Below are 87,150 nucleotides of genomic sequence, written 5' to 3' on the forward strand. Positions count from 1 at the left end.
CGCTGGACCGCGTCCTCAACGCCCCCACCAACGAGGCGTGGATCGACCCCTGGGTCGCCCATCTGCGGTCCCTCGGTGTGGAGTTCAGGGTCGGCTGGACCCTGCGCGAGCTCGCGTACGGTGACGGCCGCATCACCGGGGCGGTGCTGGAGGACCCGTCGGGGGCGCGCCGTACCGTCACCGCCGACCACTACGTCTCGGCCCTCCCCGTCGAGCACGCCCGCCGCACCTGGGGCCCGGCGCTGCGCGCCGCCGATCCGCAGCTCGCGCGCTGCGACGCGCTGCAGACCGACTGGATGACGGGCATCCAGTTCTATCTGACGGAGCGTGCTCCGCTGCTCCACGGCCATCTCAACTGCATCGACTCGCCGTGGTCCCTGACCGCGATCCAGCAGGCCGAGCACTGGCCGCACCGCGACTTCCCGCGCGACTACGGCGACGGCTCCGCCGTCGACTGCCTGTCCGTGGACGTCTCCGAATGGGACCGGCCCGGCATCCTCTACGGGAAGACCGCCAAGCAGTGCACGCGCGAGCAGGTCGCCCGGGAGGTGTGGGCACAGCTGAAGGCCGCGCTCAACGACACGGGCCGCACCGTGCTGAAGGACGGCGCCCTGCACTCCTGGTTCCTGGATCCGGGTGTCGACGGCCTCGGCACGCCGGAGCCGACGAACGACGACGAGCTGCTGATCCACCCGGTGGGGACCTTCCACAACCGCCCCAGCGCGGCCACGGCGGTCCCCAACCTCCACCTCTCCGGGGACTTCGTCTCCGTCGACATCGACCTGGCCACCATGGAGGGCGCCAACGCCTCCGCCCGCGCGGCCGTCAACGCCCTTCTGGACCGGATCGGTTCGCCCGCCGAACGCTGCACGATCAAGCCCCTGTTCCGGGCCCCGGAGCTGGAGCACCTGAAGCGCCACGACCGCTCGCGGTACCGGCTGGGGCTGCGGAACCTGTTCGATCTGGGGTAGCGCCTCCCCGGGCGGCGCGGTGTGACGGCGGGTCCGGGCCCGTGAGGTGCCGGGGCCGGGAGGAGATCCGTTCACCGGCCCGGGACGGCCCACGCCCCGGCGGCCGGCCACGGCGCCCGGAGTCACAGACCGGCGAGGAAGTCCCTGACGACGGCCGCGTACTCCACGGGTGCGGTGTCGTGGACCGTGTGTCCCGCCTCGAGTTCGACGAGGCGGGTGCGGGGCCGCCGGTCCACCATGGCCCTGGCGTGCCCGGTGCCGAGGACGTCGCTCCGGGTGCCTCGGATCAGCAGGGCGGGGCAGTCGCCGGCCAGCCAGTCGTGCCAGTGGTCGCCGTTGAGCCGGCGCTGGGAGGCGGCCATGTCCTCGGGCGCGAAGGCGAGTCCCCACCCGTCGGAGTACTCGCGGATGGCGTCCGTGAGGTACGGGGCCGACCCGGCCAGGCCCCGGACGAGCGCCGCGCGGGTCGGCGCCCGCTCCGGCCAGGACAGGCAGAACGAGAGGTCGTCGTCGACCTCGGCGCCGATGTCCTCCACGACCAGCGCAGTGACGAGACCCGGGTGCCGGGCGGCCAGCTGGTAGGCGTTGACCCCGCCGAGCGAGTGTCCGAGGACCACCAGGTTCTCCAGGCCGAGCCGGGCGGCGAGTGCGGCGGCGTCACCGACGTAGCCTTCGCGGGAGAAGTCCGCCGGCCGGTCCGAATGGCCGTGGCCCCGCTGGTCGGGTGCGATGACCCGCCAGTCGGGGGCCAGTTCGCGGGCCAGCCGGTCGAACGTCCGCGCCTCCCCGAAGTGGCCGTGGAGGGCGAGCAGGGGCCGCCCCGGGCCCCCGTGGTCGAGGTAGGACAGGAGCCGTCCGTCGATGCGCATCGCGTGACGGGCCGGTTCCTCCGCGGTCGCGGCGGACAGCGCACCCAGGCGTTGCCCCACGCGTGCGCGAAGAGTCCGGTAGGCGTCCCCACGACGCAGCGGCCGGCCCACGGGCCGCTCGACCACCCTGACGGGGGTGACCGTCTGCCCTCGCCGGAACTGCTCGCGGGTCAGGTCGACTTCGAGGCCGCCGGGGAGACGGTTCCACCAGTGGTGTCCGTGCTGTTCGCCGCCGAGACGCACCTCGCCGAGGACGAGGTCCCCACCGAGCAGGTCGTGGACGACCAGTGCGGTGATGTCGCAGTGCCCCCAGGCCGGATTCCCGCTGGTCCAGGGGGCGCGCTCGAGGTCGTCGGGTGAGCAGGTCCCGGCGGACCAGCTCTGCCGCAGGGCCTGTTCGATGTCGGTGAGCAGCCACGTCGCCATGGCGCCCACTCTCGCAGGCGGGGCTGACAGCGGGTGCTACCGCTGCGCCGCGCCGCCTCCCGCCACGGCGCCTCCGCAGTCCGCCGCGCCGAGCGTCCACGCCCATCGGTGCGTCCCCGTCGGCACCAGGTACCGGGGCAGGGTGTCGGGGCCGCAGGAGGCCGTGCCGAGGCCGCGGTGGGCGGCGTCGACGTGGAGGACGCAGCCGGGGCGCGGGGCGAGTTCGTCGTGGTGCGCGGCGGCGGCGAGGTCGGCGGCGCGGTGGCGGGTGACGGAGACCTGGCGGGGGGCGTCCAGGCGGACGGCGAGTCCCGTGCCGTCGGGGCGCGTGAGGGAGAAGGCGCGCACCGCGTTGCGTCCGCCGCTCTCCTGGGGGCGCAGGTAGGGCGTGAAGAGGTCGTCGACGCGGGCCCGGTGGTGGGACACGTACCCGGCGGCGCTGCGGTCGGGGTAGCTCTCCCAGGGGCCGGGCCCGTACCACTCCAGGCTGTCCGGGCCGGGGGCGGTCTCCAGGACGGAGCCGACGCGGGCGACGTCGTGGAGCGCGCCGGGCAGGGTGGCGGTCTCCTCGACCAGGACCGAGCCGTCGGCGAGTGCCGTGAGGACCTGTTCGTGGACGACCGTTCCCACGGCGGTGGGGTGTTCGGCGACGGTCGTCGTCCTGCCGTCGCCCTCGTGGGTGACGGACACGATCTTGCGGACGAGCGTGTCGAGGCCCCACTCGCTCCAGCGCCGTGCGGCGCCGCCGAGGAGGTCGTTGTCGGTGGGGGCGCGCCACAGGCTCAGCACGGGCGGCGCGGTGAGGAGGGGGTGGACGAGCAGGCCCTCCTCGTCGGTCTCCACGCGGCCGCCCGGTGCGGCCGGGGGCCAGGCCGCGGTGCGCTCCCGCAACCGGATGCCCGGGGCGCAGATCTCGGTGCCGGCCGGCGCCCAGGGCTCGTCGCGGGCGGTGGTGACGCGCAGCGTGACCCACAGTTCGCCGCCGTCGTCGGGCAGCGCGGCGGGCAGCGGCAGGGGCGCCGAAGCGCCGGGCGGGAGGTCGGGCAGGCGTACGGGTTCGCTCCGGACGCCGCGGTGCTCGGCTCCGATCTGCCACTCGGCGCTCAGCCAGGCCAGGTCGCGCACGTGCATGCGGTTGTGGACGGTCGCCGTGGTCCCGTCGTACGACAGCCGTACGGGGGCGGCGAGTTCGCGGTGCTCGTACATCGCGGGCTTCGGGGTGCGGTCGGGCAGCACCAGGCCGTCGGCGCAGAAGGCGCCGTCGTGGGGGCTGTCGCCGAAGTCGCCGCCGTAGGCCCACCGGTGGCCAGGGGCGGCGATCCCGTCGGCGTACCCACCGGTCGTGCCGGGGCCCGCGGGGAGGCCGTCTGCGATGCGCTGCAGGATGCCGTGGTCCCGGAACTCCCAGATGAATCCGCCCTGCAGACCGGGTGTGGTCTCGATCTCGGCCCAGTGGTCGGCGAGGGTGCCGTTGCTGTTGCCCATGGCGTGCGAGTACTCGCAGAGGATCAGCGGCTTGGTCTGCTCGCCGGACCGGGCGTGCGCGGTGATCTCGTCGAGGGACGCGTACATCGGGCAGGCGATGTCGGCGGCGATCCGGGCGGACGCCCAGTCGGTCCTCGCCGCGCCCTCGTACTGGACGGGCCGGGTCGGGTCGTGGCGGCGGACCCAGGCGGCCGCCGCGTCGTGGTGGGCGCCGTAGTCGCTCTCGTTGCCGAGCGACCAGACGACGACGGAGGGGTGGTTCTTGTCGCGGAGCACCATCCGGGAGACGCGGTCGACGAAGGCGGGCAGATAGCGGGGGTCGTCGGCGATCTCGTGGGCGTGGTCGTGGCTCTCGATGTCGGCCTCGTCGACGACGTACAGGCCGAGTTCGTCGGTGAGGCGGAGCAGCGCGGGGTCGTTCGGGTAGTGGGACGTGCGCACGGCGTTGAACCCGAAGCGCTTCATGGTGACGAGATCGGCCCGCATGTCCTCCTCGGTGACGACCCGGCCGGTCAGCGGGTGGAAGTCATGGCGGTTGACGCCGCGGATCAGCACCCGGTCGCCGTTGATCAGCAGGTCCCGGCCGCGGATCTCGACGGTGCGGAACCCGATGCGCTGCCGCGCGGTGTCGGCGACCGTCCCGTCGGCCCGGTGCAGCCGCACGGTGAGCCCGTACAGGGCGGGCGACTCGGCCGACCAGGGGCGGGCGTCCGTGACGGTGGCGGTCAGCCGGGCCTCGCCGAGGAAGTCCGAGACCCGTCCCTGCTCGCGGTTGGCGGCGTCGTGGGCGGTGTCCCGGGCGAGTTCGCCGTATCCCTCCAGCCCGGCGCTGACGGACCAGCCCTCGGTGAGCGGTCCGCGGACGCGGCAGTCCACGCGCAGGTCGCCGTCCCGTCCGGCCCGGACGTCGACGTCGTCCAGGTACAGCGGGTCGGTGGAGCAGAGCCGTACCGAGCGGGTGATGCCGCCGTGCCACCACTGGTCCTGGTCCTCGATGTGCGAGGCGTCGGACCATTTGACGACGGTGAGCCGCAGGGTGTGGGTCGCGCCGGGGCGGACGACGTCCGTGATGTCGAAGTCGCTCGCCAGGTGGGAGTCCTTGCCGATGCCTACCGGCCGCCGGTCGACCTCGGCGATCAGCACGCTCTCGGCGGCGCCGACGTGGAGGAGGATCCTGCGGCCCGCCCACTCGGCCGGGATCGCGGCCTCCCGCTCGTACACGCCCGTCGGATTCGCCTCGGGCACGAGCGGCGGCCGGTGCGGGAACGGCATCCGGACGTTCGTGTAGTGCGGCAGGTCGTGGGGGTCGTGCATGGTCCAGCAGCCGGGCACGGGCGCCTCGCCCCACTCCTCGGCGAGGGGTGCGCCGGGTGAGCGCAGTAGTTGGAAGCGCCAGGTGCCGTCGAGGAGGACGCTGCCGTCGCGGCGGTCCACGGCGCTCATGGGCAGCCGCCGCCAGCCGGTCAGTTCGGGCGATTCCCAGGGACGTACGGAGTCGCTGATGCTCATCGGAGGGTCCCCCTCGGACAGGGCCGCATGCCAGGACAGCGACAGTATTCAACGGTTTCCGACAGAATCCAACGGCCGAGGGGAAGGGAGATCCGGGCACCGGCCGCGGGGTGCGCATTCCGCGGGGAGGCGGTCGCGTTCTCGCGCGAACGACGCCGAGGTGACAGCGTTGGGGCAGGACAGGGCAGGAGCGAGCCGGGCGGGGACGGCGGCCCGGCGCGTGCGCCAGGCAGGAGGAAGGGCGCGGGATGAGGCTGACGATTCTGGGCGGCGGAGGCTTCCGCGTGCCGCTGGTGTACGGCGCGCTCCTCGGCGACCACGACGAGGGCCGGGTCACCCGGGTCACCCTCCACGACCTCGACGGGACCCGGCTCCGCGCCGTCGCCACGGTCCTGGCCGAGCAGGCCTCGGGGGTGCCGGACGCTCCCGTGGTCGAGGTCACCACCGACCTCGACGAGGCCCTGCGCGGCGCCGACTTCGTGTTCTCCGCGATCCGGGTCGGCGGGCTGGAGGGACGCGCCGCCGACGAGCGGGTGGCGCTCGCCGAGGGCGTGCTGGGCCAGGAGACGGTCGGCGCCGGCGGCATCGCGTACGGCCTGCGGACGGTGCCGGTGGCGACGGACATCGCCCGCCGGGTGGCCGCGCTCGCGCCCGACGCGTGGGTCATCAACTTCACCAACCCCGCGGGACTGGTCACCGAGGCCATGTCCCGGGTGCTCGGCGACCGGGTCATCGGGATCTGCGACTCACCCGTCGGGCTCGGCCGGCGCGTGGCACGCGCCCTCGGCGCGGACCCCGGCCGGGTGTGGACGGACTACGTCGGCCTCAACCACCTGGGCTGGCTGCGCGGACTGCGGGTGGCCGGCCGGGACGAGCTGCCGCGCCTGTTCGCCGACCCGGAGGCGCTCGGCTCCCTCGAGGAGGGCAGGCTGTTCGGCACGGACTGGCTGCGCTCGCTCGGCGCGATCCCCAACGAGTACCTGCACTACTACTACTTCAACCGCGAGACCGTGCAGGCGTACCGCCGGGCGGAACGCACCCGCGGGGTCTTCCTCCGCGACCAGCAGGCCGGTTTCTACGCCGAACCCTCCCTGAAGCGCTGGGAGTCCACCCTCGCGGAGCGCGAGGCCACCTACATGGCCGACAACCGCGAGGCGTCCGGGGCGGGCCGACGGGCCGACGAGGACCTGGAGTCGGGCGGCTACGAGAAGGTCGCGCTGGCCCTGATGCGCGCCGTCGCCCGCGACGAGCGCGCCACGCTGATCCTCAACGTCCGCAATCGCACGACCCTTTCCGTACTCGACGCGGACGCCGTGATCGAGGTGCCCTGCCTCGTCGACGCCAACGGCGCCCATCCGTACGCCGTCGATCCGCTGCCGGGCCATGCCACCGGCCTGGTCACCGCGGTGAAGGCCGTCGAACGGGAGGTCATGACGGCCGCGGAGAGCGGGTCGCGCGCCGCCGCCGTGCGGGCCTTCGCCCTGCACCCCCTGGTCGACTCCGTCACCGTCGCCCGCCGTCTGCTGGACGGGTACACCGCCGTACACCCCGGTCTCGCCCACCTCAACCGGAAGTAGGTGCTGAGAGATGCACGACGAACGGCACAGGATCGAGCAGCGCGTCGCGCGCGTGCTGGAGCAGCGCATCCGGCCGGTGATCCACGCGGACTCCGTGCCGCTGACCGTGACGGCCTGGCAGGTGCCCGGCGAGCCCGTGCCGTTCGAGGAGGCGCGGGAGGCCGCGTACGAGCCGTTCACGGTGGGCACCGCGTGGGGTCCGCCGTGGGGGACCACCTGGTTCCGGGTCGCCGGCGGGGTGCCCCCGGCCTGGGCGGGCCGGCGCGTGGAGGCCTGGTTCGACCTGGGGTTCACCAGCGGCTGGCCGGGGAACCAGGCCGAGGCGCTCGTCCATCTCCCGGACGGCACACCCGTGAAGGCCGTCAACCCGCAGAACCAGTACGTGCCGATCGCCTCCCCGGCGGCGGGCGGCGAACGGATCGACTTCCTGATCGAGGCCGCCTCCAACCCGGACATCCTCAAGGACCGCTTCCGCTCCCCCACCCCGATGGGCGACAGGCGCACGGCGGGCAGCGCGCCGCTCTACACCTTCGCGCGGGCCGATCTCGCCGTGCTCGACGAGGACGTCTGGCACCTGTCGCTCGACATGCAGGTGCTGCAGGAGCTGATGCTGGAGCTCAGCGAGCACGAGCCGCGCCGTCACGAGATCATGTACACCCTGGAGCGGGCGCTGGACGTGCTCGACCTCGACGACGTGCCGGGAACGGCGGCCGCGGCACGGGACGTCCTCGCCGAGGCCCTCGCCCGGCCCGCCCACGCCAGCGCGCACACCCTGTCGGCGGTCGGGCACGCCCACATCGACAGCGCCTGGCTGTGGCCGATCCGGGAGACCAAGCGGAAGGCGGCCCGGACGTTCTCCAACGTCACCTCGCTGGCGAAGGAGTACCCCGAGTTCGTCTTCGCCTGCTCGCAGGCGCAGCAGTACGCGTGGGTGCGGGACAACCATCCGCAGGTGTGGGCGGGCATCAAGGAGGCCGTGGCGAACGGGCAGTGGGCGCCCGTCGGCGGGATGTGGGTGGAGGCGGACGGCAATCTGCCCGGCGGCGAGGCGCTGGCCCGGCAGCTCGTGCACGGGAAGCGCTTCTTCCTCGACGAGTTCGGCATCGAGACGCACGGCGTGTGGCTGCCGGACTCGTTCGGCTACACCGCGGCCTATCCGCAGCTCGCGAAACTCGCCGGGATGAGCTGGTTCCTGACCCAGAAGCTCTCCTGGAACCAGACCAACAAGCTGCCCCACCACACCTTCTGGTGGGAGGGCATCGACGGCTCGCGGATCTTCACCCATTTCCCGCCCGTCGACACCTACAACGTGGTCTTCTCCGGGCGGGAGATGGCCCACGCGGTGCGCAACTACCAGGACAAGGGGCGGGGCACGCGGTCGCTGGCCCCGTTCGGCCACGGCGACGGCGGCGGCGGCCCCAACAGGGAGATGCTGGAGCGGGCCCGGCGGCTGGCCGACCTGGAGGGCTCGGCGAAGGTCGTCGTCGAGCACCCGGACGCCTTCTTCGAGGCGGCGCGGGCGGAGTACGCGGGCCACGCCGACGCCCCGGTGTGGTCGGGGGAGCTGTACCTGGAGCTGCACCGTGCCACCTACACCTCGCAGGCCCGCACCAAGCAGGGCAACCGGCGCAGCGAACACGCCCTGCGCGAGGCCGAGCTGTGGGCGACGGCGGCGGCCCTGCACGTGCCCGGGTACGCCTACCCTTACGCGGAGCTGGACCGGCTGTGGAAGACGGTGCTGCTGCACCAGTTCCACGACATCCTGCCGGGCTCGTCGATCGCCTGGGTCCACCGGGAGGCCGAGACGGAGTACGCCCGGGTCGCTAAGGAGCTGGAGGCGCTGACCGCACAGGCCCTGGAGGCGGTGAGCGGGGCAGGGCGGGTCGAGCCGTGGGCGTACAACGCGGGGCCCCGGGACCGGGCCGAGGTCGTACGGCTGCCGTCGGTCCTGGCGGATGTCCTCGACCCGGGCCTGCCCAGGCTGTCCGACGGCTCGGCCGCCGTCGCCGTGGCGGTTCCGGCCTCCGGATCGGCCCGGATCACCCCTGAGATCCCGTCGCAGCCGCCGGTCAAGATGACGAACCGGGCCTTGGACAACGGCCTCGTGCGGGTCGAGCTCGCCGACGACGGCACCTTCACCTCCGTACGCGACCTCGTCGCCGGCCGCGAGGTGCTGGCGCCCGGCGGCAAGGGCAACCTGCTGCGGCTGCACAGCGACCTGCCGAACTACTGGGACGCCTGGGACATCGACAAGCACTATCTGGCCCGGTACACCGACCTGCTGGAGGGGGCCACGATCAGGATCGCCGACGACAGCCCGCTGCTCGGCGCCCTGCGTGTGGAGCGGACCTTCGGCCGGGGCTCGCGGATCGTGCAGACCGTCAGCCTGCGGGCAGGCAGCCGCCGCGTCGACATCGACACCGAGATCGACTGGCACGAGGCGGAGAAGATCCTCAAGGCCGCCTTCCCGGTCGACGTGCACGCGGAACGCTCCACCGCCGAGATCCAGTTCGGCCACGTCCACCGGCCGACGCACACCAACACCAGCTGGGAGGCGGCCCGTTTCGAGGTCTACGGCCACCGCTGGGTGCACATCGGCGAGAACGGCTACGGCGTCGCGGTCCTCAACGACTCGACGTACGGGCACGACGTGACCCGTACGACGCGCGAGGAGGACGGCGGCACGACCACGACCGTCCGGCTGAGCCTGGTACGCGCGCCCCGCATCCCGGACCCCGAGGCGGACCAGGGCCCGCACCGCTTCACCTACGCGCTGCTGCCCGGAGCGACGGTCGAGGAGGCCATCGCGGAGGGGTACGCCCTGAACCTGCCGCTGCGGATCGGTCCCGGCGGTGCCGACGTGCCACCGGTGGTGACGACGGACGGCCCCGCGGTCCTGGTGGAAGCGGTGAAGCTCGCCGACGACGGTTCGGGCGACGTGGTCGTGCGGCTCTACGAGTCGCTCGGCGGCCGCGCGGCGACGGTGCTGCGCACGGGTTTCCCGGCGACGGGCGCGGTGCTGACGGACCTGCTGGAGCGGCCGCTGGACGAGCCGCCGCTCGCGGTGGAGGACGGCGGAGTGGTCCTGGCGCTGCGGCCGTTCCAGATCGTGACGGTGCGGCTGAGGCGCTGAGGCGGGCTGGGGCGAGGGTCCTGGCGGGCTGCGGAGGTGGGGCCGCGTGCCGGGTCGGCCCGAGCGTGGCCCGCGTGTCGAGGGCGGACGCTCGGGTGGCCCCGGGGTTGACTCACCGTATGAACAGCGCGGCACTGCTGGAAGACGCCTTCGGACGGATCAGGGAGACGGTGCACGAGGCGGTGGAGGGGTGCGCTCCGGACCTCCTCCACGCCCGCCTAGACCCCGGCGCCAACACCATCGCCTGGCTGGTCTGGCACCTCACCCGGGTCCAGGACGACCATGTGGCGGACGCGGCGGGGCGGGAGCAGGTGTGGCTCTCGCAGGACTGGGTGCGCCGCTTCGGGCTGCCGTTCGCTCCGGACGCGACCGGTTACGGCCACAGCCGGGCACAGGTGGCGAAGGTGCGGGTGGACTCGCCCGACCTGCTGCTCGGCTACCACGACGCCGTCCACGAGGAGACGGTGGCGTACGTCAGGGGCCTGACGAACGCCGCTCTCGGCCGGATCGTGGACGAGTCCTGGTCCCCGCCGGTGACACTGGGCGTCCGGCTAATAAGCATCATCTCCGACGACCTTCAGCACGCGGGTCAGGCGGCGTTCGTACGGGGGTCGCTGGAGCGGGGGTGAGCGGAAGGGGACGGTGCGGGGCCCGGGCGTCACGGGCCCGGGCGTCACGGGCCCGGGACGGTCGTGGGCCGGGAGCGGGTGATGTCCACGGGGTCGGCGGACGGGCCCGCGGGTATGCCCCGGGCGGGCACGCCACGACACGCGCGCCGGCCGGACACGGGGGCCCCGGGCCACCCCGGCCGTGGACCACGGGCGACCATGGTGAGCATGACCTCCGCACGTGACGTTCCGCAGCCCGTTCCGCTCGGCACCTGGCCGACCCCGCTCGAACCCCTGCCCAGGCTCGCCCGTGCGATCGGCCTCGGCCCGGACGATCTGTGGATCAAACGCGACGACCTCACGGGCCTGGGCGGCGGCGGGAACAAGATCCGCAAGCTCGAGTGGCTCTGCGGGCAGGCCGTGGCCGCGGGCGCCACGCACCTGGTGACCACGGGCGCGCCGCAGAGCAACCACGCCCGGCTGACCGCTGCCGCCGGCGCACGCCTGGGGCTGGAGGTCGTCCTGGTGCTCGCGGGCACACGGCAGGCGTCGGCCGGCGGCAACCTCGCGCTGGACGGGTTGCTCGGCGCCACGGTCGTCTGGGCCGGTGACGTCGGCGGAGACGCGCTCGCCGCCACGGCCCGGGAGGTGACCGAGCGGCTGCGGGCCGACGGTGCCGTCCCCGAACTCGTCCCGTTCGGCGGCTCCAGCGTCCTCGGCGCACGCGGTTACGCGGTGTGCGGGCGCGAACTCCTCGCCCAGGCGCCCGACCTGACCACCGCGGTGGTGGCTCTCGGCTCCGGCGGCACCATGGCCGGCCTCGTGGACGCCCTCGGCCCGGACCGCGTCCTCGGCGTCCACTGCGGCGCGGTCCCCGACCCGTCCGGGACCGTGTCCGCGTTCGCCTCCGGCCTCGCGGGCGACGACGTGCCCGCGGAGGCCCTGCGCGTGCGGCTGGACCAGGTCGGCGCGGGCTACGGCGCGCTCACCGACCCGGTGCTGGCCGCCCTGAAGCTCACGGCCCGCACCGAGGGCATCGTCCTCGACCCCGTCTACACCGGTCGGGCCATGGCCGGTCTCATCGCGGCCGTGCAGGACGGCGACATCACCCCCGGCGACCGTACGGTCTTCCTCCACACCGGCGGCCTGCCGGGCCTCTTCGGGCACCCTGCGGCACTGGCGGCGGCCGAGGCGGGACTCGCGGTGGGGGCGGTCGCGCGGTAGCGGAGCCGGGAGTGGGGCGCGGACCCGGTACGACCGCGCGGGGTCAGCGCGTTGCGCGGTCGCCAACGTAACGGTCCGGCCAGGGGGCCCCGGATGCTGGCTGGGCGGCCGGAAGTCGGATGCCACCGACGTCGTGGCGCCGGCCGAGTGGTGACGGGGTCGCCCGTCGGCCCGCACCTTCGGAACTCACCGCAGCAGCGACCGCTCGGTGGGTGCCAGCCGTAGCCGTTGCGGGGTCCTGGCCCACCGTTTGGAAAGGGCCGGCAGCACCTCCTCGCGCCAGCGTTCCGACTGCCGCAGGCGATTCAGGTGGCCGTCGATGTGGCCCTCGTCGGCGAAACGCGCGAACCATACGAAGACCTCCTCGTTCATCCGCACCGGCAGCGCCGGGAAGGTGTTCGCGGCGTGTTCCGACTGCAGGTACGCCAGTGGCTCGCCGCCGGTCTCGGCCAGTACGGGTCGTACGCGCTGCTGGAAGAACTCGGCGAACGCCGCGTCAAACGGGCCGTGGCCGTACCAGATCGTGGCCAGGACGAGCGACGGCGGCGACGGCGCCGGATCGCCGGGTGCCGGCCGAGCGCCGACCGGCACCGGGAACCCACCGCGCGCCGAGGCCGGCCGCAGCAGCAGCACGTCATCGGAGTCGATCATCGTCGCGTTCGCCTCGTCGCGGTGTGCCTGCCAGACCGGCCCGCCGTAGAAGCTCTCCAATGCCTTCGCGCGGCGCGGCATGTCTTCGAAGCCTCGGAGCCAGACGAACCGGTCGGGGTCGTCCAGGTCACGGAATTGCCCCAGGACGGTCGCACCTGCTGCCTCCTGGGACTCGACGAATTCGCGGTCGAACAGGTCGACCAGTACGTCTCGCTGTCCCGGGTGCAGCGTGTACTGCCGCAGTTCCACGACTGGACACCGTAGAGCTTCCACCGGTCCCCACCCCTCGTTCAGCTGTTGGAACAATCCCGGCTACCGCAGGCGCCACGGCGGTCGCCCGACTGTCGGACCGTCGGCTGGTTCACCAGCGCCTCGCGAAGCACATCGGCGATCGACGTGTCCGCCAGCTCCCGCCGCATGACCTGCTCGACCCGGCCGTAGACCCCGTCCAGGGCGGGCCGGATGCCCCGGCCGACAGGACACTCCGGATTGGGCTCGGTTCGGTGCAGGCCGAACGGCGGCTGCGCGTCGACGGCGTCGTACACCTCGAGCATGGTGATGTCCCCGGGCTCACGGGCCAGACTCCAGCCTGCACCGGCGCCGTGGCGGACCCTCACCAGACCGGCTCGCCGCAGGTCACCGAGGCTTCGCCGGATGATCACGGCGTTGGTGTTGACGCTGGCCGCGACCTGCTCGGAAGTGAGCACCTCCTGGCCACGGCGCTGCGCCAACGCCAGCCAGGCCAGCGCATGCGTCGCGATGGTCAATCGACTGTTCGCCGCCATCACCCCTCCTTGCTGCAACAGCTTCTGTTACATCCATCCTCGTGGTCAAGCCACTTCAGCCACCCGAGGCCCGACGGGGTGGACCCGCCCGTCCGCACCGCACGGGACCCGGCCTGCGCGGGCGGCGCGCCGCTCCCGTGCCTTCCGGAGCTCGGCCCGGCGGGTGAACGCACACAGCCCCAAAGGACGAGGACGTCCACCCGCGCCGCGGCGGTGAGGACGAGCATCGGGCCGAAAGGGTGCGGGAGCAATGCCGGCGCCAGCGCCACTCCCGGACTCACGACCGGGGGCGGTTTCGCGTCATTCGCCGAGCATGACCGACCCGCCCTCCGCCGCCCCGCGAGCAGGGATCGAACCGACACACCCGCCACACCTGTCACTGTGACATCGACCGGGCTTCACCGTCGGCGCAGCTTTGCGCTGACAAACACATACGGCCGGGCCACAAGGAGCCTCGCGCTCCGTTCGAGGTTCGGAATGCGCACACCGGATACCGGAGATCGCGATTCCGCCCCGTCGCGACGGGCGCACGGTGCGCCGGTGCGAAGCGGAGGCGCGGAAGCCGCCGTTCAGGGCGGTAGTCCGCGTCCGGTGACCGGTCGGCGGCCATGGCGACGCGCGTAAGCCGTGAAAGCGCCACCCGACCCCGTACAGCCGTGGCCGACGGCTGAATTGCGAAGGATTCGGTCAGCGTCCGACTCCTTGCGGTCGCCGAATCGCCGTGGCTAGGCTCCGCTCGATTTCACTTCCCGCACATTTCCTGCACATTTATGGGCTCTTTGCGAGCACACATGCAACGGCGATGGGCGGGCGGGAGGTGCCACCGGCGGCCCGAGGGGGGCAGGGCATGGAGCGTGCTTCGTCTTCCGGCGACGCCGACGGCGTGGGCTTACACGGCGGCGCGCGGGACGGATGCGTCCGGCCGGTCCCGGACGAACTGCCCGCAGGTCCCGGCGAGCCCGACGGCAGGGACCGCCGGCTCGGCACCCCGCGTGACGTCCGGCTGCTGTGGAGCTCCAACGCCGCCGACGCCCTCGGCACCCAGATATCGGGCGTCGCCTTCCCGTTGCTGCTCCTCGGACTCGGTCACCCGCCGACGACCGTCGGCCTCCTCGCGGGCGCCGGCATGCTCGTCACGGTGGTGTGCGGGCCCGTCGTGGCGGTGGCGGCGGACCGTGGACTGCGCAAGCCCGTGATGGCGGGCTCCGCCGCCGTGGCCGCGGTGGCCATGGGTGCGGTGGCGCTGTCCGCGGCGGACGGCCGGCCGCCGCTCGCCCTGCTGCTCGGCGCACTGCTCGTGGAGCGCACGGCCACCGCGTGCTTCGAGGCCGCCGCGCGCGGCACCGTCGCGCTCGTCGCCGCGCCCCGTGAGGTGCCGCGCGTCGTGGCCGGACTGGAGGCCGGCGACCGCGCCGCTCTCGTGGCCGGTCCCCTTGTCGGCGGGGTGCTGTACCAGGTGGCCCGGCCTCTCCCGTTCGCGGCCGACGCGCTGTCCTACGTGGTGACGGCCCTGTGCGTGCGGTCCATGCGCTCCGATCTGCGGGCGGGCTCCCCCGCGACCGCACCGGGGGGCGGGCCCGCACCGTCGGGGGATCCGGCGACCGTCCACGCCGCGTCCGCGTCGGCCCCGTCCTCGCCGGACCGGGACACGACCCGGCCGCCGGGCACACCCGTCTCCGCCACCGCCGGCGGCGCAGCGCCCGCACCGGGCACCGAGTCCCCGGGGACGCGCCCGACTCCGCTGCGCGCGCTGCGGTCGTACGCCCGCGAGACCCTCGCCGGTCTGGCCCTGGTCCGTTCCTCACCCCGTCTCCGGCTCGTCCTCGTCTGGACCACGACGGTCAACGCGGCGCTCGCGGGCCTCTACTACTCCGCGCTCTTCGCACTGCAGGACCGCGGCGGGCCGGTCGCGATGGGGTTGGTGCTGGCCGTGTCCGGAGGCGCCGGGCTGGCCGGTGCCCTCGCCGCGCCCGCCGTCGTGCGGCGCGTGGGCGGCGCACGGACGCTGGTGGCCGTGACCTGGCTGACGGTGCCGCCCGCAGCCGCTCTCGCCTGGACGGGGTCGCCGTGGAGCCTCGGGCTCTGCTTCGGCGCGTTCTGCCTGCTGCTCGCTCCGGCCACCGTGGTCGTCCAGTCCGCCGCGATCGCCGACACCCCGCACCATCTCCAGGCGAGAACGGGCGCGCTGCTGGCGACGGCCGTCGTGGGGGCGGGCGCCGGTTCACCGGTGGTCGCCGGGGCGCTGGCGACCCACGCCGGGCCCGCGGCAACCCCGGCGGCCTGCGCCCTGGCGCTCGCGGTCCTCGCCCTGTTCACCGGTCTGCGGGCCGGACGTCTGCGCCCCGGAGGCCGATCGTGACCCGCCCCTTCGCAGCCGACGCCCTGCGCCGGCCCGCCGAGGCGCCCCCCGGTGCGGCGCCCGATGAAGCCGGCGCCGCCGGCGAAGGCCACGGCCCCCGCTTCCGGACCTACCGGGCCGAACTGCCGGACGTCTGCCCCACCGACCCCACCCGGATGACGTTCACCGCCGACGCCGAAGGACGCTGCCAGGTGTTCACCTGGGACGCGACGACGGGGCGGGCACGGCAGGTGACGGACCGCCCGGGCGGCACGCTGCACTGCGCCATCGACCACGACGCGCGGGTGTGGTGGTTCGACGAGGACGCCGACGGCCGCGGCCACTGGCGGTTCCGGCCCTTCGACGGCGGCGAGGACCGGCCGGCGCTGGAGGGCGTTCCGTACGGCGCGCCGCGCGGGCTCGCCCTCACCCCCGGCGGCACGGTCGCCGTCGCGACGGCCGCGGACGGCGGCACCACCGTCCACATCGGCCGGCGCGGCGGCCGGGCCCGTACCGTGACCCGCGTCGAGGGGCACGCCGTGCTCGCGGGGATCTCACCGGACGGGCGGCATCTCGCCATCGGCGGCCCGGCCGGCTCCGATCGCGCGGTCACTGTGCTGTCCCCGGACGGCACCGTACGGGCGGTGCTCCGCGGCGGCCCGCACGGCGGGGAACTGTGGGCGCTCGGCTTCCGGCCGCGGCGAGGCGCCGACGCCGACCAGACCCACCACACCGACAGCACCGACGGCACCGACGGCACCGACGGCACCGACGGCACCGGCCGCGAACCCGGCGACGCCCACACCGACCACAGCGACCACGGCGGCACCGGCCGCGAACCCGGCGACACCGACACCGAGTTACTGCTCGTCAGGCAGCACCGCGACCGGTACGTCCTCGCCGTCTGGCGCCCCGGCACCGGAGTCGGCGCCTGGGAGTGGTGCGCCTTCGACACGGAGATCACCGCCTCCTGGTACCCGGACCGCGACGGCGTGCTGATCCGGCAGGAACGCCACGGCCGCAGCCTGCTCCACCGCGCCGATCCGGCCCGGCGCTCGATCGCCCTCGTGCCGACTCCGCCCGGAACCCTGCTGGCCGCCGCCGCTCGGCCCGGCGGGGACGTGCACTACCTGTGGACGTCGGCCGCCCAGCCGCCGCGCATGGTGTCGACCGCGGGCACCCCGCTGCCGCCGCTCGGCACCGTCGAGGGGACCGTGCCGGGCGACCACCGCGAGGTGTGGACCCCGGGTCCGGACGGCCCGGTGCACAGCCTGCTCGCCCTGCCCGACGGCATCCTCCCGGCACCGGCGGTGTTCCTGGTGCACGGCGGTCCGGCGGACCACGACCGGGACGCATACGACGGTGTCGGGCACTCCCTGGTGGCCTCCGGGTTCGCGGTCGTACGCGTCAACTACCGCGGGTCGACCGGCTACGGGCCGCGCTGGCGCCGCGCCTACCCGGACGGCGTGGGCCTCACCCAGGTGCGGGATCTGGCCGCCGTACGGGCCGACCTCGTACGCCGCGGCCTGGTGCGGGCCGACGCCACCGCCCTGTGGGGCAGTTCGTGGGGCGGCTATCTCGCGCTGCTGGCGGCAGGCGTCGACCCGGCCCTGTGGCGCGCCGCCGTCGCGGTGAAGCCGGTGGCCGACTGCGCCGCCGCCCACCGCACCGCCACGCCCGCACTGCGCGCCCTCGACGAGCGGCTGTTCGGCGGCACGCCCGATCAGGTGCCCGAGGCCTACGCCCGCAGCTCCCCGGTGAGCCACGTGTCCCGCGTACGTGCCCCGCTGCTGGTCGTCGCCGCCGAGCGTGACGACAAGTGCCCACCGGAGCAGGTGCGCGGCTATCTGCGGGCGCTGGCCCGCGCGGGCGTACGGCACGAGGCCATGTGGCTCGACACCGGCCACGACGGCTACGACGGCCGCGACCACGTCGCCGTACTGCGCCGTGCCATCGGCTTCCTGGACCGCGAACTGCGCCGCACCGGCCGGCCGGGCTCCCGCGCCCCGGGCCGGCGGGCCGGGCGCGTCCAGACGTCCCGCTCCGACCCGGAGGGGGATCCCGGCGGGCCGCCGGCAGCGGCGGCCACCGGGACATGCACCACCTCAGCGCACGACAGAGAGGAGGACACCGTGCAGAAGGACGTCATCAACAACGACCCGCTGGCGGGTGACGAGGAGAACCGCAAGCCGAGCGTCGGGATCACCATCACGATCCCGTTCCGCAACGCCGAGGACTCCGAGGAGGACTGACCCGGCCCGGCCGGCCCGCAGAACGCCCCCGGGCCGGCCGGTACCGCCGAAGCCCCGCGTCCGCCCGGCGTGACGACCCACCGCCGGGCGGACCGGCCCAACTTCCGCACCCCAGCACCCACCGACCCACCGTTCGAGGACCGTCAAGGAGCCGACGTGCGCGTACTGCTGGTCAACATGCCCTGGTCCCCCATCGACCTGCCCTCACTCGCCCTCGGCATCCTCAAGCGCAGCGTCGACGAGCGGGTTCCGGGGGCCACGGCCGAAGTGCTCCACGCCAACCTGGAGTTCACCGACTGGATCACGGCACGCCGGGAGTTCGCCGCCGACGACTACGAGTACTACTCCCTGTCCTCCTACTTCATGGGGTGCGGCGACTGGGTGTTCTCCTCGGCGCTGTACGGGGATCCCTCGTGGCGGGAGGACGAGTTCGCCTCGGTGATGAAGGGCAAGCTGCGTGCGTCGCGGATGCGGATGACGCGGGAGCTGCACCGCGAGGTGCCGCAGTTCGTGGAGGAGATCGCCCGGCGCATCGTCGAGCACGCCCCGGACGTCGTCGGGTTCACCTCCACCTTCCAGCAGAACACCGCCGCGCTCGCGGCCGCCCGCCACGTCAAACGGCTCGCGCCGCACATCGTGACCGTGATGGGCGGGGCGAACTGCGATGCCGAGCAGGGCGCGGCGGTGCACCGGAACTTCCCGTTCGTGGACCACGTCGTGCGTGGCGAGGGCGAGACCGCGTTCCCGGAGCTGGTGAGGGCGCTGGCCGAGAAGCGGTCCGATCTCGGCGGCATTCCGGGCCTGTGCCACCGGGCCGCCGACGGCACCAGCGTCGTCAACCCGATGGCCACCGCGCCGCTGCCGCCCGCCCACATCCTCCCGCCCGACTACAGCGGCTACTTCGAGTGCCTGGCCGCCTCGGTGGCCCGCAACTGGGTGGAGCCGAAACTCGTCGTCGAGGGCGCCCGCGGCTGCTGGTGGGGCGAGAAGCACCACTGCACGTTCTGCGGGCTCAACGGGTCCTTCATGCAGTTCCGCAGCAAGAGCCCGGACGTCTTCTACGAGGAGATCATGGACCTGGCCCGGCGCCACCGGGTCCTGGACATGTACGTCGTCGACAACATCCTCGACATGGGCTACTTGAGCACCGTGCTGCCCCGCATCATCGACAGCGGCTACGACCTGCGGCTGCACATCGAGATCAAGGCGAACATGCGGCGGCCGCAGCTGCGCACGCTGTCCGACGCGGGGCTCATCTACGTCCAGCCCGGCATCGAGAGCCTCAACAACCGGGTGCTCGACCTGATGGACAAGGGCGTCAGCGGCTGCCAGAACGTGCGCATGCTGCGCGACGGCGCCGAGACGGGCCTGTCGGTGTCCTGGAACTATCTGCACGGCTTCCCGGGTGAGACCGCGGAGGACTACGAGCCGGTCATCGCGCAGATCCCCGCCCTGGAGCATCTCGACCCGCCCGTCGACCTGTCCGCGCGGATCGCGATCGAGCGGTTCAGCCCGTACTTCAACCGGCCCGAACTCGGCTTCACGGGGCTGCGGCCCGAGGCGCACTACCGCTTCACCTACGACCTGCCCGAGGAGGAGCTGTACGACCTCGCCTACGTCTTCGAGGCACCGGCCCGCGGAATCGGCGAGCCGACCGTGAGCGCGCTCAACGACGCGCTGGCAGGCTGGAAGAAGCACCACACCGACGCCCGGCTGACGCACACCGACCTCGGTGACCGGATCGTGCTCGTCAGCCGGCGCCGGGCCTTCCCGTGGCGTGCGACGGAGCTCTCCGACCCGTTCGAGGTGGCGCTGTTCCGGCTGCTGGACCAGCCGCACGCCCCGGCCCCGCTCGCCCGCAAGGCGGCGACCCGCGTCCCCGGGGACCCGCGCGGCCAGGAGGAGGTGGAGCGGATCCTGGACTCATGGGTCGACCTGGGCATCGTCTTCACCGACGGCGGCCAGTACGTGCACATCGCCCCGGCCGCGGTGAACGAGGACCTGCTGCGGCTGGACTTCATGCGGCATCTGCACAGGAGCGGTGCCACGCACTCGGCGGGCGGCGGTGCCTGGGCCGACGGCGGTGACCGCGGCCTGGCGGACGCGCCGGGCGACGCGGTCCAGCCCCCGGTGTCGGTCTGACCGCAGCCCCCGGTACCCCCGCACCCTCAGGAGGCTCCATGACCAGCACAGTCCACCCGCCGGCCGGCACCGCGGACGACGTCCCGCTGACGGTCACCGCCTGGCGCGACTACGACCCCGACGCCTGTGCTCTGCCCGGCATGGCGCTGGGCAGCCACCGGCTGTCGGGCCCGATGAGCGAGGAGACCGACCGGCTGTGGGGCCTCGGGGCCCGGCGGGTCGTGGTGCCGCGCACCGTCGACCTGACGCCCGCGGCCAACGCAGGTGCCGCCGCCGCGCGCGGCACGGTGCGGTCGCTGTGCCTCGTCCGGGATCTCACCGCCCGTGCCGTGCTCGTCGAGTGGCGGCTGCGGCTCGCGCCCGGCGACGACGAGACGTGGAAGCTGCTCAGCCATCTCCAGCCGCCGCAGCGGCTGGAGGGTCCGGAGCATGCGGAGGATCATCTGCTCGCCTGGCGGAACAGCCACTACCTGTGCAAGTGCCTGTGGCGCCAGGGCCCGGGATTCCTCCAGATCCGCGACCGGCGCTGGGGCGACCTGCGCCGCTTCACCTGCGACGAGCCGCACTACCACGATGCCATCGCCCGGCTGGACCACGGCGCCCCGGCGGCGGACGTCCCGCCGGACGCCCTGGCCGACTTCACCGAGGAGCATCTCGTCCTGCGCGTCGGTGACCTGGCCTGGTGGCTGCCGTACCGGGTGAAGCGATGGATCCAGGAGGCGATGGCGATCTGACCGCCGGCGGGCCGCGGTGCGGCGGGGCTCCACGGAGGGCCGCGCCGCCCGCCGGGCGCGCGGGACCGCCGGTCCTCAGAACAGCGTCGGGTCCGCCTGGCCCGCCCCCTCCGTGCCGGGGAGCTCCTCCTGGTGGCCCGCCTCGTCCACCGCGGGGACGCGCGTCATGCTTCCCTCGCACAGGACGAGCGCCCTGCGGCTGCGCTTGTGGTCGTGGACGGACACCATGCCGTACGCGCTCGTCGGCGCCCCTGCGTACACCCCGCCGCACACCGGGCACTTCACCCGCGGATACCTGGCCATGACCCCAGTGTCGTACACGCCACCGACACCGGCCTCGGCACGCGGACGCGCCATGGCCGACTCGGCTGTCTTTACGGTGTGTTGGACCCGGCCATACGCTCCCGCCTCATGGACACCTCCGGCACACGTCTTCCCGGGGTCACGGCGCTCGCCGCCGCGGGCGCGCTGCTCCTCACCTGTCTCCTCGGCCCCGCGGCCTCGGCGTCGGCCGTCGCAGGAGAGCCGCCGGCACCGCCGCAGCGCCCGGCGGCGTCCTCCGCGTCGCCCGTGACCGGGAGCGCGAGCGTCGTGCCCGTGCAGACGACGGGACCCGTGGACAAGCGGTTCAACCTGGTCTTCCTCGGCGACGGCTACACCGCCGCCGAGACGGGGAAGTTCCGCGCGGACGTCGACAGGCATCTGAACGTGCTGTGGAGCATCGAGCCGTTCGCCTCGTACCGCTCGTACGTCAACGTGTGGGCGGTCGAGGCGCCGTCGGCGGATTCGGGCGTCGACTGCGACCCCTCGCTGGACGCACCGCGCCGCGACACCCCGCTGAACATGGGCTTCTGGGGCGGATGCAACGCCGGCAGCGTGCAGCGCCTGCTCACCGTCGACAGCGGCGCCGCGACCGCGCTCGCCGACCTGGTCGAGGGGACGTCGGCCGCCAACCGGCAGATCGTGGCGCTCGCCAACAGCGACACGTACGGCGGCGCGGGCGGCACGTACGCCACGGCGTCCGGCGGGAACGCGCTCTCGTCCCTGATCACCCCGCACGAGATCGGCCATTCGCTCGGCAGGCTCCAGGACGAGTACGACTACTACGCGCGCGGTGTCCCGGGCGGTGCGTACGAGGGCGGCGAACCGGCCTCCGTCCACCACACCCTCTTCACCGAACGGGAGATGCGGGAGCAGCGGGCCAAGTGGTGGCGCTGGCTGGGCGAGCCGAGCGAGTCCGGCGGCACCATCGGCCGGTACGAGGGCGGGCTGTACAGCACCAAGGGCGTGTGGCGGCCCAGCAGGCACTCCCTGATGAAGACGCTCGGCTACGCCTTCGACCAGGTGGAGCGGGAAGTAATGGTGGGGGCGATCTCCGGGAAGGTGAACCTGGTCCAGGGACACACGCCGAACACCGGCCCGATCGGTGCCGACCGGACCGTGTGGGTGGAGACGCTGCATCCCGTCGGCGGTGAACTCGACGTCGCCTGGCGGCTCGACGGCCGTCCGCTGCGGACCGTCGACGGCGCCCGCACGATCGATCTGCGCCGTCTCGGCCTCGGCCGGGGCACGCACACCCTGACGGCGACCGTCACCGACCCGACGCCGTTCGTCCGCGACCCGGCCGTCCGCGGCTCGGCCGCACTGACCCGCACGGTGTCCTGGACGGTCGACACCGAGGTGCGCACCGAGCACACGCCCGTCGCCGCGGCGTTCACCGGACACACCGCCACGGCCGCACCGGTCGGGGCGGACGCCGTGGTGTACGCGGACACCACGCATCCGTCCGACCGGACGTATGCCGTCCGGTGGGCGCTGGACGGCCGGCCGCTCGTCCGGCCGGGCAACGACCGTGATCTGGACCTCGGTTCGCTGCGACTGCGGCCCGGCACGCACGTGCTGACGGCCCGCGTTCCCGGTTCGGGCGCCGTACTTCGCTGGACGGTGGACGCGGTCCCGGCCGCGGGCGCCCACGAGTTGTCCGAGCCGCTGCGGACGGTCCGGCGGCCCGGCCGGCCGGTGGAGTACGTGTACGACGGCCCCTTCACCATGCGGCTGACCGCCCGTGACGACCGGGCGGGCGCCGTCGTCTCCCAGTTCCGGGTGGACGGCGACGGCTGGTACACGTACTACGGCTGGCCGACGGACGCCGACGCGCCGTTCCGGTTCAGTCCGGAGGGCACGGTCGTCGACGACCTCGTCTACGGCAAGCTCGGCACTCCGCGCGCGGTGCCGTGGGACGACGCCACGCCCGACTACGGCACCCACACCGTCGAGCACCGCACGATCGACGCGGCCGGGAACGTGAGCGGGGCGACGCGCTTCCTCGTCACCCTGCTGCCCCCGGCCGCCTCGCGGTAGCTCCGTGAGGGCTCAAGGGCGGACGCGCGCCACGCCCGCGTAGCCCGGGATGGGGTCGTCGCCGGCGACGGCGACGACCTCGCCGAGCTCCGGATGCCAGTCGGCGGTCAGCGACACCCCGGGCTCGACGAGGTCGAGAGCGTCGAAGAACCGGGTGAACTCGTCGCGGGAGCGGGGCCGCAGGGTGAGTCCCCGCTGCTTGTACATGGCGCGCGCCATGGCGGCCTTCTCCGGGTCGAAGTCGCCGGTGGTGTGGGACAGCACGAGGTAGCTGCCGGGCGCGAGCTGGCCCACGAGCCGGCTCACCAGTTCGTAGGCGCCGTCCTCGTCGTCCACGAAGTGCAGCAGTGCGAGCAGCGACAGGGCGATGGGCCGGTCGAAGTCGAGGACCTTGCCGGCCGCCTCCAGGATGGCCTCCGGCCGGCGGGCGTCGGCCTGGATGTACTCGGTCGCCCCCTCGGGGGTGCTGCGCAACAGTGCCTCGGCGTGGGCGAGGACGATCGGGTCGTTGTCGCAGTAGACGACGCGGGACTCGGGTGCGACCTGCTGGGCTATCTGGTGGAGGTTGGGCTCGGTGGGGATGCCGGTGCCGACGTCGAGGTACTGGCGGATGCCGTTGGCGCCGAGCCAGCGCGTGGCCCGGTGCATGAAGGCCCGGTTGACCCGGGCCATGTCGCGGCCGCGCGCGTCGAGCTTGAGGAGCTGCTTGGCCATCTCCTCGTCGACCGGGTAGTTGTCCTTTCCGCCGAGGAACCAGTCGTACATCCGTGCCGGGTGCGGCTTGCTGGTGTCGATGCGTACGGCGGCGGGGTCTTGCCCGGTCATCTGGCGCCTCCAGGGGGTCGGGGTGTGGCGGTGGACGGACGAACTGCACGTACTGCGACGGTTGCCGACTCGGGGTCAGGCCGGTCGGGCCGGGCCCGGGGCTCGGTTGATCACGTCAGGAGGAAGTCTGCCTGACCGGACTTGGCGCCCTGGATGAAAGCGGCGATCTCGCCGTGCGTGTAGATGAGCGCGGGGCCGTCGGGATCGGCGGACTGGCGCACCGCGACCCTGCCGTCGGCCAGCTTCATGGCCTCGATGCAGTTGCCGCCGTTGCCACCGCTCCACGGCTTGTGCCAGCCCTCCGAGCCGAGCTCCCGGGCGGGCATGCCGTTGTATATGCGGTCCATTCACAGCTCCTTGCGGACGCTCCGGAGGAGGTCCTTCGTGCGTTGTGCGGTGGCGGCCTGGGCCGCCATGCGGTCCATGACCTCCAGGTGCGAGGCGACCTCGGGGCGGGCGTCGAGGTAGACCGCGCCGGTGAGGTACTCGCTGTAGACCATGTCGGGCAGTTCGGGCACGGCGAAGCGGAAGAGCACGAACGGTCCGTAGGTGCCGGCGTGGGGTCCGGTCGCGAACTCCGCGACCTGGAGGGTGATGTTGGGCCGCTCGACCGCTTCGAGCAGCCGGTCGATCTGGGCCCGCATGACCTTCGGTCCGCCCACCGGGCGGCGCAGCGCCGTCTCGTCCATGATCACCCAGAATCTGGGCGCGTCGGACCTGCCGAGCAGCCCCTGGCGTTCCATCCGCAGGGCGACGTGCCGCTCGATGTCCTCGGCGCTGGTGGCGCCGAGGGCTCCGCTGTGCATGACGGCGCGCGCGTAGTCCTCGGTCTGGAGGAGTCCGGGGACGAAGTGCGGTTCGTACGCGCGGATGAGGGCGGCCGCCCCCTCCAGGCTGACGTACATGCTGAACCAGCCGGGGAGCACATCGTGGAAACGCTGCCACCAGCCGGGCTTGTTGGCGTCCTCGGCGAGCTGGACGAAGCCCTCCGCCTCGTCCTCGGGAATGCCGTAGGCCCTCAGGAGCAGCTGGACGTAGGGGATTTTGAGAGCGACTTCCGCCATCTCCATCCGGCGGATGGTGGCGGGGGCCACGCGGAGGACCTTCGCGGCCTCCTCCCGTCTCAGGCCGGCTCGCTCCCGCAGATCCTGCAGTCGCTTGCCCAGTACGACCTGCCCCACCGTCGGGGCGGACCGCGGCTCGCTCACTACAGACCTCCCCAGCGCCCTGTTCTCGATGTGCCCGACCCGACGCCACGACATCGGTGTCACGACGAGTGTGCCATGCCACCCTGTCCCAGAACCCGGCACTCTGCAATTTCCAGAGTGCCTCTTGCCAAGTGTCGGCTTCGGGGGGAGAGTGACTCGGTGAACCAGTTCACGAGGCTGCCGCGCCTTGCCCGGGGAGAGGCATGTACGGCACTGCTTCCCCACCGTTAAGGATTGGTCGTGGCTCCTGGTAACACGCTCAGGCCCGTGCTCGCGGTGCCGCGTCAGCCGGCCTCCTCAGTGCCGGCGATCCGCCGCTTCGGGTTCGAGCTCCCCGGCCGGGCCGACTCGGTCGCGCGCGCCAGGCACCTGATCCAGGAGCGCATGATGCGCTGGGGCGTCGACAGGAGCCACTTCGACACGGTGGCGCTGGTCGCCTCCGAACTGTTCACGAATGCCGTGGTGCACACCGCGAGCCGGCGCGTCCTGTGCGAACTGCACGACGTGCCGGGCCAGTTGCGCATAGCGGTGCAGGACGAGGGCTGCCCGCCGGGCGAGCCGCGCCTGCGCCGCGACTCCGCCGAGGAGGGCGGGCGCGGACTGCTGCTGGTGGACGCCGTCAGCAGCGCCTGGGGAGCGCACGACGCGCACCCCGGCCCGGGCCGTGTCGTCTGGGCCGAGCTGGCGCTGGGGCGGCCGTGCTGAGGTCGATGGCCGGCCTGCTCTCCCGGGGGCGTGACGAAACCCGCGGACAGCTGCGTCTCGACCTCCCGCCGGGACTGCCCGCCGCTCTCGGCCACGACGCTGTCGGCCTGCCCGCACGGCACGGCCGGCGGCTGCTGTCGCGGCTCCCCCACACGGGCTGTGTCTACTCGGACACGGAATGGATGTGGTGGATCGTCCCGGCGGGCTCCGATCAGGACCTGGCGTGGCCGCTGCCCGCCTACTACTCCCGCGGCGCGTACGTACCGGCCGAGGGCCCCCGGCTGATCCACCGGCCCGACGGCCCCAGCCCCTACACACCGCCCATCCCGCTGTACCTCATGGTCTGCCAGATCACCGGCGTGGCGCCCGCATGGGCACGCTACGGAGCCAGGAGCACACAGGGAGTGTGAGCACCCGGGCCGACCACCGGCCCGTACGCCTGCGGAGTGCCACCGCCTGCCACGCTCGACTGCGGCGTTTCGCGACACTCGGGACAAACGCGTACGGCACCGAGTCCGACGCGTCACACCGCCCCGGAGTCCATCACGGACGGGATTCGAAACCTCGTACGATCCCCGCATGGTGACCCACTCCCCCGGCCCCGCCCCGGACGAGCGACCCGCCCGCGCGTTTCCCGCACCCAACTGCCTGACCGGCGTCGGCATGATCGTCGTCGATCCCGGCGGGCGTGTCCTGCTCGGCCTGGACCACCACGGGCGCTGGGAGCTGCCCGGCGGCAAGGTGGATCCCGGCGAGAGCTTCGAGCGGGCGGGGGCCAGGGAGCTGGCCGAGGAGACGGGACTGAGGGTCCGCGAGGAGGACGTGACCGTCGTCGCCGTGGTCATGGACGGGAAGCGGGGGGTGACCCGGATCTCCGCCGCCGGTCTCGTCACGGGGGTGGAGGGCGAGCCGGAGGTCACCGAGCCGGACAAGATCGTGCGCTGGCAGTGGCACGAACCGGCCGACATTCCGGGCGAACTGTTCGAACCCTCCGCCGCGGTCCTGCGCGCCTGGCGTGCGGATCTAACACTCCCGGCTGTTTCTGCGTACTCCTATCCGATTTCTGTTATCGGGAGGGAGGCAGGGCGTCTCCCAGGTGTCGGAGGAGACACGTCCCAGCCCAGGAAGAGAGTGGACACAGCGTGAGCAGCGAACGCGAAGCCGCGGTGATCATGGCGGCGCAGGCCGGTGACCAGCACGCCCAGGACCGGCTCGTCGCCGAGTACCTTCCGCTGGTCTACAACATCGTGGGCCGTGCCCTGAACGGCCACGCGGACGTGGACGACGTGGTGCAGGAGACGATGCTCCGGGTCCTCGGCGGCCTGGACGGTCTGCGCAGCCCGGACAGCTTCCGCAGCTGGCTGGTCGCCATCACCATGAACCAGATACGCGGCCACTGGCGCGAGCGCCGCGCGGGCGCGATACCCGGGGCCGGGGGGCTGGAGGACGCGTACGACGTCGTCGACCCCGGCGCGGACTTCGTGGACCTGACCATCACCCGGCTCGGCCTCTCCGGTCAGCGACGGGAGACGGCCGAGGCGACCCGCTGGCTGGACGAGGACGACCGCGCCCTGCTGTCGCTGTGGTGGCTGGAGGCCGCCGGGGAACTGTCCCGGGAGGAGGTCGCCGCCGCGCTGGAACTGTCCCCGCAGCACACGGCGGTACGGGTGCAGCGCATGAAGGCCCAGCTGGAGACGGCCCGCGTGGTGGTCCGCGCGCTGTCCGCCGACCCCGGCTGCGTGCTGCTGGAGCCGATCGTCGCGAGCTGGGACGGACTGCCCTCCGCCCTGTGGCGCAAGCGGATCGCCCGGCACGCCCGGGGCTGCACGGCCTGTTCGGGCCACTGGTCGGGACTGGTGCCCGCCGAGGGGCTCCTCGTGGGCCTCGCCCTGGTGCCGGTGGCGGCGTCGCTGGCGGCCTTCGCCCCGCAGGCCCCAAACCTGGCGGCCACGGCGTCGTTCGGCGGCCCGGCGCGCACGGGCGGCAGCCCGGGTGCCGGCCACGCCCAGGGCGCCCCGTACGGCCCGTACGCGACCGGCTCCGGCCGCGACGGTGCCGGCGGACCGGCGGCGGAATCGCTGGGATCCGGCGAGGCGGCCGGAGCCGGGTCGGCCCGCACGCAGGCGCGTCTGGAGCGTGCACGGCGGCGGCGCCGCGCCACGGCCGTCGCCGCCGCGGTCGCCGCGCTGGTCACCGCGGGCGGCGCCGCCCATCTCCTGCTCGGCCCCGAGAAGTCCGAGGAGCCGGCCTCCACCGTGGCCGCCCCGGCCTCCCCCGAGCAGCCGTCGTCCCCCTCGCGGTCCGCCTCCGCCTCTCCGTCGCTCTCCGCGTCCCCCTCGCCCAGCCCGAGCGTGAGCGCCTCCCCGAGCAAGTCGGCGAAGCCGAAGCCCAAGCCGAGCACGGCGAAGCCGAAGCCGAAGCCGACGCCCACCCGCGAGGCGCCCGACCCGGAGCCCCCGCTGCCGAGCGGTGACGTCGAGCAGGTCGTGGCCCTGGTCAACGCCGAACGCGCCAAGGCGGGGTGCGGCCCGGTGCGCAGCAACGACAAGCTCGAGACGGCCGCGCGGCGCCACTCCCAGGACATGGCGGCCCGCGGCTACTTCGACCACACCAGCCCGGACGGCACCGACCCCGGCGACCGCATCACCGCCGCCGGCTACCGGTGGAGCACGTACGGGGAGAACATCGCGCGGGGCCAGCAGAGCCCGTCGTCGGTGATGGACTCGTGGATGAACAGTCCGGGCCACCGGGCCAACATCCTCAACTGCTCGTTCAAGGAGCTGGGCGTCGGCATCCACGACGCCTCCGGCGGGCCGTGGTGGACGCAGGCGTTCGGCACCTCCCTCTGACGGTCCCGTGGGCCGCCCCCTCGGGGCGGCCCACGCGCCGTCCGCATCCCGCCCCCACCCCGGTCGAGGCCCCTCGTGCCCGGCGGCCACCCGCCCCGGCCCGGCGAGAGGCGAGACCCGCCCGCACGGACGGACGCAGCGGCCCGGGCCGGTGCCCGACGCCCCTTCATGCCGACCGGAACAGAGTCTTCCGTAAACCTGCACACCGAACACTCAACCGATACACGGCGATTGGCCTCCGCCCGCAGCGCCCCGCGAGGTTGGCGGCCCGCTGATCCATTGGGACCGGAGTGTCCGATTCCGCACCGGACCGTCATTTCACCCGGACGGAATTGAGCCGGTGAAACTTGTGAAGAAGTCGCCACCGCCGCGTGGACGCACCTGCACGCGAACTTGATTCCCTGACGGATCGGGCGCCGACCGGGCGCCCGGGGATTGGATGTTGGGTCCGTCGTCGTGCTTTGATCCTGCGCACTGCGGGAGTTGCACACGAGTTCCCGGTTTCGAGGACCCGCACGCCCGCCGTGAGCGGCCGGTACGTAATCCGGCGGGGCCGGCCGTGACCCTTGGAAATATCCACATGAAGGGAAGCTTCATCATGAACTTCACCCCCCAGGTCGAGACCGCTGAGATCTCCGACGCCGACCTCGACAACGTCTCCGGCGGTCTGCACAGCGCCGTTGCCGCCGGTGCGGTTTCCGGTCTGACCTCCACCGTCGACGGCATCGTCCCGGCCTCGGCCCTCGTGGGCTCCGTCGTCGGCACCGTCGAGGGTGCGACCGGCCTGAACACCGGTGCCGTCACCGGTCTCGTCGCCGGCCTCTGAGCACGGCCTGAGTGAGCCCCGGAACCTTCCCCGTTCCGGGGCTCACCGCGCTTTTCACCCCCGGACCCGGACACATGCAGTCGAGGGAAGAGTTACGTGCAGTTCCGCCAAAGGGCCCTTTCCAAGCTGCAATCCCCGGAAGAAATCGATCTGCCGGTCCGCTTCGCCCGCCCGCAGGGCTGGCTCGTCCTCACCGTCACGGTGATCGCGATGGCGGCGGCCACATTCTGGGCGATAAACGGTTCCGTTTCGTCCACGGTGCGTGCACCGGGCATTCTCACGCACGCCCAGGGCAGTTATGTCCTGCAGAGTCCGGTCGCGGGGCAGGTGACCGAAGTGCTCGCCGAGGAGGGCAAGAGCCTCCCGGCCGGCGCCCCGCTGCTTCGGGTGCGCACCTCCGGCGACCGGGCCGAGAGCGAGCCCGCCGAGGGCGGCGCCGACGGCACGGGCGGCGCCGGATCGGACTCCGGCGAGGATTCCGGCACCGGCGGGGGAAGTGGGGAGGGCGGAAGCGGAGACGGCGGCCGGAAGAAGGACGGCACCGTCGTGCGTACCCTCGCCGCGGGCCGCGTCACCTCCCTCGTCGCCACCATCGGAGCCGTCGTCACCACCGGCGCGGACGTCGCCGTCCTTGAACGCGTGGACGACGGGCGCTCCCCGCTGAGGGCGATGCTCTACCTCTCCGCCGACAACGGCACGGCCGTCCCCGTCGGCGCACGGGTCGACCTCACCGTCCAGTCGGTGCCCTCCCAGCAGTACGGAGTGCTGCGCGGCCGCGTCAAGGCCGTCGGCCGGACCTCGCAGAGCCGGCAGCAGATCGCCGGCTTCCTCGGCGACGGCCAGCTCGCCGAGCAGTTCTCCCGCCAGGGCCGGCCCGTGGCCGTCCTGGTCGAACTCGACCGCTCGACCCGCACCGAGTCGGGGTACGCCTGGTCGTCCGCCGACGGACCGCCGTACGCCATCGAGTCCATGACCCCGGCCGGCGGCGCGATCCGCCTGGCCGACCAGCGCCCGATCGATTGGCTGCTCCCGTGACGGCTCCCTCCCCCACCACCCCGCGCGACGGCGGCGCGCGCCGCGGCGACAATCCGCGGCGTGCGAACCCGCGCCGGGCGGCCCGCAAGCCCGCCGCGCCCGCGAAGCAGAAGAGCGTCCGCACCCCCACCGTGCTCCAGATGGAGGCCGTGGAGTGCGGTGCCGCCGCGCTCGCCATGGTGCTCGGCCACTACGGCCGGCACGTGCCCCTGGAGGAGCTGCGGATCGCCTGCGGTGTCTCCCGCGACGGCTCGCGTGCGAGCAACATCCTCAAAGCGGCCCGCAGTTACGGTCTCCAGGCCAAGGGCATGCAGATGGAGCCGGCCGCGCTCGCCGGAGTCCGGGCGCCGGCCATCCTGTTCTGGGAGTTCAACCACTACGTCGTCTACGACGGCATGGGCCGCCGGCTCGGCCGCCGCGGGGTGCACATCAACGACCCGGACAAGGGCCGCCGGTTCGTGTCCATGGAGGACTTCGACACCAGCTTCACCGGAGTGGTGCTGGTCTTCGAACCCGGCGACGGCTTCCGCCGCGGCGGCCGCAAGCCCGGCGTCCTGCGCTCCGTGCCCGCCCGGTTGCGCGGCACCACCGGCACGATGGCCGCCGCGCTGCTCGCCAGCCTGCTGCTGGTCGCGGTCGGCGCGGCGCTGCCCGCGCTGAGCCGTACGTACATCGACATGTACCTGGTGGGGCGCCAGACCTCCCTGCTGGGGGTCCTCTTCGCCTCGATGGCGGCGATGGTCGCGCTGACGGCCGTGCTGACCGGACTCCAGCAGGCGAACCTGCTGCGCGGCCGCATCATCTCGTCCACACTGGGCAGCGCCCGGTTCTTCCGGCATCTGCTCAGGCTCCCCGTCACGTTCTTCGGCCAGCGAAGTCCCGCCGACCTCGTGCAGCGGCTGCAGTCGAACGACGCGGTCGCCGAGACCCTGGCCCGTGACCTCACCGCGTTCGGCGTCGACGGCGTCGTCGTCGTCCTGTACGCGCTGCTGCTGTGGACCTACGACCCCCAGCTCACCGTGGTCGGGGTGCTCGTCGCGCTGCTGAACGTGGTCGCCATGCGGGTCGTGGTCCGGCTGCGGGCGACACGTACCCAGAAGCTGCGCGCCGACAGCGCCCGGCTGACGAACACCTCGTACACCGGCATCCAGCTGATCGAGACGATGAAGGCGACCGGTGGCGAGAACGGCTACTTCCGACGCTGGGCCGGACAGCACGCCATCACGCTGGAGGAACAGCAGCGGCTCGGTGTGCCGAGCGCGGTGCTCGCCGTCGTGGCCCCCACCCTGGCCACGCTGAACAGCGCGCTGATCCTGTGGATCGGTGGGCTGCGGGCGGTCGAGGGCCACATCTCGATCGGTCTGCTCGTGGCCTTCCAGGCCCTCGTGACCCGGTTCACCGCGCCGATCACCCGCCTCAACGGCATGGCGTCGCGCATCCAGGACTTCGCCGCCGACGTGGCCCGGCTGAAGGACGTGGAGAACTTCCCGGCCGACGGGCTGTACACCCGCCCCGAGCCCCCCGCGAGCACCCGCAGGCTGCGCGGCCACGTCACGCTGGAGAACATCACCTTCGGCTACAGTCCGCTGGACAAGCCGCTGCTCACCGGCTTCTCGCTGTCGGTCGGTCCGGGCAGCCAGGTCGCGCTCGTCGGCGGCTCCGGCAGCGGCAAGTCCACCGTCTCCCGACTCATCGCGGGGCTCTACAGCCCGTGGGAGGGCGTCATCCGCATCGACGGGCGGCGGCTGGACGAGATCCCGCGCGGCGCGCTCGCCGCCTCCGTCTCCTTCGTCGACCAGGACGTGTTCCTGTTCGAGGGCACGGTGCGCGACAACGTCGCCCTGTGGGATCCGTCGATCACCGACGAGGCCGTCGTCGACGCGCTGAAGGACGCCCAGTTGTACGACGTGGTCGCGCGTCGGCCCGGCGGCGTCCACGGCCGGGTCGAGCAGGACGGCCGCAACTTCTCGGGCGGGCAGCGGCAGCGGCTGGAGATCGCCCGGGCGCTGGTGCGCCGGCCCAGTGTGCTGGTGCTGGACGAGGTGACCAGCGCGCTCGACGCGGAGACCGAGCAGTTGATCATCGACAATCTGCGCCGCCGCGGCTGTGCCTGCGTGGTGATCGCCCACCGGCTGAGCACCGTGCGCGACAGCGACGAGATCGTCGTGCTCGACCACGGCACGGTCGTGGAGCGCGGGCGGCACGAGGAACTGGTCGCACGCGGGGGCGCGTACGCCGAACTGGTCAAGGAGCACTGAGGTGATCCCCGTACAGCCCGGACACCACTCCGGGTCCGCGCATCCCGACGACGCGGTGCTCGCTGCGTTCGGCGGTCTCGGGCAGCACGTCGACTGCGCCGGGCTCCGTAGTCTGCCGCTGGAGGGGCCGCAGGTGCTGTGGCTGCTGGTCGACGGCGCGCTGGACCTGTTCGCGGTCGACGCGGCCCAGCAGGGGCACTGGCACTTCCTCGGACGGCTGGAGAAGGGCACGCTGTTGCTCGGCCCGGTGGAGGGCCCCCAGCACACGCTCGTCGCCCGGCCGTTGCAGGGGTGCGTGCTGCGCCGCATCCCGCTGCTGGAGCTCCAGCCGCAGTCCGGGTACGGCGACGCCTGGTCGTACCAGAGCCAGTACGACAGCCAGGACGGGACCCTCAGCCTGCTGGAGCACGCGTTCGCGCTCGGCGTCGGGCGCGGTCAGCGGGTGCTCTTCGAGGCACCGCTGGACGGGCGGACGACGGACGACGACGCGGTGACGGACGACGACGTCCTGTGGCTGCCGGTCTTCCCCGGCAGTGTGCAGTACGGCGCCGCGTTCAGCGCGGACGCAGCCGCCGATCTGCTCGTCGACGGCGCCCTGTGGCAGCAGATGGTCAACCAGCAGTACCGGCTGCTGTCGGGGCTCGATCGCTGGATCGAGCGGATGGAGCGGGCCCACGAGGACCGGGCCGCCGCCGGGATCAAGGCCGGGGAGGCGGTGCGCGCGGGCGCCGACCAGGCGCTTCTGGCGTCCATCGGCCGCTCCCGCAGGGCCTCTTCGGCCCGCTCCCGGGGTGCGGTCCCCGACGACGCCGTGTACGCGGTGTGCAGGCTCGTCGCCTCCGCGGCGGGCATCACGCTCGCCGAACTCGCCCGGGGCGGACCGGTCGACGAGCGGACCGGCCCGGTGGAGCGCATCGCGCTCGCCTCCCGGGTGCGTACCCGTGCCGTCCGGCTCGACGGCCGCTGGTGGCGGGAGGACTGCGGCCCGCTGGTGGGTCACCGGGCCAAGTCCGGGGCGCCGGTGGCGCTGCTGTGGCGGCGCGGCGGCTACCAGGCGGTGAACCCGGCCACCGGCAGCCGCATCCGCGTCGACGAGGAGAACGCCGAGGAGTTCGAGCAGCGCGCCGTGATGTTCTACCGGCCCCTGCCGGAGCGGCCGCTCGGCCTGTGGCGGCTGATGCGCTTCAGCCTCCGCGGCTCGCGCACGGACGTGCGGAACCTGGCCGTCGCGGGGCTGGTCGCGGTCGTCCTGGGCGCGCTGGTGCCGATCGCCACCGGGAAGGTGCTCGGTGTGTACGTGCCGAACGCCCAGACCGACCTGATCGTCCAGGTGTCGGTGGCCGTGATGGCCGCCGGGGCCGTCTCGGCCGTGTTCATGCTGATGCAGAACCTCACCGTGCTGCGGATGGAGGGCCGGATCGAGAGCACGCTGCAGCCCGCCGTGTGGGACCGGCTGCTGCGGCTGCCGACGAAGTTCTTCGCGGAGCGCTCCACCGGCGAGCTGGCGAGCGCGGCGATGGGCATCAGCGCCATCCGGCGACTGCTGTCGGGTGTGGGGCCGGTCGTCGTCCAGGCGAGCACGGTCGGGGCGATGAACATGGTGCTGCTGCTGGTGTACAGCGTTCCGCTGGCGCTCGCGGCCATCGGCATGCTGCTGGTGATCGGTGCCGTGTTCCTGGGCATGGGGCTGTGGCAGCTGCGCTGGCAGCGCCGGCTGGTGGAGCTGAACAACAAGCTGAACAACCAGGCGTTCCAGACCCTGCGGGGACTGCCCAAGCTCCGGGTCGCGGCGGCGGAGAGCTTCGCGTACGCGGCGTGGGCGAAGCAGTTCGCGCGGAGCCGGGAGCTGCACCGGCGCGCGGGCCGGATCCGCAATCTGACGACGGTCCTCGACGCGGTCTATCTGCCGCTGAGCGCGCTGATCATGTTCATGCTGCTGGCGGGCCCGGCGAGCGGCAGTCTGACGGCGGGTGAGTTCCTGACGTTCCACACGGCCGTGACGATGATGCTGACGTCCGTGACGCAGCTCACCGGTGCGCTGGTCTCGGCCGCCGCCGTCCTGCCCATGTTCGAACAGATCAAACCGGTCCTGGACGAGGCCCCGGAGGTACGGGGGACCAGCACCCAGCCGGGTGAGCTGTCCGGGGCGATCGAGGCCCGCAAGGTGTCGTTCCGGTACACCGACGACGGGCCGCTCGTCCTCGACGACGTGTCCCTGAACGTCCGGCCGGGAGAGTTCGTCGCGATCGCCGGCCCCAGCGGCTGCGGCAAGTCGACGCTGCTGCGGATGCTGATCGGCTTCGACCGTCCCGCCTCCGGCAGCGTGCTGTACGACGGCCAGGACCTGGCCGCCCTTGACCAGGCTGCCGTACGCCGCCAGTGCGGTGTCGTACTGCAGAACGCCCAGCCGTTCACCGGATCGATCCTCGACTGCATCCGGGGCGCGGAGCCCTTCACCGAGGAGGAGGCGTGGGCGGCCGCCGAGATGGCGGGGCTCGCCGAGGACATCCGCCGGATGCCCATGGGCATGCAGACCATGATCTCCGGAAGCGGCGCGATCTCCGGCGGGCAGCGGCAGCGGCTGATGATCGCCCAGGCACTGGTACGCCGCCCGCGGGTGCTGTTCTTCGACGAGGCGACGAGCGCCCTCGACAACGCGACCCAGCGGATCGTCACCGAGAGCACGCGCGCGCTGCGCGCCACCCGGGTGGTCATCGCCCACCGGCTGTCGACGGTGATGGACGCCGACCGGGTGATCGTCATGTCCGAGGGCCGCGTGGTGCAGCAGGGCCCGCCGGCCCGGTTGCTGGGGGACGTGGGCGGCCGGCTGCACGAGCTGGTGCGGCGGCAGATGATCTGACGGCAGGGCAGGGCGCCGGGCCGGATCGGAGCCGGCCCGGGCCCCGGAAGCGGCACCGGCGCCGCGCCCCGGTGTGCGGGGAGATGCCGGATGACGCGTGTGCGTGGGCGTGCCGGTCACCCGGTGCGCACTGCCGCGCGGTGCGCGTCGCACGCCGTGCGGTCCGGTACGGGGCGCGGTCCGGTACGCGTCGTACGGGACGCGGCGGTGCGGCGCGGCCGGGCGGTTGCCGCACGATCGGGCCGTGCGGCACGGTCCCACGGCCGTCAGGCGGTGTGGAGGGTCAGCCCGTACCGGCCGAGGATCTCGTTGACCGGCTGGAACCAGGTGTTGCCGCCCGTGCTGCAGTTGCCCCAGCCCCCGGACGTCACGCCCTGGGCCTGGTCGCCGCTGATGAACGAGCCGCCCGAGTCGCCGCCCTCGGCGCAGACATCGGTCCTCGTCATCTGGTGGACGGCTCCCTGGCTGTAGTTGACGGTCTCGTTCTTGCCCAGCACCGTGCCGCAGTGCCAGCGGGTGGTCGACCCCGAGCGGCAGATCGAGGCGCCGACCGGGGCCTCCCAGGAGCCGCGGACGAGCCGGTCGGGGGTCTGCCCCCAGCCGAGCACCACGGGGACGGTCCACCAGCCGTGGCCGGTGCTCACCCACGCATAGTCGTCGCCGGGGAAGGACGAGCCCTGGAACGTGCCCATGTCGGAGCCGTCCCAGCCGCGGACGAAGCTCCCGGGCCGGCCGCAGTGACCGGCGGTGACGAAGCCGCCGTGCACCGAGAAGCCTATGGAGCAGCGGACGTTGCCGGTGTAGTACGGGTCGCCGCCGACGACCCCCGCGGCCAGCGTGGCGGGTGTCTGCCGTACCGGTTCGACCTTCACCGGACCGGCCTCGCGGGCCCGGTCGAGGAAGGCCCGGACGGCCGGGTCGGACTCCTCGCCACGGACGACTCCGACGACGACCGCGTTGTCCCGGGGGTCGACGTACCAGTTGCCGACACCGGCGGGCGCGCCGAGCGTGTCGATGCGCTTCCTGGCGGCGTCGAGCCGCGCGGCGCTGTGCCGTACGAGCCACGCGTCGGCACCCGTCGCCCGTACGGCTGCCGCCTTGTGACGGTCCGTCACGGCGACGGTCAGCCGGCCGGTGGCGGCGTCGAACCAGGATCCCGCGTAGGCGGCGCCGGCGGCCCGTACCGCCTTGGGCTCCACGGCGAAGGCCGCCTTCTCCCTGGCGAGACGGTGACGGGCCTCCGTCTCGGTGAGTCCGAGGTCGCGCTGCATGGCGGCGAGCAGTCCCGCCGACGCGGGGGCCCGGGTTGACGGTTCGGCCGGGGTGTCGGCGGCCGCCGGGGCGAGAGCGGCGCCGCCCCAGGCGCCGAGGACGAGGGCGGCGGACAGGGCGATACGGCGCCAGGTGCGGGAGCGGGGGTGGCGCCCCGGCCCGCGGCCGGCGCGGGCGTCCGCACCGGCCCGGTCGCGGCCCCATGGGCGTAATCCGGTCGTGTGTCTCACTACGGTGAACCCTTCGGTCGTACCGGGAGTCGCTTCGGGCGTCCCGGAGTCGTGGGGGTGGTACACCAGCTGAAGAGAGCGCTCTCACCGCCTCGTTACGACAGCATCGCGAGCGCGCTTTGTCCAGACCTCCGGGCCGATCGGGCTTCCCGCGAGCGCGTCCGACCCACCCCGCCCCGCTCGTTGACAGGAACCCCTCAAGCCGCTTCACTCCGTGAAAGCAGGTACGGACCAATGGCTCCCGTCCCGCCGACCACTGCACGCTCACGGGCAGGCATCCCCGCCGTGCGGCCGGCCCGCGACCCCCCACCACAGGAACGAGGCGACATCGATGTCATCACGGATGCGCAGGCGGCCCGTCAAGGCCGTCGCACTGGCGGTGGCGGCCCTGACGGTCGCCCTGAGCTGGGCCCCCGGCTCGGCTGCGGCGCCCGCCCCGTCCGACGGCCCGTCGGTTCAAGCAGTGAACTTCGAGGACACCTTCGACGGCCCGGCGGGATCCGCCGTGAACGGTTCGAGGTGGCAGATCGAGACCGGGGACAACGTCAACAACCACGAGCGCCAGTACTACACGGCCGGCAACGCCAACGCCGCGCTCAACGGCCAGGGCCAGCTGGTCATCACGGCCCGCAGGGAGAACCCCGGCAACTACCAGTGCTGGTACGGGCGGTGCGAGTACACCTCCGCCCGGCTGAACACCGCGGGCCGCTTCACCGCGACCTACGGGCACGTCGAGGCCCGGCTGAAGGTGCCGCGCGGACAGGGCATGTGGCCGGCGTTCTGGATGCTCGGCAACGACATCGGCGACGTCGGCTGGCCGGCCAGCGGCGAGATCGACATCATGGAGAACGTGGGCTTCGAGCCGGGCACCGTGCACGGCACGATCCACGGCCCCGGCTACTTCGGCAGCGGCGGCATCGGCGCGGCCTACAGCCTCCCGAACGGCCAGGCCTTCGCGGACGCCTTCCACACCTTCGCCGTGGACTGGACGCCCGACTCCATCACCTGGTCCGTGGACGGCAACGTCTACCAGCGCCGTACGCCCGCCGACCTGGGCGGCAGGCAGTGGGTCTTCAACAAGCCGTTCTTCCTGATCCTCAATCTCGCGGTCGGCGGCTACTGGCCGGGCGACCCGGACGGCTCGACCGTCTTCCCCCAGCAGCTCGTCGTGGACCACGTCCGCGTCAGCACCTCCGACAGCCCCGGGACGACGGGAGCCCTGCGGGGCCTCGCGGGCAAGTGCCTCGACGTGGCGGGCGCCAACACCGCCAACGGCACCTCCGTACAGCTCCACACCTGCAACGGCTCCGCCGCCCAGCGCTGGACGGTGGGCACCGACGGCACGATCCGCGCCCTCGGCAAGTGCCTCGACGCGGCCTCGGCGGGCACGGCGGACGGCACGCGCGTGCAACTGTGGGACTGCAACGGCACGGGCGCGCAGAGATGGGCCTACAACGCGTCGACCCGGGACGTGGTCAACATCCCGGCGAACAAGTGCCTCGACGTCCGTGAGAACGGCACGGCGGACGGGACACCGACACAGCTGTGGACGTGCGCGGGTACGGCCAACCAGAAGTGGACGCTGGGGTCCTGACCTCGGTCGGCCCGGGGCCCTCCCCGGCCGGCGGTGCCATACGCCGATGGCACCGCCGGCCGGCTCGCACGGCCCGCCCGTCGTCCGCACGGCGGCCCGAAGGCCGCCCGGACCGCACGGTCACCGGCGTCGGGCGGTCGGGGGCCCCGACGCCGGAGCCGGATCGACGCGGCGGCGGTGACGGGCGGTCAGAACCGCGTCGACGTCTCGCAGTCCAGGATCCGGCCGTCCACCGTGCCGACCAGGATCCGGCCGGCTCGGGGCGCCGTGAGGGACAGGGGCACGACGGGCAGGCCCGAGACGTGAAGCACGCGTTCCCAGCGCGGGCGGCCCGTCCCGGCGTCGATCGCCACGATCTTGCCGGACCGGAAGGCGGCGAAGACGGTGCGGTCGTCGCCGTCCAGCGCCGTCACCGGCTCGTCGCATCCGTACACCCACCGCGGTGCACCGTCCGCGAGGCCGCGGCGGACCACGAACGAGTTCCGTTCGAGCAGGCCGCGGTGGTCGTGGAGGGTGGCCGCGTGGACGAGGGCGTCCTTCCCGATGCACGTGCCCGGCCCCGCGAACACGTGCATGGAGCGGTCGCCGTCCCAGTCCAGCGGGAAGAGCCGGCGGACCGGCGGCTTCCCTTCCGTCATCTCCGAACCGACGGCGACGACCCACTGACGCCCCGGGGACGGGCCCTCGGGGCGCTGGACGAACAGCGGCTCGACGGCGCGCCGGACGGCGAAGTGCTCGTGGTCCGGCAGTACGAAGCGTGCCGTCTCCGTGTTGTCCGGCGCGAGAAGGACGGTCTGCCCCCGGTCCCGGGCGGGCCAGGCTTCCCTGACGACGAGCCGTCCTCCGCGGCCGGCTGTGAACGTCACGGCGTGGCCGGGGTCGTACTCCTCGAGGGAGCGCCCGCTGTCGAGGGAAATGCGCTGGACCAGATTGCCGGCCCGGCGCCAGCCCGAATCCGTGAGCCGCCCGGTGTGCCGCGCATGGACCCAGGCGGAGCGCTGGTCGGCGCAGACATGGATCTGGCGTCCGCCGTCGAGGTCGGGCACCGTCCACTGCAACTCCCCGGACGGCAGCCGGCATTCGATTCGGGCGCCCTGGAAGGCGGCCAGCACCCGCCCGTCGTCCAGCGTCTCCACCGCCCACACCTGTCGGCGCAGCTCCCAGGGGGACCCCGCCGCGGCACCGCGGTCCCGCAGGAAGGCGCGAGCCCGTTCCGCATCCGGCGGGCGCACCCTGGGCACGCGCGGACCGGTCAACTCGCGGAAACCGACGGTGCGGTCGCCCGCCGCCGACCAGTCCTCGCGCTCGATCACGGTCTCGAAGGCGTGGCTGAAGGCGCGGTCGGAGTCGCGGTCCTCCGGCGACACCATGAGGCGCAGCCTGCGGTCGTCCAGCCACTCGACGGCCAGCACCTCACGCCGTTCCTCGAGGGCGGAGGTCAACGTGCCCGACTCCAGGTCCACCAGGAGGAGTTCGCCCTGGAAGTCCCAACTGCCGTCGTAGCGTCCGGTTCCGACTGCCGCCAGCGGAAGGGACGGATGGAAGGCGATCGAGTTCACCGGCCAGTGGGAGTGGTGGAGATGGCGGCAGGCGAGATCACCGCCGCCGAACACGCCGATCCGGTACTGGGGCCAGCCGTCGATGGCGGCCGTTCCGAGCGGCGGCCACCGGATCGACCCGATGTCTCCGCCCACGACGATGCCGCCGTGCCGGGGATCGACCGCCACGAGGCGCGGGTCGCCGATCTCCGCGAACGGGCCGTCACCGAGTACGCGCCGAATGCTCAGTGCATGCGCCATGCCTGCCTCCCCCTGGCCGGTTCGAGGAGGCAATCCTTCCATCGGGCGGCAGTGGCGTCAGCGGGTGTACCGGCAACGCTCGCGACCCGGCCGGCTGCGACCCGACTCCGCGGCGGAACCCCGTGCCGACATGCGACCCGACTCCGCCGTGGGCACCGCTGTCGGGCGTGGGCTCTCCCCGCGTGCGGGCGGAATTGGGCCGGACCACCCGGGCTCACTATGATCCGCCGATGATCATACGAAAGCGACTGGCGGTCGCCGTCTGCGGCGCGCTGCTGGTCACCGTCACCGGCGGACTCCTCCCCTCCGCCGCCTTCGCCGACTCCGGCGACACGGCCGACCGGCCGGCCGCGAAGGAACCGCCCAGGGTCGAACTCGTCCTCGACGTCAGCGGTTCGATGCGGGCCCGCGACATCGACGGGCAGTCGCGGATGTCCGCGGCCAAGCAGGCGTTCAACGAGGTGCTGGACGCGGTCCCGGAGGACGTACGGCTCGGCATCCGCACGCTCGGCGCCGACTACCCCGGCAAGGACCGCAAGGAAGGCTGCAAGGACACCAAGCAGCTCTATCCGGTGGGCGAACTCGACCGGACCGAGGCGAAGACGGCGGTGGCGACGCTCGTCCCGACCGGCTGGACCCCGATCGGCCCCGCGCTGCTCGGCGCAGCCGACGACCTGGAGGGCGGGAACGCCACCCGGCGGATCGTGCTCATCACGGACGGCGAGGACACCTGCGCCCCGCTCGACCCGTGCGAGGTGGCGCGCGAGATCGCGGCCAAGGGCGTCGACATCACCATCGACACCCTCGGCCTCGTCCCCAGCGCCAAGATGCGCGCCCAGCTGATGTGCATCGCCGAGGCCACCGGCGGCACGTATACCTCCGTACAGCACAAGGAGGAACTCTCGGACCGGGTGAGCCAGTTGGTCGAGCGCGCCGCCGAGCCGGTCGTCACCCCGGTGGCCACCCAGGGCGGCGAGCGCTGTGACGACGCGCCGCGGCTGAAGGCCGGTCTCTACGCCGACCGCGAGACCTTCGGTCAGCACCGCTGGTACCGCGTGGACCTGCTGCCCGGCCAGGAACTGCGCGCCTCGGTCAGCATCGCCGCCGACCGCCCCGTGAACCGCGACTACGGCGTGCTGCTGCGCGCCTCGACCCTCGCCGGCCGCGAGATCGTACGCGGCGAGGCCGCGGGCGACGGGCGCACCGACGTCGTCTCCACCGGCCTGCGCTACCCCAAGTCCGAGGCCGACGGCACCGACAACGACACCGACGCGGCAGACGACGCGGACGGCGCCGGTGACACCGATGTCACCCGGACCGGCGACGGCCGGCCCGCCGAGACCGTCTGCCTGCGGGTGAGCAACTCCTTCTCCGCCCCCGCCTCCGTGAAGACGGCCCCCGGCCTGCCCCTCGAGCTGACCATCGACATCACGGGCGGCCCCCGTGACGCCGGAGACGCGGCGTTCCTCGGCCTCGGCCACGGTTGGTGGCTGCTCGGCCTGCTGACGCTCGCGGGCTTCGCCGCAGGCGCGCTGTGGGGCTGGATCTCTCGCTGGCGCATCGCCGTCTGGAGGACCAACTGATGCGTACCGTACGCATGTTCACGGCCGGGCTGCTTTCTGCCGCGGCGCTCTTCATGCTGCCGTTCCCGGTCGCCGCCGCCGACTCCCCGTCGCCGAGCGCGAGCGCGGAGGAGGAGACCGCCGCGCCGACCGAGGCCGGTACGTCCTTTCGTACCGCCACGGTCGTACGCCCCGGGCAGCAGGCCACGGCGCAGGCGTCGACCGGTGACTACCTCTACTGGCAGTTCCCGGCCGACGCCGGGCAGCAGGCCACCGTCCGGGCCACGGTGAAGCTGCCCCGCTCCGAGGCGCGCCACGGCACCCACACCTGGCGCCTCGACGTGTACGACGGGCTGCGGCGCCGCCAGGCCTGCCGCTACGGCAGCGACGTGCGGCCCGCCCCGGCGGACGCCTCGTCGGTCGAGCTGAGCTGCGCGCTGCGCACGGTCCGGGCCTGGTCCGAGCCTTGGGCCGACGACCCGCTGCCCGGGGCCTACTACGTACGCCTGACGGTCGTCGCCGCTCCCGCCGAGGACCTCGGCGAGCCGGTCGACACGACGGTCCAGGTCACCGCGGCGGACTCCGGCGGGGAGTCGGCCGTCGACGGCCGACTCGCCGCCCCGCTGGTCCCCGCCACCGGCCGGCAGGTCGAACCGGACGGCGGCTGGTCGTCGGGCTGGTGGTCCTCCCGCATCGTCTGGACGGCGTGCGGGGCCGTGCTCGCCGCGCTGGCAGGAATCGGGGGCTACCGACTCACCCGCGGCAACGGCCGCCCGGCGCACGTGCCGCCGGGAGCCTGACGGCGTGGGGAGCGCCGTCCGCCCGGGCTGCCGGCCTCGGGCGGGCGGCGCTCCCGTCCCGGCCACCCCTCAGCCCGCACGGACGGCGAGCCAGGCCAGGGCGTAGCCGGCGCCGTTGAGGGCACAGTGCAACGCGACGGGCGGAATCAGACTCCCGGACCGCCTGCGAAGCTCGCAGAACAGCACACCCGCGAGCGCGGTGCCGACGACCGCCGCGCCCACCGACAGCGCGACGCCGGTCCCACCCGTACCGAACACCGCCTCGACAGCGGCGTTCGAACGGGTGAGGCCCCGCGACGGCACGATGTGCCACAGCCCGAAGAGGACCGAGGAACCGGCCGTGGCCCACCCGGCCCCCCACCGTCTGCGGATCACGGCCCACAGGACTCCCCGGAAGGCGACCTCCTCCAGGAGCACGGTCCCGAACGGCACCCTCACGAACACCCGGTGGACCAACTCCGCCCCCGACAGCCCGGCCACCCGCCGGTCGACGAACGCCTCCCTGGTGAACGGCACCGCCAGGGCCACCGCGTACACGACGACCACGGCCCCCACGAGGACAAGCCCCCACCGCAGCCCGCGGCGCACGGACGACCGACCCATCCCCAGCTCGTCCCAGGTGACCCCGGCCCGCCGCGCGACCAGCACGAGCACGGCGGCCGCGGCGACACAGACGGGTACGTACAGCGCGGCCCCGACACGGTTGATCAGCGCGTGCGTGACGGCGAGCACCGCGACGGCCGACAGGAGCGTCCCCATGGGCACAGCAGCATGGCGACGTCGGGGCGTGAGGTCGGGGCAACGCGCCGCGGGGCGTGCCGGGTGCGGGACGGCCGGGCGCGTACACCGACCGCCCCGACCGGCGAAGGCCGGGGCCCGCGGCCGCTGCGATCGTCCTGTTGCCCGGCACAACCGCGCGCAGTTCTTTGAACATTCACCTGTCACAAGAAGGCCGCAGGCAGTACGTTCTCTTCGCCCGGCGTACAACAGCGGGCATACTGCGGCACATACGGAGGTGGAGCGCAGATCATGCGACTCCTGGACGAACTCATACTCGAGCGCGGGTCAGCGCCTCACCGGAAGACTGGCACCACCTGCGGCGGAACACCCTCGACGGGGACCGCCACGGGATGGGAACTGCGGCTGCCCGGCCGGCCGGTCCTCACCGTCCACGACACCCGATGGAACAACGGCGAGCGCGACCTCGTCCTGTACAAGCCCCATGTGGTCCCCGAGATCCCGGCGGCGCTGTCCAATCTGCACAACCGGCTGCGCAGCGGCATAGAGGCGGGGACCGGCGGCGGACGGCTGCGCATCATGGCCTGGGCAACCTGGGTGGATCGGGAACGCCCCCGCATCAAGAAGAGCTTCACGACGGCGGCGCTCGCGGCAGCGTACGGCCTTGACGGGTTACGGAGTCTCACGGCTCGCGAGGGTGTGACGCTGGAGCCTCGGGACAGGCGCCCCGATGTGGGCGTCGTGGACCTGGACGATCCACAGGACGAACTGTCCTTCCAGCACGCCGTCTTCTTCCCTGCCGACGACGAGCAGACGCCCGCTGAAGCGTTCGTCCACCTCAAGGTACTTCCGGTCCTGCGGCACATCGGGTGGCTGCCCCGGCAGAGCTGACGCGGGGCAACCGCCTGTCAGAAGCACCCGGACGCGGTAGCGCGAGAACGGCGCCCCGACGGGCGAGGCGCGCCCCTCGCACGACGGCCACCGTTGCGGCTCGCGGCGCCAGGAGAGTGACGGTTCCGGGCAGGTCCGGCCCCCGCCCCCACGGGTGCCGGACCGTCACACCCGCTCCACCGCGGCCGCCTTGGCGATCAGCATGTCGAGGAGCGCCAGCAGCGCCGAGCGCACGTCCGTGCGGGTGCGGGCGTCGAGCATGAGGACGGGCGTGTCCGGGTTGCGGAGGTGCAGCGCCGACCTGATCTCCTCGGGGCTGTAGAGCTGTTCGCCGTGGAAGCAGTTCGCGCCGACCACGAACGGGAGCCCGCGGCTCTCGAAGAAGTCGACCGCGGGGAAGCTGCGGTCGAGGCGCCGGGTGTCGACCAGCACGATCGCCCCGAGGGCGCCGTTGAGCAGGTCGTCCCACATGAACCAGAAGCGCTCCTGTCCCGGTGTCCCGAACAGGTAGAGGACGACTCCGGCGTCCGTGAGGGTGATGCGGCCGAAGTCCATCGCCACGGTGGTCACCGTCTTGGACTCGATCCCCTCCAGGTCGTCGACTCCGACGCCGGCGGCCGTCAGCCGCTCCTCCGTGCGCAGGGGCTCGATCTCGGAGATCGTCTCGACCAGTGTCGTCTTGCCGACGCCGAATCCTCCGGCCACGAGGATCTTGACGGGGGCCACGTCCTGGGCGGAGGTGTCATATCCGGGCAAGGTTGTCCCTGATTCTCATGAGCAGGTGGACATTGGTCGTCTCGGCCTCCTCGAGCGGCGACCGGTGCCGGACGAGTCCGCGGTCCTCCAGTTCGCCGAGGAGGAGGATCGTGGGCGTCAGGCGCATGTGCATCCGGGCCGCGATCTCCGCGACCGCCCGGCCGTTCGGCGGCATGCACAGGGACAGGACGGCCTGCCACTCGCTGGGCAGGCCGTCGTAGGCATCCGGGGGGACCGCCGCCGTGACCGTGGTGTCCATGGTCAGGGAGGCGTGCGGAGCGGTCGTACGCCCGTCGGTCAGGGCGTACAGCCGCGTCCGGCGGCCGCCTCCTCGGCGGGGCGCTTCGGTCATTGCGACGTCGGCGCCTGACTGCGTTCGGGCGTGCCGAGCCACTCACCGAGCGCCTGCGCGGTACGGACGGCCTCGCCACCGAGTTCGCCGAGCCTGGCCTTGCGGGACGTCACGACGATGAGGGTGCTGCCCTCCCCGCATCCGACGATGCAGAGGTACCGGTCGTCCATCTCGACCAGTTGGCGGATGACCCGCCCCCCGTCGACCTCCCGCGAGATGGCCTTCATCGTGGACGCGATTCCGGAGGACGCCGCGGCCACGCGCTCGCCCTGCGGGCGGTCCAGCAAGTAGGAGCTGAGCATGATCCCGTCGTTGGACAGCAGCACGGCGCCCTTGATGCCGGCGATCCTGCTCAGGTTGTTGTCCAGAACGCTGTAGATCATGTCGTTGGATGTCGTCGTCATCGCCGATCCTGTCGGAGCTCTTCTTCCACCGTCTGGGTCCCCTGCTCGTAGTCGGCCCAGGCGTCGGCCACCTCTTCGGGGGTGTCCTCTTCCCGCACGGCCACCGTTTCCGCCGGGCGGCGTGGCCCCAGGAGCTGTTCGGCCATGTGCGTCTGCGGGACCCGCTCGGGGAGGGCCGGACGCGTGTCGGATGCCGGCCGTACGGAGCGGGCGGGCCGCCTCGCGGCCTCCTGCGGCCGCTCGGCCGACGGCCGTTCGTGCGAGGCCCGGTCGCGCGATGCCGGGTCGTGCGAGGTCTGCCTGTGCGGATCCTGCTCGTGCGAGGTCTGCCTGTGCGGATCCTGCTCGTGCGACGGTCCGTTCGACCGCTCGTGCGCCCGGCGCACCGGCAGCCCGGCCCCCGTGTGCAGAACCTCCTCGGGCCTGTCGTCGCCCGGGCGGCGCGGCACGGGGACGGCAGCCTCCACGGAGGCGGTCGCCGCGCGCTCGGTCTCAGGGCGCGCCCGCTCCGTTCGCGCGGTGTCCGGGCGCACCGGCTCCTCCCGAGGGGAATCGGCCCGAGAGGACTCGCCCCGGGCGGACTCGGGCCGCCCCTCGTCCCGGGAGGACTCCACGCGGGAGGACTCCACACGGGCGGACTCGCCGCGGGCGGACTCCGCGCGGTCCGGCTGTACCCGCGGCCCGCCCTCCGTCTCGCCCCTGGTCGGTACGAGGTGTTCCTTGGGAAGGATCACCACGGCCGACGTCCCGCCGTACACCGACCTGCGCAGAACGACCGTGGCTCCGAGCCCGTCGGCGAGGTGGCCGACGACGAAGAGTCCCAGCCGGTGGGCGTTCTCCGCCAGCACGGCGTACGGGGGCGCCGAGTGCAGGCGGCCGTTCATCTCCTCGTAGGTCGCGGCAGCCACCCGCGGTCCGCGGTCCTCGATCTCGACCGACAGCCCGTCGGCGACGAGTTCGGCCCGGATGACGACCTTCGACCTCGGCGGGGAGAACCGCGTCGCGTTGTCCAGCAGCTCGGCCAGGAGGTGGCTGACCTGGCTGATCACGGGAGCCTCGACGCTGATCTCGTCCAGCGCCTGCCGCTCGATACGCCGGAAGTCCTCGACCTCCGCGGCCGCCTCGCGCAACAGGTCGGCGATGCGCATGGGCTCGGTGTGGGGGTCGGGAATCTCGCCGCCCGCAAGGATGAGCAGGTTCTCGATCTGCCGGCGCATGCCCACCGTCAGCTGGTCCGCCCGCATCAGCTCGGCGAGGAGCGCTTCGTCGTGCCCGAAGGTGTCCTGGAGGTCCTCGGTGAGGCTCAGCTGGCGGCTGACCAGGTTCCCCGTGCGGGAGGCGATACCCGCGGCGAACATCCCGAAGCCCTGCCGCTCTGCCGCGAGTTGTCTGTGGCCGCCCACGGACACGGCTACCACCCGGGCGAACGCGTCGCTGATGCGCCCGACTTCGTCCTGCTCGCCGCGGACGGCGGGCAGTGCGTCGGAGTCGACGGGACGACCGCTCTGCAGCCGGTCCACGACGTCCGGCAGTGTCCTCTCCGCGATGGTCACGGTCCGGTCGTGCAGGCGGCTCAGCCGGCGCAGCACGGACCGTGTGGTGAGGGCGACGACGGCCGCCACGGCCAGCAGCGCGGCGGCGCTTCCCGCGATCAGCCAGGCGACCTCCGTCTCGAGGTCGGTGGCCCGGGCGTCGGCACGCGCCAGCAGGGCCCGGGAGCGGTCGGCGTTCAGAGTGCTGAGCTGCGGCCCCCACTGCTCCTGCGCGGCCCGCCAGCCGCTGACGTCCCGGGGCAGTTTCACCCCGTCGTCGGTGATCGACTGCTCGGCCAGGACCGCGCTCTCGATGCGCATCTTGGTCTGCCACGCCCCCGAGCGGACCATCTGCGCGTAGAGGTCGTTCTGGGCGTCGGGCAGGTACGGCACGATCCATGTGTCATACAGGTACCGCTGGGCCCCGACGGCGTTGACGAAGTCGGCGAATCTGGAGGTGGTCAGCGTCCTCGAAGGTCCGGCCTGCGCGAGGATCATGTCCTCCTGGGCCACCATCTCCGACGCCGCGAACATGGCGGTGACCACGCGGGTGTCCTCGCTGAGCCCGCCGTCCTCCATGTGGCTCAGCTCGTCCTGGTAGAAGCGGATCATCTGGCCGATCACACCGCTGTAGTACACGAGTGTGCTGTCGGCGCTTCCGCTGCCGCTGTCGGTGCGCTCGCGGTAGGCGTCCAGGTCGTCCAGGCCCTGCGCGACCTCCAGAAGACGACGGTCCGCCACCTCGGACACCGCGCTTCCCGGCGCCCACGACCGGCGGAACCCCGTCGCGGCCTGGTCGGTGGCCGCTCGCCGTTCCCGCATGACGTCCTCGGGAACCGCGGTGCCGGCCCAGCGCGCGGCGGTCAGAGTCCGCTCGGACTGCATCGCGACCATGAGCCGGTACAGGGGTACGCCCAGCCGTTCACCGGACTCCACATCGGCGCGCAGGTGACCCGACTGCTCCAGCAACCGGTTGGCGGCCAGCGCCGATTGGACGCCCAGGGCCACGATGGGAACGACCGCGAGCCAGATGAGCAGCGTACGCAGGCGCACTGTGCGCCGCCGACGCTTCGCCGACGGGCTTCGCGACCCGATGGGTTGTATCGGTGACATCAGTCCTCTGGAACGGGGGACAGCGTGACGGACCGTCGCCCGGGTCGGGGCGCTCCCCCGGGAACGGGGAAAGCACCCTTCCGGCCCAGGTCGGGACCAGGATGAGGAGGCCGATCATAACCAGCCACACCCAGAAAAAAGAGAGGTTGCGTCAGAAATCAGTTCGATGTTAATAGGCCGGTCGAGGTGCCGGAAGATCGGGTTCCGGGGTGTGGGATCGGCCGGGCAGCCCACCCCGTGCGCCCACCCGCACCCCGAACGCCGGCCGCCGACCGTCGCGCGGCCGCCAATCACTCGCGGCTTCCGACCGTAAGATCATCCTCCATGTCCTCCTTCCGCCTCCTCCCGGGCGCCGGCGACTCCCCCGTCGTGCTGCACGTCCCGCACTCCTCGCGTGAGATCCCGGAGTGGGTGCGCCACGGCATCGAACTGGACGACGCCGCGCTGGAGCTCGAACTCGACCACGTCACCGACGCCCACACGGCCGCCATCGCCGCCGCGGGGGCGGACGCGGCGGCGCTCAGGCCGTGGCGGTTCGTCAACGGGCTCTCCCGGTTGGTGATCGACCCCGAGCGGTTCCCCGACGAGCGCGAGGAGATGCTCTCCGTGGGGATGGGCGCGGTCTACACGAGGACAACGCACCGCGAACGGCTCCGCCCCGCGGACACGGACCCGCGGCCGCTCGTCGAGCGCTACTTCCACCCGTACGCACGGGCCATGACCGCCGCCGTGGCCGACCGTCTCGAAGCCGTCGGCCGGGCGGTCGTCATCGACGTCCACTCGTACCCCACCGAGCCGCTCCCCTACGAACTGCACGGCGACGGCCCCCGGCCACCGATCTGCCTGGGCACGGACGCCTTCCACACCCCGGCCGGGCTCCTCGCCGCCGCGGAGCGGGCGTTCGCGGACTTCGGGGGCACCGGCCTCGACAGCCCCTTCGCGGGCACGTACGTACCCCTCGACTTCCACGGCAGGGACCCCCGCGTCAGCGCCCTGATGATCGAGATCCGCCGCGACCTCTACATGACGGAACCCGGTGGCCCGGCGGGCCCGGGTGTGGAACGGCTGGGCGCGGCGCTGGCAGAGCTGATCGGTTCCGTCTGACCACGGGGTGGCCGGGTCGCGACGCCTCCGTCACGCCAACGCCACCTCTCGCTCAAGACCCCCAAGCTCCCGCGGCTTTGCCTGCGCCTCCGACGGGGCAGTCCGCGGCGTGGTTCGTCACCTCAGGGCTGCATTGACGGCTTCGAGCGTGCTTCGCCCCCGACAGGCAGTCACGGTTGTCCCAGCGCACCGAGCACCACGATCGGCACACGGGCGTGCGATCTCGTGCTTCACTGAAGCGGCCCCACGCCCCACCTCGTTGGCGGCGGCTCCGCCCCGTCGGCGGTCCGGCGCCGGTCGGCACGCAGCTCCGGCAACGCCCGGTCCGGCCTCGACGGGCGTCGCAGGGGCAGTGAGTACCCCGCCATCTGGACACCAAGTAAGGACTCATGGCCGCCGTATCGCAGAAGATCGTGATCCCTCTCGCGTCGCTACTGGCCATCACCTCCGCTGCTGCCGCAACGTACGCGTTCGGGCTGCCTCCGTTCGAGCGGCGTGGCGACATCAGCGCGAGCGACGTCTGTGCATCCCTGGGCAGCTCTCCCACGGTGGTTCCGGCTCTGAAGGGTTCGCTCCCGACCGAACCCGACTACAGGTTCGACGACAGGCGCAGCGGCGGGGACATCACCTCGCAGAGCTCCGACTACACCGCCGACTGTCTCGTCTGGGGCGAGGAGAGTCTGCTGCTCAGCGCCAGAACCGAGATGATGCTCACCGCGACCGGCACGAGCACGCAAGCGGACCCCTCCGAGGTCCGCAGCTGGTCGACCGCGGCCGTCGACGTCCCCGAGTCCCGTCTCACGAGCTTCGACGCAGGCACCAAAGGCGTGACCGCGGCTCGCAAAGCGGCCGTCCTGGTGCCCTGCGCATCGCCCGGACACATTCCGGGCGGAACGTACAGCCTCAGCGTCGTTGTCGACGTGAGGGGACACGGGGAGGATTCGGATGAGAGCGGGTCGCGCCAGGACTTGATCGATCTGGTTGTCAGCGCGGCACGGTTCTCCCACGCGAAGGCGAAGTGCGACCTTCCGTCCGAGCTGCCTGGCGGCGAGGACATGCGCAGGCCGGCCTCCGGGTGAGGGGCGTCCCGTACACCCGTACATACGGGTGTTGCTGCTGGGCGGGCGGCGGGAGTGGAGGAAGCCGTCGGCCGAACGCCTCGACGTCCCGCAGGACCCGGCACGGCGTCGGTCAGCGGCGGCCTCGTCCACCGGCGCCCGCGCAGGAGCAACGATGTCAGTGGCTGCCTGTATCACTGGGACCATGAACACCGAACAGGCCGACCCCGCCGACCTCGCCTCGATACGAGAGGCCTTCGGCGTCGATGACGGCGGCGGGTCCGCGCTGGGCCGGGCAGCTGTGCGCGCCTTCGAGGCGGAGCACGGCGTCGTCCTGCCGGAGCCGTACCGGACCTTCGTCGCCGAGGTCACCGACGGTTCGCCCGCCGGGCCGCCGCACTACGGTCTCGTCGGGCTCGCCGAACTCCCCGACGACTGGGGTGACGGCCGGCCCGTGCGAGACCTCGCGCGGCCCTTTCCCCTCACGTCCGCCTGGCTTTGGGAGGACGACCCGCGCCCGGGGGAGGACATCGAACCGATCCTGGAGCAGGTCTTCGACCACGGGTCGATCGTGCTCGGTACCGACGGCTGCGGGATGTACTGGCACCTCGTCGTCACCGGACCGCACCGCGGCCACATCTGGCTCGTCACCGGTGAAGGCGCGACGCCGTTCGGCGCGGAGTTCGGTTTCACCACGGGCAAGCCGGGTTTCGCCGGGTGGGTCGAGCACTGGGCCGCGGACAAGGACTGGTTCGACGCCGAATGACGGCGGCGGCGCGGGGATCGGACCGGGCGGGCGGAGCCCCGGGCACCGACGAGCGGTGCCCGGGAGTGTGCCGGCAGGGATGATGCCGCCGGACGACACCCGCCGTACCGGCCGGACGCAGCCGGCTATGCGAACTGGCCCGGCTGGTAGTCGCCCGCGGGCTGCTGGACCATGACGTTCCCGCGGTTGAAGGCGTTGATGAGGGAGATGACGCACACGAGCGCGGCGAGCTGCTCCTCGTCGTAGTGCTTGGCGGCGTTGGCCCAGGCCTCGTCCGTGACGCCGCCGGCCGCGTCGGCGATACGGGTTCCCTGTTCCGTCAGTTCCAGGGCGGCGCGTTCGGCGTCGGTGAACACCGTGGCCTCCCGCCAGGCCGCGACGAGGTTCAGGCGCGTCGAGGTCTCCCCGGCGTGTGCGGCGTCCTTGGTGTGCATGTCGGTGCAGAATCCGCAGCCGTTGATCTGGCTGGCGCGGAGCTTCACCAGTTCCTGGGTCGAGGCCGGCAGCGTGGACTCCGCAAGCACCTTGCCCGCGGCGACGATGTGCTTCCCGAACTTGGCTGCGACCGGGCTGCCGAAGAGGTTCAACCGAGCTTCCATGGTGCACTCCTGTGTCGTTCTCGGCGTCGTTGGTGGTTACACCCCTTGGACGGGGCAGCTCGGCCGGGTGTGACGTGGCCGGGTGTGACGCGCGTCTCCCTGTCGCGGCGCCCTCCGGTCGCGGTGGCCACCATCGCCCTCCGCCGGGCGCGGTGCACCACCGTCGCCCCCAGCGGCCCCAGGACGAGCGCTGTGGTCCCATGGGGAAACCCGTGAAGGCCCCTGGAGCGATCGGCGGTTGACAGCGAAGGTGCGCGATCGCCCCGTACGGGCTCGGCACTGCCGGTGGGCCGTCACACCGGTCGGCACCCGTCCGTCGCGTCGCCCTGTGGTTCCGGACCCTGCGAAGCGCCGGACGGGTTGCCGCCTCGGGCCCTACCCTGATCATCCGGGATGCCGGAGACAACGGTCAATCCCATGGATTCCTCGCCGGCCCCAAGCTGTAGCTTGGGGCTGTGACTTTGGACGACCTGCGCGTCTTCGTGGCCGTGTGCCGGGCGGGCAGTCTCAGTGCCGTCGCCAGGGATCTGGGCTGCACGCAGTCGGCGGTGAGTCAGCATGTGAAGCGGCTGGAGCGGGAGACCGCCGTCAGCCTTCTGGAGCGCCATCCGCGCGGGGTGGCGCCCACGCTTGCCGGGCGCCTTCTGTGCGAAGCCGCGGCCGACAGCATCGCCGGGCTCGATCTGACGCTGCGGCGCCTCGGTGACCTGGTGCACGGCGAGAGCGGTTCGGTGCGCGTCACCACGGGCGCGACGAGCGTTCGGCACTTCATGTCCGAGGCGGTCGTCGCGTTCCGGCGCCAATACCCCAAGGTGAGCCTGGAGTTCCAGACGGAGAACTCCAGCCGCAGCTGCTTCGACGCCCTCGTCACCAGCGACCTGGACCTGGCATGGATCACCATCGGCGGCCCGGTGCGCGGCATCGAGCAGCGCCCCGTCGTCGAGTTGCCCTGGGTGCTGGCCGTGCGCGACGACGACCCCCTGGCGGGCCGGTCGCACGTGGACGTGACGGAACTCGGCGCCATCCGCCTCGTCCGCCTCCCCCGGAACTCCACGTCGGGAAACCGACTCGACGCCGCCCTCGCCGAGTTGGGCATCCGGATCAGTTCCGACACCAGCGTCGCGGACTGGGACACCGCCCTGCTGCTGGTGGAACTCGGCCTCGGTCACGCCCTCGTACCCGCCCTGCCCGGCTGGCAGGTGCCGGGCGACGACGGCCACCTCCGCCTCGTCCCCGTCTCCGCACTGCCCCCACTGCCGGTCGGCTGGGCCGTGCGCCGATGGGACGCCCTGCCTCCCCTCGCCCGTGTCTTCGCCGACACGGTCGCGTACCACTGCGGGGAGCGACTCACGAACCGTGGCACGCGTCCGCTGCCGCCAAGCCTTCCGCCACCCGCATAATCGATCGCGCGAACGAATCACTCCGGACACAATCGGCAGATGCCGACCACCGCGGAGCAGTTGCTCTCCGCACTCGACCCCCTGCCCTTTCCCGCCCGGCTGACCCTCACCGCGAAGACCGCCCGCCGACTGGCGGACGACGGGCAACTGGCCCCGCTGCTCGCCGATCTGGACGCCCGGGGACCGTACGAACGGCGCATCGCGGCGCTCGCCGCCACCGCGGGCCGCGACGCGGACTTCCTGGCCGGGCGGCTCGCGGACCTCGATCCCGTGGTCGCCGGTTACGCACTGCGCGCGGCCCGAGTCCTGTCGGTCCCGGACGAGGCGGTGGAGGCGGCGTACGACGACGCACCGGCCGCCGTGCGGCACCGGCTGGCGCGTCTGCTCGCAGCCGGCGGCCGTACGGCGCTGGCCGAGCGCACGCTGGTGCGGCTGCGCGAGGAGTGGGGCGACGGCGAGGCCGCGCGGCTCCTGCCGGCCTGCTCCCCCTCGTTCGTCGCGGAACACCTGCCCGAGCTCGCGCACGCCGTCGACGCCTGGACGAGGCTCGCCGTCCGCCACCCCGACCCGGTGCTCGACCACGCCGAGGCCGCCCTGGCCGACCGTGCGGGCGGAACGCCGCGGGAGAACTGGTGGCGCCTCCATGCCACGGCGGTCTCGGCGCTCGCGCCGCTGCGTCCGCTGCGCGTGCTGACACTGCTGGAGCGGTACGGGCCGGAGAGCCTGCCGGGCGCGATCACCAGCGCGCTCGGTCCACTGGTCGCGGCCGACGCCGAGCGCGTGATCGCCTGGATCATTTCTCCGCACCGCGTCGAACGGCGCTACGAGCCTCTGCCGCCGCCGGGCGTGCTGAGCCGGCTGGTGAAGGCCGAGCCCGTGTCGCTTCCCCTGCTCGGGCGCCACTGGCTACGCCGCGAACGCCACTTCGCCGCCCTGCTCAAGGCGATGGCGCCCGCGCGCCGGCCGGCGTTCCTGGACGCGGTCACCACCGCCGGTGCGCGCCGAGAGCCCGCTCTCGCGGTCCTCGAACTGCTGCCCAGGGAACGCCGCTGGGAGGAGATGCGGCGGGCGGTTGCCGCGTCCACCGGCGAACCCTCCGACTGGTGGGAGGACTTGGACACCCTTGCCCACGGGCCGTTCGCCGAGGCGCGCACCGCGCTGCTCGGCGCGGTGCGCCGGCCCGACGCCGACGAACGGGAGTCCGCCTGGCCGCTCTTGGTGGCGTGCGCGGCCCGCGACGGCGGCCGAGAGGCGATGAGCGAGATGCTCGGTGCGGCCGCACGCCTGCGCAACGAGCAGGAGCCGGTGCGCACGGCGGTGGTCGAGGCGCTCGCTGAGGTGCACCCGAGGCTCTTCCGCGCCGACGACGCCGCGTGCCTGGACCGGATAGCCGTCGACGCGCTGGAGGCTCGGGACGGCTCGGCCCGCAGCCGCACGACGGTGCGTACCCTCGCCGAGCGCGTCCTGGCCGAGCATGCCGCCGGCGGCGAGGCGGCCCTGCTGTCCTGGGCACTTCGTACGCTGGAGCGGATCGCGGGCCGGACCGGCACGCCGGACTTCGGCCCGCTGCACAGGGTGCTGCGCCGGGGCCAGGAGCACGAGGTGTTCGCCGCGCTGCGCCCATGGCTGGACAGCGCGGCCGAACGGGCCGACTTCCGGCTGCTGCTGGGGCTGGCACGGGCTCTGGGGCCACGTGCCCGGCGGATGCCCGAGCTGCAGGGCATGCTGGCCGTGGCACTGGAACGCGGCGACGACGAGACGTTCGAGGCCGCCGCCGAACTGTGGACGGCCGCACCGGCCACGCGCGACGAGCGGGTGGGCCGCATCGTGGCGCTCGAACCGTCGGCGGTCGTCCTCGGTCCCGTACGGCGGATGCTGGCGCTGCGGCGCACGGATCTGCTGGACGCGCTGCTCGGCGACACACCGCCCTGTGGCCGGTTCCTGCTTCGCGGAGCCCGGCGCCCCCTGCCGGACCTCTCGGTGTGCGGCCGCTGGCTGCCCCGCCAACAGGAGGCCGCCGCACGGCTCGCCGGTCGCACTGCCGCGGACGTCTCGCTCACCCTCGACGAGAGGGCCGCCGCAATCCGTGCGGCCGCCCCGATCCCGGGGCTGGGACACGCATTGGCGATGGCGCGCAAGGACGACCCGGACGTGGTCGTCGCCGAAGCCGCGCTCGGTGCGCTGCCCTGGACCGACCGCCCTCACGACGCCCTGCCGGTGCTGCTGGACGAGGCGGGCACCGATCGGGCGCGGGTCGCGGTGTACGCGGCCGGACGTGCCGCGCGTTGCACCGCACCCTCTCGACTCTCGGTGCTGCTGGCCGCGTTGTCCGCCGGCGACCGGCCCGCGAAGGTCACGTCCCGGAAGGAGGCGGCACGGCTCACGGCCCGTTTCCTGCCGCCCCGGCAGGCGGTGGACCTGCTGACGCGCGCCTTCCACTCGCCCGACCGCCACCCGGACGTGCGGGCCGCCGTCGTTCGCGTCCTGCCGCCGCTGCTCGGTGAGCCCGGCGCCTGGCGGCTGTTGGAGGACGCCGCCCACGACTCCGGCTCCGCGGTGCTCGACGCGCTCGCGGGCATCAGCCCATGGGAGCTGGCCGAGAGACACCGCGCCGGCTACGCGGCTCTGGTCGGTACGGCGTTCGACGCGTACCCCGAGTCCCTCGACGGCTTCGCCGCGTACGGCCCGTTGCAGGCGCTCGGCACGTGGTCCCGCTACGACACCGGGCTCGCCCGCCGGCTTTCCCGCACGGTCGGCGATCTCGGCAGCCGCCGGCACTGGCGGCAGGCGGTCTGGGTACTGCTGGAGCTGGCGCACTCCGACGTTCCGCACCCGGTCGGAGGTACGGCTCCGGGCAGTGCGTTCCACGACGCGGTGACCGGACTCCTGACCGCGATGCGGGACCCGCAGAGCAGGTGCGAAGCGCTGGCGGACCGGGATCTGCCCGCGTTGCAGCGGCTGCGGACCCTGGTGTCCTCCGGCTCCGAGCCGCGCGAGCGGCCCGGGAGCCGTCGGGATCTCGCCGCGCTGCTGGCCGGCGAACCACTCCTGGCGGCCGAGCGTGCCGAACTTCTCGGCGGACTGGTCGACCGCTCCGCGGAACCAGCCGTCCTTATGCGGCAGTTGCTCGACCTGGCGGATGCACTGGAGGACGCCGGGGTGACCGCCGCGGCACAGACCGCGAGCCGGTTGCGGACCACATGGGCGCACCGGCCGCTGCTGCAGGGGACCGAGACGCTGCTCGCCGCGGCCGGACGTCTGGCCGGCGACGGCCGCACCGTCACCGGTCTGCTGGCCGTCGGTCTGGTGGCCGCCACGGGCAACAGGCACGGCTGGCCGGAGGAATGGCGCGCGCTGCTGCGGGCGCTGCGCAGACACGCGCAGCCAGACGTACGTCACGAGGCGCACCGGACGATGACCCAGCCGGAGTGAGCGCGGCCGGCCGCGGGCCGCCTCCGGACGGAGACCGCGGCCCGCCGCCCGCCCCGCACCCGGGGCTCCGCCCGGGCCGGAGTTCCCTGGCGCAGGACACCCGGCTGGGAAACCCCGGCCGGGCACCTGCGTGGGCCCCGCGCAGCCCGGCCAGCGTGTACGGGCAGGGGGTCAGCCGGGCAGCCGGTCAGGGCAGAACGCCCCCGCTCGCCCGGCGTTGACGCCCGGTCAAGGTCCCGTCGACCGACAGCCTCCGAACCGGACAGGCGGCTGAGGACGGTTTGTGTCCCAACTTCCGCATGCACCCAAGGACTTCGTCACGGCCTCCAACCCCGCATACCCGGGGCCGCGGTCTGCGCACCGCGCCCGGGCGACACCGGCGGATCGCCCTCACGGAAATTCTGATCAACATCAGTGTCGCTGACACGCCCGGGATCCGGTGAATTGCCCGTCATATGCCATCGGAATGCGGTGAGATCGGAGCCGTTGATTCACCCCTCCCCAACGAGAGAGATCGAGCATGAGCAAGCGAACCGCGTCCGTCCTGACCGCCCTCACCGTGGCCGGTGTCGTCGCCGGCGTCGGCAGCGCCGTGGCGGACTCCGGTGCCCAGGGCGCGGCCGTGGGCAGCCCGGGTGTCCTTTCCGGCAACGCCCTCCAGGCTCCGGTCCACGTACCGGTCGACGTCTGCGGCAACACGCTCGGGGTCGTCAGCCTTCTCAACCCCGCCGGAGGCAACGGCTGCGCCGCCGGGACGGCCGGCTGACGCCCGCCCAGTCCGCCCCGGCCCGCGACACGCGACTCGCGGGCCGGGGCGTTCCCGTCCCCGGCCGGCGACATCGCCACCGCCGGAGGACCAGGGCCTCCTGCACGCCGAGCCGCGACGAGCCACCCCGAACCGCGCGGAGACGCGCGGAGACGCGCGGAACAGAGTCGCAGCGCGCGGCCTGCCGGCCCGCGAGGGCCGCACCGACCGGAGTTCTCCCGGCACGCGGAGGAGCCACCCCGGTCCACGAGTCCCTGACAGCGAACACACACGCCGACCGGGCTGTCACATCGGCTCGTTCAGACTGCGAGTGCGGCGATGCCCAGCGCCGGCAAGGTCAGAGCCTTGACCGACTCGCAGGCGACGTAGACGAGATGGGCGCGTGAGCGGGGGACGTCCTCCCCCGCGAGAACCCGGTCCGAGCGGCGGTTGAGTACGGGCCGCACCCCCGCGAGCTGCACCACGAGCACCGCGACGGCCAGGGCGGTCAGTGCCACGACGGGAGCCGGGAGCCTGCCGGCCGCGACCGCCACGGCGACCACCGCGGCCAGGGCGGCCTCGGCGCGGTTGAGGGCGCGGAAGACGAGGCGGCCGATGCCCAGACCGATCCGTACGGTCACGCCGGGCGCCCGGAACTTCAGTGGCGCCTCCAGGAACGAGATGGCGAGCACCATTCCGAGCCACACGAAGGCGGCCGCAGCGGCCACGGCCGCCCAGGTGGTGTTCATGCGCGGTGTACCTCTCCTCGTACGTCGGCTTCCCGACGCGGACGTGCGTCTCTTCGGCCCCGTCATCTCAACGCTTGCCGTCGCTGCCGGTGCCGGTGAACCGGCGCAAGCGAAAGCGCCTTCGCTCACGGTGACCGGCGCGGGTCTGTGCAATCCTGCGCCACCACCCGGCCCCACGGGTGCCGGAGACGGCTGCTACTGACCGAGCCAGAGGTCCGGGCCGAAGACCTCGTAGTGGATCCTCTCGGCGGGCACGCCCCGGCGCAGCAGGTCGCCGCGCACCGCGCGCATGAAGGGCAGCGGGCCGCACAGGTACGCGGTCAGATCCTCCGGGAGGTCCAGGTCGCCCAGGTCCGCCCGGCCGGCCGCGGCCTCCGGGGCTTCGCCGCCGGGCGATTCGTACCACAGGTGGAGTCGGCAGTCCGGCAGTGCGCGCACCCGGTCGAGGTGCTCTTCGCGGTGCGCGTGGTCGGCAGGCGTGCGGTCGGCGTGGACGTTGACGACACGGCGGTCCGGCCCGGTGCACGTGAGGTGGTCGAGCATCGCCAGTACGGGTGTGTTCCCGATCCCCGCGGAAGCCAGGAGCAGCGGCCCGTCGCCCTCCGGGAGGACGAGGTCGCCGAACGGCATCGACACGGTCAGCGTGTCGCCGGGGTGTGCGTGCTCGTGGAGCCAGGACGACACCTCGCCGTCCGGACCCGCCGTGCCGCGCACCCGCTTGACGCTGATCCGCCAGTCCGGCCGGCCGGGGGCTGCCGACAGGCTGTACTGACGGATCTGCCGGGCGCCGTCGGCCAGTTCGACCTGGACGCTCACGTACTGGCCCGGCCGGAAGGATCCCGCCGGACGCCCGTCACCGGGCCGCAGGACGAAGGAGACGACGTCGGGCGTCTCCTGGCGCCGTTCGGTGATCACCATGCGCCGCCAGACCTCACCCTCGGCCGCGCCGGCTTCCTGGTAGAGGCGCGTCTCGACGGCGATCAGGGCGTTGGCCATCAGCCAGTAGACCTCGTCCCAGGCCGCCGCGACCTCGTCGGTGACCGCGTCGCCCAGCACCTCGGCTATCGCCGCGAAGAGGTGCCGATGGACGATCTTGTACTGGTCGGAGGTGATTCCGAGCGAGGCGTGCTTGTTCGCGATCCGCGCCAGCATCGCGTCGGGGCGGGCGTCCGGCTTCTCCAGCAGCATTCCGGCGAAGGCGGCGATCGAGCCGGCCAGTGCCTTCTGCTGCTCGCCGTTGGCCTGGTTGCCGCGGTTGAACAGCTCCCGCAGCAACTCGGGGTGGGCGTCGAACAGCCTGCGGTAGAAGAGCTCGGCGATGTTCCCGATGGCAGCCCCGACCACCGGGAGCGTGGCGCGGACGACGGGAGTGGCCTGTTCCGAGAGCACAGCTGACTCCTTAATTGGTAAATGATCTTCGTGTTTTACGGCGCGCTTGCCCCGGCCCGCACGGGCGCGACACACAGCGCCGGGGCGACGGGTCGGACTGGAGCGTGGGCCGGGAGGGACCTTCACGACACGACTCAGCGCGGCGAAGGCCCGGCGAGGGAGACGAGCACAGGCCCCGTGGGCGAGGCGACGAGATCCGCCACGGTCAACGGGTCGAGCGTGGCGTAGAACGCCTCCTGGGCGTCGCGCAGTGCCCGCCGCAGCCGGCATGCCCCCCGCAGCGGACAGGGCGGATCGTCACAGCTGACGACCTCCTCCTCCCCTTCGAGTTCCCGCACCAGCCAGCCCACCGAGGCCCGCCGGCCGAAGTCCGTGACGACGAGACCGCCGCCGCGGCCCCGCCTGGCCTCGACCACCCCCAGGTGCTGCAGGCGCGTGATCGCCTTCGCGGCGTGGGTGTGCCGCACGTCCATGGCCTCGGCCACCTCGCGGGTGGTGAGCACCTCGTCGTCGTCACACACCGCGAGGCGCATGACGGACCGGAGAGCCAGGTCGGTGAACTTGGTGAGTCGCACGATCAGGACGCTAGCAAATACGCATTACAGATTCCTATTAAGACGGCCCCATGCCGGTATGGCGTACGTCACGGACCGACGGCGGGTCCGGTGCGCTCGGCATGTCCGAGGTGGGACGCCGGGCCCTTCAGGCCTGTGGTGCCCGATCCCGGCCGTGTCCGGTGGACTCGGGATGCGGAGGCCTTCCCGCTGAGGCTGCTGAACGGGACGGAGCGGTTCCGGCGGAAGGGCGCAGTGACAGGACCGCCAAGCCCGCAGTCGCGCTCGTCCACTGCTACTGCGGAGGCCCCGCACGTGGTGCGCCGCGTCGGTGGGGTCGGGGGCGACGCCCCGCTCGGCTCGGCCACACGCCCCCGGACACACGCGGCACGGGGACACGGGGAAAACGGCGGCACGGAGACACGGCGGCACGGCGGCACCGGACGCGCCACGACACGACGGCGGCACGGCGGCACCGGACGCGCCACGACACGACGTGCTACGAAGCGACGGCGGCGCCGGGGTGTGCCGCGCCGGTCTCCGGGTCGCGTCCCGGCTCGGGCTCCGGTTCCGCTGCCGGCTCCGGCTCCGGCTCCGGGTCGCTCAGGTGCTCGCGAAGGTACGCCCAGACCACCGCGATCAGTGCGGCCACCGGCACGGCGAGCAGGCTGCCCACGATGCCCGCCAGGCTGCCGCCCAACGTCACCGCCAGCAGGATCACCGCCGCGTGGAGCCCGAGCCCCCGCCCCTGGATCATCGGCTGGAACACATTGCCCTCGAGCTGCTGGACCACGATGATGATCGCCAGCACGATCAGCGCGTCCGTCGGCCCGTTCGACACCAGCGCGATGAGCACCGCGACCAGACCGGCGAACAGGGCGCCCACGATCGGCACGAACGCGGAAACGAAGGTCAGCACGGCGAGCGGGAGCACCAGCGGCACGCCCAGGATCCACAGGCCGATGCCGATGAAGACGGCGTCGATCAGGCCGACGAATGCCTGGGAACGCACGAACGCGCCGAGCGTGTTCCAGCCGCGCGCGGCCACGACCGGGACGTGGGTGGCGAGCGAGCCCGGCAGTTGACGGGTGAGCCACGGCAGGAACCGGGGGCCGTCCTTGAGGAAGAAGAACATCAGGAAGAGCGCGAGGACGGCCGTGACAACGCCGTTGACCACGGTTCCCACCCCGGTGACGACCGCGGTGACCATGCTGCCAGCGCTGTCCTGGATGCGCTCCACCGCGGCATCGAAGGCGCCCGTGATCTGGTCGTCCCCGATGTTCAGTGGCGGTCCGGCAGCCCATTCGCGCACTTGCTGTATGCCCTGGACGACACCTTCGGACAGTTCGCCGGACTGAGACGCCACCGGCACCGCGATCAGTGCCACGACACCCGCGGCCACCAGGAGGAAGAGCACGGTCACGGCCGACGCCGCAAGGGCGGGCGGCCAGCCGTGCCTGCGCAGGAGCCTGGCCAGGGGCCAGGTCAGCGTGGTGAGCAGCAGCCCGACGACCAACGGCCAGACAACCGACCACATCCGGCCCAGCATCCACAGGGCGACGGCGACCATGACGAAAACCAGCAGCAACTCGACCGACACACGTGCCGATGTGCCGAGCGCGGCACGGGCCTTCGTGGAACTCAACCTGGCAGACATGGGGTCACCCTATGGGTACGCCGGTCCGCGGTCGGAGCCGCTGTCCTTCCACGGCCGCGCCGAGCGGGGCCCGTCCCGGGCGGAGGGCGTGCGGCTCGTTCCCCCCGTACGGCCGGGCCGACCCGCCGGGATCGGACCGCGCACGGCCGGCCCGGCTCGTGCCTCGCGCACGGCTCGAATCGACCGCGCGCGAACGGCGGGCCGTCGAGGATGCGTTCGGTCCGCCCCGCGGGACGGCGGCGCGGTTGCCGCGCCGACGGGCGCCCGCGGCACCCGACTGGGCCGCCCCGGGGGACGCCCGGACCTCATCCGGTGAACAACTGCGTTGCCTTCCTCACGAGCTCGTACAGTCCGTAGGCCAGCGGCACTCCCACCCACAACCAGACGAAAGCGATCAGCGGGCGCCGGTCAGGCGGGCTTTGAGTGCTGTCGTTCGGCATCGGCGGTCTCCTTCCTCGGCGCGGGGATGTGGCGGCTCGGGTGCACGGGACGGACGAGTTCATTGGCGACGAAGCCGACGGCGAGCAGCCCGATCATGATGACGAACGACAGGCCGTACAGGGACGCACCGTGCTTGCCGGCCTCCTCCTGACGGTCGGCGATCCAGTTCACGATCAGCGGCCCGAGGACGCCGGCCGTGGACCAGGCGGTGAGCAGCCGGCCGTGGATCGCACCGACCTGGTGGGTCCCGAACAGGTCCTTCAGATACGCGGGAACCGTCGCGAAGCCGCCGCCGTAGAAGGAGAGGATCACCAGTGCGCACAGGATGAACAGGGGCTTCGACGAGTCCCCGAACAGGGCGATGAGCGCGTACATCAGAGCGCCGGCGCCCAGGTACACGCGGTACATGTTCTTGCGGCCGATGAGGTCGGACGCCGACGACCAGCCGATCCGGCCCGCCATGTTGGCCGCCGACAGCAGGGCGACGAAACCCGCTGCCGCCGACACCGACACCGGTGTGGAGCTGTCCGCGAAGAAGTCCGTGATCATCGGGGCGGCCTTCTCCAGGATGCCGATCCCGGCGGTCACGTTCATGCAGAGCACCACCCACAGACACCAGAACTGCGGGGTGCGCACCGCGTCGCGCGCGGAGACCTGGACGCCGTCCACGGCGCTCGGTCCGCCCTCCACGGGTTTCTCGCCGCGCGGTACCCGCACCAGCAGCACACCGAGCGCCATGAACACCGCATAGGTCACACCGTGTACGAGGAAGGCGAGCGCGATGCCGGAGCTGTCGGACCCGAACGACTCCAGCATCTGCGCCGACAGCGGCGAGGCGATCAACGCGCCGCCGCCGAAACCCATGATGGCTATGCCGGTCGCCATGCCGGGCCGGTCGGGGAACCACTTGATCAGCGTCGAGACCGGCGAGATGTACCCGATGCCGAGGCCGACCCCGCCGACGAAGCCGTAGCCGAGGACGATCAGCCAGTACTGCTGCGTGGCGGCGCCCAGCGCGGAGATCAGGAAACCGGAGGAGAAGCAGACCAGCGCCACGGTCATCGCCCAGCGCGGACCGTTGCGCTCCACGAGGGTGCCGCCGAACGCGGCCGACAGGCCGAGCATGACGATGGCGACCTGGAAGGGCAGCGCGCTCTGTGTGCCGCTGAGGTCGAGCGCCGATTCGAGCGGCGGTTTGAACACGCTCCAGGCGTAGGCCTGGCCGATGGAGAGGTGGACCGAGAGTGCGGCGGGCGGGACCAGCCAGCGGCTCCATCCCGGGGAAGCGACAGGAGGACTCATGATCCCGGACGGTAGGAAGGACACCCGGAGTTGAGAAGGCGTCGCGTCGACCGTATGCGGTGAGCGGTATCCCGGGCGCGACGAACGGTCGGGCGGGCGGCCTTCGGACGGGACCCGGGGACGGGAGCCGGACCGCGGCACCGGACGCGACGCCGGACGAGGGTGGGCGCGGCCACCGGACGCGACGCCGGACCGCGGCAGCCCGTGGTCCGGTGCCCGCCGCCGGGAAATTCCTTTGACCGGGCCGGACGCGACGGATACGTTGCGCCGCGTGAACTCGTACTGCTTCTCAGCGAACCGCAGCCGCCGCGCCTGAGCGCGGCGAAGGCCCTTCACTCTCGCCGCGCCCGTCAGTCCATTCCTTCCCACGGGCACGGAGATTCCCCATGTTCACCCGCTTCGCGGAGCTCGACACGCTCCTGACCGGCTTCACCCGCGCGGTCCGCGACATCCTCGGCGACACCTTCGTCGGCGCCTACGTCCAGGGCTCCTTCGCGCTGGGCGCCGGCGATGTGCACAGCGACTGCGACTTCATCGTCGCCACCACCGAACTTCCCCAGGGAGAGGCGGAGTCGCAACTCCGCCGTCTCCACGACGAGATCCCGACACGACCCGGCTTCTGGACACAGCACGTGGAGGGCTCCTACGCGGACACCGCGTCCCTGCGGGGCATCGACGGGCTCGGTGTGCCGTGGCTGTTCTGCGACCACGGTCACCGTCAGCTGATCTGGGACACCCACTGCAACAGTCTTCACACACGCTGGATCCTCAGGAACCACGGCATCACGCTCGCCGGACCGCCGATCGCTGATCTCGTGGACGAGGTACCGCCGGACGCACTGCGCGAGGCGATGCGTGCGGAGCTGCCCGAGGTGCTTCGGTCCATCGGGCCCTGGGCGTCCTTCGATCTCGCCTGGACCCAGCGCTACACCGTCACGACCTACTGCCGGGTGCTGTACTCCCTGGCCACGGGGAAGGTGGCGTCCAAGCGCGGCGCCCTCGAGTGGGCGTACCGGAACCTCGAACCGACGTGGCGTCCGCTGCTCACCCAGGTGATGGACGACCGCGGCCGGGGCTGGGACCCCGACGACCCGCCCCGGCCGGGCAGCCTCGACGCGACGTACGCCTTCGCCGTGTACGCGGAGTCGTTCGCCGACTGACCCTCGTGTCCGGTGGGTCCGGTGTCTGCCCACTGCGCCCACGGGAAGACACCGGGCCACCGGGCTTCCCGTCGATCGAGGGGTCGGCAACCCGCCCGTTGCCGTTGGGCGTTCGGCGTGCCCCACCGGGCGTGCCGACGCGCTCACGGTTCCGGTGGGCGGAGCCGACCCGGCTCACGTCTCAGAACGCGGCATCCACCCGCTCACGGTTCCGTCCAGCCCCGCAGGAGTGCCTCACGCACGGGCGGTTTCGGTGTGCCGAGGCCACCGTTGCTCCGGCCCCAGGACTCGACGGCGCCAAGGTCTGCGGTGCCCGCCACGAGGCGGGCCAGCAGGGACTGGGAGAGTGCGATCTCCTCGGAGCCGTAGCCACCGGCCGCCGCACAGTGCACCGGCACCTCCTCCGTGCCGTCCGCCGTCGCCAGGCACAGCGTCATCTCCGGCGGCTCGCTGCCGAGGCCGACCCCCGCCGTGAGCAGTGCCTCGATCGCCCTCCCCAACGCCGCACCCACGCCCCTGCCGGCCGTTCCGCGCACCGGTACCGCTTCGACGGTCGCCGAACGCAGCTCCGTCCAGCGCCACGCATGCGCGCCGTCCTCGTCGATCGCCTGCACGCCCTCGGCATCCAGACGGACACAACGCCCGTCGACGGCCGGTGGGGAGCCCACGTACACCGAGTCCTCGGTGATCCAGAACAGTCCTACCATCGCCACGGTTCACTCCCGCCAGGCGTGTGAGGCACGAGGCGGCGCCCAGGCCTGTGACGCACGAGGTGACGCCCAGGCGTGTACGGCACGATGTCGTGCCCAGGCGCGCGTGTATGGCACGAGGCGGCGCCCGGCCTGCGAGGCACGAGGTGTTCGGCCGCCTGCCGATGCCGGTGCGGTCACGAGGTCCTCATCGCGATGCCTGCCACCTCCTCGTCCATCGTCCGGCCCGGAGGAGGCCACCGGCAAGTCGGCGCTGACCACGACGGCCGCCCGCCGCGGATGCGGTGGCACCGCCGCGTACGGGGCCTTCGAGGGGGTGCCGCGGTCGTCAGTCCGCGGCATGCACCGGGACGCCGCCCACGTACGTGCGCACGCAGCGGACGGCGTGCAGCCGGCCCGGATCCACGGAGAACGGGTCCCGGTCCAGGACCGCGATGTCCGCGAGGCGCCCGGGGGCGAGGACGCCGGCCTCGTCCTGGTGGTTCACCCAGGCCGAACCCGCCGTGTAGGCGGTCAGCGCGTCGGTGAGGGTCAGGCGCTGGTGCGGCAGGAAGGGCGGGCGCGGCTCGGGCTCCCCCAGTTCCTCGGGCCAGACCTGGCGGTTCACGGCGACATGGATGCCGTGCATCGGGTCGGGGCTGGAGACGAACCAGTCGCTGCCGGCCGCGAGCGTCACCCCGGCCGCGTGGAGCGCGCCGAAGGGGTACTGGAGGGCGCCGCGCGCCGCGCCGAGGAAGGGCAGTGTGAGGTCGTCCATGGCGGGTTCGTGGGCGGCCCACAGCGGTTGGATGTTCGCCGTCGCGCGCAGTGTGCGAAAGCGCGCGATGTCGTCGGGGTGGACGACCTGGAGATGGGCCAGGTGGTGGCGGTTGCCGGTGTGCCCGTTGGCGGCGACGGCGGCCTCCAGGGAGTCCAGTGCCTCGCGGACGGCGCGGTCCCCGAGAGCGTGGAAGTGGATCTGGAAGCCTTCGGCGTCCAGGCGGACCGCTGCCACGCGGAGCATGGCCGGGTCGACCATCGAGAGGCCGCGGTTGTCGCCGGGACAGCCGCAGGAGTCGAGGTAGGGCTCCAGCATGGCGGCGGAGAAGTTCTCCACCACCCCGTCCTGCATGATCTTCACGCTGCCCGCGGTGAACCGGCTGCCGCCGCCCGCGGCTGCCCTCGCCCGCCGTGCGAGCAGCGATTCGATCTGCTCCGGTCCGGCCTCCCGGTCCCACCAGAGAGCACCGCGGACGCGTGCGGTGAGCGATCCTTCGGCGTCGGCGGCCACGTAGGTGTCGAGCGGGTCCGGGTAGCCGCCGTAGGCACCGACCAGGGCGTCCTGCCAGCCGGTGATGCCGAGGGAGTGGAGGTGGGCCTGGGCGGCGAGGAGTCCGGCGCGGGCCCGGGCGGCGGTGACGGGTGGGGTGCGGTCGCCGACCAGGCCCATGGCACCCTCGTGCAGCACGCCGGTCGGCTCGCCGTCCGGGCCGCGCTCGATGCGGCCGTCGGCCGGGTCCGGGGTCTCGCGGTCGATGCCGGCCAGGGTGAGGGCGCGGGCGTTGGCCCACGCGGAGTGCCCGTCCCGGACCGGGAAGTACGCGGGCCGGTCGGGGACCACGTCGTCCAGCAGTCCGCGCGGTGGCAGTCCGCCCGGGAACGCGTCGAACGACCAGCCGCTGCCGACGATCCACTCCTCTTCCGGATGCGCGTCCGCGTATCCGCGGATGATCCTGCGGTAGGCGTTCGCGTCCCGCGCTCCCGACAGGTCGCAGCCGAGCATCCCGATGCCGGCGATCACCGGGTGCACATGCGCGTCGGTGAACCCGGGGAGCGCGAACCTCCCGTCCAGGTCGACGACTTCGGTACCGGCTCCGACGAGCTCCCGCACCTGGCGGTCGCTGCCGACCGCCGTGATCCGGTCGCCGGTGACCGCGAGCGCCGAGGCGCGGGTGGGGGCGGGCCCGGCGGTCCAGACGGTGCCGTTGAGGAGGACGAGATCGGGGGTGGCGCTCATGCGGAGACTCCAGGGGACTTCGACGTGGACTCGGAGTTGGCCGTGGACGCGGGGTCGGAGGCGGGTCCGGCGAGGGAGGAGGTGCCGGACGGGGAAGAGGGGCTGGACGGAGAGGACGGCGCGGGGGCGAGCGGGAGCGCCGGCCGGGTGAAGTAGGCGGCCTTGCGGCGGTAGCGGGTCCAGAGGGCGGCGGGTACGCCCAGGAGGACGGCGCCGAGCGGGAGGGCCGTGAGGAAGCGCCCGTTCTCCGGGTCGAAGGCCATGTGGTCGACGGACGTCCACTGCTGGTGGGCGACCAGGCCGCCGAGGAGGAGCAGTGCCGTTCCGCCGAGCGCGGGCAGCACGCCGACGGCGAGTATGTCGCGCAGGCGCCCGCCGCGCAGTTCGTGCCGGAAGGTGACCACGCACGCCCAGCCCCCGACGCCGTACATCAACGACACGAGTATGCCGACCGAGTTGACGACCGCGAGGACGACCTCGGAGAGTTCGCCCACGGCGAGACCGGCCACGGAGAGCGCGACGGCGATCCCGGCGGTGCGCAGGGTGGAGGTGACCGGGGTGCGGCGGGTGGGGTGCAGCCGGGCCCAGCCGGGTCCCAGGACCCCGTCACGGCCCATCGCCAGGGTGAGCCGGGATCCGGCGATCACCGAGGACTGCATGCAGGCGACGGTGGCCGCGAGCATCGCGGCGATGGCGGCGGTCGCGCCGCCGGTTCCGTAGAAGGCGCGGGAGAGTTCGGTGATTCCGGCGAGGGGGTCCGCGAGCTGCCCCGGGGTGAGCGCGTGCAGGAAGCCGGTCGCGCCGATCAGGAACAGCACCAGTGTGACCACGATGGCGATCAGGCCGGCCCGGCCGGAGGACCGCGCCTCGGCGTTCTCCTCGACGACGCTGAAGGCGCTCTCCCAGCCCCAGAACATGTATGCGGCGAGGACGGTCGCGCCGAGCAGGGTGAGCGTGTCGGGAAATGCGAACGGCGAGAACCAGGACGTCTGTACCGGCGCGGCGTCCCCGCGGGCGAAGGCGGTGACGACGACGGTCAGGACGACCACGGCGGACAGGCCGAGGAGCACCGACTGCACGGCGGTCGCGCCCTTCACACCGCGGACCGCGCCGATCACGACGAGGCCGGTCCACAGCAGGCCGGTGAGGGTGACCGCGAGGGTCGACTCCGTACTGAACAGCCCCGTCTCATGGGCAAGTTGGAGGGTGAACTGCCCGGTCAGCTGGCCGGCGTAGGAGAGGAACATGATGTTGGTGGCGACCGCGGTCCATCCGGTGAGATAGCCGGTCCAGGGGCCGAGGGCGCGGCGGACCCAGATGTACGCGGTGCCGCAGTTGGGGTCGCGTGCGGCGAGCCGGGCGTAACCGCCGGAGACGGCGAGGATCGGAAGCGCGGCCAGCAGGAACGCGGCGGGCAGCGAGGTCCCGGCGACGGCGGCGAGGAAGCCGAGTCCGATGCCGATGGACACGGTGGGGCTGATGTTGGCGAGAGCGATGATCACGCCGTGGCGGGTGCGGAGGGTCTTGCGGAACTCGTCGTGACGGGGGTTCTGGCCGTCGTCCATGCGCGGGCCTCCTCGATCCGGGGTGAGGGAAGGAAAGCGCCCGCCGACCGAATAAGTCAACAGTGTGGGAAAAATACGCTCCGCCGGGCGCCGCGGGCTTGCCCGGGAGTGCCGCCGGCTGATCTGATCGAACGCATGGCATCGGACGGCACGGCGGTAAGGGGCAGGGGGCGGCCGCCCAAGGTGGTCCTGGACGCACGGATCATCGTCGACGCGGCACTGGCGCTCTGCGACGAACAGGGCGCGGAGGCGCTGACCGTACGGAAGCTGGCGGCGCGGCTCGGCGTCGACCCGTCGTCGCTGTACCGGCATGTCGCGGACAAGGACGAGCTGCACCTGCTGCTCGCGGACCGGCTCTTCGAGGAGATCCTGGAGACCTTCGCGCCGACCCCGGGTGACTGGCGCAGCACCCTGCGCGACCTCGCGGTCGGCAGCCGCGAGACGGCCCTGCGGCATCCGGCGGCCGCGGTCGTCGCGACGTACCGGACGACGCGGCGGCCCGCGGAGATGCGGATCGTCGAGCACATCCTGACCGCGTTCGCCGAGGCCGGCTGCGACCCCGGGCAGTCCGCCCTGCTGCATCGCGTGTACGGCGACTTCACCCTGGCCTGGTCCGGCATGGACGCCGCGTTCGCCACTCTCGATCCGGCCGCACAGGCCGGCGACGAGGCGGCCTGGACCCGCGAGTACGTGGCGGCCGATCCGTCCCGCTTCCCGTCGATCGCGCGCAGCTCCGCGCATATGGCGGCCATGACGGGCGAGCGGGTGTTCCGGGCGGCGCTGGAGGTGCTCCTGGACGGGCTGGAGGCACGGATCGGCCGGGGCGGTTCACCGCACGCCGGTTGATCGGCACCCGAGGCCGACCCCACCGGAGGGCGGGCGCACGGGCGTCAGGCGCCAGGCCGAAGGGCGTCGGGTGCGCGGGCGTCGGGCTACCGGCGGAGGTCCCGGGCGGTCGAGCCGACGGTCGCGTCGTCGTCGGCGGACGCCCGCTGCCGTGGCACCGGCGCCTCGACGGGCCGGGCGTGCCAGAGACCGTCGCGCATCGTCAGGGTGACCGCGGACAGGGGCGGCACCTTCAGGTGCCAGAAGGCGCGGGCGGGTGCGGCTCGGACGTGGACGAGCGCGGCCCGGACGACGGACGCTTCGGTGATCGCCAGCACGTGCCCCGCATCGCCCGGCAGGGAGCCGAGCCAGGACGCCGTCCGCAGGCAGAGCCAGCCGACGGACTCGCCCCCGTGCGGTGCGGCGTCGGGGTCCGTCAGCCAGGCGGAGAGGCCGTGGGGGTCCGCGGCCGCGATGTCCGCGCGTGTGCGGCCGTTCCATCTGCCGTGGTCGATGTCCCGCAGGGCAGCCTCGGGCACGGCCGCCACGCCGAGGACCCCGGCGGTCTGCTCACAGCGGACCGACGGCGCCCGGAGGGCCAGGGAGTACGGCGGAAGCGCCGCTTTCGCGTTCGCTGCCTCGCGCCGGGCGCGCCCGTCCAGGGGGCCGTCCCCGAGGGCCGGTCCGGGAATGCCCTCCGCGGGACCGGCGCACAGGAACGTCACTCGCAGAGTCATGACTCCGGCCTCCTCATCCGGTCGGCGCCGCGCACCGCCGGACCGGTCATTCGATCAGGCGGGCGGGCTTGGTGGCGCTGTACAGCAGGTACTCCAGCGGGCCCCGCCGGAAGAACCGGGTCCACAGAAGGGCGAGCGCCATGGCCGCGACCGCGAACCCGAGGAGGACCGGCAGGGCGGCCCATTCCTCACCGTCGACCGTACCCAGCAGACGGATCGCGAAAATATGGGCGACGTACGCCGTCAGGGAGATCGAGCCGACCGCGGCGAGTGGGGCGAGCAGCCGGACGCGGGGGCCCGCGAACCGCACGACCGCGAAGCAGGCGGCCAGGACGGCCAGCGCGACTCCCGTATTGCCGGCGATCGACCAGGTGGTCTGGCTGTGCGGCGAGGCCACCAGCAGCCAGGCCGGGTGCCCGGAGGCGAACTCCTCGCCGACGGCGTCGGACCACCACGCCGAGGCCGCGGGGCCTCCGTCCGTGGCCACGCTCACCCCCGCCCGGGCGCCCGGGACCAGGTGCAGGGCCAGCCAGGATCCCCCGTAACCGATCACCGCCAGTACCGCGCCGGTGAAGGCCAGCTTGGCGAGCACATCACGGCGCGAGAGGTCGAGCTTGGCCACGGCCATACCGGCCACGATGAAGGAGAACCACGTCAGCGCCGGGTACTCGCCGGTCACGAACAGTTCGAGCACGCCGTCCGAGCCGGTGAGCCGTGCGAGCGGATCGAGGCCGACGACGGCGTCCGCGAGGCTCCCGCCGTCGAGCGCGGCTCTCAGCAGATACAGCACCTGGGGCATGACCAGGGCGGTCGAGGCCGCGATGAGGGCGAGCGTCGCGGCGCTCATCCGGTACAGCGGCAGGGCGAGCACGAAGAGGAGACCGTAGAAGGACAGGATGACGTCGACGTCGGTGTCCAGCAGGACCAGTGCGTACCCCAGGGCCATCAGCACGGCGGCACGGATCAGGACGCGGCCGACCGCCTGGCGGCCGCTGCGTCCCGTGCGCGGCTCGGGGCGGCCCGTCAGGAGCACCAGGGTGAAGCCGGCCAGCAGCGCGAACAGGGCGGACGAACGGCCCCGCGCCACCTCCATGACCCAGCCCAGGGGACCGCCCACCGATGGATCGGGGCCGACGTGCGCGGCGAACATGCCCAGTATCGCCAGGCCGCGGGCGAGATCCAGGCCGATCATCCGGCCCGTCGACGGCGCGCGGAAAGGCGAGTCGTCCGAGGTCGTCGCGGACGGCACGGCCGGAGCGGATACGTGTCCCATTGGTCACCACAATTCGAGAAGCATGCCGGTTCAACCATCCGGCAGACGGCCGGACCGCCCCCGCCGACCGGCGGGGCCCGGAGCCGGCCTTCGGAAATCGGAGAGAACGGGGCGGGCCGGAATGTCACCAGTAGACCCGGCGCAAGCCCTCACGTCATGCCACCGGAATTCGAGACTTGCCAGGTCCGGCGGGCCGAGGAAGGGCGAAACCGCCGACAGGTCCGCGGACCGGCTCGAATGGACGGCGGCACCGGCTCGAAAGACGGCTGTACCGGCGCGAATGTGCGCTGTACCGGTGCGAATGTGGGCGATGGTGCCTTGCAGAGCGGCTCCCAGATCGCGCCTCGCTTGTCAAGCCCCGAACTCCAGTAGCAGGACAGAAAACGCCCGATCGTGCCTACTGGAATAAGAGGCGATTGAAACCGGAAACGTGGTGCCTTCCACCACCGCCTCCTATACGAATCCGATATGCGCGACCTCTGACGCAGACGGGACGAGGGCCGCACGACCGCAGGTGAGCGACTCATGAATTCATGGATATCCGACCGGCCGGCGACTGATGACCTTGAGACGTTCGGGTCGCCGGCATCCGCTCACGGTCGAGGCCGGAGCCGCCGAAATGCTGCGGCGCTCACGGCCGACGGCAGCCGCCGCGTCCGGGAGGGGCTGTCGTGACCTGCAACAGCTTCGAAGGGCCTGCCGCCGGGATCGATTCGGCATCCCGGACGAACGCGTCGGCCGCGGGCGGCGGGGGCACTCCCACCGAGACGCTGCTCGCCGAAGTGCTCGCGGGCGTCCTGCGCACCGAACGGGTACCGGCCGTTGAAATCACGATCAAGGACGTCTACCAGCACCCCACCCTCGAGAGCCTGGCGGCCTCGCTGGATCCCGCACCCTCCCCGGAGCCGGTGCGGAAACCGGCCGGCGCGGAGACCCGGCAAGGCGACGGCACTCCCACCGAGACGCTGCTCGCCGAAGTGCTCGCGGGCGTCCTGCGCACCGAACGGGTACCGGCCGACGGCAACTTCTTCACCGACCTCGGAGCCGACTCCATGGTCATGGCCCAGTTCTGCGCCCGCGTACGCAAGCGCGACGACCTGCCCACCGTGTCCATGAAGGACGTCTACCGCAGCCCGACGATCCGCGGCCTGGTCGCGGAACTCGACCTTCCGCAGGGCGGACCGGCCGGCGCCGCCGTCGCCGACCGGTCCGATGCGTCCGTCGAGCCGGCGACCGGAACGCCGGCGGGAGCGGCAGCCGGCGCCGAAGCGTCGGAGGCGCCCGCCGGCGTGCGCACCTGGCAGTACGTGCTGTGCGGGGCACTGCAGTTGCTGTTCTTCCTGGGCATGTCCTTCGCGGCCGCACTCGTTCTGACAGGCGGATACGAGTGGATCCGGGACGGCTCGGGGCCGGCCGGGATCTACCTGCGGTCGGCGCTGTTCGCGGGCGCGGGCTTCACGGCCCTCTGCCTCTTCTCCGTCGTCGCCAAATGGCTGCTGGTCGGACGCTTCCGGCCCGGCCGGTTCCCCGTGTGGAGCTTCGGCTATCTGCGGTTCTGGTGCGTGAAGTCCCTGATCCGTACCAGTCCTATGCGCCTGTTCGTCGGCACACCGCTGTACGTGCTGTACCTGCGGGCCCTGGGCGCGAAGATCGGCCGCAACGTCGCGATCTTCTCCCGCAACGTGCCGGTGTGCCCCGACCTGCTCACGGTCGAGGAGGGCAGCGTCATCCGCAAGGACGTCTTCTTTGCCTGCTACCGGGCGCACGACGGCGTGATCGAGACCGGTCCCGTGACGCTCGGACGCGACGCGACCGTCAGTGAGCAGACCGTCCTCGACGTCGGCACGTCGATGGGCGACGGCGCCCAGCTGGGCCATGCCTCCTCGCTGCACAGCGGACAGCACGTGCCCGCGGGCGAGTCCTGGCACGGCTCCCCGGCGCAGCCCACCACCACGGACTTCCGCGCCGTCGAGGCCGCGCCGTGCGGCGTCGTGCGCAAGGTCCTCTACACGGTGGCGCAGCTCCTGTTGCTGCTCGGGGTGTACCTGCCCGTGGCGCTGGCCGGTCTCGGCCTGCTCTTCGCCGCGCTGCCGCAGCTGGACGCTCTGCTGAACCCCGAGCCGGCCTTCACGAGCCCCGGCTTCTACCTGGATGCGCTGATCGCCTCGTTCGTGGCCTTCTTCGGCGGTCTGCTCGCGGCCCTGGTCACCGCGAACGCCGTGCCGAGGGTGCTGCGCCGGCTGATCGAGCCGGGCAGGGTCTACCCCCTGTTCGGGGTCCACCACGGCCTCCAGCGGACCCTCACACGGATGACCAACATCAGGTTCTTCGTCCTGCTCTTCGGCGACAGCTCGGCCATCGTCCACTACCTGCGCGGCCTCGGGTACGACCTGGGCCGGGTCGAGCAGACGGGCTCGAACTTCGGCTCGCTCGTCAAGCACGACACCCCGTACCTGAGCCGGGTCGGGAGCGGCACGATGGTCGCCGACGGCCTCTCGGTCGTCAACGCCGACTTCTCCAGCACGTCCTTCCGCTTCTCCCGGGCCTCGATCGGGGCGAGCAGCTTCCTCGGCAACAACATCGTCTACCCCGCGCGCAGCCGTGTCGGGGACAACTGCCTGCTCGCGACCAAGGTCATGGTGCCCATCGACGGGCCGGTCCGCGAGGACGTGGGCCTGCTGGGCTCCCCGAGCTTCGAGATCCCGCGAACGGTCATGCGCGACAAGCGGTTCGACCACCTCGCCACCGGCGACGAGCTGCGCCGCCGTCTGGGCGCGAAGAACAAGCACAACGCGCTCACCGCGACCCTGTACCTGCTGATGCGCTGGATCCACTTCTACGTCGTCGCCCTCATCGCGATGACCGCGGTGGACCTCTACCACACCCACGGTCTGACGCCGATCGCGCTGGCGAGCCTGGTCACCCTGCTGTTCACCGTCGTGTACTACGCGCTGGTCGAACGGATCATCACCCGCGTCCGGCCGCTGAGGCCGTTGTACTGCTCCATCTACGACCTGTCCTTCTGGCGCCACGAACGCTTCTGGAAGCTGACGACCCACCGCTACATGCAGCTGTTCAACGGCACTCCGTTCAAGAGCCTCGTCTGGCGGCTGCTGGGAGTCCGCATCGGCAGGCGGGTGTTCGACGACGGCTGCTCGCTGATCGAGCGGTCCCTCGTCACCATCGGCGACGGCTGCACCCTCAACGCCGGCACCGTCATCCAGTGCCACTCCCAGGAGGACGGCGCCTTCAAGTCCGACCAGGCCACCCTCGGCGCTGGCGTGACCCTCGGCGTCGGCGCCTTCGTGCACTACGGCACCACAGTCGGCGACAACGCCCAACTCGCTGCCGACTCCTTCCTGATGAAGGGCGAGGAAGTGCCCGCCCGGGAAGGCTGGGGCGGCAACCCGGCCCGGGAGGGCGTGGCCGTCCGGCGCGTTCCCGTCTGCCGTGAACCGGCGGACGGCCGACGCCCCGCGGCACTCCGGTGACGGGCGGGCGCGGGCCGCTCGGCCCGCGCCCGGGATCACGGTGGGGTGCCGTACCGTCCGAAACCGCCGGAGGCTGCCCCACTTGCCGCGGTGCTCACGCCCGGCGGGGCGGCGGGGGCGCGAGCAGCTGGGTGGCGGCCACGAGGGCGGTGAGCCCGGTACGGGCGTCAGCGGCGTGGACGACGTCCTCGAACCAGGGGCGGTCCATGGTCGCGAGGGGCCGGTCGTCGCCGGCGACGGTGACGTCGACGAGTTCCTTGAGCAGCGCCGGCTTGTTCCGAGTTCACGACACCCGTCGGTGTACGGATACCGGGCGCCGTGTGGCTGGTCACGTCCACCCGGCCCAGGAACTGACCGCCGCTTCGCCCTCAGTGAGCACCCCCGGCACGTGTACGGATCGGACCGAGTCCGGGGAGGCCGTGGGGTGCCCGCCGCGGAGGCCGGGGTTGCTTCCCGCGGTGGAACGCAGGTGTGACGGGTCGGACGTCCAGAGCGGAGAGGGCGGCCGTACACCGGCGGGGTTACGGGGAACCGGCTCCGAGGCGCCGCCGCCTTGACGCGGCACGGATGCGGGGAGGGGGCGCGGGACCGGAGCCCTGGCGGCGATCCCGGCGAGCGAGGGTCCCGGCGGGGCGAAGGAGATCACCTACTCCTCGCCACTCTCAACGTATAGCGCACAGGGGGGCTTGCGGCAAGGCCCCGGTCATGCCGCAGAATCGCTGGCCTGCGCCGGAACCTGCTGAAATGGGAGATTCACGAAGTGCGTTCGCTGTTGTCGGTTGATGGATGTTGCGGTGACGTCGAGCCGGGGGTGGGACTCGCCCCGCGGTCGCGGGCGTTCGGCAGGCGGGTGCGCGGGTGCGCAACGGCGGGCGTCACCGGCGCGACCGCGGATCGGGGCTGATGCGATGAACCCCCTGGCCACCAGTGCGTTCGACCTTCCCGAGCGGCTGTCCTCCAAGGCGGACCCGACGCTGATCTCGGACGACGAGCGGCACTTCGCCGTCATCGCGGAGAGCCTCGAGCAGGCGGTCGCCGAACTGTCCGACCGGCTCGACGCCGAGCGCAGGGCGCCCGGAGGCGTCGGGCGGGCGGCGATGGACCGGGACGTGGAGATCCACCGGCTGACCGGCCGGCTGCGCGCCCTGCGCCGCTTCGGACTCGACCTGTGCCTCGGACGCATCGTCGTGGACGGCGATCCCGAACCCGTGTACATCGGACGGCTGGGACTCAGCGACAGCACCGGGCGCCGGCTGCTGCTCGACTGGCGCTCCCCCGCGGCCGAGCCGTTCTTCGCGGCGACCCACGCCAACCCGATGGGTCTGGCGAGCCGCCGCAGGTACCGCTGGACCCGCGGCCGGATCAGCGACTACTGGGACGAGGTGTTCACCTCCGACGGTCTGGAGCAGCACGCCGCGCTCGACGACCAGTCCGCGTTCATCGCCAGTCTGGGCGGCAGCAGGTCGGACCGGATGCGGGACGTACTCGCGACCATCCAGGCCGACCAGGACGCCGTCATCCGGGCGGGATCGCGCGGCGCCCTCGTCGTCGACGGCGGTCCGGGTACGGGGAAGACAGTCGTCGCCCTGCACCGCTCCGCCTACCTCCTCTACTCGGATCCCCGTCTCGGCCACCGTCGGGGCGGCGTGCTGTTCGTGGGCCCCCACCAGCCCTATCTGGCCTACGTCTCCGACATCCTGCCCAGCCTCGGGGAGGAGGGGGTGCGGACCTGCACGCTGCGGGACCTCGTCGCCGAGGGGGCCGGAGCGGAGGCCGAGACCGATCCGGCCGTGGCCCTGCTGAAGTCGTCAGCGGACATGGTGCGGGCGATCGAGACGGCGGTGCGGTTCTACGAGACGCCGCCCGCGGAGGGCATGACGGTCTCGACCCCGTGGTCCGACGTCCGGCTGAGCGCGGACGACTGGGCCGAGGCGTTCGAGGCGGCGGAACCGGGGACGCCGCACAACGAGGCGCGCGAGCACATCCGGGAAGCCCTGTTCGCGATCCTCGAGGAGAAGCACGCCGGCGACGTCCCGTCCGACCGGCTCCGCAGGGCGCTGTTGCAGGACGAGGAGCTGATCGGGACCCTCAACCGGGCGTGGCCGCTGCTCGAGGCCGCCGACCTGGTCGGTGACCTCTGGTCGGTGCCCGCCTATCTGCGGATGTGCGCTCCCTGGCTGGGCCCCGAGGACGTACGGAGGCTTCAGCGCGCGGACGCCCGGGCCTGGACGGTGTCCGACCTGCCGCTCCTGGACGCGGCCCGGCAGCGGCTCGGCGATCCGGAGGCGGCGGTGCGCAAGCGCCGTCACGACGCTTCCGTCGCCGCCGAGCGCACACGCATGGCCGACGTCATCGCCAATGTGCTCGCGGCCGATGACGACGGCGAAGGAGCGGTGACGATGCTGCTCGGAAGGGATCTGCAGGACAGTCTGGTCGACGAGGCCGCGCTGCCCGTCGCCGAACCGGATCTGCTCTCCGGCCCGTTCGCGCACGTCGTCGTGGACGAGGCCCAGGAACTGACCGACGCGGAATGGCAGATGCTGCTGCTGCGCTGCCCGTCCCGGAGCTTCACCGTCGTCGGGGACCGCGCCCAGGCCAGGCACGGGTTCACCGAGTCGTGGCGCGAGCGGCTGCGGCGGATCGGGCTCGACCGGATCGACGTGGCCTCCCTGAGCATCAACTACCGGACGCCGGAGGAGGTCATGGCGGAGGCCGAGCCGGCCATCCGGGCGGCGCTCCCCGACGCCAACGTGCCGACGTCCGTCCGCAGCGGTGGCGTCCCCGTGCTCCACGGACCCGTCGCGGAACTGGACTCGGTCCTCGACGGCTGGCTCGCCGCGAACGACGACGGGATCGCCTGCGTCATCGGCGATCCCGCGTTCCGGGCGGCGCCCCGCGTCCGGTCGCTGACGCCCGAGTTGTCGAAAGGGCTCGAGTTCGACCTGGTCGTCCTCGTCGACCCGGAGTCGTTCGGCGAGGGGGTCCGAGGAGCGGTCGACCGCTATGTCGCGATGACGCGGGCGACCCGGCAACTCGTCGTCCTCACGAGTTCCTGACGCCCGTTCGCCTCGACGCGGGCGCCGCCTCCGGCCGGGCTGCCGTCATCGCGCGGCAGCCGGGCCCGCAGCGCTGTCCCTGTTCCGCAGCGGCCGACCTCCACGGGACGGGGACACACCGGGTCCGGGTGGCCGTGTTCCGCACCGCCCGGTGTCACGTCGTGCCGGCCCCGCCCGGCGACCGACCCCGCCCTGTCGACGGCCCGCCGTGGATGTCAGACCAGCACCCGGTCGAATCCGATGGGAAGGTGCCGCGGCCCGCGCAGCACGGCACTGCTGCGGTACGGCGGCGGGTCCGCGAGCAGCCGGGCGTTGTCGAGTCGGCGGACCAGCTCGGTGAGGGCGATCTGGGCCTCCAGGCGGGCCAGCGGTGCACCGAAGCAGCTGTGGACCCCGCTGCCGAAGCCGAGGTGCTCGATGTCGGGCCGGTCGGGATCGAACCGGTCCGGGTCCGTGAATCGCTTCGGGTCCCGGTTGCCCGACGCCAGGAACAGGGCGACCACCGATCCCTCCGGGATCGTGACCCCGCCGATCTCGATGTCCGTGAGCGCGCCCCGCCGCGGAATGATCTGCACCGGCGGTTCGAACCGGAGCAGTTCCTCGACCAACCGCGGTGCCAGCTCGGGCTCCCGGCGCAGCCGCTCCCACTCGTCCGGCCGGCGCAGCAGTGTGAGCATGCCGTTGGTGATGAGGTTGACCGTCGTCTCATGGCCGGCGATGAGCAGCAGGACCGCGGTGACGACGAGTTCCAGACGGCTGAGCGGTCCGCCCTCGGCATCGTGGTCCGCCGCGAGGCGGAAGAGCATGCCGCCGTCGGACCGGCCGGCGCCGTTCTCGATGAGGTCGTTGATGTAGAGGGCGAGGTCCCGTCGGGTCTCGGCGCCTTCCGCCAGCCTGATGGAGGAGTCCTCGCCGGGCCGGGGGTCGATGGAGGCCACCAGTTTGTCGGCCCAGGTCCTGAACCGCGGCTCGTCCTCGTGCGGCACCCCGAGGAGCCTGCAGATGACCGTGACGGGGAACGGATAGGCGAACGCGTCGACCAGATCGACCTCTCCCCCCTCGGGGAAGGCGTCGATGAGCTCCCTGACCGTGGTCTCGAGTTCCCCGCGCATGTCCTGGATCCGGTGGGGCGAGTGCGGCGGCCCGAACTGCCGCATCGCCAGACCGCGGACCCGGTCGTGCTCGGGCGGGTCCATGCCGATGAAGCTGGGCGGGAACTGCCCGCCGCCCGCCGCTTCCTGGTCGGCGTGCGTGGAGGTCAGCCGGGGGTCGTGCAGCAGGGCCAGGAGCTCGTGGTAGGTGCTGACGGCGTAGGTGCCGTCCTCCTGCCGGGACACCGGCGTCTTGCGCAGCTCGGCGTACAGGGGATAGGGGTCGGCCCGGCTCCCGTAGTCGAGAATCCGCCGCATCAGGGTTTCGCCGCCCATGCCGTCTCTCCGTTCCACTCCACAGCCGCACCCGCCCGACATCGGGCCGTCCGGCATTCTGACCGCGATCACGAGCCGTCCGGCCCTCCCCCGGCCCAACCCGCGCAGGACGTCCCCTGACCGGCGCACACGGCGTACGGACCGCGAGAGACGCGGGCGGGTGGTCGCCGGCGCCGTACCCGCCCGTCGCCGCCGCCGGGGACGTACGGCCGAGCACGGCGGGAGGCCGGGGCGCGCCGGTGACGTCCCCGCCGGTCGTTGCCGCCGGATCCACCGGACCGTGTGCCATCCTCGGAGGAGCCGCCGCTCCCGCGCCCGGACTCCCGGCCCCACCGGACTCCGAACCCCATCCGGGCCCTCGGACACGGGCGGCCGCACCCGCGCGGACGGCTGTTCGTGCACTCGCTCGGGGCGAAGGCGGCAGAAGGCGGTGCCTGTGGCGTTCGGTGAAGTGGTGTTCTTCGCGGTGGTGATCGCCCTGTCGCCGTTCACCCTCATCCCCGCCCTGTTCATGCAGTTCACTCCGCGCCCCCGGGCGACCAGCAGTGCCTTCCTGGCCGGATGGGTGATCGGGATCGTCGTACCGGCGGGCACGTGCGCCGCACTGGCCTCCGTCGTCCACCGTCCCGCGGAGGGGCACGCCTGGGTCGCCTGGGCCAGAGTGGTTCTGGGGTCGCTCCTGATCCTCTTCGGTCTGCGCCAGTGGCTGACCAGGCACGGCCGGTCGGCGCCGGGGTGGATGCGACTCCTCGCCGATGCGGGCCCGTCCCGGGCGTTTCGGCTCGGGCTGGTGCTGTCGTTGGCCAACCCGAAGATCCTGCTGCTCTCCGCTGCCGCGGGCCTCGCGGTCGGGGCGGCCGAGCCCACCACCGCGAGCGGTGTGACGGCCCTCGCCGTCTTCACCGTGTGCGCCGCCGGCACCGTGGCCCTGCCCGTGGTCCTGCATGTGCTGATGGGCGATCGGGTGCTCGTCCCACTCATGAAGGTCAGACGGTGGCTGGAGAGCCGGGCCGCCGGAGTGATGGCGGTGGTGATCGCCGCCATCGGTGTGCTCGTCCTCTTCGAAGGTGTCGTCAGGCTCTGAGCGCGCTTCGGGATCCGGGGCCGGGGACGGCCGGTGGGCGCATCGGCGGCGCGCCGCTCCGGCGGGTGGGCGGTGGGGGGCCGTCAGCGCCGTGTGAGGGCGGACGGTGCCCCTGCGGACTGGGCCCCTTCCTCACCCAGGCTCAGTGTGTCGGGGTCGCTCGTCGTCACGACGTAGATGGTCCCCCCGGGGCAGGGGACCGCGGCCGTCCGGCCCGGCTGTAGTCGCCCACCGCGGTCGTCCAGGGTGAGCGCACCGGTCGCTGTTGCGGATCTCGCGGGTGAACCGCTTCTCGAACCCGGGCTCCCGCCCGAACTCGGCACGCACCGTCTTCAGCGCGAGCGGCCGCCCCGACACCGTCCGGGACGGATACACGAGCCCCATGCCGCCCTCACCGAGTCTCGCCGGCAGCGGATACCCGCCGACGCAATCGGGTCCGACTCGTGCAGCAGTTCCACGCCCCGCCCCTCACACCCGCACCGTGCCGAACCAGGGTCGGCCCCGGAGCGAACCGAACACCACCGCGTCCGAGGCATCGGCACCGGGCCAAGCATCGCCTGCCGCACCCGGAACAGGCCGTTCGGCCCCGCTCGCCGGCGGGTTCGCAAGCCGCTCGCGGCCCGACGGCAGGCGGCGGGCCCGGCCGCCCGGGACGGCCTCCAACCCTTCAGGGGTAGGATTCTCAGGGCTGTGATGCACGTCTGTGAGGGGACGAGATGGCGGAGCGCAGGGCGGTCGCCGGCCAGGACGCCGTGGCAGCGGTCATCGAGGACTGGGCGCGGGAGCGGCCCGAACTGGACACCGCACCGCTGGAGGTCCTCGCCCGGCTGCACCGCTCGTTCCTGCGCTACAACACCCGCCTCACGTCGTCCATCGAGCAGCACGGGCTGTCCGTGGCGGGCTTCGACGTCCTGACCGCGCTGCGCCGGTCGGGCAGGCCGTACCGGCTGACGGCGGGGCAGCTCGCCGAATCGGGCCTCGTCTCGTCGGCGGGTGTCACGCTGCGCATCGACCGGCTCGAGAAGGACGGGCTGATCGTGCGAGAGCGCGACCCTGACGACCGGCGGATCGTGTACTCGCGGCTGACCGACGCCGGGCTCGCCAAGGTGGACGAGGTGTTCGTCGAGCATCTGGACGACGACCGCCGGATGCTCGGAGGGCTGTCCCCCTCCGAATGCCGCCGGTTGGCGGGACTGCTGCGCAAACTGGAGCACTCGATCCTCGCCTCGGACGAGGACGCCTCTTAGCCGGCCCCGTGCGGACCCCGGTCCGCCGCGGCGACGCGGACCGCGACGAGACGGGACCTGGACCGTCGATCGGCTTCGCCGGGAACTGCCTCATCCACCGGCGTCGACCGGCCACCGCCCAGTAGTGTCCCTTGCCGGCATCGATGCCGGCCCGGATCCGCGGGTGAGCCGTACTCCTCCCGGACCGGCCGACACTCTCAGGGAAGGCACTCATGACGACTGTGGCCGGCCGGCCCGCCGTGGGGTCCATAGCGGCGCGCCTCGAACGTCTCCCGCACTCCCGGTGGCATGTCAAGGTCCGTTTCCTGATCGGCGCCGTCACCTTCTTCGAGGCGTTCGACCAGTTGCTGGCCGCCTCCGCGCTCCCCGTCCTCATGAAGGAATGGCATCTGACGACCGGGCAGGCCACCTTGGCCGTGACCGCCGGTTCCGTCGGCATGCTCCTCGGCGCCTTGGCCGCCGGGTGGATGGGGGACGTCATCGGCCGGGTGCGGACGGTGGCCATCGGCGTCGCCGTCACCGCGCTCGCCGGCCTCGCCGTCGCCCTGTCCACCGGCATCGAGCTCTTCGCGCTCTTCCGCTTCGCCCAGGGACTGGGCATCGGCGGCGTCGTCCCGGTGGCCGCCACCTACATCAACGAGATCGCGCGGTCGGACAAACGGGGCCGGTTCGTCCTGCTCTACGAGATGATCTTCCCCGCCGGACTCGCGGTCGCCACCCTGGTCTCCGTCTGGGTCGTGCCCAACCTCGGCTGGCGCGCGATGTTCCTCATCGGCGCGCTGCCCGTGCTCATCGCGGCCGTGCTGCCCCGCCACGTCGCCGAGTCACCGCGCTGGCTGGTGGCGCGCGGACGGACGGAGGAGGCCGAACGGGTCATCGCGGAAATCGAGGCGGAGGTCGCCCGCTCCACCGGGGCGCCGCTGCCCGAACCCGCAGCGGCGGTGACGCAGGAGGACAGCGCCCGGGGACGGCTGAGAGAGCTGTTCACCGGGCGGTACCTGAGACGCACGACGGTCCTCTCCGGCCTGTGGTTCGTCGCCTACTACGTCAACCACGGCATCTCCGTCTGGCTGCCGTCGCTCTACACCAGGAACTTCGGCCTCGACCTGTCCTCCGCCCTCGTCTACACCCTGCTCAGCAATGTGACCGGGCTTCTCGGCACCCTGATCGTCGCCCTGCTGATCGACCGGGTCGGCCGCCGCCCGGCGCTGGTGACCGCGCTCGGCGGCAGCGCGCTCGCCCTGCTCACGCTGGCCCTGACCGGCGCCCTCTCCGGCGGCCAGGTGGCTCTCTTCGCCTCCTGCACGACGTTCTTCGTGTACGCGATCAACTGCGGGCTCTATCTCTACTCGCCCGAGCTCTACCCGACCCGGAACCGGGCCAAGGGAGCCGCCTTCGGCGGGCTGTGGAACCGGCTGGGCGTCATCCTCGGTCCCGTCGTCGTCGGTGCGATCCTCGGCTCCGGCGGCAGTCTGAGGCTGGTCTTCGCCCAGTTCGCGGTCGTGGCTGCGGTGGGCACGGTGATCGCCTGCTTCGCGGTGGAGACGAAGGGCAGGACGCTCGAGGAGCTCAACTCCTGACGGAGGCAACCCCGTCGGGCCGGCGCCGGGGTCCGGCTCGCCGCCTCCGGCGGCGGCCGCGCGCACCGGCCGCGACCGGTCGTCCCGTTCCCCGTGATCACCTCCGCGGCTGCCGCCCGCCTGCCTCGTGACGGATGACCAGGAGGGCGATGTCGTCGTTGCGCGTCGCGACCCCCGTGGCATGGCGTACGAGGGTGTCGGCGAGCTCGTCCGCGGTGCGGTCCCGGGCCCGTGCAAGGCAGTCGCAGACGGCCGCGGTCGCCTCGTCGATGTCGGTACCGGCGGTTTCGACGAGGCCGTCGGTGTGGAGCACGACCACGGTGCCGGGCGGGAACGGGATCTCGACCGTGCTGTAGACGGCGTCCGGGTCGATCCCGAGGAGAAGGCCCGGAGGCAGCTCGACGGCTTCGGTGCGGCCGTCCGGGTGCAGGACCAGGGGCGGCGGATGGCCGGCGGTGGCGATGCGGGCCCGGTGCCCGGCCAGGTCGAGCTGGGCGTACAGGCAGCTGGTGAACAGGCCCGGTTCCAGATCGCACAGGAGGCGGTTGGTGCGGGCGAGGACGTCCGAAGGGGGCGTCCCGGCGGTCGCGTGGGCGTGGACGGCCGTGCGGACCTGTCCCATCAGGGCGGCGGCCTGGATGTTGTGGCCCTGGACGTCGCCGATCGTCGCGGCCGTGGTGGTCGCGTCGCAGCGGATCAGGTCGTAGAAGTCGCCGCCGATCTCCACGCCCTGCCCGGCGGGGAGATACCGGGCCGCCACGTCCAGGCCGGGCACGGCCGGCAGGGAGTGCGGCAGCAGCGCGGTCTGCAGGGTGTGGGCGAGCTGCTGCGTGGTGTCGTACAGCCGGGCCCGGTCCAGGGCCTGGGCGATCAGCCCGGCCAGCGAGGTCAGGGTGGCCCGTTCGGCGGGCGGGAAGGGACGGGACCGGTCGTACGACAGCACGAGCGAGCCCACCGGCCGGCCGGAGGCGATCAGCGGGAGGAAGGCCCAGGCGTCCCTCTGCTCGTAGCGGACGGCACCGGGGTAGGCGCTCCTGAGCTCGTCGAAGGAGCCGAAGAAGCTCGGGACGCCGGCCGTCAGCGCGTGCACGGTCGGCGTCTGGGCGGTCAGCGGCGAGCCGTCCACACTGTCCATGAACTCCTTGCTGTAGCCGCGGTAGCCGATGATCCGCAGGCGGCACTCCTCCATCGTCATGATGGCCAGGCCACGGGGACCGAAGGCGGGGACGAGCTGGTCGGCGACGGCCTCGACCACGTCGCTGACCCCGGCGGTCTCCGTCAGGGCCGCCGCCAGGTGCATGAGGTGGTACAGCGCGCCGGCCCCGCCGGGTCCGACGGAGGGCAGCCGCTCCGGCTGCACGGGGTCCTCGCCGGGAACGCCGGTCAGCGGGGTGATCTGGACGCTGATGCCCCTGTCGTCGGGGTAGAGGTGGAACGACAGCCACCGGTCCGGAGGGCGCAGCGCCGTGAAGGACGTGGCCTGACGGGTGATGACGGCCGCGCGGTACTGGTCCTCGAAGACGGGGTCGTTCATCCAGAGCAGCGCCTCCCAGGGCCGGGCGCCGCGCAGGGACGCGCCTCCCGCGCCGACCAGCTCGGCCGCCGTGGTGTTGATGAACGTGATCCGGCCGTCCATGTCCAGGGCGCAGCAGCCCACGGGGATGCGCTGGGCGAAGTCGAGCGCGGCCCGCGCCTCCTCCGGATCGGGCTCGGGCGAACGCGGCGGCATGAGAACCCGCGGCTCGTCGCCGGTGAACAGCGGGGCGCCGCGTCGCGCGGCCTCGTGCAGCAGCGCGCCCGCGCGTCGGCAGCCGGCGTCGACCGCCTCGCGCTCCGGCGCGCTCAGCGAGGGCGGGTGCCAGGTCGGCCACAGCAGCACGACGCCGCCCCACACCCGTCCCTCGTGGGCGAACGGTGCCGCGGCCAGCATGAAGTCGTACGGCAGTACGATGCCGAGCCGCGGGTAGCGCCGCGCGACCTCCTCCTGGCTGGCCAGCCAGACCAGACGCCGCTCCCGTACCGCGTCCGCCACCGGAATCGGGTCGTCCAGCGCGATCCGCGCCCATGGAGCGGCGATCTTGGGCACCACCCCCGACACCACGGCGATCCGCAGGACGCGCTCCGCCGGCGGCAGCACGTAGGCGAGGCCCACCGCGGCACCGGTGCCCCGCACGACCTCGGCCAGCACCGCGTCGAGATCCTCCCCCGGAGCGGGGGCGGTGGTGGTACCGGGCCGGCGCATGCCCTCACCTCGCCTTCCTCCGACGCGCTGCGCGCCTGCCGATGGACGGCCGCCGCCACCGGCAGACGGCCGCCACAGTTCACCGAAGATCACCCATAAACGGACGATACGCCTGGCACGCCGCCGCCGTGGGGTCGACCGCGGTCGACCGCGCACCCTCCGCCGTCCACCCGCCGTCCACCCCGCCGCCCGCGCCATCGCCGGACCGTGAGCAGCCGGGACCGCGAGCCCGTCGGCCTCCGGAGGCCGATGCGCATCCACGCAAACCTTTGCCGCAGAACAACAATGCATGAGAGGCAACCGACAGGGAAGGCGCTGGGAGCCAGCCCAGTGCCTTCGGGGAGGAGTGCTTGCCCATGACGACGCCCGCCACCCACCTGGATTCCGCTTCTCCTGCCGGAGCGCCGGACCCCGGTCGGAGGGGCAGCGGCTTCGCCGGCCTCCCCCGGATCGGCCGTGCCACCGAGATCTCCCCCGAGGACGCCCGGGAGCTGACCCGGCTGTTCCTCCAACGGCTGGGCGAACTCGACGAGGGCACGCGGGAGCACCAGTACGTCCGCAACACCCTCATCGAGATGAACCTCTCCCTGGTCAGGTTCGTGGCCAACCGGTTCCGCAACCGCGGCAACGGGGAGATGGAGGACATCGTCCAGGTCGGGACCGTCGGGCTGATCAAGGCCATCGACCGGTTCGACCTCAGCCGCGAGGTCGCCTTCACCTCCTTCGCCATCCCGTACGTCCAGGGCGAGATCATGAGGCACTTCCGCGACACCTCCTGGGCCGTGCACGTGCCGCGCCGCCTCCAGGAGCTGCGCGTCGAACTCGCCAGGGCACGGGAGCACCTCGTCTCGGTACTCGACCGCGACCCCAGCGTCGAGGACCTCGCC

65 protein-coding genes (1 of these 65 only partly in view) are annotated in these 87,150 nt (G+C 72.8%); 36 read left to right on the top strand and 29 right to left on the bottom strand.

Annotated features, from left to right (window positions below; genetic code table 11):
* Positions 1–971: the 3' portion of a hydroxysqualene dehydroxylase gene (locus BLT82_RS23235; protein ID WP_093657965.1), read on the top strand. 811 nt of this gene lie to the left of the window's left edge; 971 of the gene's 1,782 nt are visible here — the last part of the coding sequence; its start codon lies off the left edge, out of view; its stop codon occupies positions 969–971.
* Between the two features lie 122 nt (positions 972–1,093).
* Here BLT82_RS23235 and BLT82_RS38705 read toward each other — a convergent pair whose 3' ends face one another.
* Positions 1,094–2,266 carry an alpha/beta fold hydrolase gene (locus tag BLT82_RS38705; RefSeq protein WP_342029422.1) on the bottom strand — a complete coding sequence of 391 codons (1,173 nt, stop codon included), beginning with the start codon at positions 2,264–2,266 and terminating at the stop codon, positions 1,094–1,096.
* Positions 2,267–2,302: 36 nt separating this feature from the next.
* Positions 2,303–5,260 carry a glycoside hydrolase family 2 TIM barrel-domain containing protein gene (locus tag BLT82_RS23250; RefSeq protein ID WP_093657967.1) on the bottom strand — a complete coding sequence of 986 codons (2,958 nt, stop codon included), beginning with the start codon at positions 5,258–5,260 and terminating at the stop codon, positions 2,303–2,305.
* 248 nt (positions 5,261–5,508) lie between these two features.
* Between BLT82_RS23250 and BLT82_RS23255 the strand changes: the two genes are divergently transcribed.
* The 4 genes from BLT82_RS23255 to BLT82_RS23270 all read left to right on the top strand — a co-directional run bounded on the left by BLT82_RS23255 (position 5,509) and on the right by BLT82_RS23270 (position 11,802).
* Positions 5,509–6,837, top strand: a complete 1,329-nt coding sequence (locus BLT82_RS23255) for a 6-phospho-beta-glucosidase (RefSeq protein WP_093657969.1) — start codon at positions 5,509–5,511, stop codon at positions 6,835–6,837.
* Positions 6,838–6,847: 10 nt separating this feature from the next.
* On the top strand, positions 6,848–9,970 hold the full coding sequence (locus BLT82_RS23260) for an alpha-mannosidase (RefSeq protein ID WP_093657971.1): 3,123 nt from the start codon (positions 6,848–6,850) through the stop codon (positions 9,968–9,970).
* A 119-nt stretch (positions 9,971–10,089) separates the two neighbouring features.
* On the top strand, positions 10,090–10,599 hold the full coding sequence (locus BLT82_RS23265) for a mycothiol transferase (RefSeq protein ID WP_093657973.1): 510 nt from the start codon (positions 10,090–10,092) through the stop codon (positions 10,597–10,599).
* A gap of 207 nt (positions 10,600–10,806) precedes the next feature.
* Positions 10,807–11,802 carry a D-cysteine desulfhydrase family protein gene (locus BLT82_RS23270; RefSeq protein WP_093658091.1) on the top strand — a complete coding sequence of 332 codons (996 nt, stop codon included), beginning with the start codon at positions 10,807–10,809 and terminating at the stop codon, positions 11,800–11,802.
* Between the two features lie 186 nt (positions 11,803–11,988).
* Here the strand turns inward: BLT82_RS23270 and BLT82_RS23275 are convergent, their stop codons facing one another.
* Both BLT82_RS23275 and BLT82_RS23280 read right to left on the bottom strand, forming a co-directional pair.
* Positions 11,989–12,702, bottom strand: a complete 714-nt coding sequence (locus tag BLT82_RS23275; protein ID WP_244292096.1) for an NIPSNAP family protein — start codon at positions 12,700–12,702, stop codon at positions 11,989–11,991.
* Between the two features lie 41 nt (positions 12,703–12,743).
* Positions 12,744–13,238 carry an Rrf2 family transcriptional regulator gene (locus BLT82_RS23280; protein WP_093657977.1) on the bottom strand — a complete coding sequence of 165 codons (495 nt, stop codon included), beginning with the start codon at positions 13,236–13,238 and terminating at the stop codon, positions 12,744–12,746.
* 847 nt (positions 13,239–14,085) lie between these two features.
* Here BLT82_RS23280 and BLT82_RS23285 point away from each other — a divergent pair.
* The 4 genes from BLT82_RS23285 to BLT82_RS23300 all read left to right on the top strand — a co-directional run bounded on the left by BLT82_RS23285 (position 14,086) and on the right by BLT82_RS23300 (position 20,704).
* The gene (locus BLT82_RS23285; RefSeq protein ID WP_167746066.1) at positions 14,086–15,597 is read left to right on the top strand and encodes an MFS transporter; all 1,512 of its coding nucleotides are present in this window, start codon (positions 14,086–14,088) and stop codon (positions 15,595–15,597) included.
* Positions 15,594–17,828 (top strand): S9 family peptidase, encoded by a 2,235-nt coding sequence (locus BLT82_RS23290; RefSeq protein WP_404205003.1) that lies wholly within the window; start codon positions 15,594–15,596, stop codon positions 17,826–17,828. The genes BLT82_RS23285 and BLT82_RS23290 overlap by 4 nt, the downstream gene beginning before the upstream one ends.
* A 156-nt stretch (positions 17,829–17,984) precedes the next feature.
* Complete coding sequence (locus tag BLT82_RS23295) at positions 17,985–19,970, top strand: RiPP maturation radical SAM C-methyltransferase (RefSeq protein WP_093657981.1); 1,986 nt, start codon at positions 17,985–17,987, stop codon at positions 19,968–19,970.
* A 38-nt stretch (positions 19,971–20,008) separates the two neighbouring features.
* Complete coding sequence (locus BLT82_RS23300; protein ID WP_093657983.1) at positions 20,009–20,704, top strand: DUF5825 family protein; 696 nt, start codon at positions 20,009–20,011, stop codon at positions 20,702–20,704.
* A 75-nt stretch (positions 20,705–20,779) separates the two neighbouring features.
* On the opposite strand, the gene BLT82_RS23305 is transcribed toward BLT82_RS23300, so the two are convergent.
* Positions 20,780–21,007: a hypothetical protein gene (locus BLT82_RS23305; RefSeq protein ID WP_143041520.1), complete on the bottom strand. Its 228-nt coding sequence runs from the start codon at positions 21,005–21,007 to the stop codon at positions 20,780–20,782.
* 108 nt (positions 21,008–21,115) lie between these two features.
* On the opposite strand from BLT82_RS23305, the gene BLT82_RS23310 reads away from it, so the two are divergent.
* Positions 21,116–23,065 (top strand): M64 family metallopeptidase, encoded by a 1,950-nt coding sequence (locus BLT82_RS23310; RefSeq protein ID WP_093657987.1) that lies wholly within the window; start codon positions 21,116–21,118, stop codon positions 23,063–23,065.
* Positions 23,066–23,077: 12 nt separating this feature from the next.
* Here the strand turns inward: BLT82_RS23310 and BLT82_RS23315 are convergent, their stop codons facing one another.
* From BLT82_RS23315 to BLT82_RS23325, 3 genes are all read right to left on the bottom strand, one after another.
* On the bottom strand, positions 23,078–23,890 hold the full coding sequence (locus BLT82_RS23315) for an SAM-dependent methyltransferase (RefSeq protein ID WP_093657989.1): 813 nt from the start codon (positions 23,888–23,890) through the stop codon (positions 23,078–23,080).
* 110 nt (positions 23,891–24,000) lie between these two features.
* Entirely contained in the window at positions 24,001–24,237 is a 237-nt protein-coding gene (locus BLT82_RS23320) for a DUF397 domain-containing protein (RefSeq protein ID WP_093657991.1), read from the bottom strand.
* Entirely contained in the window at positions 24,238–25,098 is an 861-nt protein-coding gene (locus BLT82_RS23325; protein ID WP_093657993.1) for a helix-turn-helix domain-containing protein, read from the bottom strand.
* Between the two features lie 240 nt (positions 25,099–25,338).
* Between BLT82_RS23325 and BLT82_RS23330 the strand changes: the two genes are divergently transcribed.
* The 8 genes from BLT82_RS23330 (at position 25,339) to BLT82_RS23365 (ending at position 35,631) form a co-directional block, all read left to right on the top strand.
* On the top strand, positions 25,339–25,803 hold the full coding sequence (locus BLT82_RS23330; RefSeq protein WP_244292097.1) for an ATP-binding protein: 465 nt from the start codon (positions 25,339–25,341) through the stop codon (positions 25,801–25,803).
* 5 nt (positions 25,804–25,808) lie between these two features.
* The gene (locus BLT82_RS23335) at positions 25,809–26,213 is read left to right on the top strand and encodes a hypothetical protein (protein WP_093657995.1); all 405 of its coding nucleotides are present in this window, start codon (positions 25,809–25,811) and stop codon (positions 26,211–26,213) included.
* Between the two features lie 169 nt (positions 26,214–26,382).
* Positions 26,383–26,949 (top strand): nucleotide triphosphate diphosphatase NUDT15, encoded by a 567-nt coding sequence (locus BLT82_RS23340; RefSeq protein ID WP_093657997.1) that lies wholly within the window; start codon positions 26,383–26,385, stop codon positions 26,947–26,949.
* A complete protein-coding gene (locus BLT82_RS23345; RefSeq protein WP_208868012.1) occupies positions 26,946–28,652 on the top strand; it encodes a sigma-70 family RNA polymerase sigma factor in 1,707 nt (568 codons plus the stop codon). Before BLT82_RS23340 ends, BLT82_RS23345 begins: the two co-directional genes overlap by 4 nt.
* A gap of 598 nt (positions 28,653–29,250) precedes the next feature.
* The gene (locus BLT82_RS23350) at positions 29,251–29,478 is read left to right on the top strand and encodes a type A2 lantipeptide (RefSeq protein WP_093658099.1); all 228 of its coding nucleotides are present in this window, start codon (positions 29,251–29,253) and stop codon (positions 29,476–29,478) included.
* A 96-nt stretch (positions 29,479–29,574) separates the two neighbouring features.
* A complete protein-coding gene (locus BLT82_RS23355) occupies positions 29,575–30,513 on the top strand; it encodes an HlyD family efflux transporter periplasmic adaptor subunit (RefSeq protein ID WP_093657999.1) in 939 nt (312 codons plus the stop codon).
* Between the two features lie 140 nt (positions 30,514–30,653).
* On the top strand, positions 30,654–32,771 hold the full coding sequence (locus BLT82_RS23360) for an NHLP family bacteriocin export ABC transporter peptidase/permease/ATPase subunit (RefSeq protein WP_244292104.1): 2,118 nt from the start codon (positions 30,654–30,656) through the stop codon (positions 32,769–32,771).
* Between the two features lies 1 nt (position 32,772).
* Complete coding sequence (locus BLT82_RS23365) at positions 32,773–35,631, top strand: NHLP bacteriocin export ABC transporter permease/ATPase subunit (RefSeq protein ID WP_093658001.1); 2,859 nt, start codon at positions 32,773–32,775, stop codon at positions 35,629–35,631.
* A 266-nt stretch (positions 35,632–35,897) separates the two neighbouring features.
* Here the strand turns inward: BLT82_RS23365 and BLT82_RS23370 are convergent, their stop codons facing one another.
* Complete coding sequence (locus tag BLT82_RS23370; protein WP_093658103.1) at positions 35,898–37,025, bottom strand: S1 family peptidase; 1,128 nt, start codon at positions 37,023–37,025, stop codon at positions 35,898–35,900.
* Positions 37,026–37,464: 439 nt separating this feature from the next.
* Here BLT82_RS23370 and BLT82_RS23375 point away from each other — a divergent pair, with 439 nt between their 5' ends.
* Positions 37,465–38,727 carry a glycoside hydrolase family 16 protein gene (locus tag BLT82_RS23375; RefSeq protein WP_093658003.1) on the top strand — a complete coding sequence of 421 codons (1,263 nt, stop codon included), beginning with the start codon at positions 37,465–37,467 and terminating at the stop codon, positions 38,725–38,727.
* 188 nt (positions 38,728–38,915) lie between these two features.
* On the opposite strand, the gene BLT82_RS23380 is transcribed toward BLT82_RS23375, so the two are convergent.
* Positions 38,916–40,526, bottom strand: a complete 1,611-nt coding sequence (locus BLT82_RS23380; protein ID WP_093658006.1) for a hypothetical protein — start codon at positions 40,524–40,526, stop codon at positions 38,916–38,918.
* A gap of 230 nt (positions 40,527–40,756) precedes the next feature.
* Here BLT82_RS23380 and BLT82_RS23385 point away from each other — a divergent pair, with 230 nt between their 5' ends.
* Positions 40,757–42,109: a VWA domain-containing protein gene (locus BLT82_RS23385; RefSeq protein ID WP_093658008.1), complete on the top strand. Its 1,353-nt coding sequence runs from the start codon at positions 40,757–40,759 to the stop codon at positions 42,107–42,109.
* Positions 42,109–42,888: a hypothetical protein gene (locus tag BLT82_RS23390; RefSeq protein ID WP_093658010.1), complete on the top strand. Its 780-nt coding sequence runs from the start codon at positions 42,109–42,111 to the stop codon at positions 42,886–42,888. Before BLT82_RS23385 ends, BLT82_RS23390 begins: the two co-directional genes overlap by 1 nt.
* Positions 42,889–42,957: 69 nt before the next feature.
* On the opposite strand, the gene BLT82_RS23395 is transcribed toward BLT82_RS23390, so the two are convergent.
* Positions 42,958–43,647 carry a CPBP family intramembrane glutamic endopeptidase gene (locus tag BLT82_RS23395; protein ID WP_093658012.1) on the bottom strand — a complete coding sequence of 230 codons (690 nt, stop codon included), beginning with the start codon at positions 43,645–43,647 and terminating at the stop codon, positions 42,958–42,960.
* Positions 43,648–43,917: 270 nt separating this feature from the next.
* Here BLT82_RS23395 and BLT82_RS23400 point away from each other — a divergent pair, with 270 nt between their 5' ends.
* On the top strand, positions 43,918–44,517 hold the full coding sequence (locus BLT82_RS23400; protein WP_093658014.1) for a hypothetical protein: 600 nt from the start codon (positions 43,918–43,920) through the stop codon (positions 44,515–44,517).
* Positions 44,518–44,682: 165 nt separating this feature from the next.
* On the opposite strand, the gene BLT82_RS23405 is transcribed toward BLT82_RS23400, so the two are convergent.
* The 4 genes from BLT82_RS23405 to BLT82_RS23420 are packed head-to-tail and all read right to left on the bottom strand — an operon-like array spanning position 44,683 to position 48,614.
* Positions 44,683–45,273: a GTP-binding protein gene (locus BLT82_RS23405; protein WP_244292098.1), complete on the bottom strand. Its 591-nt coding sequence runs from the start codon at positions 45,271–45,273 to the stop codon at positions 44,683–44,685.
* A complete protein-coding gene (locus BLT82_RS23410) occupies positions 45,260–45,625 on the bottom strand; it encodes a DUF742 domain-containing protein (RefSeq protein WP_093658018.1) in 366 nt (121 codons plus the stop codon). Before BLT82_RS23410 ends, BLT82_RS23405 begins: the two co-directional genes overlap by 14 nt.
* Positions 45,622–46,029: a roadblock/LC7 domain-containing protein gene (locus BLT82_RS23415; RefSeq protein WP_093658020.1), complete on the bottom strand. Its 408-nt coding sequence runs from the start codon at positions 46,027–46,029 to the stop codon at positions 45,622–45,624. Before BLT82_RS23415 ends, BLT82_RS23410 begins: the two co-directional genes overlap by 4 nt.
* On the bottom strand, positions 46,026–48,614 hold the full coding sequence (locus BLT82_RS23420) for a sensor histidine kinase (RefSeq protein ID WP_244292099.1): 2,589 nt from the start codon (positions 48,612–48,614) through the stop codon (positions 46,026–46,028). Before BLT82_RS23420 ends, BLT82_RS23415 begins: the two co-directional genes overlap by 4 nt.
* A 384-nt stretch (positions 48,615–48,998) precedes the next feature.
* Between BLT82_RS23420 and BLT82_RS23425 the strand changes: the two genes are divergently transcribed.
* The 3 genes from BLT82_RS23425 to BLT82_RS23435 all read left to right on the top strand — a co-directional run bounded on the left by BLT82_RS23425 (position 48,999) and on the right by BLT82_RS23435 (position 51,602).
* Entirely contained in the window at positions 48,999–49,778 is a 780-nt protein-coding gene (locus BLT82_RS23425) for an N-formylglutamate amidohydrolase (RefSeq protein WP_093658024.1), read from the top strand.
* Between the two features lie 389 nt (positions 49,779–50,167).
* A complete protein-coding gene (locus BLT82_RS23430) occupies positions 50,168–50,857 on the top strand; it encodes a hypothetical protein (RefSeq protein ID WP_093658026.1) in 690 nt (229 codons plus the stop codon).
* A 184-nt stretch (positions 50,858–51,041) separates the two neighbouring features.
* Positions 51,042–51,602, top strand: coding sequence for an SMI1/KNR4 family protein (locus tag BLT82_RS23435; RefSeq protein ID WP_093658028.1), 561 nt, complete (start codon positions 51,042–51,044; stop codon positions 51,600–51,602).
* Between the two features lie 125 nt (positions 51,603–51,727).
* Here the strand turns inward: BLT82_RS23435 and BLT82_RS23440 are convergent, their stop codons facing one another.
* Positions 51,728–52,201, bottom strand: coding sequence for a carboxymuconolactone decarboxylase family protein (locus tag BLT82_RS23440; protein ID WP_093658030.1), 474 nt, complete (start codon positions 52,199–52,201; stop codon positions 51,728–51,730).
* Positions 52,202–52,656: 455 nt separating this feature from the next.
* On the opposite strand from BLT82_RS23440, the gene BLT82_RS23445 reads away from it, so the two are divergent.
* From BLT82_RS23445 to BLT82_RS23455, 3 genes are all read left to right on the top strand, one after another.
* On the top strand, positions 52,657–53,601 hold the full coding sequence (locus BLT82_RS23445; protein ID WP_093658032.1) for a LysR family transcriptional regulator: 945 nt from the start codon (positions 52,657–52,659) through the stop codon (positions 53,599–53,601).
* Positions 53,602–53,640: 39 nt separating this feature from the next.
* Positions 53,641–57,033, top strand: coding sequence for a hypothetical protein (locus tag BLT82_RS23450; RefSeq protein ID WP_093658034.1), 3,393 nt, complete (start codon positions 53,641–53,643; stop codon positions 57,031–57,033).
* 520 nt (positions 57,034–57,553) lie between these two features.
* The gene (locus BLT82_RS23455) at positions 57,554–57,799 is read left to right on the top strand and encodes a chaplin (protein ID WP_093658036.1); all 246 of its coding nucleotides are present in this window, start codon (positions 57,554–57,556) and stop codon (positions 57,797–57,799) included.
* A gap of 299 nt (positions 57,800–58,098) precedes the next feature.
* Here BLT82_RS23455 and BLT82_RS23460 read toward each other — a convergent pair whose 3' ends face one another.
* From BLT82_RS23460 to BLT82_RS23480, 6 genes are all read right to left on the bottom strand, one after another.
* On the bottom strand, positions 58,099–58,527 hold the full coding sequence (locus tag BLT82_RS23460; RefSeq protein WP_093658038.1) for a hypothetical protein: 429 nt from the start codon (positions 58,525–58,527) through the stop codon (positions 58,099–58,101).
* 195 nt (positions 58,528–58,722) lie between these two features.
* On the bottom strand, positions 58,723–59,916 hold the full coding sequence (locus BLT82_RS23465; protein WP_093658040.1) for a globin domain-containing protein: 1,194 nt from the start codon (positions 59,914–59,916) through the stop codon (positions 58,723–58,725).
* Between the two features lie 134 nt (positions 59,917–60,050).
* Positions 60,051–60,491: a nitric oxide-sensing transcriptional repressor NsrR gene (gene nsrR / locus BLT82_RS23470; RefSeq protein ID WP_093658042.1), complete on the bottom strand. Its 441-nt coding sequence runs from the start codon at positions 60,489–60,491 to the stop codon at positions 60,051–60,053.
* 478 nt (positions 60,492–60,969) lie between these two features.
* Positions 60,970–62,127, bottom strand: a complete 1,158-nt coding sequence (locus tag BLT82_RS23475) for an AI-2E family transporter (RefSeq protein WP_093658044.1) — start codon at positions 62,125–62,127, stop codon at positions 60,970–60,972.
* Positions 62,128–62,432: 305 nt separating this feature from the next.
* A complete protein-coding gene (locus BLT82_RS38970) occupies positions 62,433–62,567 on the bottom strand; it encodes an MFS transporter small subunit (RefSeq protein WP_455431879.1) in 135 nt (44 codons plus the stop codon).
* Complete coding sequence (locus BLT82_RS23480) at positions 62,536–63,870, bottom strand: OFA family MFS transporter (protein WP_093658046.1); 1,335 nt, start codon at positions 63,868–63,870, stop codon at positions 62,536–62,538. The genes BLT82_RS38970 and BLT82_RS23480 overlap by 32 nt, the downstream gene beginning before the upstream one ends.
* 386 nt (positions 63,871–64,256) lie before the next feature.
* Between BLT82_RS23480 and BLT82_RS23485 the strand changes: the two genes are divergently transcribed.
* Positions 64,257–65,030, top strand: coding sequence for an aminoglycoside adenylyltransferase domain-containing protein (locus BLT82_RS23485; RefSeq protein ID WP_093658048.1), 774 nt, complete (start codon positions 64,257–64,259; stop codon positions 65,028–65,030).
* Positions 65,031–65,233: 203 nt separating this feature from the next.
* On the opposite strand, the gene BLT82_RS23490 is transcribed toward BLT82_RS23485, so the two are convergent.
* From BLT82_RS23490 to BLT82_RS23500, 3 genes are all read right to left on the bottom strand, one after another.
* A complete protein-coding gene (locus BLT82_RS23490) occupies positions 65,234–65,743 on the bottom strand; it encodes a hypothetical protein (protein WP_143041521.1) in 510 nt (169 codons plus the stop codon).
* 325 nt (positions 65,744–66,068) lie between these two features.
* Positions 66,069–67,736 carry an amidohydrolase gene (locus BLT82_RS23495; protein WP_093658052.1) on the bottom strand — a complete coding sequence of 556 codons (1,668 nt, stop codon included), beginning with the start codon at positions 67,734–67,736 and terminating at the stop codon, positions 66,069–66,071.
* Complete coding sequence (locus BLT82_RS23500) at positions 67,733–69,301, bottom strand: APC family permease (protein WP_167746067.1); 1,569 nt, start codon at positions 69,299–69,301, stop codon at positions 67,733–67,735. Before BLT82_RS23500 ends, BLT82_RS23495 begins: the two co-directional genes overlap by 4 nt.
* A gap of 135 nt (positions 69,302–69,436) precedes the next feature.
* On the opposite strand from BLT82_RS23500, the gene BLT82_RS23505 reads away from it, so the two are divergent.
* Positions 69,437–70,147, top strand: coding sequence for a TetR/AcrR family transcriptional regulator C-terminal domain-containing protein (locus BLT82_RS23505; protein WP_143041523.1), 711 nt, complete (start codon positions 69,437–69,439; stop codon positions 70,145–70,147).
* A gap of 86 nt (positions 70,148–70,233) precedes the next feature.
* On the opposite strand, the gene BLT82_RS23510 is transcribed toward BLT82_RS23505, so the two are convergent.
* Entirely contained in the window at positions 70,234–70,863 is a 630-nt protein-coding gene (locus BLT82_RS23510) for a histidine phosphatase family protein (RefSeq protein ID WP_093658056.1), read from the bottom strand.
* A gap of 46 nt (positions 70,864–70,909) precedes the next feature.
* On the bottom strand, positions 70,910–72,136 hold the full coding sequence (locus BLT82_RS23515; protein WP_093658058.1) for an acyltransferase family protein: 1,227 nt from the start codon (positions 72,134–72,136) through the stop codon (positions 70,910–70,912).
* 671 nt (positions 72,137–72,807) lie between these two features.
* Between BLT82_RS23515 and BLT82_RS23520 the strand changes: the two genes are divergently transcribed.
* Positions 72,808–75,627 (top strand): Pls/PosA family non-ribosomal peptide synthetase, encoded by a 2,820-nt coding sequence (locus BLT82_RS23520; protein ID WP_093658060.1) that lies wholly within the window; start codon positions 72,808–72,810, stop codon positions 75,625–75,627.
* 908 nt (positions 75,628–76,535) lie between these two features.
* Positions 76,536–78,683, top strand: a complete 2,148-nt coding sequence (helR, locus tag BLT82_RS23530) for an RNA polymerase recycling motor ATPase HelR (RefSeq protein WP_093658062.1) — start codon at positions 76,536–76,538, stop codon at positions 78,681–78,683.
* Between the two features lie 215 nt (positions 78,684–78,898).
* Here helR and BLT82_RS23535 read toward each other — a convergent pair whose 3' ends face one another.
* Positions 78,899–80,110, bottom strand: coding sequence for a cytochrome P450 (locus BLT82_RS23535; RefSeq protein ID WP_093658064.1), 1,212 nt, complete (start codon positions 80,108–80,110; stop codon positions 78,899–78,901).
* A gap of 436 nt (positions 80,111–80,546) precedes the next feature.
* Between BLT82_RS23535 and BLT82_RS23540 the strand changes: the two genes are divergently transcribed.
* The 3 genes from BLT82_RS23540 to BLT82_RS23550 all read left to right on the top strand — a co-directional run bounded on the left by BLT82_RS23540 (position 80,547) and on the right by BLT82_RS23550 (position 84,021).
* Positions 80,547–81,194: a GAP family protein gene (locus tag BLT82_RS23540; RefSeq protein WP_244292100.1), complete on the top strand. Its 648-nt coding sequence runs from the start codon at positions 80,547–80,549 to the stop codon at positions 81,192–81,194.
* 716 nt (positions 81,195–81,910) lie between these two features.
* Positions 81,911–82,441, top strand: a complete 531-nt coding sequence (locus BLT82_RS23545; protein WP_093658068.1) for a MarR family winged helix-turn-helix transcriptional regulator — start codon at positions 81,911–81,913, stop codon at positions 82,439–82,441.
* Positions 82,442–82,653: 212 nt separating this feature from the next.
* A complete protein-coding gene (locus BLT82_RS23550; protein ID WP_093658070.1) occupies positions 82,654–84,021 on the top strand; it encodes an MFS transporter in 1,368 nt (455 codons plus the stop codon).
* Positions 84,022–84,118: 97 nt separating this feature from the next.
* Here the strand turns inward: BLT82_RS23550 and BLT82_RS23555 are convergent, their stop codons facing one another.
* Complete coding sequence (locus BLT82_RS23555) at positions 84,119–86,263, bottom strand: SpoIIE family protein phosphatase (protein ID WP_093658072.1); 2,145 nt, start codon at positions 86,261–86,263, stop codon at positions 84,119–84,121.
* A 356-nt stretch (positions 86,264–86,619) separates the two neighbouring features.
* On the opposite strand from BLT82_RS23555, the gene BLT82_RS23560 reads away from it, so the two are divergent.
* A partial coding sequence (locus BLT82_RS23560) for a sigma-70 family RNA polymerase sigma factor (protein WP_143041524.1) occupies positions 86,620–87,150 on the top strand: 531 nt, incomplete at its 3' end.

Origin of the sequence: Streptomyces wuyuanensis, from assembly GCF_900103455.1 — a bacterium.
GTDB classification, from domain to species: domain Bacteria; phylum Actinomycetota; class Actinomycetes; order Streptomycetales; family Streptomycetaceae; genus Streptomyces; species Streptomyces wuyuanensis.

Bases quoted from the DNA above. Each gene is read 5' to 3' on its own strand.
- BLT82_RS38705 (WP_342029422.1), bottom strand. From the start codon at position 2,266: ATGGCGACGTGGCTGCTCACCGACATCGAACAGGCCCTGCGGCAGAGC.
- BLT82_RS23250 (WP_093657967.1), bottom strand. From the start codon at position 5,260: ATGAGCATCAGCGACTCCGTACGTCCCTGGGAATCGCCCGAACTGACC.
- BLT82_RS23255 (WP_093657969.1), top strand. From the start codon at position 5,509: ATGAGGCTGACGATTCTGGGCGGCGGAGGCTTCCGCGTGCCGCTGGTG.
- BLT82_RS23260 (WP_093657971.1), top strand. From the start codon at position 6,848: ATGCACGACGAACGGCACAGGATCGAGCAGCGCGTCGCGCGCGTGCTG.
- BLT82_RS23265 (WP_093657973.1), top strand. From the start codon at position 10,090: ATGAACAGCGCGGCACTGCTGGAAGACGCCTTCGGACGGATCAGGGAG.
- BLT82_RS23270 (WP_093658091.1), top strand. From the start codon at position 10,807: ATGACCTCCGCACGTGACGTTCCGCAGCCCGTTCCGCTCGGCACCTGG.
- BLT82_RS23280 (WP_093657977.1), bottom strand. From the start codon at position 13,238: ATGGCGGCGAACAGTCGATTGACCATCGCGACGCATGCGCTGGCCTGG.
- BLT82_RS23285 (WP_167746066.1), top strand. From the start codon at position 14,086: ATGGAGCGTGCTTCGTCTTCCGGCGACGCCGACGGCGTGGGCTTACAC.
- BLT82_RS23300 (WP_093657983.1), top strand. From the start codon at position 20,009: ATGACCAGCACAGTCCACCCGCCGGCCGGCACCGCGGACGACGTCCCG.
- BLT82_RS23305 (WP_143041520.1), bottom strand. From the start codon at position 21,007: ATGGCCAGGTATCCGCGGGTGAAGTGCCCGGTGTGCGGCGGGGTGTAC.
- BLT82_RS23310 (WP_093657987.1), top strand. From the start codon at position 21,116: ATGGACACCTCCGGCACACGTCTTCCCGGGGTCACGGCGCTCGCCGCC.
- BLT82_RS23315 (WP_093657989.1), bottom strand. From the start codon at position 23,890: ATGACCGGGCAAGACCCCGCCGCCGTACGCATCGACACCAGCAAGCCG.
- BLT82_RS23320 (WP_093657991.1), bottom strand. From the start codon at position 24,237: ATGGACCGCATATACAACGGCATGCCCGCCCGGGAGCTCGGCTCGGAG.
- BLT82_RS23335 (WP_093657995.1), top strand. From the start codon at position 25,809: ATGGCCGGCCTGCTCTCCCGGGGGCGTGACGAAACCCGCGGACAGCTG.
- BLT82_RS23340 (WP_093657997.1), top strand. From the start codon at position 26,383: ATGGTGACCCACTCCCCCGGCCCCGCCCCGGACGAGCGACCCGCCCGC.
- BLT82_RS23350 (WP_093658099.1), top strand. From the start codon at position 29,251: ATGAACTTCACCCCCCAGGTCGAGACCGCTGAGATCTCCGACGCCGAC.
- BLT82_RS23360 (WP_244292104.1), top strand. From the start codon at position 30,654: ATGGAGGCCGTGGAGTGCGGTGCCGCCGCGCTCGCCATGGTGCTCGGC.
- BLT82_RS23375 (WP_093658003.1), top strand. From the start codon at position 37,465: ATGTCATCACGGATGCGCAGGCGGCCCGTCAAGGCCGTCGCACTGGCG.
- BLT82_RS23380 (WP_093658006.1), bottom strand. From the start codon at position 40,526: ATGGCGCATGCACTGAGCATTCGGCGCGTACTCGGTGACGGCCCGTTC.
- BLT82_RS23385 (WP_093658008.1), top strand. From the start codon at position 40,757: ATGATCATACGAAAGCGACTGGCGGTCGCCGTCTGCGGCGCGCTGCTG.
- BLT82_RS23390 (WP_093658010.1), top strand. From the start codon at position 42,109: ATGCGTACCGTACGCATGTTCACGGCCGGGCTGCTTTCTGCCGCGGCG.
- BLT82_RS23395 (WP_093658012.1), bottom strand. From the start codon at position 43,647: ATGGGGACGCTCCTGTCGGCCGTCGCGGTGCTCGCCGTCACGCACGCG.
- BLT82_RS23400 (WP_093658014.1), top strand. From the start codon at position 43,918: ATGCGACTCCTGGACGAACTCATACTCGAGCGCGGGTCAGCGCCTCAC.
- BLT82_RS23410 (WP_093658018.1), bottom strand. From the start codon at position 45,625: ATGACCGAAGCGCCCCGCCGAGGAGGCGGCCGCCGGACGCGGCTGTAC.
- BLT82_RS23415 (WP_093658020.1), bottom strand. From the start codon at position 46,029: ATGACGACGACATCCAACGACATGATCTACAGCGTTCTGGACAACAAC.
- BLT82_RS23425 (WP_093658024.1), top strand. From the start codon at position 48,999: ATGTCCTCCTTCCGCCTCCTCCCGGGCGCCGGCGACTCCCCCGTCGTG.
- BLT82_RS23430 (WP_093658026.1), top strand. From the start codon at position 50,168: ATGGCCGCCGTATCGCAGAAGATCGTGATCCCTCTCGCGTCGCTACTG.
- BLT82_RS23435 (WP_093658028.1), top strand. From the start codon at position 51,042: ATGAACACCGAACAGGCCGACCCCGCCGACCTCGCCTCGATACGAGAG.
- BLT82_RS23440 (WP_093658030.1), bottom strand. From the start codon at position 52,201: ATGGAAGCTCGGTTGAACCTCTTCGGCAGCCCGGTCGCAGCCAAGTTC.
- BLT82_RS23450 (WP_093658034.1), top strand. From the start codon at position 53,641: ATGCCGACCACCGCGGAGCAGTTGCTCTCCGCACTCGACCCCCTGCCC.
- BLT82_RS23455 (WP_093658036.1), top strand. From the start codon at position 57,554: ATGAGCAAGCGAACCGCGTCCGTCCTGACCGCCCTCACCGTGGCCGGT.
- BLT82_RS23460 (WP_093658038.1), bottom strand. From the start codon at position 58,527: ATGAACACCACCTGGGCGGCCGTGGCCGCTGCGGCCGCCTTCGTGTGG.
- BLT82_RS23475 (WP_093658044.1), bottom strand. From the start codon at position 62,127: ATGTCTGCCAGGTTGAGTTCCACGAAGGCCCGTGCCGCGCTCGGCACA.
- BLT82_RS38970 (WP_455431879.1), bottom strand. From the start codon at position 62,567: ATGCCGAACGACAGCACTCAAAGCCCGCCTGACCGGCGCCCGCTGATC.
- BLT82_RS23480 (WP_093658046.1), bottom strand. From the start codon at position 63,870: ATGAGTCCTCCTGTCGCTTCCCCGGGATGGAGCCGCTGGCTGGTCCCG.
- BLT82_RS23485 (WP_093658048.1), top strand. From the start codon at position 64,257: ATGTTCACCCGCTTCGCGGAGCTCGACACGCTCCTGACCGGCTTCACC.
- BLT82_RS23495 (WP_093658052.1), bottom strand. From the start codon at position 67,736: ATGAGCGCCACCCCCGATCTCGTCCTCCTCAACGGCACCGTCTGGACC.
- BLT82_RS23500 (WP_167746067.1), bottom strand. From the start codon at position 69,301: ATGGACGACGGCCAGAACCCCCGTCACGACGAGTTCCGCAAGACCCTC.
- BLT82_RS23505 (WP_143041523.1), top strand. From the start codon at position 69,437: ATGGCATCGGACGGCACGGCGGTAAGGGGCAGGGGGCGGCCGCCCAAG.
- BLT82_RS23510 (WP_093658056.1), bottom strand. From the start codon at position 70,863: ATGACTCTGCGAGTGACGTTCCTGTGCGCCGGTCCCGCGGAGGGCATT.
- BLT82_RS23515 (WP_093658058.1), bottom strand. From the start codon at position 72,136: ATGGGACACGTATCCGCTCCGGCCGTGCCGTCCGCGACGACCTCGGAC.
- helR (WP_093658062.1), top strand. From the start codon at position 76,536: ATGAACCCCCTGGCCACCAGTGCGTTCGACCTTCCCGAGCGGCTGTCC.
- BLT82_RS23535 (WP_093658064.1), bottom strand. From the start codon at position 80,110: ATGGGCGGCGAAACCCTGATGCGGCGGATTCTCGACTACGGGAGCCGG.
- BLT82_RS23545 (WP_093658068.1), top strand. From the start codon at position 81,911: ATGGCGGAGCGCAGGGCGGTCGCCGGCCAGGACGCCGTGGCAGCGGTC.
- BLT82_RS23550 (WP_093658070.1), top strand. From the start codon at position 82,654: ATGACGACTGTGGCCGGCCGGCCCGCCGTGGGGTCCATAGCGGCGCGC.
- BLT82_RS23555 (WP_093658072.1), bottom strand. From the start codon at position 86,263: ATGCGCCGGCCCGGTACCACCACCGCCCCCGCTCCGGGGGAGGATCTC.